General features: G+C 68.9%; 104 protein-coding genes (1 of these 104 running past the window's edge). 39 read left to right on the top strand and 65 right to left on the bottom strand.

Features of this window, described 5'->3' with window-relative positions; all coding sequences use genetic code 11:
- The 10 genes from ABTW65_RS07705 to ABTW65_RS07660 form a co-directional block, all read right to left on the bottom strand.
- Window positions 1-150 carry the 5' end (the start) of a PHP domain-containing protein gene (locus tag ABTW65_RS07705; RefSeq protein WP_350659395.1) on the bottom strand. 726 nt of this gene lie to the left of the window's left edge, so the window shows 150 of its 876 coding nt (coding positions 1-150); its start codon is at window positions 148-150; the stop codon falls past the left edge of the window.
- Between the two features lie 9 nt (window positions 151-159).
- Entirely contained in the window at window positions 160-819 is a 660-nt protein-coding gene (locus ABTW65_RS07700) for a DUF6758 family protein (RefSeq protein WP_350659394.1), read from the bottom strand.
- A gap of 61 nt (window positions 820-880) precedes the next feature.
- Window positions 881-1435, bottom strand: coding sequence for a histidine phosphatase family protein (locus ABTW65_RS07695; RefSeq protein WP_350659393.1), 555 nt, complete (start codon window positions 1433-1435; stop codon window positions 881-883).
- Between the two features lie 36 nt (window positions 1436-1471).
- Window positions 1472-2296, bottom strand: a complete 825-nt coding sequence (locus ABTW65_RS07690; protein ID WP_350659392.1) for an SDR family oxidoreductase — start codon at window positions 2294-2296, stop codon at window positions 1472-1474.
- A gap of 10 nt (window positions 2297-2306) precedes the next feature.
- A complete protein-coding gene (locus ABTW65_RS07685) occupies window positions 2307-3341 on the bottom strand; it encodes a MaoC family dehydratase (RefSeq protein ID WP_350659391.1) in 1035 nt (344 codons plus the stop codon).
- A gap of 49 nt (window positions 3342-3390) precedes the next feature.
- Complete coding sequence (locus tag ABTW65_RS07680; RefSeq protein ID WP_350659390.1) at window positions 3391-4320, bottom strand: glycosyltransferase family 2 protein; 930 nt, start codon at window positions 4318-4320, stop codon at window positions 3391-3393.
- 30 nt (window positions 4321-4350) lie between these two features.
- Complete coding sequence (locus tag ABTW65_RS07675; RefSeq protein ID WP_350659389.1) at window positions 4351-5502, bottom strand: hypothetical protein; 1152 nt, start codon at window positions 5500-5502, stop codon at window positions 4351-4353.
- A 56-nt stretch (window positions 5503-5558) separates the two neighbouring features.
- The gene (locus tag ABTW65_RS07670; RefSeq protein WP_160027349.1) at window positions 5559-5729 is read right to left on the bottom strand and encodes a DUF5302 domain-containing protein; all 171 of its coding nucleotides are present in this window, start codon (window positions 5727-5729) and stop codon (window positions 5559-5561) included.
- Between the two features lie 126 nt (window positions 5730-5855).
- Window positions 5856-7049, bottom strand: a complete 1194-nt coding sequence (locus tag ABTW65_RS07665; protein ID WP_350659388.1) for an acyl-CoA dehydrogenase family protein — start codon at window positions 7047-7049, stop codon at window positions 5856-5858.
- A 138-nt stretch (window positions 7050-7187) separates the two neighbouring features.
- The gene (locus ABTW65_RS07660; protein WP_350659387.1) at window positions 7188-8546 is read right to left on the bottom strand and encodes an endonuclease/exonuclease/phosphatase family protein; all 1359 of its coding nucleotides are present in this window, start codon (window positions 8544-8546) and stop codon (window positions 7188-7190) included.
- 310 nt (window positions 8547-8856) lie between these two features.
- Here ABTW65_RS07660 and ABTW65_RS07655 point away from each other — a divergent pair, with 310 nt between their 5' ends.
- The 5 genes from ABTW65_RS07655 (at window position 8857) to ABTW65_RS07635 (ending at window position 12884) form a co-directional block, all read left to right on the top strand.
- Window positions 8857-10185 carry a magnesium transporter MgtE N-terminal domain-containing protein gene (locus ABTW65_RS07655; protein ID WP_350659386.1) on the top strand — a complete coding sequence of 443 codons (1329 nt, stop codon included), beginning with the start codon at window positions 8857-8859 and terminating at the stop codon, window positions 10183-10185.
- Window positions 10178-10726, top strand: a complete 549-nt coding sequence (locus ABTW65_RS07650) for a DUF1003 domain-containing protein (protein WP_350659385.1) — start codon at window positions 10178-10180, stop codon at window positions 10724-10726. Before ABTW65_RS07655 ends, ABTW65_RS07650 begins: the two co-directional genes overlap by 8 nt.
- Window positions 10727-10737: 11 nt before the next feature.
- Window positions 10738-11883 (top strand): Mrp/NBP35 family ATP-binding protein, encoded by a 1146-nt coding sequence (locus ABTW65_RS07645; RefSeq protein WP_350659384.1) that lies wholly within the window; start codon window positions 10738-10740, stop codon window positions 11881-11883.
- A gap of 18 nt (window positions 11884-11901) precedes the next feature.
- Window positions 11902-12231 (top strand): sec-independent translocase, encoded by a 330-nt coding sequence (locus ABTW65_RS07640; protein WP_350659383.1) that lies wholly within the window; start codon window positions 11902-11904, stop codon window positions 12229-12231.
- 110 nt (window positions 12232-12341) lie between these two features.
- Window positions 12342-12884: an Rv3235 family protein gene (locus ABTW65_RS07635; protein ID WP_350659381.1), complete on the top strand. Its 543-nt coding sequence runs from the start codon at window positions 12342-12344 to the stop codon at window positions 12882-12884.
- Window positions 12885-12950: 66 nt separating this feature from the next.
- Here ABTW65_RS07635 and secA read toward each other — a convergent pair whose 3' ends face one another.
- The 18 genes from secA to ABTW65_RS07545 form a co-directional block, all read right to left on the bottom strand.
- Window positions 12951-15857, bottom strand: a complete 2907-nt coding sequence (secA, locus tag ABTW65_RS07630; protein ID WP_350659380.1) for a preprotein translocase subunit SecA — start codon at window positions 15855-15857, stop codon at window positions 12951-12953.
- Between the two features lie 66 nt (window positions 15858-15923).
- Window positions 15924-17135, bottom strand: coding sequence for a winged helix-turn-helix domain-containing protein (locus ABTW65_RS07625; RefSeq protein WP_350659379.1), 1212 nt, complete (start codon window positions 17133-17135; stop codon window positions 15924-15926).
- 105 nt (window positions 17136-17240) lie between these two features.
- Window positions 17241-17711: a hemerythrin domain-containing protein gene (locus tag ABTW65_RS07620; RefSeq protein WP_350659378.1), complete on the bottom strand. Its 471-nt coding sequence runs from the start codon at window positions 17709-17711 to the stop codon at window positions 17241-17243.
- A 99-nt stretch (window positions 17712-17810) separates the two neighbouring features.
- A complete protein-coding gene (locus ABTW65_RS07615) occupies window positions 17811-18491 on the bottom strand; it encodes a response regulator (protein ID WP_045547972.1) in 681 nt (226 codons plus the stop codon).
- Window positions 18492-18593: 102 nt separating this feature from the next.
- Window positions 18594-19235, bottom strand: a complete 642-nt coding sequence (gene hpf / locus ABTW65_RS07610; protein WP_350659377.1) for a ribosome hibernation-promoting factor, HPF/YfiA family — start codon at window positions 19233-19235, stop codon at window positions 18594-18596.
- Between the two features lie 391 nt (window positions 19236-19626).
- Window positions 19627-20331 (bottom strand): ComF family protein, encoded by a 705-nt coding sequence (locus tag ABTW65_RS07605; protein ID WP_350659376.1) that lies wholly within the window; start codon window positions 20329-20331, stop codon window positions 19627-19629.
- A 73-nt stretch (window positions 20332-20404) separates the two neighbouring features.
- On the bottom strand, window positions 20405-22123 hold the full coding sequence (locus ABTW65_RS07600) for an LpqB family beta-propeller domain-containing protein (protein WP_350659375.1): 1719 nt from the start codon (window positions 22121-22123) through the stop codon (window positions 20405-20407).
- Window positions 22120-23733, bottom strand: a complete 1614-nt coding sequence (gene mtrB / locus ABTW65_RS07595; RefSeq protein ID WP_350659374.1) for an MtrAB system histidine kinase MtrB — start codon at window positions 23731-23733, stop codon at window positions 22120-22122. The genes ABTW65_RS07600 and mtrB overlap by 4 nt, the downstream gene beginning before the upstream one ends.
- The gene (mtrA, locus tag ABTW65_RS07590; RefSeq protein ID WP_160027305.1) at window positions 23730-24437 is read right to left on the bottom strand and encodes an MtrAB system response regulator MtrA; all 708 of its coding nucleotides are present in this window, start codon (window positions 24435-24437) and stop codon (window positions 23730-23732) included. Before mtrA ends, mtrB begins: the two co-directional genes overlap by 4 nt.
- Window positions 24438-24655: 218 nt before the next feature.
- Window positions 24656-26095 carry an adenosylhomocysteinase gene (ahcY, locus tag ABTW65_RS07585; RefSeq protein WP_350659373.1) on the bottom strand — a complete coding sequence of 480 codons (1440 nt, stop codon included), beginning with the start codon at window positions 26093-26095 and terminating at the stop codon, window positions 24656-24658.
- A 198-nt stretch (window positions 26096-26293) separates the two neighbouring features.
- A complete protein-coding gene (locus tag ABTW65_RS07580) occupies window positions 26294-27253 on the bottom strand; it encodes a DUF808 domain-containing protein (RefSeq protein WP_350659371.1) in 960 nt (319 codons plus the stop codon).
- Window positions 27254-27280: 27 nt separating this feature from the next.
- On the bottom strand, window positions 27281-28099 hold the full coding sequence (locus ABTW65_RS07575; RefSeq protein WP_350659370.1) for a substrate-binding periplasmic protein: 819 nt from the start codon (window positions 28097-28099) through the stop codon (window positions 27281-27283).
- Window positions 28100-28219: 120 nt separating this feature from the next.
- Complete coding sequence (locus ABTW65_RS07570) at window positions 28220-29038, bottom strand: substrate-binding periplasmic protein (RefSeq protein ID WP_350659369.1); 819 nt, start codon at window positions 29036-29038, stop codon at window positions 28220-28222.
- A 264-nt stretch (window positions 29039-29302) separates the two neighbouring features.
- Window positions 29303-30115 (bottom strand): substrate-binding periplasmic protein, encoded by an 813-nt coding sequence (locus tag ABTW65_RS07565; RefSeq protein WP_350659368.1) that lies wholly within the window; start codon window positions 30113-30115, stop codon window positions 29303-29305.
- 175 nt (window positions 30116-30290) lie between these two features.
- Window positions 30291-31322, bottom strand: coding sequence for an SIS domain-containing protein (locus ABTW65_RS07560; RefSeq protein ID WP_350659367.1), 1032 nt, complete (start codon window positions 31320-31322; stop codon window positions 30291-30293).
- A 7-nt stretch (window positions 31323-31329) separates the two neighbouring features.
- A complete protein-coding gene (locus tag ABTW65_RS07555) occupies window positions 31330-31530 on the bottom strand; it encodes a Trm112 family protein (RefSeq protein WP_350659366.1) in 201 nt (66 codons plus the stop codon).
- Window positions 31527-32930 carry a phosphomannomutase/phosphoglucomutase gene (locus ABTW65_RS07550; protein ID WP_350659365.1) on the bottom strand — a complete coding sequence of 468 codons (1404 nt, stop codon included), beginning with the start codon at window positions 32928-32930 and terminating at the stop codon, window positions 31527-31529. Before ABTW65_RS07550 ends, ABTW65_RS07555 begins: the two co-directional genes overlap by 4 nt.
- Window positions 32931-32949: 19 nt before the next feature.
- Window positions 32950-33402: a DUF3499 domain-containing protein gene (locus tag ABTW65_RS07545; protein WP_350659364.1), complete on the bottom strand. Its 453-nt coding sequence runs from the start codon at window positions 33400-33402 to the stop codon at window positions 32950-32952.
- On the opposite strand from ABTW65_RS07545, the gene ABTW65_RS07540 reads away from it, so the two are divergent.
- Complete coding sequence (locus ABTW65_RS07540; protein ID WP_350659363.1) at window positions 33401-33817, top strand: metallopeptidase family protein; 417 nt, start codon at window positions 33401-33403, stop codon at window positions 33815-33817. The genes ABTW65_RS07545 and ABTW65_RS07540 overlap by 2 nt on opposite strands.
- A 654-nt stretch (window positions 33818-34471) precedes the next feature.
- Here ABTW65_RS07540 and ABTW65_RS07535 read toward each other — a convergent pair.
- The 3 genes from ABTW65_RS07535 to ABTW65_RS07525 all read right to left on the bottom strand — a co-directional run bounded on the left by ABTW65_RS07535 (window position 34472) and on the right by ABTW65_RS07525 (window position 39708).
- The gene (locus ABTW65_RS07535; RefSeq protein WP_350659362.1) at window positions 34472-36301 is read right to left on the bottom strand and encodes a DUF5719 family protein; all 1830 of its coding nucleotides are present in this window, start codon (window positions 36299-36301) and stop codon (window positions 34472-34474) included.
- Window positions 36298-39204, bottom strand: coding sequence for a glycosyltransferase (locus tag ABTW65_RS07530; RefSeq protein ID WP_350659361.1), 2907 nt, complete (start codon window positions 39202-39204; stop codon window positions 36298-36300). The genes ABTW65_RS07535 and ABTW65_RS07530 overlap by 4 nt, the downstream gene beginning before the upstream one ends.
- Window positions 39205-39453: 249 nt before the next feature.
- Window positions 39454-39708, bottom strand: coding sequence for a WhiB family transcriptional regulator (locus tag ABTW65_RS07525; protein WP_008361238.1), 255 nt, complete (start codon window positions 39706-39708; stop codon window positions 39454-39456).
- Between the two features lie 352 nt (window positions 39709-40060).
- On the opposite strand from ABTW65_RS07525, the gene cofD reads away from it, so the two are divergent.
- From cofD to ABTW65_RS07510, 3 genes are read left to right on the top strand one after another with little or no spacing between them, the layout of a single operon-like run.
- A complete protein-coding gene (gene cofD / locus ABTW65_RS07520) occupies window positions 40061-41074 on the top strand; it encodes a 2-phospho-L-lactate transferase (RefSeq protein ID WP_350659360.1) in 1014 nt (337 codons plus the stop codon).
- Window positions 41075-41094: 20 nt separating this feature from the next.
- Window positions 41095-42060 (top strand): coenzyme F420-0:L-glutamate ligase, encoded by a 966-nt coding sequence (locus ABTW65_RS07515; protein WP_350659359.1) that lies wholly within the window; start codon window positions 41095-41097, stop codon window positions 42058-42060.
- A 41-nt stretch (window positions 42061-42101) separates the two neighbouring features.
- Window positions 42102-42884: a DUF3105 domain-containing protein gene (locus tag ABTW65_RS07510; RefSeq protein ID WP_350659358.1), complete on the top strand. Its 783-nt coding sequence runs from the start codon at window positions 42102-42104 to the stop codon at window positions 42882-42884.
- A gap of 83 nt (window positions 42885-42967) precedes the next feature.
- On the opposite strand, the gene ABTW65_RS07505 is transcribed toward ABTW65_RS07510, so the two are convergent.
- Window positions 42968-44044, bottom strand: coding sequence for a mannose-1-phosphate guanylyltransferase (locus tag ABTW65_RS07505; RefSeq protein WP_350659357.1), 1077 nt, complete (start codon window positions 44042-44044; stop codon window positions 42968-42970).
- Between the two features lie 23 nt (window positions 44045-44067).
- Between ABTW65_RS07505 and ABTW65_RS07500 the strand changes: the two genes are divergently transcribed.
- Window positions 44068-44769 (top strand): TIGR03089 family protein, encoded by a 702-nt coding sequence (locus tag ABTW65_RS07500; RefSeq protein ID WP_350659356.1) that lies wholly within the window; start codon window positions 44068-44070, stop codon window positions 44767-44769.
- Here the strand turns inward: ABTW65_RS07500 and ABTW65_RS07495 are convergent.
- The 8 genes from ABTW65_RS07495 to ABTW65_RS07460 form a co-directional block, all read right to left on the bottom strand.
- Window positions 44751-46859 carry an N-acetylmuramoyl-L-alanine amidase gene (locus tag ABTW65_RS07495; RefSeq protein ID WP_350659355.1) on the bottom strand — a complete coding sequence of 703 codons (2109 nt, stop codon included), beginning with the start codon at window positions 46857-46859 and terminating at the stop codon, window positions 44751-44753. The two genes, ABTW65_RS07500 and ABTW65_RS07495, sit on opposite strands and share 19 nt — an antisense overlap.
- A gap of 124 nt (window positions 46860-46983) precedes the next feature.
- Window positions 46984-47781 (bottom strand): ABC transporter ATP-binding protein, encoded by a 798-nt coding sequence (locus ABTW65_RS07490; RefSeq protein ID WP_350659353.1) that lies wholly within the window; start codon window positions 47779-47781, stop codon window positions 46984-46986.
- Window positions 47778-48677, bottom strand: coding sequence for an ABC transporter permease (locus tag ABTW65_RS07485; RefSeq protein WP_350659352.1), 900 nt, complete (start codon window positions 48675-48677; stop codon window positions 47778-47780). The genes ABTW65_RS07490 and ABTW65_RS07485 overlap by 4 nt, the downstream gene beginning before the upstream one ends.
- Window positions 48661-50676 (bottom strand): glycosyltransferase, encoded by a 2016-nt coding sequence (locus ABTW65_RS07480; protein ID WP_350659351.1) that lies wholly within the window; start codon window positions 50674-50676, stop codon window positions 48661-48663. The genes ABTW65_RS07485 and ABTW65_RS07480 overlap by 17 nt, the downstream gene beginning before the upstream one ends.
- Window positions 50673-51866, bottom strand: coding sequence for a UDP-galactopyranose mutase (glf, locus tag ABTW65_RS07475; protein WP_350659350.1), 1194 nt, complete (start codon window positions 51864-51866; stop codon window positions 50673-50675). The genes ABTW65_RS07480 and glf overlap by 4 nt, the downstream gene beginning before the upstream one ends.
- 37 nt (window positions 51867-51903) lie before the next feature.
- On the bottom strand, window positions 51904-52806 hold the full coding sequence (locus tag ABTW65_RS07470) for a glycosyltransferase (RefSeq protein ID WP_350659349.1): 903 nt from the start codon (window positions 52804-52806) through the stop codon (window positions 51904-51906).
- Window positions 52803-53738, bottom strand: coding sequence for a glycosyltransferase (locus ABTW65_RS07465; protein WP_350659348.1), 936 nt, complete (start codon window positions 53736-53738; stop codon window positions 52803-52805). Before ABTW65_RS07465 ends, ABTW65_RS07470 begins: the two co-directional genes overlap by 4 nt.
- Window positions 53739-53812: 74 nt before the next feature.
- Window positions 53813-55327 (bottom strand): LCP family protein, encoded by a 1515-nt coding sequence (locus ABTW65_RS07460; protein ID WP_350659347.1) that lies wholly within the window; start codon window positions 55325-55327, stop codon window positions 53813-53815.
- Between the two features lie 113 nt (window positions 55328-55440).
- Between ABTW65_RS07460 and ABTW65_RS07455 the strand changes: the two genes are divergently transcribed.
- From ABTW65_RS07455 to ABTW65_RS07445, 3 genes are all read left to right on the top strand, one after another.
- On the top strand, window positions 55441-56778 hold the full coding sequence (locus ABTW65_RS07455) for an LCP family protein (RefSeq protein ID WP_350659346.1): 1338 nt from the start codon (window positions 55441-55443) through the stop codon (window positions 56776-56778).
- A 96-nt stretch (window positions 56779-56874) separates the two neighbouring features.
- A complete protein-coding gene (locus tag ABTW65_RS07450; protein ID WP_350659345.1) occupies window positions 56875-57600 on the top strand; it encodes an ABC transporter ATP-binding protein in 726 nt (241 codons plus the stop codon).
- Window positions 57600-58376, top strand: coding sequence for an ABC-2 transporter permease (locus ABTW65_RS07445; RefSeq protein WP_350659344.1), 777 nt, complete (start codon window positions 57600-57602; stop codon window positions 58374-58376). Before ABTW65_RS07450 ends, ABTW65_RS07445 begins: the two co-directional genes overlap by 1 nt.
- Before the next feature lie 10 nt (window positions 58377-58386).
- Here ABTW65_RS07445 and ABTW65_RS07440 read toward each other — a convergent pair whose 3' ends face one another.
- Both ABTW65_RS07440 and ABTW65_RS07435 read right to left on the bottom strand, forming a co-directional pair.
- The gene (locus ABTW65_RS07440; RefSeq protein WP_350659343.1) at window positions 58387-59055 is read right to left on the bottom strand and encodes a response regulator; all 669 of its coding nucleotides are present in this window, start codon (window positions 59053-59055) and stop codon (window positions 58387-58389) included.
- The gene (locus ABTW65_RS07435) at window positions 59052-60176 is read right to left on the bottom strand and encodes a sensor histidine kinase (protein WP_350659342.1); all 1125 of its coding nucleotides are present in this window, start codon (window positions 60174-60176) and stop codon (window positions 59052-59054) included. The genes ABTW65_RS07440 and ABTW65_RS07435 overlap by 4 nt, the downstream gene beginning before the upstream one ends.
- Window positions 60177-60278: 102 nt before the next feature.
- On the opposite strand from ABTW65_RS07435, the gene ABTW65_RS07430 reads away from it, so the two are divergent.
- Complete coding sequence (locus ABTW65_RS07430; RefSeq protein WP_350659341.1) at window positions 60279-61178, top strand: crotonase/enoyl-CoA hydratase family protein; 900 nt, start codon at window positions 60279-60281, stop codon at window positions 61176-61178.
- A gap of 153 nt (window positions 61179-61331) precedes the next feature.
- Here the strand turns inward: ABTW65_RS07430 and ABTW65_RS07425 are convergent, their stop codons facing one another.
- Both ABTW65_RS07425 and ABTW65_RS07420 read right to left on the bottom strand, forming a co-directional pair.
- Window positions 61332-61829: a gluconokinase gene (locus ABTW65_RS07425; RefSeq protein WP_350659340.1), complete on the bottom strand. Its 498-nt coding sequence runs from the start codon at window positions 61827-61829 to the stop codon at window positions 61332-61334.
- Entirely contained in the window at window positions 61829-62572 is a 744-nt protein-coding gene (locus ABTW65_RS07420) for a dienelactone hydrolase family protein (RefSeq protein WP_350659339.1), read from the bottom strand. The genes ABTW65_RS07425 and ABTW65_RS07420 overlap by 1 nt, the downstream gene beginning before the upstream one ends.
- 44 nt (window positions 62573-62616) lie before the next feature.
- On the opposite strand from ABTW65_RS07420, the gene ABTW65_RS07415 reads away from it, so the two are divergent.
- Entirely contained in the window at window positions 62617-63102 is a 486-nt protein-coding gene (locus ABTW65_RS07415) for an SRPBCC family protein (RefSeq protein WP_350659338.1), read from the top strand.
- 625 nt (window positions 63103-63727) lie between these two features.
- Here ABTW65_RS07415 and ABTW65_RS07410 read toward each other — a convergent pair.
- The 5 genes from ABTW65_RS07410 to ABTW65_RS07390 all read right to left on the bottom strand — a co-directional run bounded on the left by ABTW65_RS07410 (window position 63728) and on the right by ABTW65_RS07390 (window position 69841).
- Window positions 63728-64534 (bottom strand): 3'(2'),5'-bisphosphate nucleotidase CysQ, encoded by an 807-nt coding sequence (locus ABTW65_RS07410; protein ID WP_350659336.1) that lies wholly within the window; start codon window positions 64532-64534, stop codon window positions 63728-63730.
- A gap of 10 nt (window positions 64535-64544) precedes the next feature.
- Complete coding sequence (locus ABTW65_RS07405; RefSeq protein WP_350659894.1) at window positions 64545-66599, bottom strand: protein kinase domain-containing protein; 2055 nt, start codon at window positions 66597-66599, stop codon at window positions 64545-64547.
- Window positions 66600-66702: 103 nt separating this feature from the next.
- Complete coding sequence (locus ABTW65_RS07400) at window positions 66703-68049, bottom strand: exopolysaccharide biosynthesis polyprenyl glycosylphosphotransferase (protein ID WP_350659335.1); 1347 nt, start codon at window positions 68047-68049, stop codon at window positions 66703-66705.
- A 141-nt stretch (window positions 68050-68190) separates the two neighbouring features.
- Window positions 68191-68883: a response regulator transcription factor gene (locus ABTW65_RS07395; protein ID WP_091052720.1), complete on the bottom strand. Its 693-nt coding sequence runs from the start codon at window positions 68881-68883 to the stop codon at window positions 68191-68193.
- Window positions 68864-69841 (bottom strand): sensor histidine kinase, encoded by a 978-nt coding sequence (locus tag ABTW65_RS07390; protein WP_350659334.1) that lies wholly within the window; start codon window positions 69839-69841, stop codon window positions 68864-68866. The genes ABTW65_RS07395 and ABTW65_RS07390 overlap by 20 nt, the downstream gene beginning before the upstream one ends.
- Before the next feature lie 366 nt (window positions 69842-70207).
- Between ABTW65_RS07390 and ABTW65_RS07385 the strand changes: the two genes are divergently transcribed.
- A complete protein-coding gene (locus ABTW65_RS07385; protein ID WP_350659333.1) occupies window positions 70208-70870 on the top strand; it encodes a helix-turn-helix transcriptional regulator in 663 nt (220 codons plus the stop codon).
- A gap of 3 nt (window positions 70871-70873) precedes the next feature.
- On the opposite strand, the gene pth is transcribed toward ABTW65_RS07385, so the two are convergent.
- Together pth and ABTW65_RS07375 are read right to left on the bottom strand one after the other, a co-directional pair.
- Complete coding sequence (gene pth, locus ABTW65_RS07380; protein ID WP_350659332.1) at window positions 70874-71482, bottom strand: aminoacyl-tRNA hydrolase; 609 nt, start codon at window positions 71480-71482, stop codon at window positions 70874-70876.
- A complete protein-coding gene (locus ABTW65_RS07375; protein WP_350659331.1) occupies window positions 71479-72099 on the bottom strand; it encodes a 50S ribosomal protein L25/general stress protein Ctc in 621 nt (206 codons plus the stop codon). The genes pth and ABTW65_RS07375 overlap by 4 nt, the downstream gene beginning before the upstream one ends.
- A 222-nt stretch (window positions 72100-72321) precedes the next feature.
- Between ABTW65_RS07375 and pepN the strand changes: the two genes are divergently transcribed.
- Both pepN and ABTW65_RS07365 read left to right on the top strand, forming a co-directional pair.
- Complete coding sequence (pepN, locus tag ABTW65_RS07370) at window positions 72322-74739, top strand: aminopeptidase N (protein WP_350659330.1); 2418 nt, start codon at window positions 72322-72324, stop codon at window positions 74737-74739.
- A gap of 48 nt (window positions 74740-74787) precedes the next feature.
- Complete coding sequence (locus ABTW65_RS07365; RefSeq protein WP_350659329.1) at window positions 74788-75801, top strand: LCP family protein; 1014 nt, start codon at window positions 74788-74790, stop codon at window positions 75799-75801.
- 755 nt (window positions 75802-76556) lie between these two features.
- Here the strand turns inward: ABTW65_RS07365 and ABTW65_RS07360 are convergent.
- Window positions 76557-78236: a DUF885 domain-containing protein gene (locus ABTW65_RS07360; protein ID WP_350659328.1), complete on the bottom strand. Its 1680-nt coding sequence runs from the start codon at window positions 78234-78236 to the stop codon at window positions 76557-76559.
- 111 nt (window positions 78237-78347) lie between these two features.
- On the opposite strand from ABTW65_RS07360, the gene ABTW65_RS07355 reads away from it, so the two are divergent.
- Both ABTW65_RS07355 and ABTW65_RS07350 read left to right on the top strand, forming a co-directional pair.
- Window positions 78348-78887 (top strand): SigE family RNA polymerase sigma factor, encoded by a 540-nt coding sequence (locus ABTW65_RS07355; protein ID WP_350659327.1) that lies wholly within the window; start codon window positions 78348-78350, stop codon window positions 78885-78887.
- On the top strand, window positions 78880-80175 hold the full coding sequence (locus tag ABTW65_RS07350; RefSeq protein WP_350659326.1) for a hypothetical protein: 1296 nt from the start codon (window positions 78880-78882) through the stop codon (window positions 80173-80175). The genes ABTW65_RS07355 and ABTW65_RS07350 overlap by 8 nt, the downstream gene beginning before the upstream one ends.
- Here ABTW65_RS07350 and ABTW65_RS07345 read toward each other — a convergent pair.
- Genes ABTW65_RS07345 through ABTW65_RS07335 form a run of 3 tightly spaced genes read right to left on the bottom strand, consistent with a single transcriptional unit; the run spans window position 80142 to window position 83374 of the window.
- The gene (locus tag ABTW65_RS07345) at window positions 80142-81488 is read right to left on the bottom strand and encodes a glycosyltransferase 87 family protein (RefSeq protein ID WP_350659325.1); all 1347 of its coding nucleotides are present in this window, start codon (window positions 81486-81488) and stop codon (window positions 80142-80144) included. The genes ABTW65_RS07350 and ABTW65_RS07345 overlap by 34 nt on opposite strands.
- A gap of 27 nt (window positions 81489-81515) precedes the next feature.
- Window positions 81516-81755, bottom strand: coding sequence for an acyl-CoA carboxylase epsilon subunit (locus ABTW65_RS07340; protein ID WP_350659324.1), 240 nt, complete (start codon window positions 81753-81755; stop codon window positions 81516-81518).
- The gene (locus ABTW65_RS07335; RefSeq protein ID WP_350659323.1) at window positions 81752-83374 is read right to left on the bottom strand and encodes an acyl-CoA carboxylase subunit beta; all 1623 of its coding nucleotides are present in this window, start codon (window positions 83372-83374) and stop codon (window positions 81752-81754) included. Before ABTW65_RS07335 ends, ABTW65_RS07340 begins: the two co-directional genes overlap by 4 nt.
- 61 nt (window positions 83375-83435) lie before the next feature.
- On the opposite strand from ABTW65_RS07335, the gene ABTW65_RS07330 reads away from it, so the two are divergent.
- The 4 genes from ABTW65_RS07330 to ABTW65_RS07315 all read left to right on the top strand — a co-directional run bounded on the left by ABTW65_RS07330 (window position 83436) and on the right by ABTW65_RS07315 (window position 87026).
- Window positions 83436-84224, top strand: a complete 789-nt coding sequence (locus tag ABTW65_RS07330) for a biotin--[acetyl-CoA-carboxylase] ligase (protein WP_350659322.1) — start codon at window positions 83436-83438, stop codon at window positions 84222-84224.
- 50 nt (window positions 84225-84274) lie between these two features.
- Window positions 84275-85225, top strand: coding sequence for an adenylate/guanylate cyclase domain-containing protein (locus ABTW65_RS07325; RefSeq protein WP_350659321.1), 951 nt, complete (start codon window positions 84275-84277; stop codon window positions 85223-85225).
- 249 nt (window positions 85226-85474) lie between these two features.
- Complete coding sequence (locus ABTW65_RS07320) at window positions 85475-85774, top strand: winged helix-turn-helix domain-containing protein (protein ID WP_229788189.1); 300 nt, start codon at window positions 85475-85477, stop codon at window positions 85772-85774.
- Between the two features lie 94 nt (window positions 85775-85868).
- A complete protein-coding gene (locus tag ABTW65_RS07315; protein WP_350659320.1) occupies window positions 85869-87026 on the top strand; it encodes a 5-(carboxyamino)imidazole ribonucleotide synthase in 1158 nt (385 codons plus the stop codon).
- A gap of 210 nt (window positions 87027-87236) precedes the next feature.
- Here the strand turns inward: ABTW65_RS07315 and ABTW65_RS07310 are convergent, their stop codons facing one another.
- A complete protein-coding gene (locus ABTW65_RS07310; protein WP_350659319.1) occupies window positions 87237-89957 on the bottom strand; it encodes a DEAD/DEAH box helicase in 2721 nt (906 codons plus the stop codon).
- A gap of 133 nt (window positions 89958-90090) precedes the next feature.
- Between ABTW65_RS07310 and purE the strand changes: the two genes are divergently transcribed.
- Complete coding sequence (gene purE / locus ABTW65_RS07305; RefSeq protein ID WP_141805921.1) at window positions 90091-90585, top strand: 5-(carboxyamino)imidazole ribonucleotide mutase; 495 nt, start codon at window positions 90091-90093, stop codon at window positions 90583-90585.
- Window positions 90586-90588: 3 nt separating this feature from the next.
- Here purE and ABTW65_RS07300 read toward each other — a convergent pair whose 3' ends face one another.
- Window positions 90589-91071, bottom strand: a complete 483-nt coding sequence (locus tag ABTW65_RS07300; RefSeq protein WP_350659317.1) for a DUF2000 domain-containing protein — start codon at window positions 91069-91071, stop codon at window positions 90589-90591.
- Window positions 91072-91181: 110 nt separating this feature from the next.
- Here ABTW65_RS07300 and ABTW65_RS07295 point away from each other — a divergent pair, with 110 nt between their 5' ends.
- The gene (locus ABTW65_RS07295; protein WP_160025110.1) at window positions 91182-91631 is read left to right on the top strand and encodes an Lrp/AsnC family transcriptional regulator; all 450 of its coding nucleotides are present in this window, start codon (window positions 91182-91184) and stop codon (window positions 91629-91631) included.
- 11 nt (window positions 91632-91642) lie between these two features.
- Here ABTW65_RS07295 and ABTW65_RS07290 read toward each other — a convergent pair whose 3' ends face one another.
- From ABTW65_RS07290 to ABTW65_RS07275, 4 genes are read right to left on the bottom strand one after another with little or no spacing between them, the layout of a single operon-like run.
- Window positions 91643-93220: a CocE/NonD family hydrolase gene (locus ABTW65_RS07290; RefSeq protein WP_350659316.1), complete on the bottom strand. Its 1578-nt coding sequence runs from the start codon at window positions 93218-93220 to the stop codon at window positions 91643-91645.
- On the bottom strand, window positions 93220-93534 hold the full coding sequence (locus tag ABTW65_RS07285) for an AtuA-related protein (RefSeq protein WP_350659315.1): 315 nt from the start codon (window positions 93532-93534) through the stop codon (window positions 93220-93222). Before ABTW65_RS07285 ends, ABTW65_RS07290 begins: the two co-directional genes overlap by 1 nt.
- Window positions 93531-94871 carry an acyclic terpene utilization AtuA family protein gene (locus tag ABTW65_RS07280; RefSeq protein WP_350659314.1) on the bottom strand — a complete coding sequence of 447 codons (1341 nt, stop codon included), beginning with the start codon at window positions 94869-94871 and terminating at the stop codon, window positions 93531-93533. Before ABTW65_RS07280 ends, ABTW65_RS07285 begins: the two co-directional genes overlap by 4 nt.
- Window positions 94859-96202 carry a CitMHS family transporter gene (locus ABTW65_RS07275; RefSeq protein WP_350659313.1) on the bottom strand — a complete coding sequence of 448 codons (1344 nt, stop codon included), beginning with the start codon at window positions 96200-96202 and terminating at the stop codon, window positions 94859-94861. Before ABTW65_RS07275 ends, ABTW65_RS07280 begins: the two co-directional genes overlap by 13 nt.
- 65 nt (window positions 96203-96267) lie before the next feature.
- On the opposite strand from ABTW65_RS07275, the gene ABTW65_RS07270 reads away from it, so the two are divergent.
- Entirely contained in the window at window positions 96268-97212 is a 945-nt protein-coding gene (locus tag ABTW65_RS07270; protein ID WP_350659312.1) for a LysR family transcriptional regulator, read from the top strand.
- On the opposite strand, the gene ABTW65_RS07265 is transcribed toward ABTW65_RS07270, so the two are convergent.
- The gene (locus tag ABTW65_RS07265) at window positions 97203-97649 is read right to left on the bottom strand and encodes a CoA-binding protein (protein WP_350659311.1); all 447 of its coding nucleotides are present in this window, start codon (window positions 97647-97649) and stop codon (window positions 97203-97205) included. The genes ABTW65_RS07270 and ABTW65_RS07265 overlap by 10 nt on opposite strands.
- A gap of 96 nt (window positions 97650-97745) precedes the next feature.
- Between ABTW65_RS07265 and ABTW65_RS07260 the strand changes: the two genes are divergently transcribed.
- Together ABTW65_RS07260 and ABTW65_RS07255 are read left to right on the top strand one after the other, a co-directional pair.
- A complete protein-coding gene (locus tag ABTW65_RS07260; protein WP_350659310.1) occupies window positions 97746-98918 on the top strand; it encodes an acyl-CoA dehydrogenase family protein in 1173 nt (390 codons plus the stop codon).
- The gene (locus ABTW65_RS07255) at window positions 98915-99430 is read left to right on the top strand and encodes a GNAT family N-acetyltransferase (RefSeq protein ID WP_350659309.1); all 516 of its coding nucleotides are present in this window, start codon (window positions 98915-98917) and stop codon (window positions 99428-99430) included. The genes ABTW65_RS07260 and ABTW65_RS07255 overlap by 4 nt, the downstream gene beginning before the upstream one ends.
- 390 nt (window positions 99431-99820) lie before the next feature.
- On the opposite strand, the gene arfB is transcribed toward ABTW65_RS07255, so the two are convergent.
- Window positions 99821-100246: an alternative ribosome rescue aminoacyl-tRNA hydrolase ArfB gene (arfB, locus tag ABTW65_RS07250; protein WP_350659308.1), complete on the bottom strand. Its 426-nt coding sequence runs from the start codon at window positions 100244-100246 to the stop codon at window positions 99821-99823.
- Between the two features lie 23 nt (window positions 100247-100269).
- Window positions 100270-101301 (bottom strand): LacI family DNA-binding transcriptional regulator, encoded by a 1032-nt coding sequence (locus ABTW65_RS07245; protein WP_350659307.1) that lies wholly within the window; start codon window positions 101299-101301, stop codon window positions 100270-100272.
- Between the two features lie 104 nt (window positions 101302-101405).
- On the opposite strand from ABTW65_RS07245, the gene ABTW65_RS07240 reads away from it, so the two are divergent.
- From ABTW65_RS07240 to ABTW65_RS07210, 7 genes are read left to right on the top strand one after another with little or no spacing between them, the layout of a single operon-like run.
- Window positions 101406-102647 (top strand): amino acid ABC transporter substrate-binding protein, encoded by a 1242-nt coding sequence (locus tag ABTW65_RS07240; RefSeq protein ID WP_350659306.1) that lies wholly within the window; start codon window positions 101406-101408, stop codon window positions 102645-102647.
- Between the two features lie 4 nt (window positions 102648-102651).
- Complete coding sequence (locus tag ABTW65_RS07235; protein WP_350659305.1) at window positions 102652-103536, top strand: branched-chain amino acid ABC transporter permease; 885 nt, start codon at window positions 102652-102654, stop codon at window positions 103534-103536.
- On the top strand, window positions 103520-104596 hold the full coding sequence (locus ABTW65_RS07230) for a branched-chain amino acid ABC transporter permease (RefSeq protein ID WP_350659304.1): 1077 nt from the start codon (window positions 103520-103522) through the stop codon (window positions 104594-104596). Before ABTW65_RS07235 ends, ABTW65_RS07230 begins: the two co-directional genes overlap by 17 nt.
- Window positions 104593-105339, top strand: coding sequence for an ABC transporter ATP-binding protein (locus ABTW65_RS07225; protein ID WP_350659303.1), 747 nt, complete (start codon window positions 104593-104595; stop codon window positions 105337-105339). Before ABTW65_RS07230 ends, ABTW65_RS07225 begins: the two co-directional genes overlap by 4 nt.
- On the top strand, window positions 105332-106090 hold the full coding sequence (locus tag ABTW65_RS07220) for an ABC transporter ATP-binding protein (RefSeq protein WP_350659302.1): 759 nt from the start codon (window positions 105332-105334) through the stop codon (window positions 106088-106090). The genes ABTW65_RS07225 and ABTW65_RS07220 overlap by 8 nt, the downstream gene beginning before the upstream one ends.
- 16 nt (window positions 106091-106106) lie before the next feature.
- Entirely contained in the window at window positions 106107-106817 is a 711-nt protein-coding gene (locus ABTW65_RS07215; RefSeq protein WP_350659301.1) for a hypothetical protein, read from the top strand.
- A gap of 25 nt (window positions 106818-106842) precedes the next feature.
- Window positions 106843-109158, top strand: coding sequence for a PQQ-dependent sugar dehydrogenase (locus tag ABTW65_RS07210; protein WP_350659300.1), 2316 nt, complete (start codon window positions 106843-106845; stop codon window positions 109156-109158).
- A 24-nt stretch (window positions 109159-109182) separates the two neighbouring features.
- Here the strand turns inward: ABTW65_RS07210 and ABTW65_RS07205 are convergent, their stop codons facing one another.
- Complete coding sequence (locus ABTW65_RS07205; RefSeq protein WP_350659299.1) at window positions 109183-109854, bottom strand: GTP pyrophosphokinase; 672 nt, start codon at window positions 109852-109854, stop codon at window positions 109183-109185.
- A gap of 233 nt (window positions 109855-110087) precedes the next feature.
- On the opposite strand from ABTW65_RS07205, the gene ABTW65_RS07200 reads away from it, so the two are divergent.
- The 3 genes from ABTW65_RS07200 (at window position 110088) to ABTW65_RS07190 (ending at window position 114146) form a co-directional block, all read left to right on the top strand.
- Window positions 110088-111743: an enoyl-CoA hydratase-related protein gene (locus ABTW65_RS07200; protein ID WP_350659298.1), complete on the top strand. Its 1656-nt coding sequence runs from the start codon at window positions 110088-110090 to the stop codon at window positions 111741-111743.
- A 76-nt stretch (window positions 111744-111819) separates the two neighbouring features.
- On the top strand, window positions 111820-112983 hold the full coding sequence (locus ABTW65_RS07195; protein WP_350659297.1) for a phosphotransferase family protein: 1164 nt from the start codon (window positions 111820-111822) through the stop codon (window positions 112981-112983).
- Window positions 112980-114146 (top strand): Rv3169 family protein, encoded by a 1167-nt coding sequence (locus tag ABTW65_RS07190; RefSeq protein ID WP_350659295.1) that lies wholly within the window; start codon window positions 112980-112982, stop codon window positions 114144-114146. The genes ABTW65_RS07195 and ABTW65_RS07190 overlap by 4 nt, the downstream gene beginning before the upstream one ends.
- The last annotated feature ends 124 nt before the right edge of the window (window positions 114147-114270 follow it).

Raw genomic sequence — 114270 nt, 5'->3', positions numbered from 1 at the left:
AGCCGCGGCCGCCTCGTCCCAGCTGGCGGCGGTGTCGTGGTCGGTGATCGCGACGACGTCGAGCTCTGCGGCCTTCGCCGCCTGGATCAGCTCGGTGGGCGAATCGGTCCCGTCGCTCACCCGCGAGTGAGTATGGAGGTCGATGCGCACCTGCACATCCTAGGGCGAGTTCCACCAAGATCCACCGGGGCCTCCGAAGGGCAGCTCGACCATCTGTACGCCCAGGTCGCCGACCTGACGCAGGTGCCAGCCGTCCTGGAGCATCAGCATCGCCGTGGCCGGGCGGAAGATCAGCCACAGCCAGCGGCCGGCGGCCTCGCCGACGACCACCGACCGTTCCCACTCCGCGGCGCCGTTGGTCCACTGGGTGATCGGCCACAGCGGCACCAGCTGCCGCTGCCCGGCGACCCGGACCCTCGTCGTGGGCGGGCCGGCGCAGGCGTCGATGCCGGGGTCCGGTCCTGCCGTACGCGCACACCGAGCGCCCAGCCCGACGCCGGCCTCCTCGGTGACGACGGTCATCTCGACCGGTCCGTCGTCCGGGGTGACGCCCGTCAGCGTGAGCAGCGTCGCCGAGCCCTTGTTCTCGTCACCGACCACGGCGAGGTCGGCGATCGACCAGCCCGACTCGAGCGGCCAAGGCAGGTAGGTGGGCACCTCACCGGCGAGCGAGAGGGCCTGCACCAGGTCTTCGTAGGAGGCGGCATCCGAACGCCATAACGGCGTCACCACCCCATGCTCGGGACACGACTTGCTGCCGCCGGCACCGATGCTCGCCACCGGCGTCGCGCAGCGTGGACAGCCAACCGCAAGAGCCACCCCACAACGGTGACCCGTGCCATCCGTCAGGTCAAGCCATACGGTCAAGCAGCGGCCCTGACTATGTGTTCCAGTTCTTGACGACCGGCTGCCCGTGGTGGGCGTCCAGCATCGAGATGGTCGCGGTGTCGAGCCGGAAGAGCCGTCCCTCGGTGACCGGAAGTCCCAGCCACACCGCGGCCAGGGCGCACAGCGCGTGTCCGTGGGAGAAGACCAGGGTGTCGCCGTCGCACTCACGGGCGGCCGAGACGACCCTGCCCAGCCGCTCCTGGACGGCGGCAGCGGCCTCTCCACCGGGCGTCTTCCCGGTCCACAGGCTCCAGCCGGGGTCCGTACGGTGGATCTCGTCGGTCGTGATGCCCTCGTAGTCGCCGTAGTCCCACTCGACCAGGTCGTCGGTGACGACCGCGTCTGGGAAGCCCGCGAGCTCAGCCGTACGCAGCGCCCGCTGCCGCGGGGAGGTCAGCACCGCGGCGTACTCCCGTTCGTGAAGCCGCGACGAGAGCACCTTGGCGGCGTCCTCGCCCTCGGGCAGGAGAGGGAGGTCGGTGTGGGAGGTGTGCCGGCCGTTGAGGGACCACTCGGTGGTGCCGTGCCTGACGAGGTAGAGGGCCATGCCCCCATCCAACCAGCCGGCGGCCCGGCCGATTTCTCAGGCCCGAGTGATGAGCCGGTTGACCTCGCGGACGAACAGGTTCGGCGCGAGGTCGGCGGCGGTCGAGAGCGCCCTGGCCGGGAACCCGACCGTCGTGTGCACCTTCGGCACCCGCCCACGCAGCCCCTTGCGCGGCTGCGCCATCTCCCAGACCTGGTTGGCGACGTCCTCGACGGTGAGCCGGATGCCGAGCGTCTCGTGGGAGGAGGCGGCGTTGCCGTCGAGCAGCGCGGTCTTCACCCACAGCGGCCAGACCGCCTGTACCCGGATGCCCTCCTTGCGCCACTCGAGCTCCAGCGCCTCGGTGAGTCCGCGCACGGCGTACTTCGACGCGCTGTAGGAGGCGATCTCCGGCTGCCCGTAGATCGCGCTCGCGCTGCAGACGTTGATGACGCCCGAGCCGGGGGTGGCGCGGAGGTAGGGGTAGGCGGTGTGGCAGCCGTTGATCACGCCGTTGACGTTGATCTCGATGGTCTGGTGGTGCTGCGCCAGGTCGACCTCGGCCAGGCGGCCGGCACGCAGGATGCCGGCGTTGTTGACCAGCAGGTCGAGGCGACCGCCGGCGGCGGTGGCGAACTCCTCGAGCGCCGCGTTCCAGGACGCCGGGTCGGTGACGTCGAGCGTGCCGCCGATGGCTGAGTCGGAGCCGAGCAGCGCCGCGACGTCGCGGGCCCGGTCAGCGTCGATGTCGTAGATCCCGACGAACCAGCCCTGCGCAGCGAACTTCTCGACGATCGCCTTGCCGATCCCCTGGGCGGACCCGGAGACGAAGAGTGCTTTCTTACGTGTCGAAGCGAAGCCCGAGGCGGTGTTGGTGGACATGACGTGCTCCTTACGCAGGGATGAGCGCCCAGTAGTCGAGGTCGAGCAGCACCCCGGGGGCGTACTTGCCGTCCTCGCCGCGCAGGGTCATCGACTCGTCGCGTCCCTTGGTGGCGACCAGGCGCAGGCGAAGAGCGCCGACACCCGGAGCGTCGGTCTCGACTCGGTCGAGGACCTCGGACCAGGCGTAGACGGTGTCGCCGGCGAAGGCCGGGGAGGTGTGGGCGCCGGCGTTGATCGCGGCGACGAGCTGGGCGTTGGCGAGGCCGTTGAACGACAGCGCACGGGCCAGCGAGATGATGTGGCCGCCGTAGACGAGGTTGCGGCCGTCGGGCCGCGCCTCGACGTTGAAGTGCACCTTCGCGGTGTTCTGCCACAGCCGCGTGGCCTGCTGGTGCTCGGACTCGGTGAGGGTGACCCCGTCGACGTGGTCGATCTTCTCGCCGACCTCGTAGTCGGCCAGCCGGTGCGGCTCACCGGCGGCGGTGAAGTCGTACGCGGAGAAGTCCAGGCCCTTGGGCACGATCAGGTTCTTGGCGTCGACCGCCTTGGCCAGCTCCGGGATCACGGTCTCGGGTGCGGCGGCCGCCTGGTCCCGCTTGTGGACCATCACCCAGCGCGCCCAGTCGATGGCGACCTCGCCGCGCTGGTTGGTGGCGGTCGAGCGTACGTAGACGACGCCGGACTTGCCGTTGGAGTTCTGCTTGAGGCCGATGACCTCGGACTTCGTCGAGAGCGTGTCGCCCGGCACCACCGGCTGGTGGAAGCGGCACTCGGCGTAGCCGAGGTTGGCGACCGCGTTCAGCGACACGTCCGGGACGGTCTTGCCGAAGGCGATGTGGAAGCCGATCAGCTCCTCGACAGGGTGCTGCTCGAGCCCGACGGAGGCCGCGAAGGCAGCGCTCGAGGGCACCGCGAAGCGGGTCGGGTAGAGCGACCCGTACGCAGCCCGGTCGCCCTCGGTCACCGTGCGCGGCGTGGCGTGCTCGATGACCTGGCCGACCTGGAAGTCCTCGAAGAAGTTGCCGGGGTTGGTCTTGCTCATCTGCGGCCTCTCGTCGGTGAGTGCGTGGATTACCGGACGGTAACCTAGTTCAGACGATCCCGTGGAGGCGTTCCGGGATGCGTAACAGCGGCTGGTTGCGGAGGTTGTCGATGTGGCCCGGGCCGATGGCGCGGTGCACTCCATCCTCCTCCCGGACGAGCCTCGCCGGCAGGACCGAGGTCGGGTCGAACTCCTCGACATCGGCGCTCACCGAGGCGGTCGCGGTGGTCAGCAGGCCGGCCAGATCGTCGCCGGAGCGACCCCAGGAGCTGCCCTTGCCGCGGCCGACCGACTTGGCGAGCTCGTTGCGGCGGTCGGCCTGTCGCCGCAACAGATCCACGTCGGCGAACTTCATGTGGAGCATGAACAGCCCCGGGTCGGGCACGTACGGCGCCTTGATCCCGTGGGAGGCGAGCGTCCAGGCGGCCGGATCCCGTTTGACCGACGGCTTGCACATCAACGGCGCGAACTGGGCGTACGCCCGCTGGCCGACGATCGGCTTGCCGCTGACCATCGGTCCCTCGACCGCGGTGTGGTGGACGACATTGAGGGCGAACGGCGCGATCACCCGCTCGGGCCGCCTGGTCAGGTAGTCGGACAGGTTGGCGTACCTCGCCGGGTCCGGAACGAGGAACTCGTCCACGTCGGTGAAGATGACCACGTCGTAGATCCCCAGGAGACCGTGGGCGACCCCGCTGGCCAGGCCCATCCGGCCGGCCTCGAAGTTGCCCTTCCGGAAGCCAGGCAGCCGCTGGACCGTGCACGGCAGGTCGTCGGTGGAACCGTCGGTCGAGCCGTCGTCGAAGACGATCAGGTTCTCGTGACCCGCCGCTCGGCCGTAGTGGTCGACCCAGCGGGTGAGCATCTCGCCCTCGTCGCGGGCGATGGTGAGCACCGCGATCCGTGGCGGCGCGGCCGACGTGCCGCCCGCCTCCTCGGCGAGTCTGCGACGACGGCGCAGGCTCCAGCTGCTTGACAAAGAGTTCCCCCGAATATGTGTGTTGAGGCCCTACGTGCGGACCAGCTCCTCTCGCCGGACGGACCACTCCACGAGGTCGGCCAAGGCGGAGACGGCACGCGCCGGGGCCTTGCGGCCCTCCCCCGGGTCGATGGCCTCACCAGGGATGGTCGGGTCGGCGAGCTTCTTGTTGAGGTCCGTACGCAGCGCCGCATAGGAAGCCACCGCGGCGTCTCGAACCTGCTTGTCGGTGACCTTGCGCGGGTCGATCCCGCGTACGTCCACAGGGGCCAGGTCATCGAGATCCCCGTGGATGGTCGCGTCCAGACTGCGCAGCTCCGCTGCCTGGTCGCGGGTGAACGAGGGGGTCCAGCGCGGTGCCTGGAGCCCGATACGTGGGTCGTCGACCGTCAGCTCCGGCATCAGGCGCTTGCCGAGGACGTGCTTGCGCAACCCCATCGCCGCCGGGTAGGCCAGGCCACGCCGGTCCAACTCGGCGTTGAGGCCGCGCAGCACCTCGACGGTCGCGGAGCCGAGGGAGGTGTTCTTCGGCGGCGGGCTCTTCATCCCCTCGGGATCGAAGCCCATCGCCACACCGAAACGTTCCAGCAGGAGGGTCGCCGGGCTGCCCGGAGGCGGCACCGTGACCAGGTGAAGAGGGCCGGCCTGGCCCCAGCGCCGGGCGATGGCGACCATGTCCTGCTCGGACCAGAACCGCTTGCCGGGGCCGGAGTGACGGCGCTCGGGAGAGCCCGGACGGCTCTTGTTGACCGCGGTCAGGAAATCCGCCCAGGTCCAGTCCACGCCGTTCTGGACGAGCTCCTGCCACATCGACGGGATCTGCCGGTTGATGTCACGCAGCGAGAGCACGATCTCGGGGGTCACGCCCTCGAAGCTCGTCGCCACCCGCTCGACCGTCTCCGGGCCGACCGGCGCGAGCAGCTCGACGGAGATCAGCGCCGTGCCGTCCCACTCATCGACCTCGGCGACCAGGCGGTCCCAGGCCCCGGCGACCGAGTTCCCCTGCGGGTGCTTCCGGCGGCCCTTGACGTCGAGAACTGCCTCGATCTGGTTGCGCCAGCGCGCACCGGGGACCAGGAACCCACGCTCCGCGAGGAGAGCCTTGTTCTTGTACAGGGCACCCTGCAGATATGTCGTCCCCGACTTCATCGCCCCGACATGGAGCACTACGCGGCGCGCCAACTTCTCGTTACCTCTCGACCAGACCGACCCGACACCCCCGAGGGGGCATCGTAGCGTCAGGAGCCGCCGCCACCCGCCTTCCGGCGGTGCATCTTCGGTGCGCCGCCGACTACCTCGGACCCGTGCGCCTTCTCCTTGGCCCCCGCGCTCTCGGCGCGTGCGTGGTCGTGGTTGTTCTTCTTCTCCAGCGCCTCGCGCATCTTGGCTTTGAGATCGTCGTTGGTCATCGCTCTCCCTAAATCTGCGTTGCTGAGTCGTTGGTCGGGTAAAGACCAACCTACGACAACGACCCTGCCGAAACCATCGGTTTCGGCAGGGTCGTCGGTGCGACAGGACTTCGCGGGCCTACAGGCTCAGGACTTGTAGTCCTTGAGCAGCGAACGGCCGATGATCATCTTCTGGATGTCGCTGGTGCCCTCACCGATGAGCATGAACTTGACCTCGCGCATGATCCGCTCGATCTCGTACTCCTTGGAGTAGCCGTAGCCGCCGTGGATGCGGAAGGAGTCCTCCACGACCTCGTTGGCGTACTCGGAGGCGACCATCTTGGCCATCCCGGCCTCGACGTCCATCCGCTTGCCGGTGTCCTTCAGACGCGCGGCGCGGACCATCATGTTGTGGGAGACCTCGACCTTGGTGCCCATCTCCGCCAGACGGAACAGAATGGCCTGGTGCTCGGCGATCTTCTTGCCGAAGGTCTGGCGCTGCTGGGCGTAGGCGATACCGAGCTCGAAGCCACGGATCGCCAGGCCGCAGGCGCGGGCGGCAACGTTGACGCGGCCGACCTCGACGCCGTCCATCATCTGGAAGAAGCCCTTGCCCGGGGTGCCACCGAGGATCTGGGCGGCCGAGATCTTGTGACCCTCGAAGATCATCTCGGTCGTGTCGATGCCCTTGTAGCCCATCTTGTCGATCTTGCCCGGCACGGTGACGCCCTGGGCGGTCTCACCGAAGCCGGGGGTCTTCTCCACCAGGAAGGTGGTCATGTTCTTGTAGACGCTCTCGGCGCCCTCATCGGTCTTGGTCAGCACCGCGACCAGGGTCGAGGAGCCACCGTTGGTCAGCCACATCTTCTGGCCGGTGATCTCGTACGAGCCATCGGCCTGCTTGGTCGCCTTGGTGGAGACCGCGGAGACGTCGGAGCCCAGACCGGGCTCGGACATCGAGAACGCGCCACGGACCTCGCCGGTGGCCATCTTCGGCAGGTACTTCTGCTTCTGCTCCTCGGTACCGTGCTGCATCAGCATGTAGGCCACGATGAAGTGAGTGTTGATCACGCCCGACACGCTCATCCAGCCGCGGGCGATCTCCTCGACGCACAGCGCGTAGGTCAGCAGCGACTCACCCAGCCCGCCGTACTCCTCCGGGATCATCAGACCGAAGATGCCCAGCTCCTTGAGACCCTCGACGATCTCGGTCGGATACTCATCGGCGTGCTCCAGCTCCTGGGCCACCGGAATGACCTTCTCGTCCACGAACTGACGGACGGTCTTCAGGATCTCTTCCTGAATATCGGTGAGACCTTCGGTCTCGGCAAGGCGACCCATGCTTCACTCCTACTCTCGGTGGTCGGGGCCACAACGTTTCGACCCGACGAGACCACGCGTACGTGTCACTGCGGCAGGTTACCAATCAGTAACCATCAGTGACAGGGTGACTCCCACCACATCGCGATCCTACGTCCCTCAAACCCGCCGTCCGACTGCCGAGAAGAACGGCTTGAAGAGCTTGTCGTACGACGCCTTGGTGACGCTCACGTAGCCCGATCGTTTCCCGGTGCCGGCCGAGGTGGACATCTGAGTGCTGGAGCTGAAGGCGAACGCCGGGGTGGCGCCTGTCCTGCTGATCAGCAGCACGGTCGCCCGCAGGCCGGCGCGGTCGTAGCCGCTCGGGCGCCGCACCGCCCAGCTCGCCTTGTCCACGTCCTTGCCGAGGACCCGCTGCAGCGAGCGCATCTCCGCGGTCGTGGTGCGCTCCGCGGTGACGACCTGGACCCGCGCACCGCGCGACTTGGCCCGCTTCAGTGCCCGGAGCACCTTGGCGTTGGTCAGCGCACGGGTGGCCAGGTGGACGACCTGACCCCGTTTGGTGCTGTTGATCGACTTCAGGACCGTACGCAGCACGCTCTGCTCCTCGGCGGTACTCAGTCCCGGGTCGGTGACCACGACACCCGGCCCGAACCTGACCCGGGAGGAACCCTCGGTCGAGGTCACCGGCAGCGGCGAGAAGTCGACGCGGACCGCATGGTGGTCAGACTCGAGCCCGAAGGCGCGCTGATTGCCGGTGGCGAACCGCGCGATCCCGCGAGCCAGCACATAGTCGATGGTCGAGGCCCGTCCGTGCGTGACCGGCGTCTGCTGGGTGACGTCGTAGCTCGGGGTCAGGTGCTGCGCGGCGAAGATGTCGCCCGGGTAGCGAGAGCCCTCGTACTGCACGTTCAGGTCGCCGCCGACCATCACCGGCCCGCGTCCGGCCAGCGCCTTGACGAGCACGTTCAGCGCCCGGGCAGACGGGCGGACCAGGTCGCCGTAGTACTTGGACTTGGGCGCGAAGTGCACCGCGACCACCGAGATGTTCCGGCCGGTCGCCCGGTTCTCGAGGGTCACCCAGTTGGCGTACCTGATCCCCCAGTGCAGCCGCTGGTCCGCCGGCTTGCCGCGCTTGTTGCTGATCTGATGGATGCCCTTCGAGGTCGCTGCCCACTCGTCGTTGTCCCAGGCCACCGCCGTCGCCGACTTGTACGAGTCACCGCCCTTGCGCCACACGCGGTAGCGCCCGGGCTCGAGGTCCGCGGTCCGGCGGCCGTTGACCTCGTTGTAGGTGATGAAGTCGGGCGCGGTGTCGACGACCTCGCGTACGTCCTTCTTGAACCTCCCCGTGCCCATGCTGGCCTTGATGTTGGCCTGCACCATCCGGTAGCGCGGTGGCGAGTAGGCGACGGTCTCCAGGTCTGTCATGCCCGGAGCGGACGAGTCGTGCACGGCGACGAGAGCCCCGCCGAAGAGGCCGATGACAAGCCCAGCGGAGAGCAGGGCCTTGGCCACCCGACCCCCGCGAGACGGAACCTGAGGTCGTGTACGCATTCGTCCGGGCCCCTCTCGCAGCTTCGCGACCGGTCACACTGGTCACATTGAGAACTTTTGTAACACAAGCCTCAGGCAGATCCCCGACCCCGTTCCGATGTGATTCGGATAGATCATCGAATTCGCGGTCCGTGCCATCGCGTGAGCGTCGAAGCGACCCACTGGGGCCGATGTCATAACGTTGGGCTGTGAGCGAGCGTCAGCGAGTGAACCAAACGATCATCACGCCGCCACGTCCGTATTCTGGCGCCTGCGCTACGGAGGTGGCGGCGTGAGCACCTCGCCCAACCGCGTCTACGCGGCACGCCTGGTCGGCCTTCCGATCTTCGACCCGCTCGGTGAGCAGGTCGGCAAGGTGCGAGATCTCGTGGTCACGGTCAGATCCGACGCCCGGCAGCCGCGCGTGCTGGGGCTGGTCGTGGAGGTCTTCGGGCGCCGGCGCATCTTCGTGCCGATGACCCGGGTGACCAGCATCGACTCCGGTCAGATCTACACGACCGGCCTGCTCAACATGCGCCGCTTCCAGCAGCGTTCGACCGAGACCCTGGTGATCGGCCAGATGTTCGACCGTCAGGTCACCATCCGCCCCACGGGCGTCGTCGGGACCGTCTACGACGTCGGCATGGAGCAGGCCCGCAACCGCGACTGGCTGCTCTCCCGGGTCGCGGTCCAGGAACCTTCCAAGGCGCTGCGCCGCCGTGGCCAGACCCACGTGGTCGAGTGGAGCGACACCGAGGGCCTGGCCAGCCGCTCCCCCACCCAGGCCGCCACCCACCTGGTCCAGGCGATCCACGACATGCGCCCGGCCGACGCCGCCACGATGATCCACGAGCTCCCGCCCGAGCGGCAGCGACAGGTCGTCGCCGCCCTCGATGACGAGCGCCTCGCCGAGGTGCTCGAGGAGCTGCCCGAGGACGACCAGGTCGCCATCGTGCGAGCCCTCGACTCAGAGCGTGCCGCCGACGTCCTCGAGGAGATGTCCCCCGACGACGCGGCCGACCTCATCGCCGAGCTGCCCGAGGAGACCGCCACCCTGCTGCTCGACCTGATGCAGCCCGAGGACGCCAAGGACGTACTCCGGCTGATGTCCTACGAGGAGGACACCGCCGGCTCGATGATGACCCCCGAACCAGTCATCGTCGGCCCCGACGCAACCATCGCCGACGCGCTCGCGCTCGTACGCAACCCCGACCTCACCCCGGCCCAGGCGGCCCTGGTCTACGTCTGTCGTCCCCCGCTGGAGACGCCGACCGGCAAGTTCCTCGGCATCGCCCACATCCAACGACTATTGCGCGAGCCACCATCCACTCTGGTCGCAGGCGCGCTCGATGACTCCCTGGAGCCGCTGCGCCCCGAGGACAGCACCGAGCAGGTCGCGGCCCACCTGGCGACGTACAACCTGGTCGCCGCTCCCGTCGTCGACGAGAACGGCCATCTGGCCGGCGCGGTGACCGTCGACGACCTGCTCGACCACCTGCTCCCGGAGAACTGGCGCGAGAACCTCGCCCGCCAGGAGTCGGCGACCGAGCCGCGTCCCGACACCCGCCCTGACACCCGTCCCAACAAGGTGATCACGCCGGAGATGGTGCGCCGTGGCTGACACCCGCGCCGCCCGCGGCCGCCTCGATACCCCGCGCGAGCTGCGTCGACCCCTGGTCCGGCGGCCCACCTTCCGCGCCGACGCCTTCGGCTCCTTTGCCGAGGCCTTCGCCCGCTACATGGGCACCGCCCGGTTCATCGCCTGGATGACGATGGTCGTGGTCATCTGGGTCGTCTGGAACCTCTTGGTTCCGAACGAGTGGCGCTTCGACGAGTTCCCCTTCATCTTCCTGACCCTTGCGCTGAGCCTCCAGGCCTCGTACGCCGCGCCGCTGATCCTGCTCGCGCAGAACCGCCAGGAGGACCGCGACCGGGCGATCGCGGAGCAGGACCGCCGCATCGCCTCGCAGTCCAAGGCCGACATGGAGTTCCTCGCCCGCGAGACCGCCTCGCTGCGGATGGCCCTCGGCGAGGTCGCCACCCGCGACTACCTCCGCTCCGAGCTGCGGCTGCTCCTCGAGGAGCTCGACGAGCGCGATCGCCACCGCGGTCCGATCGACCAGCCCTCGGGCGATGCTGGAGACTCCCCACGCACGACGTAGGCTTGCATACCGTGAGTAGCCCGCTTCTCGACCGTGTCAACGCAGCCCTGGCGACCGTTCAGGACCCGGAGATCAAACGTCCCATCACCGAGCTGGGGATGGTCGACTCCGTGTCGATCGACGACGCAGGTCTCGTCAGCGTCAAGGTGCTGCTGACCGTCGCCGGCTGCCCGCTCAAGGACACCATCAACCGCGACACCACCGCGGCGCTCGAGAAGGTCGACGGCGTCACCGGCGTCGACCTCGAGCTGGGTGTGATGACCAACGAGCAGCGCACCGAGATGCGCAACGGGCTCACCGGCGGCCAGGCGCAGCGGGAGATCCCCTTCGCCCAGCCGGGCTCGCTGACCAAGGTCTTCGCGATCGCGTCGGGCAAGGGCGGTGTCGGCAAGTCGTCGGTCACGGTCAATCTGGCCGTCGCGCTCGCCAGCCAGGGCCTCAAGGTCGGCATCGTCGACGCCGACATCTACGGCCACTCCGTGCCCGCGATGCTGGGCGTGGCCGACTCCCGGCCGACCCAGGTCGACGACCTGATCATGCCGGTCCCGACCGCCTCCGGTGTCTCGGTGATCTCGATCGGGATGCTCAAGCCGCGCCGCGACCAGGTCGTCGCCTGGCGTGGACCGATGCTCGACCGGGCGCTGGTCCAGATGCTCTCCGACGTCTACTGGGGCGACCTCGACGCGCTGCTGCTCGACCTGCCCCCGGGCACCGGCGACGTGGCGATCTCGCTGGGCCAGCACCTGCCCAACGCCGAGATCGTCGTGGTGACCACCCCGCAGGAGGCCGCCGCCGAGGTGGCCGAGCGAGCCGGCACCATGGCCGAGATGATGCACCAGCGCGTCGTCGGCGTCGTGGAGAACATGTCCTGGCTCGTGCTGCCCGACGGCTCCAAGATGGAGGTCTTCGGTTCCGGCGGTGGCCAGCGGGTCGCAGACACCCTCTCCCAGCGCTTCGGCTCGAAGGTGCCGCTGCTCGGGCAGATCCCGCTCGAGCAGACCCTGCGCGAGGCCGGCGACGCCGGAAAGCCGATCGTCGAGTCCGACCCGACCGCCGAGTCGGCCAAGGTCCTGGCCGAGGTGGCACGTACGATCTCGGGCCGCGGCCGCGGGCTCGCGGGCATGCAACTGGGCCTCACTCCCACCTCCAAGCTCTGAGCCTGTAGGTTCACCTCCGTGTTCGGCATCGGCTTCGCGGAGCTTGCCGTCATCGTCGTGATCGCCATCCTGGTCTTCGGCCCGGACAAGATCCCCGACATGGCACGGCAGATCGCCCGCCTCCTCCACCAGGTGCGCAACCTGGCCAACAACGCGCGAGACGATTTGCGCGGAGAGCTCGGGCCCGCCTACCAGGACCTCGAGCTGCGCGACCTCGACCCGCGTCGCATCGTCAGCAGACAGATTCAGGAAGCCCTCGCGGACATCGAGCAGGAAGAGGCCCGCGCCAAGGCGCCCAGGCCTCTTCTGGCCGGCGAGAAGCCGCCGTACGACGACCAGGCCACGTAGCCCGTCCCTCCAGTCTCCTTTGTCACAGCAGAACCTTCTGTTACTCGCCGGTTTAGAACGACGAATAACGGGTAAGAGAAGGTTGCCTGCGTAGAAAGGAGTTTGCGCCCATGAGCGCTCTACCATCTCGGGACCCTGATCCTGCGGAGCCGGATCCGCAACGCCCTGCCGAGGTGCCTCTGGCCGATGTCCAGGGCACGCTCGCCTTCGACCTACAGCCACGCCTGGACCCACCACAGCCGGACCGGAGCGGGCAGGATGACGCACTGCTGGCCGAGCCGATTCCCATCGTCCCCGCCCGCGGCCATCTGAACGCGTGGATCCCACAGTTCGCCCAGAAGATCGCCGAGGTCGTCGGCGGGGACCGTCCGGCCAGCCAGCTGGTCCGCTGGACGACCAAGGAGGTCGTCGCCGACCTGCGCTACCGCGCCGCCCTGACGGCCCGTAGCGGGGCGTACGAGCCCGGCCTGGGCCGCCACCAGCCGGTCCGCCCGCGCGTCTATCGATGGCACCTTCACGTGGTCACCGACACCATCGTCGAGGCCACCGCCACGATCAAGTACGGCCACGGCTACCGCGCGATGGCCCTCCGCTTCGAGCAGAGCGGTGAGAGCTGGATCTGCATGGTCCTCAACTTCGGGCCGTACACATGACCACGTGGAGCGCTATACGTACGTCGTACGTATAGCGCTCCACGGGTTGGGACGCTGAGCGGGTCCTCAGCCGTTGACGCGGGTGGTGAGGCCGGTCGGGCCGCCGGGGCGGCCGTGGCACTGCTTGAACTTCTTGCCGGAGCCGCACGGGCACTGCTCGTTGCGGCCGACCTTGGCGTAGGGGTCGTCGGCGTTGCTGACGGTGTTGCCCTGCGCCTCGGCCTGACCCTGCTCGTCCGGTCCGGAGAAAGCCAAGTGCTTGGGCGTGGCAGGCTTCTGCAGGCCCTTGGCGTGGATCTGGGGCGCGCCGGGGCTGCTCACGGGAGCGGCGGCCGGCTGTGCCTTCAGGGCCTCGGAGATGTCCTGGAGACCGCCGGCCTGACCGACACCGACGGGCGGCTCGGCGAGCGCGCCCTCGTGCATCGGACCGGCGTGACGGGTGCCGTCGGGGTGGTAGTGGAACTCCGGCTCGGTCTGCTCGACCTGGACCTCCAGGTTGAACAGGTAGCCGACCGCGGCCTCCTTGATGCCGTCCATCATCGCGGTGAACATGTCGTAGCCCTCGCGCTGGTATTCCACCAGCGGGTCACGCTGCGAGTAGGCCCGCAGCCCGATGCCCTCGCGCAGGTAGTCCATCTCGTAGAGGTGCTCGCGCCACTTGCGGTCCAGCACCGAGAGGACGACCTGGCGCTCGACCTCGCGCATGCCCTCGGAGCCGATCTCCTCCTCGCGGCGGTCGTACGCCTCCTGGGCGTCCTTCTTGAGGATCTCGATCAGCTCGTTGCGGTCGAGGTCGTCCTTGCTGCCGCCGGCGTCCGCGATCAGCTTCTCGGGCTCGACCGAGACCGGCCACATCTGCTTGAGGTCGGTCCACAGCTGGTCGAGGTCCCACTCCTCGGCGTAGTCCTGGGTCGCTCCGGTGACGACACCGGTGACGACGTCGTCGATGAAGGTGCGGATCTGCTCCTCGAGGTCGGCGCCCTCGAGCACCTCGCGGCGCTCGGCGTAGATCACCTTGCGCTGGCGGTCCATGACGTCGTCGTACTTGAGGACGTTCTTGCGGGACTCGAAGTTCTGGCCCTCGACCTGGGTCTGCGCGTTGGCGATCGACTTGGTCACCGACTTGGCCTCGATCGGCACGTCGTCGGGGATCTTCAGCGTGGTCAGGATGCGGTCGACCCATTCGCCCTTGAACAGGCGCATCAGGTCGTCCTCCAGCGACAGGTAGAAGCGGGACTCGCCCGGGTCGCCCTGACGGCCGGAACGACCACGCAGCTGGTTGTCGATGCGGCGGGACTCGTGGCGCTCGGTGCCGAGAACGTAGAGACCACCCAGCTTGGTGACCTCGTCGTGCTCGGCCGCGACCTGCTCCTTGATCCGCTCGACGGTCGGCGCCCAACCCTGCTCGTACGCGTCGGCGGTCTCGCCCGTGGGCTCCAGGCCCTGCTTGCGGAGCTCCTGGTCGGCGAGGAAGTCGACGGATCCACCGAGCATGATGTCGGTGCCTCGGCCGGCCATGTTGGTGGCGACGGTGACCGCGCCCTTGTGGCCGGCCAGCGCGACGATCTTGGCCTCGTCGGCGTGGTACTTCGCGTTGAGGACGGTGTGCGGGACGCCGCGCTTCTTGAGGATGTTGCCGAGGTATTCGGACTTCTCCACCGAGACGGTGCCGACCAGCACCGGCTGGCCCTTCTTGTGGCGCTCGACGAGGTCGTCAGCAACGGCCTCGTACTTCGCCTCCTCGGTGCGGTAGACGAGGTCGGGCTGGTCCTTGCGGATCATCGGCTTGTTGGTCGGGATCGGGACCACACCGAGCTTGTAGATCTTGTCGAACTCCGACTCCTCGGTCATGGCCGTACCGGTCATGCCGGAGAGCTTCTCGTAGAGGCGGAAGTAGTTCTGCAGGGTGATGCTCGCGAGGGTCTGGTACTCCTCGCGGACCTTCACACCCTCCTTGGCCTCGATCGCTTGGTGCAGGCCGTCGTTGTAGCGGCGACCGGCGAGCATGCGGCCGGTGTGCTCGTCGACGATCAGGACCTCGTCGTTGGCGACGACGTACTCCTTGTCGCGGCGGAAGAGCTCCTTGGCCTTGATCGAGTTGTTCATGAACGAGATCAGCGGGGTGTTGACCGCCTCGTAGAGGTTCTCGATGCCGAGGTGGTCCTCGACCCGGGTGATGCCCCGCTCGAGAACGGCGATGGTGCGCTTCTTCTCATCGACCTCGTAGTCGACGTCCCTGGTCAGCGACTTGGCGATCGTGGCGAACTCGTCGTACCACTTCACGTCGTCCTCGGTCGGACCCGAGATGATCAGCGGGGTGCGGGCCTCGTCGATGAGGATCGAGTCGACCTCGTCGACGATCGCGAAGAAGTGGCTGCGCTGGACCAGGTCCTCCATGGAGGAGGCCATGTTGTCGCGCAGATAGTCGAAGCCGAGCTCGTTGTTGGTGCCGTAGGTGATGTCGCAGTTGTAGGCCACCCGGCGCTGCGCCGGGGTCATCTGCGGGAGGATCACGCCGACGCTGAGGCCGAGGAAGCCGTAGATGCGGCCCATCATCTCGGCCTGGAACTTGGCCAGGTAGTCGTTGACCGTGACGATGTGGACGCCCTTGCCGGCCAGCGCGTTGAGGTAGGCCGGCAGCACCGCGGTCTGGGTCTTGCCCTCACCGGTCTTCATCTCGGCGATGTTGCCGAGGTGGAGCGCCGCACCGCCCTGGATCTGCACGTCGTAGTGACGCTGGCCAAGGACGCGCTTGGTGACCTCACGGACCGTGGCGAAAGCCTCGGCCATGATGTCGTCGAGGTCCTCGCCGTTCTCCAGGCGTTGCTTGAACTCGTCGGTCATCCCGCGCAGCTCGTCATCGCTCATCGCGACGAACTCGTCCTCGATCGCGTTGACGGCCTTCGAGATGGCCTCGAGCTCGCGAAGGATCTTGCCTTCGCCGAGGCGAAGGATCTTGTCGAGAATTGCCACGGTGGCGGGCTCCTACTAGCGGCAGACAGATAGCACGCTCACTCTACCCACCTCCCGGTCGCCCACTCACACCAACGGCGCAAGCAGGGGTGCCAGGTCGCCCTTGGGATCGACCTCGATGGCACTCAGGCCCAGCCAGCCGGCGAGCCGCTCGAGCTCGGAGGCCAGCTCGATGGCCGTCTCCACGGGCGCGCCCTCCTCCGCGTACGCGCCCTTGACCTGGAGCGTTCCGCTCTTGCGGTCGGCCTTCAGGTCGACGCGGCCGACGATGTGCTCGCCGAGGAGGAACGGCAGCACGTAGTAGCCGTGGATCCGCTTGGGCGCCGGCGTGTAGATCTCGATCCGGTAGAAGAAGTCGAAGAGCGCCTCGGTGCGCTCCCGCTCCCAGACCAGCGGGTCGAACGGGCTCAGCAGCGCACGGGCCTCGACGCGCCTGGGGAGGCGGGACCCGGAGAAGAGGTACGCCTGCTTGCGGATGCCCTCGACCGCGACCGGCTCCACCTCGCCGGCGTCGATGAGCTGGTTCAGCGCGCGTGTCGTGTCGTCCACGCGCATCCGGAAGTAGTCGGCGATGTCCTTGGCGGTGCCGACGCCGTGGGACCTGGCGGCGCGGCGTACGAGCTCGAGGTGGGCCTCTTCCTTCGACGGCGTCGGCGCGTCGAGGTGGATCCGCGGGATGACGCGCTCGGGCAGGTCGTAGGCGACCTCGAACTGGTCGTTGCGGTGCGAGATCGCCAGCTCGCCGAACATGTAGAGGATGTCGAGGGTCTTGCGGGAGTCGGACCAGTTCCAGCCCCAGTGGTCCTTGGTCTGCGGGCCGGCGTCCTCGAGCACCTTGGCCGCCTCGCGTGCGGTGAGCGCCCCCTGCTCGGCCACCAGCGCCAGCACCTTCTCCTTCATCCCGTCCGGCACGCTCCCCCACCACTTCGAGCCCTTCTGCGCCCGGTAGTGGTCCATCCGCCACTGCATGTGCGGCCACAGCTCGACCGGCATGAACGCCTGCACGTGAGCCCAGTACTCGACCATCCTGCGGTCCCTGAGCCCCTTGCTGGCACGGTGCAGGAGCCCGGTGTCGTACGCCCCCATCCGGCTGTAGAGCGGCATGTAGTGCGCGCGCTGCAGGACATTGACCGAGTCGATCTGGAGGACTCCGGTGCGCTCCAGCGTGCGCTGAAACGTACGCATCGTCGGCGTCGTGTGGGGCTTGTCGGCGAACCCCTGCGCGGCCAGCGCGATCCGGCGGGCCTGGGAACGGCTGAGTGTCTGAGAGCGAGGCACGACTCCGACTCTAGAGCCGGTTCCGGACAAGTCCCGTCCGGAACCGGCTCCCACCCGCACCCGCCGCACGGTCGCAGCGCTCGGCCGGTGAAAGAAATATTTCTTTCACAGCGGGCCGAAGACCTCCCCGACGTCCGCGTCGAGCCTCAAGGAGTCGAGCACGCTCAGCAGCTTGCGCTCCTCGAAGCGGAAGTGGGACTCCATGATCGCGGCGATGCCCTCGAGGTGCTTGCCGAGGTCTTCGGGCGTGGCGGCCTGATCGACGGCGGCCTGGAGGCCGTCGAGGAGGTGGCCGATCATGGAGTGGTCCTGCTCCAGATACCGGATCGTCTCGCGCAGCTCCGGGTGTGATCGGGCGATCGCCGGGAAGAGCTCCCGGTCCTCACCCTCGTGATGGCCCGTCAGGGCAGCACAGAACCCGTGGCAGAACAGCAGCAGGTCGCGAGCCGCGGGCTCGGCGGGATCTCCCGCCGCGATGGCCTCCTGCGTCACCCGCAGGGCCTTGCGCAGGCGCTCGTGCACGTTGCGCATCTCGTTGCTCCAGGCGATCAGCCTGGTCTTCTCGCCCTCAGTCACGTGAGGGCGAAGGGGACGACAACATCAGTCGTGCTCCTTCGAATCCGGCGCCTCCATGCCTGACACGGTCTGCCACCGGCACGCGACGCTGGCGTCAGCCTAGTCGACGTTGAGGAGCTTCTGGCGCACGGCGTACATGACCGCCTCCATGCGCGAGTGGGCCTGGAGCTTCTCCAGGATGTTGCGTACGTGGTTCTTGACCGTGTTCTCCGAGATGAACAGCCGCTTGGCGATCTCGCGGTTGTTGAGACCCTTGGCTACCAGGCCGAGGACCTCGAGCTCGCGGTCGGTGAGCTTGGGGCCGGGGACCGGGGAGCGGTCCGGCCGGGACATCTGCTTGAACTCCTCCATCAGCTTGACCGCCATGGAGGGGCTGATCAGGGACTGGCCGTCGGCGACCACGCGGATCGCCTGGGCGACCTGGTCGATCGAGGAGTCCTTGAGGAGGTAGCCCATCGCGCCGGCCTTGACCGCGTCGTAGAGGTCGGCCTCCTCGTCGGAGACGGTCAGCATGATGATGTTGGCCGAGGGGACGGCCTCCTTGATCGCGACGCAGGCCTCCAGACCGGTCTGCTTCGGCATGCGTACGTCGAGCAGCACGACGTCCGGAGCCGAAGCCGCGGCACGCTCGGTGCCTTCGATGCCGTTGGTCGCCTCACCGATGACCTCGATGCCGGGTTCGCTCGCCAGCAGCGCGACCAGGCCCCTTCTGAAGAGCTCCTGGTCGTCGACAACCAAGACGCGGACCGGCTCACGATCGGCACCAGATGTAGATGACACGAATGCATCATGGCACGTAACTGATGATGACAAAGAGAATGGCCGGGACTCATCCATCTGAGGGATGGAAAAGTCCCGGCCAACGTGCTTACAGAGCAGTCTTCAGACGAGGTCTGCGCGGTTGAGCGCGATCACCCCGTAGTCGTATCCCCTCCGGCGGTAGACGACCGCCGGCCTCATCGAGTCCTTGTCGATGTAGAGGTAGAAGTCGTGTCCGACCAGCTCCATCTCGTAGAGGGCCTGGTCGAGCGTCATCGGCTCCGCGGTGTGCGTCTTCTCCCTGACCACCAAGGGCCCCTCCCCCGTCACCGTGATCGGACCGACCTGGTGCTCACGCACGGTGTCCTCCTCGAACGTCTCGGACTCGGACGTCGTGGCCAGGCCGTCGGGCTCGATGCCCGCGAGTGCCTGCCCGACGGAAACCGGCGTACGACGGCCACGGTGGACTCTGCGGCGGTCGGCGGCCCGGCGCATCTGGGAAGCCATCTTGTCGACAGCCAGGTCCAGCGCCCCCATCTTGTCCTCGGCACACGCCTCGGCCCGGATGACCGGACCCTTCGAGTATGCGGTGAGCTCGACGTGCACGGCGCCCTTGTGCTGGCGCGGGTTGGGCTCGTTGTCGACCTCCACGTTGATCCTGATGATGCGGTGGTCGTGCTTCTCGAGCTTCGCGAGCTTCTCTGCTACGTGAGCGCGATAGCGGTCTGAGACCTCGGCGTTGCGAGCCGTGACGACAACTTCCATCGGTACCTCCCGGTGTTTCGGGGTTGGCGGATTCCCGGATGGTCAGCGCATGTGACCTCCGGGGTACGGAGTCCGCCCGGCCGACCTGGTCTTCGACCCCACAATCGCCTGCAGAGGCTTAGCAGCTTGGTGCCACTCCACCTTCTCCTTGCTGGCTCCCGCATCTGACGGGAGGGCAAGGGCAGGACTTATCTCTAAGCCGCACCGTGATCCCCTGTCTCCAGGGTTACGTGGACCGTTTCGCCTGCGACTGGCATCGGCTTGCCGCTCGGATGCCCGCAATGCGGACCTCTCTGCGACGCAACCACGGACCCAGGCGGACTCCATGTAGTGACGGTAGTTCGCCGATCTGCCCCACGAAAGCCCTTCAACAGAATTACATGACGGTTTCCTACATTTGAACGCGAGACCGACGCTGGGTGGCCGCCACGGTCGCAATCGCTTTCACGCCGAGACCGACTGATTCCAGCGCTCGTTGTGCCTCCCGCGCGGTCGCGCCGGTGGTGATCACGTCGTCGCAGACGATGAGCGTCGCCCGTGGGATCTTCTTGGCAAGTGTCCGGATGCCGGACGCGGGGCAAGTGATCGAACCGTCCAGGTTGGCCTGCCGCTGCCGGGAGTCGAGACCGGCCTGGTCCGCGACGCCGGGTCTGGTGCGGAGCAGCTGGTGATGGCGTACGCCGAGACCGTGCTGCCTCAGCATCGCGGCCGCCCTGCGCGTGATCGCCGCGGTGCTGTCGAGGCCGCGCTCGCGCACGGAGGCCGGGCGTGACGGGACCGGGACGAGGATCGTCGGGCCGGCGCCTATCGTCGCCATCGCCTCGAGGACGGAGAGCGCGAGCAGCTCGGCCAGCGGCCTGCGGAGGCCGAGGAGCTGGTGCTCCTTGAGCCCGATGACCAGCTGCTTGAGGGTGCCGTCGTAGGGCCCCGCCGCGAAGACCGGGGCGATGCCCGGCGGCGCCGGGCTCGGCGGGCTCGGCCGGGCCGTGTCCGGGAGGGCGGCGCGGCAGTCGTGGCAGAGCAGCCTGCCGGGACGCCGGCAGCCGACGCAGCGGCCGCCGACGACGAGGTCGTGCCAGGCGTCGGCGAGATCCATGTGCCCGAGTCGACCAGTGTGGGCGCGACGGGGCAACCAGGGGCTGCGTACCTGTGGATAAAGCTGTGGAGACTCAACCCTGGTAGGTGACGTCGGAGAGGTCGGACGGCAGGCCCAGGTCGAACCTGTCGAGGGGGTCGAGGAGGGTCCAGCCCGAGATCGCGTAGAGGCGGGCCGAGGCGACCGGAGAGCCGACGACGCCGGTGACCCGGTCGCTGAGGGTGTAGCGCTCACCGCTGGGGGCACCGTCGAGCGAGACCGACTGGAAGAGCGCGGTCGAGCTGATCTGCTGGACCGCGACGATGGTGGTCGGCGAGGTCCAGGCGATGTCGGTGACCCGCATCGTGGCGGAGTCCGGGTGCGGCAGCAGGACAGCCGACGTCGCGGTCGTGATCTCGCCCTTCGAGCTGGCCTGCAGACGGCTGACCACGATCCGGTCCGAGGACTCGCCGTCGATCACCGCCACGAACCGGGTGCCGTCGCGGGAGACCAGGAACCGGGTCACGTTCTCTCCCGTCACGCCGGGCACGGCGACGCGGACGCGGCGGTCACCGTCGACGTACATCACCCGGGCGCCGGTCGAGTCCTTGTCGACCAGCCACAGCCGGCCGGCGAGGTCCCAGGAAGGTCTCAGCAGCCGGGTGCCCTTCACCGGAGCTCTGCTGAGCTCGCCGTCGCTGGTCAGCTGGCCGACGACGACGCCGGTGCGGTCAGCGGTGATCGCGGCGGCGGTCGAGCCGTCGGCGTCGACGGCGACGTCGGTAACGCCGTGCGACTTCGCCCAGCCACCGAGCACGGGCACCCAAGGGTCGCCGTTCTCGCCGGTGCTGGTCACCAGCGCTCCCCCGCGCAACGCGTAGAGGTCGACCCGGGCGGTGTTGCCGTTGGGGTCGTAGCCGCCGCCGCTGTCGACGTCGAACGTCTCCCCGTAGCCCGGCAGCACCACCGGCTCGCCGTCGATCGTGAGCCGGATGCGTTCGACGCTGGCGTCCTGCCGCAGGGTCCAGGCCAGCTGGGCGCCCATGAGTTGGAGCTCCTCGGCGTCGTGGTCACCCAGGTCACCGGCGAGATCGACCTCGGCGACCCCGTCGCGTACGTCCACCGAGCGGGGCTCGTCGGCCGCGGCCGGGAGCGCGCTGCGGATCACACCCTGTGCCTCCTCCCCCGGCCCGCTCAGCAGGCTGGAGACGAGGGTGGTGGCGTACGAGGTGCCCTTGGGGGCGAAGATCGGCTCCGGCACCAGGGTGTGTCCGGTCGGTTCGACGTAGTAGAGGTTGCTGCGGGCGAAGTGGGTCAGGAACCAGTCCTCCTCGACCACCAGGGCGTTCGGCGCCGAGCTGATCCGCCACTCGCCCTCGGCGCGGGTCAGCTCGAAGTCGAGGATCGCCTGCGAGGCGGCCAGCCCGCCACGCCATACGCCCCGCTCGTCGAGCCAGCCGGCATCCTCGAGCTCCACCGACACCCGCGGTGAGGAGCCGACGTGGCTGCCGAGCTCGCCGTAGACCAGGGTGCGGCCGGCCGGCGCCCAGTTCATCGCCGCGTCCTTGGTGAGGTAGCGGCGGGCGTAGGCCGTGCTCATCGGGGTGGCCTTCATGGCGTCGAGGAACCCGTCGACGATCTCGCCCGGGGTCGCTCCTGCGCGCGGAGCGCCGGGGTTGTAGGGGATGACCTCCTCCTGCGCGTCCGGCGCGGCCAGGTCGACGCTCTGGACGGGGCCGGAGTCGGGTACGCCCGAGCACGCCGAGACGAGGAGTGCGAGCGCGGTCAGGAAGACGGCGAAGAGGGGTCTCACGATGCCTCCAGGGAGTCGCGGGCGTCTGCCGGGACGAGCGGGAGCGGGCTGTGCCGCAGCGCCGCGCCGGCATAGCGCGGAAGCGTGAGCCGGAACTGCGCCCCCTGGTCCGGACGGCCCCAGGCCTGCAGCCAGCCACCGTGCAGATGAGCGTCCTCGAGAGAGATCGACAGGCCCAGGCCGGTGCCGCCGCTGGACCGGTCCCGGGCGGGGTCGGCGCGCCAGAACCGGTTGAAGACCAGAGCGGTCTCCCCCGGCGCCAGCCCGACGCCGTGGTCGCGCACGGTCAGCGCGGCCGCGTGCTCGTCGCTGTCGATCCGGATGGTGACGGTCTGGCCCACCAGGGCATGGTCGGTGGCGTTGGCCACCAGGTTGCGTACGATCCGCTCGACCCGACGATGGTCGACCTGGGCGATGCACGGATGGCTCGGAGCGACGACCTTCAGCTCGATGTCGCGCTTGTCGGCGAGCGGCGTGTAGGCCTCGACGACGGCGTGGGCCAGCGCGGTCAGATCCGTGTCGTAGAGGTCGAGCACGGCCGCACCGGCGTCGAAGCGACTGATCTCGAGCAGATCGCTCAGGAGCGTCTCGAACCGGTCCAGCTCGGTCTGCAGCAGCTCGGCCGCCCGGGCCGTCGGGGCGTCGAAGCTGTCCCTGGCCTCGTAGAGGACGTCGCTGGCCATGCGGACGGTGGTGAGCGGCGTACGCAGCTCGTGGGAGACGTCGGAGCTGAACCGTCGCTGGACACGGGAGAGGTGCTCGAGCTGCCGGATCTGGTTCTGCAGCCCGCTGGCCATCTGGTTGAACGAGATCGCCAGGCCGGTGAGGTCGTCCTCGCCGTGGACGACCATCCGCTCCTCGAGGCGGCCGGCGGCGAGCCGCTCGGCGGTCCTGCGGGCGATCCGGATGGGCGTGACGACGTGGCGGGTCACCATCCAGCTGCCGGCGCCGATCAGCAGGATCAGGATCGCGCCGGCGGCCAGCAGCCCGCGGGTGATGACGCCGAGTGTCTCCTGCTCCTGGTCCATCGGGAAGAGGAAGTAGACGTTGTACGTGTCGTCGTGCAGCTCCAGCTGAGACCCGATCACGATGCCGGGGGTCGAGGACCGCTCGCCGTCGTAGGAGATCCGGGTGTAGGTCCAGGCCGGCTCGGCACGGATCGTCTGGAACCGGTCCTCGAGGGCGCGCGGGACGCTGCGTACGTCCACACCGGGTGTCCACTCGACACCGTCGTCGCTGATGCGGCCGGAGGTCGATGTCACCGGACCGGCCATGACGACGCCGTAGCCGCGCGAGACGCTGCGCTGGATGATCGGGTCGCCCAGGTCGTTGCGCTGCAGCGGGGTGCCACCGTTGGCGCCCGAGGTCTCCGCGATGTTGGCGCGGGCTGCGGAGAGCTCCTCGGAGGCCTCCGCCTTCGCCGCGGCGACCCGGTCCTGGACCAGCTCGTCGCCGATCTGCTCGAGCAGGATCAGCCCGACCAGGCTGACGGCGGCCGCGGTGAGGAGCACGGTGTAGACCACGACGCGGGTCTGGATCGACCGGCGCCAGGTGGTCAGGAGCTTCTTGGGCGTCCGGGCTGTTCGGCGGACGACCTCCTGGAGTGTCACACGGGCCCTGCCTTGTAGCCGACACCACGGACGGTGACGACGATCTCGGGGTTCTCCGGGTCGTGCTCGACCTTGGAGCGCAGTCGCTGGACGTGCACGTTGACCAGCCGGGTGTCGGCGGCGTGACGGTAGCCCCACACCTGCTCCAGCAGCACCTCGCGGGAGAAGACCTGATGGGGCTTGCGGGCCAGGCACTCCAGCAGGTCGAACTCCAGCGGCGTGAGCTGGATCTGCTCCTCGCCTCGGGTGACCTGATGGCCGGCCACGTCGATGGTGAGGTCGCCGATCTCCAGCACCTCGGGCACGGCGTCGCCGTGCCTGCGCACCCGTGCCCGGATCCGCGCGATCAGCTCCTTGGGCTTGAACGGCTTGACCACGTAGTCGTCGGCGCCGGACTCGAGCCCGACCACCACGTCGACCGTGTCACCCTTCGCGGTGAGCATGACGATCGGCACGCCCGACTCCTTGCGGATCTGCTTGCACACCTCGATGCCGTCCATCCCGGGAAGCATCAGGTCGAGCAGCACCACGTCGGGCTTGTAGTCGTGGAACGCCGGCAGCGCCATGTCGCCACGTGCGACGAGCTGTGAGTCGAACCCCTCTTGTCTCAGCACGATCGCAAGCATCTCGCTCAGCGAGGCATCATCATCGACGACGAGGACCTTTCCCTTGGCGGGTTGGTCGGGAGCGCTGCGATCGGCCATGTGTCCGATTCTGTCACCCAGTGCGTGCGACGCGTCACATGAGCCACCCCACAACGCGCGAGTCGGCGCATCTGCCCCAACCTCGTGGGACAGATGCGCCGACTCAGGCGGTGGGTTTCGACGCGCGAACGTCGCTTCGCAAGCTCAGCGACGACGCTTGCTCAACCTCGTCTCCGTTCGGCCTCCGCTCCTTCGTCGCGGAGCCCGAGTCGCTTGAATCAGTAGCGGTAGTGGTCCGACTTGTAGGGACCCTCGACCGGGACGCCGAGGTAGTCGGCCTGCTCCTGCTTGAGCTCGGTGAGCTCGACGCCGAGGGCGCCGAGGTGAAGACGGGCGACCTCCTCGTCGAGCGCCTTGGGCAGGACGTAGACGCCGATCGGGTACTCGTCGGTCTTGGTGAAGAGCTCGATCTGGGCCAGCGTCTGGTTGGTGAACGAGTTCGACATCACGAAGCTCGGGTGACCGGTGGCGTTGCCCAGGTTGAGCAGGCGGCCCTCGGAGAGCACGATGATCTTCTTGCCGTCGGGGAAGATCCACTGGTGGACCTGCGGCTTGATCTCGTCCTTGACGATGCCCGGGATCTTCGCGAGGCCGGCCATGTCGATCTCGTTGTCGAAGTGGCCGATGTTGCCGACGATGGCCTGGTTCTTCATCTTCTCGAAGTGCTCGACCCGGATGATGTCGAAGTTGCCCGTCGTGGTGATGAAGATGTCGGCGGTCTCGACGACCGACTCCAGGCGGCGGACCTCGTAGCCGTCCATCGCCGCCTGCAGCGCGCAGATCGGATCGATCTCGGTGACGATGACGCGAGCACCCTGGCCGCGCAGCGACTCCGCGGAGCCCTTGCCGACGTCGCCATAGCCGCACACGACCGCGACCTTGCCGCCGATCATCACGTCGGTGGCGCGGTTGATGCCGTCGATCAGCGAGTGGCGGCAGCCGTACTTGTTGTCGAACTTCGACTTGGTGACCGAGTCGTTGACGTTGATCGCCGGGAAGAGGAGCGAGCCCTCCTTGAACCGGTCGTAGAGGCGCAGGACACCGGTGGTGGTCTCCTCGGTGACGCCCTTGATGCCGTTGGCGATGTTGGTCCAGTACTGCGGGTCGTTCTTCAGGCTGCGGTCGAGGACGCGCAGGACCTCCTTGAACTCCTCGTTGTCGGTGGAGTCCTGGCCCGGCACCTCCCCGGCCTTCTCGAACTCGACGCCCTTGTGCAGGAGCAGCGTGATGTCGCCACCGTCGTCGAGGAGCATGTTGGGGCCGACCGGGTTTCCGGCCTCGTCGGTGAACTGGAAGACCTTCTCGGCCTCGTCCCAGTACTCCGCCAGCGTCTCGCCCTTCCAGGCGAAGACCGGGGTGCCCTGCGGGTCCTCGGCGGTGCCGTTGCCGACGACGACGGCCGCGGCAGCGTGGTCCTGGGTGGAGAAGATGTTGCAGGTGGCCCAGCGTACGTCGGCGCCGAGCGCGGTCAGCGTCTCGATCAGGACGCCGGTCTGGATCGTCATGTGCAGCGAGCCGGCGATGCGGGCGCCCTTGAGCGGCTGGTCCTTGCCGTAGCGCTCGCGCATGGCCATCAGGCCCGGCATCTCGTGCTCGGCGAGGGAGAGCTCCTTGCGGCCGAACTCGGCCAGGCTCAGGTCGGCAACCTTGTAGTCCATGGTTATTCCTTACCGAAGTTAATGCGGGCCTGCGTCGCGCATCTGCGCATCAGCGGGATCTCCCACGCAGGTTCCTCTCAGACTACAAGCGGCCCTCGGCCCCTGCGGTAATCCTGGACGGCAAACGCCAGGCCAACATCAATGGACCAGCATCAGGTGACCTGTCCCCCGCCCGAGACCGCACCGACCGACCGAGAGTCAGTGGCTCTTCTTGAACGGCAGCAGGTGGAGTACGCCGACCACGATCGAGCCGACGATGAGCCCGACGAGCGCGGAGAAGAAGGTGTTGACCAGCCAGGCCGCGGCTGCGCCGACGGCACCGAGGGCGTGGTGGACCTCCTCCTCGAGGTGGTGGACGGTGTCGTAGGGCCAGGCCCAGCCGGGGTGGCCGGCGGCGAGGCCGTTGACGTCGTGGACACCGACCAGGATCAGGTGGCCACCGACCCAGAGCATCGCGATGGTGCCGACGATGGAGATCACCGTGAGCACCTTCGGCATGGCCGAGACCATGCCCAGGCCGAGCCGCTGGGCGAAGGCGCCGGGACGCTGGGAGAGCGACAGGCCGGCATCGTCCATCTTCACGATCAGGGCGACCACGCCGTAGACCACGATGGTGATCAGGAAGGCGACCGCCACCAGGGCGCCGAGCCGCATCCAGAAGCCCTGGTCGATGACCTCGTTGAGCGCGATCACCATGATCTCGGTGGAGAGGATCAGGTCGGTGCGTACGGCACCCGCGATCATCGTCTTCTCGGCCTCGGGCCCTTCCAGGACGACCGGCGTCTCGTGAGTCTCCTCGTGCGGCCGGACCCATTCCAGGACCTTCTCGACACCCTCGAAGGCGAGGAAGGCGCCACCGAGCATCAGGATCGGAGTGATCGCCCAGGGCGCCCACTGCGCCAGGATCAGCGCCACCGGCAGGATGATCAGCAGCTTGTTGCGCAGCGAGCCGAAGGCGATCTTCTTGATGATCGGCACCTCGCGCTCGGCGGCGATGCCGTGGACGTACTGCGGCGTCACCGCGGTGTCGTCGATGACGACACCGGCGGCCTTGGCCGAGGCCTTGCCGGCGGCAGCGCCGACGTCGTCGACGGACGCAGCCGCCAGCTTGGCGATGGCGGCTACGTCGTCGAGGAGTGCGAAGAGTCCGGCGCTCATGGTCGGAACCTTATCGGGTGGGGCCCGCTACTCGACGCCCTGCTCCTTGAACCGCTCCGAGAGCGGGTACTCCCTGAAGTAGTCGGTCTTGATCCGCAGCCAGTCACCGTTGACGATCATCTCGTCGATCGCGTCGTCGGCCTGGTCTCTGAGCCCGTCGCCCTTGCGGAAGACGAAGGCGATGGGGGCCTTGTCGGACGGAAAGACGATCCGCTCCTCCATCGTGATCGGGGCGCTCTTGATCAGTCCCTCGGTGAAGGGCGCGTCGTAGAAGAACGAGTCCGCCTTGCCCGCCGCGACCGCCTCGAGCGCGGCCGCCTCGTTCTTCCGCTTCACGATCTCGGCCTTGGGAAAGCGGGCCTTGAGGATGCTCTCCTGCGCGGTGCCGTCCACGATGGCGACCCGGGTGCCGTTGATGTCCTTGAGCTTCTTGATCGGGGAGTTCTTCGGAGTCGTGAAGGACAGGTAGGTGACGAAGTAGGGGTGCGAGAAGTCGTAGGCCTTCTCGCGCTCCTCGGTCACGCTCACCTGCGAGGCGATCATGTCGATCTCGCCTTCGTCGAGTGCCGTGAACAGGTCGGCGAAGTCCATCGGGATGAACGACGGCTTGATGCCGAGCGACTCGGTGACACCGAGGGCCATCTCGTAGTCGAAGCCCTTGGCTGTCGAACCTTCGGTGTAGTAGACCGGGGCGCTGTCCAGCACACCGACCTTGAGCTGGCCGTCATCGGCGGCGCTGCTGCGCTTGGCGGAGGAGGGCCCGGTCGTCTCAACCGTGTTGGAGACCACGATGAGGATCACCAGAAGGGTGACCGCGCCCGCAAGGATGAACTTCAGGGATTTCATACGACGTCCTGTTTGGGGGGAGGGGTGCGCCGAGACACTGTGACCTGGCTGAGCCGGGCCAGCGGGCATCGTAGGCTACTGGACTTCAGGCGCCCCAAAGCGGGGCGAGCGGCGTCAGGCTCAGGCGCCCTTGTCCTTGAAGACCTCCGAGAGCGGGTACTCCTTGAAGTACTCCTTCTTGATCTTCAGCCACTTCCCATCGAGGATCATCTCCTCGAGGACCCCGTCGATCGTCGCCTTGCGCTTGTCGCCCTTCTGCATGACGAAGCCGATCGGAGCGTCGTCCGCCGGGTAGACGATCGCCTCCTTCAGCGGGAACCTGTCCTGCCAGCGAGCGATGATCGGCGTTGTGTAGGGGGCGTCGTAGAAGAACGCGTCCGCCTTGCCGTCCTGGATCGCCTTGACCGCGGTGTCCTCGTCCTTGGCCTTGATGACGTTGACGTTCTCGTACTGCTCGTCGAGGTAGCGCTCGTGGATGGTGCCCTCGACCACCGCGATGTTCTTGCCGTTGACGTCCTCGCGGTTCTTGATGTCCGAGCCCTCCGGGGTGAGGAAGGACAGGTACGTGACGAAGTAGGGCGCAGTGAAGTCGAAGTCCTGCTTCCGCTCCGCGGTCTCAGTGACCTGGGCGCCGATCATGTCGATCTCGCCGGCCTCGAGTGCGGTGAAGAGGTCGCTGAAGTCCATCACCACGAACTCCGGCTTGGCACCCATACCCTCGGCGACGCCGAGCGCCATCTCGTAGTCGAAGCCTTTGGTCACGCCGTCGACCTTGTAGAAGGCGGGCTCGGTGCCGTCGACCCCGATCCGCAGCGTGCCTCCGGCGGCGGCACTCTCCTGATCGGTCGCTTTGGGGGCGGGGTCGGCGAAATAGCCGCCGATGACCAGGACCCCTAGGAGGGCCAGGGCGCCGGCGACGACAAACTTGATGTGATTCATGCGGAAGTCCTGTGTTTTCGGGATGGTGGGGCATGCCCGTCACGTCGGCGCCGAGAATCCGAGACGTGCTGGCCAAGAGTGGCCGGACGATGTTGCATCAAACACCTGTCTGCTCCCCCGCGTCCAGGTTTTCGTCCATCAACGTCACGATCCGTCACGTTCCGTGACCGAACCTTCACCGCACTGCGTGACACAGATCACGCGCATCGTTCACCTTCGAGAAGCCGTCTCAGGCGAACGGCCCCAAACACAGACAGACGCACATCAAGCGCCCTTCTCCCTGAAGACCTCGGAGAGCGGGGCCGCCTCGAAGTAGTCCGTCTTGATCTTCACCCACTCCCCGGTGAGGACCATGTCCTCGATGACTCCGTCGATCTGCTCCTTGCGCTCGTCGCCCTCCCGAACCACGAACCCGATCGGGGCGTCCTCGGCCTGGTAGACGATCGGCTCCGTCAGCGGGATCGGCGAGTTCTTGATGATCGACTGGGAGTAGGGGGCGCCGTAGAAGAACGCGTCGGCCTCGCGCTGCCCCATCGACCTGACCGCGGCGTCCGCGTTCGGGGCCTTGATAACGGTGACGTCCTCGTACTGCTCTTCGAGGTAGCGCTCCTGCACGGTGCCCTCGACCACGGCGATGTTCTTGCCGTCGATGTCGTCGCGGCTCTTGATGGTCGAGCCCTTCGGGGCGAGGAAGGACACGTACGTCACGAAGTACGGAGCACTGAAGTCGTACTTCCGCTCCGCCTCCTCGGTCTTGGTGACCTGGGCACCGATCATGTCGATCTTGCCCGCCTCGAGGGCCGGGAAGAGCTCGTTGAACTCCATCTCCACGAACTCCGGCTCGGCACCCATGCCTTCGGCGACGCTGCGCGCCATCTGGTAGTCGAAGCCCTTCGTCACGCCGTCGGTCTTGTAGTACGACGGCTCGGCGCTGTCGACGCCGATCCGAAGGGTGCCACCGGCGGCTGCACTCGCCTCGTCGGTCGCAGGCGGGGCAGGGTCGGAGAGCCGACCACTGAAGACGATCGCGCCCAGCAGGGCTAGGGCACCGACGACGACGAACTTGGTCTGGCTCATGGGAGGGGGATCCTGTTCCAGGGAGGGGCCAGCCTTCGATGTGGCTGAATTGTTGCCAAATCAAACAGCGGCCCACTCCTGGACGTCCAGCGTCCTCACCCCATAACGAGATGTCGCCGGCGACCCTGACCGTGCGATATGAGTCAGATCACAAAGATCTGTCCGTCATTCGGAATTAACCATCATTAACCAGACCCAAACGAAGATACTCCGCGGAGTATGTGCCCTGGAGCAGGAGGGACGCGTAGCGGGCGACCTCCGTGCTGGCGTTCGCCTCGACGACCTCCACCCGTACGCCGCGCGTGTCCGCGGCCTCGGTGAGCAGACGTCGCTGCTCGACCATGATCGGATCGGTTGCGCCGTCGTCGAGGATGACCAGAACGGGACGTGCCGACGCTGGCTCCTCGGCGAAGGGGTCGTCGAAGACGTTGCGGGGCCGGGCCGCCTCGAGGACCGGGAGCAGGTCGTCGGCGTCACCGGCGATGGCACCGCGGCCGCTGGCCCGGCGCAGGTTCTCGGCGACCCGGCGGGCGGCGCGGGCGGCCAGGACGGAGCCACCCCACACGACCGGGAGCGAGTCGGCCAGCGAGATCGCCAGGATCTTGCCGGGGTTGACCGAGATGTCGCGATGCGGTGAGCAGGCGGTGGCGACGTCGTCGAGCGCGTCGGCCACCTTGTCGGCGTCGGCCTCCGGGCCGAGACCGACCGAGTTGAGGTAGGTGAGCATCAGAATCGCCATCGCGAGCGTGTCGCCGCCCTCGACCGGGAGCAGGGTGCTGTCGCGGCCCTCGGCGTGCTGGGCGACCAGCGACTTCTCCGGAGCGGCCACGACAAGCTGGGCGCCACGGCGGACGGCCTCGGCGGCGGCCGAGGCCTCCCCCGGGTCGGAGCCGGTCGGGGCCAGCACGACCACGAGATCGAGGCTCCCTGCCCAGCCCGGCAGGCCTGGGGCCGGCCAGGCGACGAACGGCACCGGGCAGAACGGCTCGAGGACTGCGCGCAGCAGGCGCGAGTCGGGACCTGCGGCGACGACGGCCCGGGGTCGACCGGTCTCAGCGGCGCGGCGTACGGCCTCCTGCAGGGGCTCTGCGGCACCCGCAGCCTCCCGGCGGACCCGGGCCCCGGACTCGGCCAACGACCGCAGCAGCAGGTCGATACCGGCCAGCGCCCGCTCGTCGTCCAGCCTGGACTCGTCGAACCAGGTCATCGCGGCCTCACTCGCCCTTGGTGGGACGGGCCTCGTCGATGAGCAGGACGGGAATGCCGTCGCGTACGGGGTAGGCCAGCCCACACTCCCCCTGGCAGACCAGCTCACTGTCGGCCTCGACGGGCAGGAGATCGCCGTGGCACTGCGGGCAGACGATGATCTCGAGCAGCTTCTCGCTCAGGCCCAGAGGGGTCGTTGCGCCAGTCATGCGCCTCGCCTTTCGTTCGGTGGAGTCTTTCGGATGATCGCGAGCGCCTCGTCGCGCACGCGCTCCATGGTGGGTGTGTCCTTGCCCTCCGCGTTGAGCCGCAGCAGCGGCTCGGTGTTGGAGGCGCGTACGTTGAACGACCAGTCGGCGTGGGAGAGGGTCAGGCCGTCGAGCTTGTCGACGGTGACACCGTCGCGCCCTGCGTACGCCTTCTCGATCTCGGCCACGGTGGCGGCCTGGTCGGGGACGGTGGAGTTGATCTCGCCGCTCATCGGATAGCGAGCGTACGCAGCCAGCAGCTCGCTCAGCGGCTTGTCGGTCTCGGCGAGGGCGCCGAGGACGTGCAGCGCGGCGAGCATGCCGGAGTCGGCGCGCCAGAAGTCGCGGAAGTAGAAGTGGCCGCTGTGCTCGCCGCCGAAGGCCGCCTCGGACTCAGCCATCACGGCCTTGATGTAGGAGTGGCCGACCCGGGTGCGTACCGGGGTGCCGCCGAGCTCGGTGACGATCTCCGGGACGGCGCGGGAGGTGATCAGGTTGTGGATGATCGTCGCGCCCGGCTCCTGGGCCAGGGCACGCTCGGCGATCAGAGCGGTGATCGCGCTCGGGCTGACCACGTCGCCCTTCTCATCCACCAGGAAGCAGCGGTCGGCGTCGCCGTCGAAGGCCAGGCCGGCGTCGGCGCCGGTCTCGCGCACCTTGGCCTGCAGGTCGACCAGCGTGGTCGAGTCGAGCGGGTTGGCCTCGTGGTTGGGGAAGGTGCCGTCGAGCTCGAAGTACATCGGGATCAGCTCGACGGCCTCGTCGCCCAGGCGGCCGAAGACCGCGGGCGCGGTGTGGCCGGCCATGCCGTTGCCGGCGTCGGCGACGATGGTGAGCCGGCGACCCTTGACCGGGGCCAGGCCGAGCAGGTGCGCGGCGTACGCCTCCAGCACGTCGGTCTCGCTGATGCTGCCGGCGACGTCGGCGATCGGAGCCTCACCGGAGATGACCAGGTCGCGGATCTCGTCGAGCCCGGTCTCGGCGCCGACCGGGACCGCGTTGGCCCGGCACAGCTTGATGCCGTTGTACTGCGCCGGGTTGTGGCTGGCGGTGAACATCGCACCCGGCAGACCGAGGTGACCGGAGGCGAAGTAGAGCTCGTCGGTCGAGGCCAGCCCGATCATCGTCACGTCGGCACCTGCCTCGGTCGCACCGTCGGCGAAGGCTCCCGAGAGCGCCGGGGAGCTGGGGCGCATGTCGTGGCCGACGACGATCTCGCCGCCACGCGCGTCGACGACGTGCACGAAGGCTCGCCCCGCGAGTCGGGCGAGATTCTCGTCGATCTGATCAGGGACGGTGCCACGGACGTCGTACGCCTTGAACACGGCGTTGGCGATGTCGGGGTCAACTCTCTCCGGCATGTCCGGAACTCTAGTCGTCCTACTCGGACGTCAGCACGCGGAGGTGCCCGCGGCGAGTGCCGCCGGGGCGGGGCTGGCCGTCGCTCGCGCCCGGCTCGTCGGGGTCGTCCTGCCCGGGGGCCCCGACAGGGCCTCGCGGGGACGGAGCCGGCGGCCTGGCGGCCTCACGAACGGCGTCGGCCAGAGCGAGCAGATCATCGCCCTTGGGCTGCGGGTCGACGGGCTCACGGGCCAGCCTGACGACCTCCCAACCCCGGGGCGCGGAGAGCCGCTCGGCGTGCTCCTCGCACAGGTCGTAGGCGTGCGGCTCGGCATAGGTCGCCAGCGGGCCGAGAACGGCCGTCTGGTCGGCGTACACATACGTGAGCGTGCAGACAGCTTGACGCTGGCAGGCGGTACGCGAACAACGACGAGCAGTCACGAGTGAACCGTACTCCCCTGAGGCCAGCCGCGCAGTTAGGCTCGCGTACATGACCAGGCACAGGGATCGGCATGGCCGTGGCAGGCGCGGTCCGATGGCCGTCCCGACCGATCCGAAGGTGCCGGTCCTGCGCACCCGCCGGGAGCGCTTCGATGACATCGCGCTCGCCATCGTCACCGAGATCGACGGCCGCTGGCAGTCACGGCTGGGCCTGATCGAGTACGCCGTCGAGGAGTCGCCGGACATCCCCAAGGAGTGGACCGTCGACGACCACATCCCGCTCGGGTCGCTCGAGCGTGGCGCTGGCGCGAAACCGGCGCGGCTGGTGATCTATCGGCGGCCGATCGAGCACCGCTGCCACACCCGCTCCGAGGTCGAGGCGATGGTGCTCATGGTCGTGGTCGAGCAGATCGCGGACCTGCTCGGGATCGCCGCCGAGGATGTCGATCCTCGTTACCAGCCCTGAGGCTTGGGTTAGTCGTCTTTCGTCGGTGCTCTTAGGTACCGAGATTTTCTGGCTGGTCTGGGCCGCCGACCCGTTCTTCGAGGGTGTTCTCGACCTGCCCCGGAGTCAAGGACGGCCTGCGGCCGCCGGCTTCGCCGGTCGCCTTCGGCGATCCTTGACACCGGACCATGTCGAGAAAAGATTTGGCTGGCTATCGGGGCGGCGGCCCGGGTGTGGCCACGGCACACTCACCCACGGAAGGTGACCGATCCTCGACTACGCCAGACATGGGGTCTCCTCGTGAAAGAAAAGTTTCTTTCACGCGCCAACCCCACCCGTGGCCGAGGTGGCCTCTGCGGCGAACGAAAATTCGTTCGCCTCCCAACACCGCCTGCCGAACTGGTCCCCACGGAAGAAAATTCCTTCCACCGGTCGGCCCGACTGCCCAAGATCCCAAGCCCCCGCCCAACCCAAATCTCCGCACCAAACCCCTGCCGCCGACCCGATAACCAGCCAAAATTCTCAACGGAGCCCGGTGTCAAGGATCGCCGAAGGCGACCGGCGTCAGCCGGCGGCCGAAGGCCGTCCTTTACTCCGGGATCCGTTGAGAACACCCTCCCCGAAAGGGTCGGCGGCAAACCCCAACCACGAGGCAACGCCAACCCGAAGGCAGTGCTAGGGCTCCAACGGCAACGGCAGCCCAGGAGCAACCCCGGCGGTACGTACCTCAGAGCGCAGCGGCCGGAACGGAACGACCGCGTCGCCGTCCCCGCTCATCACCACGGCCGCATTGACCTCGACACCCTCAGGCACCAACTGAATCAGCGCAGCCTCAGCGGGCACCTCGACCTCGGCACCAAGCCCTGGGCCGATCTCGACGGACTTGGCCTTGAGCGCCTTGCCCTTCGCGGTCATCGGGACCACCTTGACCGTGCCGCTGGCCCCGGTCTTGGCGACCGGGCCGGCGATGAGGACCCGCTTCTTGCCGACGCTGGCACCGGCCGGGACGACCACCGCGGTCGGCTCCGAGATGGTCTCGGTGGCTGTGGTGATCGCGACGTCGCCGCGGTCGACCGAGCGCATCGCGGTGGCGACCGGGCCGGAGGCGACGATCTCGACGCCGTACGCGTCACCGGCGCTGTCCTTGCCGAGCAGCTTGGTCAGGTCGACCTGCGCCTGACCGTTGGGCGGCACGCTGATCTCCGGAGCGCCCTCCGGGGTGAGGACGTTCTTCGGGGTGAGCAGGCGCAACTCCGCGCTCACCTGGGCGTCGCCCGGGTTGGTGACGGTGAGCGTGCGGCTCGCGGACTTGTTGGGGTAGCCGACCAGCAGGTTGGTCTCGGCCGGGGTCGACTGACCCGAAAAGTAGTCCTCGGTGCCCTTCTCCGTCTCGAGCGCGATGGCACGGTCGCGGACCATCACCCCGGCCTGGCCGCGTACGACCGTGGTCTTCAGGGAGAGCTCGCCCTTGCGCGGGATCACGTGCAGCAGGTCGAAGGTGCGGGTGGTGTTGCCGGGGATCGCGACGCCGCGGAGGTCCTCGGGGACCGCCACCACGCCCTTCTCGTCGTAGAGCGAGATGTCGACCGTGGCCGCACCGCTGTTGGGGTTGGTGAGCTCGAGGATCGAGTTGTGGGTGGCGCCCGCACCGACGCCAGGGAACCAGGCCTCCGCCTGCGGAGGCAGGCATCCGGTGGCCGCGAGCGGCTTGATCGTCGAGCGTCCGGCGACCAGGCCGGGGGCGACCTCCTTGCCCGCCTTGACCACGACCGAACCGGGCTTGACCGACGCGCCGGTGACCTTGCCGGACGCCACGGTGGCCTTTGCGCCGTCGCCCGCACCCGGGCCGCTCAGCGAGACCTCGCCGGACCCGTCGGCGGCGTTGGTGACGGCGACCTGGTCAGCACCGGACTTCGGCTTGCCGGGGCACACCACGGTGGCTGCCGTCGGCGCGCTGCTGTCGGAGGCCAGCTTCGGCTGCTCCCACTGATGAGGCCGATTGAGCAGCAGCGCCACGGCCATCGCGCCGACCAGGCCCAACGCCACCAGCACGGTGTTGTCGAGGCGGCGGCCGCGCTGCCTGCGTACGCGGCGAAGCCGGGGTCGTGCAGCGGCTGCTGCCGCGGCGGCAGCCGCCATCCGCCCGCCCTTGGCACGCTCCTGCTGTGATTCCTGCTGGGCCTCCGGCTCCTCCGCCCGCATCTCGTCGGCGGTCGGCCAGGCCTCGAACTCCGGCTCGTAGCCGCCCTGGAACTCGCCGGTCTGATAGTCGCCTTCGTACGGCGGTGGGTAGCCCGTCTGGGCGAGCATCTGTCCCGTCTCGGGACCGGGCACGTAGGGCTGCTGGGCGTAGAGCTGCTCGGGGGTGTAGCCCTCCGGCGGCGTCTGGGCCGTCTGACCCGCGTAGGGGTCGGAGAACGGGTCCAGCATCCACGGCTCCTGGCCGTAGACGTCGTCGTCCTGCGGCTCGTGTGAGCGGTCGTAGGGCTCACGTGAGTGACTCATGCCGACTCCCTCCTCTGGATCAGCGTCGGCAGGCACAGGACCAGGACCACGAACAGTCCGATCCCGGCCAGGACCAACAGGATCGTACGGATGATGGACTGCGACTCGGTCACGCCCGGGTCGCTCGGCTCGGAGTCGAGCAGCCAGGCACGCGTCGAGCGCTCGACGGTGCTCGCCTGGGTCACGGACCCGGAGGCGTCGATCCCCTCGGCGACCGAGGAGTCGGCCGGCCCGGGCATCACGATGTAGGCCACGCCCTGAGCGGCCAGATCACCGATCACCGCGTCGTCGGGGTCGGCGGCCAGGCGGCGTACGACTCCGGTGAGGTCGTCCGAGCCACCGGCGACCTGCGCGATCTCGTCCTCACCGAGGGTGATCCCGTCGTTGCGCAGGACGGCGTAGCGGATGCCCTCGTCGACCGAGCCGCGCAGCACGAGGACGCCGTCCTCCGGGCCGAGGGTGGTCGAGGTCGGGTCGAGCATGTAGGAGGGCACCCCGGTGTGGCCGAGGGCCCTGGTGTTGTCGGTGAGGTCACCGGTGCCGGCGTAGACGAACCAGCCGAGGCTGCCGACGACACCCACCGCGGCGACCGCGGCCGCCGCGCCGACCATGACCTTCCGCAGCCCGTTCAGGCCGTCGAGGATGGCGCCCTGGGCACCCAGCACCGTCGCGACCACCGCGAAGCCCTGGATGGCGACCAGCGGGAAGCCCCAGCCGACCCGGGCGATGCCAGCGTCGAGCGGGATCGGGATCCAGGACAGCAGCATCGTGACGACCGCCGTCGCGACCGCGCCGATCCAGCAGACCATGACCGGGATCCGGGTGCGGCTCGGGATCAGCGCGAGCACGGCCAGCAGCGGCAGCGCCAGGCCCAGCCACCAGGGGGCGCCGAGGTCGGTGCCGTCGAGCCCGGTCAGGCGGCCCACGAGCAGGTCGAACCCGCCGGCGGCCGGGGCCGGCAGCCGGCCCGGGTCGAGCAGCAGGGCGGCCCAGCCGCCGGAGAAGATCGACGGCAGCCACCACGGAAGCAGCAGCCCGACGGGTGTCGCGATGGCCGCAGTGGGCGGACCCCACTGGTCGCGGTCGCTGAGCACTGCGGGCATGAGCCGGCGGGCGACGATGAAGATGACCGCCGCGAAGACGGCCGCGACGAGGAAGGCCATCGGCGCGAAGGCGGTGATGACGGTGAGCAGCAGACCGGTGCGCCACCCGGCGCGCCAGCGGCGGTCGGCGACGGGGTCGCTGAACCCGAGCGCGGCGTGGGCGAGCCAGGGCAGCAGCGCGCCGACCACGACCGCACCGATCCGGCCGTCACCGAAGGCACCGCTGACATAGGGAACCAGGGCGTACGCCGTCGCACCCCACAGCAGCAGCCAGCGAGGTGCGCCGAGGTGGCTGATCAGCCGGCCCGCGACCCGCAGCAGCCGCCACGCACCGCCGAGCGCGATGGGGAAGCTGAGCAGCATCACGGCGGTGACCGCCAGGCTCGGGTTGCCGCCGAGGAACGTCGCGAGCACTGCCAGCGGGAAGACGTGCGGCGGCGCGGGCACGCCGGTGCCCTGCGAGATCGCGTGCCACGACTCGAACTGCAGCTGCCACCAGTCGCCCACGTTCTGAGGCGTCGGTCCGAGGCCGCTTCCGGCGACGCCGCCGAGCGCCGCCCGTGCCCCGATGACACCGAGGATGCCGACGACGACCAGGAGCACCGCGACCGGGTTGGTGAACAGACGCACCAGCCACCCGGTCTCGGCGGGGATCTCGTCCTCCTCCAGCTGGGCCCGATCGGCCTGCCGCTTGGCGGCGAAGGAGGCCGGGTCGGCCTCGGCCTGCGCCATCTGACGCCGCTCGGCGATGTCGGAGGCCTGCAGGGTGACTGCGGTGGCGACGTCGGAGACGAAGTCGAGACCGTGGCGGTAGGGCAGCCACGGCGGAGGCAGCAGCGCCTTGACCACGTCCTTGTCGGCGTGCGCCTGCTTCCGGCGCCGCCGCTTGGCGAGCATGATCTGGCCGGTGTGGCCGTAGATCCAGCCCAGCGCGGCCAGGTCGTCGAGCGCGGTCCCAGGGTCGCGCACCAGGATGAAGCCGAGCATCCGCCACAGGGTCTGGAAGAAGAACCTGACCATCCACAGCGCCAGCGTGCCCGGCCGGCCGTTGACCAGCAGCGTGTAGAGCGCGGCCCGTCGCTCCTGATAGTGGATCCGGCGCCCGGTCAGCTGCGTCTTGCGTACGCCGCGGTGGGCCGCCTCCACGTGGAAGACGACCGCGTCCGGGACGGCGATGGTCGTGAAGCCGGCGTTGGCGGCCCGCCAGCCGAGGTCCATGTCGGTGCCGAGGACCGGGAGGTGCTTGTCGAAGCCGCCCAGGTATTCGAGGACCTCGCGGCGGATCAGCATGCCGGCGGTGTTGACCGCCAGGACGCGGCGTACCTCGTCGTGCTGGCCCTGGTCGTACTCGCCCCGCTCCAGGCCGGTCTCCCGGGCTCCGGTGACCGAGATCGAGACACCGAGCTCGAGCATCCGGCGCAGCGAGGGCCACTCCCGGATCTTGGGGCCGAGGATGTCGGCCTCCGGGTATTCCGCGGCGGCGTCGAGCAGAGTCGAGAGCGCGTGCGGGTCGGGGGTGGAGTCGTCGTGGAGGAACCAGATCCACTCCGGCGGCTGCGCCGCCTGGTGGAGGATGGCGAGCGCCTCGTTGGCCGCGTCCGCGAACGTCGTCGACGCCGGGAGCTTGACGACCTGGGCGAAGGTCTCCTCCAGGATCTCGACCGACCTGTCGGTGGATCCTGTGTCGATCGTGACGGCAAAGCTCACCGGAGCCTGCTGGTTCCTGATCCCGTCGATGACGGTCGGAAGCCAGCCGGCGCCGTTATGAGAGACGAGGACGAGGGCGACCGACGCTTGCACGATCGGCAACCCTAGTGCCCATCTGGTCATAGACCGAATGGACCTGTCGGGCGATCGGCCACGCCCCCGCAGGTATCTGGGCGGAAAAGATCAGCAGGCCCGGACCGTGATGGTCCGGGCCTTGCTGGCTCGTGCTTGGTTGCGGCCTTCGTAGATCTCGACCCGCTTCACGCCTTCGCAAGCTCAGGCGTTGCGCTCGCTCGATCTTTTCGCGTTGCGACCTCGCTCCTTCGTCGCGAGGTCACAGGCTCAAACTGCGCGCTTCTTCAACTTACGGCGCTCTCGCTCGGAGAGTCCGCCCCAGATTCCGAAACGCTCGTCGTTGCCCAGAGCAGACTCAAGGCAGTCCTGGCGCACCTCGCAGGTCTGGCAGACCTTCTTGGCCTCCCGAGTCGATCCACCCTTTTCAGGGAAGAACGCCTCCGGATCCGTCTGCGCGCACAGGGCGCGCTCCTGCCAGCCCCCTTCGTCGGTGTCCGGCTCGAGGAGAAACAGCTCTCTCATCGTCTTTCCGACCTTTCGACCCTATTCAGCTTGTTTTCGGGACCGTGACCCCATCTTGGGCCAGTCACCTCACGCCATCGGCAGGTAACCGATCCCCCCGTTTTTGCGGGCACTGCCTCTTGTTACGGCCTAGGCCATCTTTTTGATGCAGTTCCCTGCCGAAATCTTCCCGAGATTTTCAAGCGCTGTCGCCACCGCTATCGGTCCTCGTTTCAATTTCGAATCACACTGATGAAATTACATGCCTGTCGGTGCCACAAGTCAACCCTCAAATCTGCTAGGGCCGCATTAACACAGGCTTTCAGCACCGGCTGGAGCAGGGGTGCTGGCCCTCGTCTGAGAGGCTAGGGCCATGCGTGACATCACCGTTCTCTCCGGCGGCCATGGTGGTTCGAAGTTCATCTCCGGGCTCCTCCACGGCATCTCTGCCGGCCGTGTCCCAGGCATTGGGGAAGATGCCCGAGTCACCGTGATCGCCAATACCGCCGACGATCTGTGGATGCACGGCGTCAAGGTCTGCCCCGACCTCGACACGGTGATGTACACCCTCGGCAACGGATTCGACCATGAGCGCGGCTGGGGCCGCAAGGCCGAGACCTGGTCGATCAAGGAGGAGCTCGAAGCCTACGAGGTGCCCGGCACCTGGTTCGGGCTCGGCGACCGCGACATCGCCACCCATCTCGTACGCACCCAGATGATCGAGGCCGGGTTCCCGTTGTCGCAGGTCACCGCTGCGTTGTGCGAACGCTGGCTGAAGCCTGTATGGGGCGACCGGGTGCAGCTGCTGCCGATGACCGACGACCGCGTCGAGACCCATGTGGCGGTGAAAGACGAGAATTCACCCAGTGGCCTCTCAGTCGTTCACTTCCAGGAATACTGGGTACGCCTCCGGGCCGGCGTGCCCGTCGAGAAGCTGATCTTCGTGGGGCAGGACGAGTCGAAGCCGGGCCCCGGAGTGATGGACGCGCTGCTGAAGTCCGACCTGGTGATCGTGCCCCCGTCCAACCCGGTCGTCTCGATCGGGACCATCCTCGGCGTGCCCGGGATCCGGGAGGGCCTGGTCGCCACCTCGGCGCCCGTGGTGGGGATCTCGCCGATCATCAGCGGCCATCACGTACGCGGCATGGCGGAGCAGATGCTCACCGCCATCGGCGTCGACGCGACCACCGCCGGAGTCGGTCTGCATTATGGGACGCGAGGCTCCGGCGGAGTTCTCGACGGCTGGCTGGTCGACACCGCCGACGCCGACGCGGTCCCCGCGCTCACCGAGTCGGGGCTGAAGGCGGCCGCTGTTCCGCTGTGGATGTCCTCCGAGGACGCGACCGCCGACATCGCCGCCGCCGCGGTCGAGCTGGTCACCCGATGACGGGGCCCACGAAGGCGCCCATGAGCGGGCAGGGCATCACCGTCACCGCCCCCGACGGCGTACCCGAGGTGCGAAAGGGCGATGATCTCGCCGCCCTGCTCCTCGACGCCCTGGAGTCCCCGCTGGTCGACGGCGACATCGTCGTGGTCACTTCGAAGGTCGTCTCCAAGGCCGAGGGCCAGGTGCGGGAGGGCAACCGGGACGATGCGCTCCCCGGCGAGACGACGCGGGTGGTGGCCCGACGCGGGCCGACCCAGATCGTGCGCAGCCGGCTCGGGCTGACGATGGCCGCCGCCGGGATCGACGCGTCCAACGTCGAGGCCGGCCACATCGTGCTGCTCCCCCTGGACCCGGACGCCTCCGCGCATGCTCTGCGCGCCACGCTCCGCGACCGCACCGGCGCGAACGTCGGAGTGATCATCACCGACACCGCCGGACGCGCTTGGCGCGACGGGCAGACCGACATCGCCATCGGCGCCGCCGGTCTCGAGGTGCTGGAGAGCTTCGCCGGCCAGGTCGACGCCTACGGCAACGACCTCGTCGTCACCGCCCCCGCCGTCGTCGACGAGATCGCCTCGGCAGCCGAGATCTCCCAGGGCAAGCTGGGCGCGCGGCCGTTCGCGGTCCTGCGCGGTCGGGCGGATCTCGTCCGCGAGCCCGGCGACGACGGTCCGGGAGCGAACGCGCTCATCCGCCCCGAGGGGTCGGACTTCTTCGGCTTCGGGGCCAGGGAGGCCGTCGTACGCGCTCTGAAGGGCGCCGCCGAGGACCAGGCTCCGTTCGGTGCCCCGGCGAGCGTCGAGGAGCTCTCCGCGGCCGTCGCGGAGGTGACCGGGACCGCTCCCGTCCCGCACCAGGACGGGCTTCGGGTGGCCGGAGCCGACCCCGCGGTGATGGCCGCGCTGGCGTTCGCGCACGGCTGGCGATGCGAGCGCGAGGAGAATAATCACGGGGCAACTTCCCTTCTGCTACCACTGACCACCTAGAATCTGCGCGTCCCGACAAAAGACCCGAGGTACGCCGAACAGTGGCCAACAAGTCGCTCAACAAAGACCGCAAAGCGGTCATCAACGACATCCGCAAGAAGCAGGGCCGCGCAGAGCGCGTCCGTGGTGCGGCAATCGTCGGTGTCTGCATCGCCATCGCCCTCGTGATCGTGGGTGCCGCCGCGTGGGGGCCGATCACCGGCTACTTCAAGGACCGCGAGTTCAAAGACGTCGCGCTCCAGGACCTCGGCAAGAGCACCAAGGCTGCCGGCTGCCAGAAGGTGACGGAGATGGCGGCCGACGGCAACCAGAACCACATCGCCACCGGCACCGAGCAGACCTATACGACTGCTCCCCCGGCCTTCGGTCCGCACTGGAACGAGGCCAACGTCGCGCCGGCCGACATGTCGCGCAAGTTCTACACCCCGGACGACCGTCCCGACCTCGAGGCGCTGGTGCACAACCTCGAGCACGGCTACACGATCGTGTGGTACGACGAGACCGTCTCCGAGGACGAGCTGAACGTGCTCCGGGCGGTCGGTGACAAGTTCGCCGGCACCTCCAACTTCCGCTACAAGTTCATCGCGGCTCCGTGGACCGCTGCCGACGCCAAGGAGACGGCGGTCGCCGGCGACAAGAAGACCGAGTTCCCCTCGGGCACCCACATCGCCATGACGCACTGGTCCGCCGACCCGGCCAACCCGACCGAGGCGTCCACCCAGAAGGGCGTCTTCCAGTACTGCGAGGGCGTCTCCGGCGAGGCGATCAAGGACTTCATGGAGACGTACCCCTACACCTCCAGCCCCGAGGCCCAGGCCATGTGATCTGGCCCCTCCGGACGTACGAAACGGCCGTCTCCCTTCGGGGAGGCGGCCGTCTCTCATTTCCGCTGGTCGAGCTCTCAGCCTCAAGTGAGGTCGGTGCGGTCGGAGTCCTTGAGGGCGGCGACGATCTTCTTGACCTGCTGGGCGTGGGTGCGGGTGGTGACCAGGACGGCGTCGTCGGTGTCGACGACGACGATGTCCTCGAGGCCGATGAGGGCGATCATGCGGCCGGAGTGGGGCACGACCAGGCCGGTGGAGTCGAGGGCGTGGACGAGCGAGGCGTCACCGAGGATCGTGGGGCCCTCGGGTGAGGCGGTGGCGGCGGCCTGGAGCAGCGTCGCGAGCGAGTCGAAGTCGCCGATGTCGTCCCAGCCGAGGTCGGCGGGCACCGTGGCGACCTTGCCGGCGGCGGCAGCGGGCTCGGCGACCGCGTGGTCGACCGCGATCTTCGGCAGCGTCTCCCACAGCTCCTCGAGCCGCGACGGCTCGGCGGCGATGGCCCGCAGCCGGTCGGTGAAGCCGGGGTCCGACTGCGCGAGCAGGTCGAGGAGCACGGTGGGGCGGACGACGAACATCCCGGCGTTCCAGCGGTAGCGGCAAGTCGCGAGATAGCCGGCCGCGACCTCGGCGGACGGCTTCTCGACGAACTCGTCGACCAGGTACGCCCCCGGGTGACCGTCCAGCGCCTTGCCCTCGGCGATGTAGCCGAACGCGGTCGAGGCGAAGGTCGGCGAGATCCCGATCGTCACCAGCCAGCCGTCCGCGGCGATCGCCGCGGCGCTGCGTACGGTCTCGTGGAAGTTGTCGACGTTGCGGATCACGTGGTCGGCCGCGAAGGAGCCCATCACCGCCTCCGGGTCGCGCCGCTCCAGGAAGGCCGCGGCCAGGCCGATCGCCGCCATCGAGTCGCGCCCGCTCGGCTCGGCCAGGATCGCGTCGTGCGGCACCTCGGGCAGCTGCTCGCACACGGCCCGCTCGTGGACCGCGCCGGTCACCACCATGATGCCGTCGGAGACGGGCTCGAGGCGGTCGTAGGTCTCCTGCAGGAGGGTACGTCCGTGGCCGGTGAGGTCACGCAGAAACTTCGGCTCCGAGGACCGCGAGAGCGGCCACAGCCGCGTACCTGCGCCACCAGCGGGGATCACTGCCCAGAACGTCATGCCGCACACCTTAGGGTTTCATCGTGCAGACCTATCCCGAGACCCTCGCCCAAGCACTCCGGACAGACCCGGGCGGTCCGTTCGTGACCTTCTACGACGAAGCGAGCGGCGAGCGCCAGGAGCTCTCGACCACGACGTACGCCAACTGGGTGGCCAAGGCCTCCGGCCTCCTCGTCGACGAGCACGGCCTCGAGCGAGGCGACAGCATCCGGATCGACCTGCCCACCCATTGGCTGGCCACGGTGTTCCTCGGCGCCGCCTGGAACACCGGGCTGGTGGTGACCGACTCCGAGAGCCCCGACGCCGTCGTCTGCGGCCCCGAGACGCTGCCGACCTGGGCGGATGAGGCCGGGAAGCGGCCGACGCTGGCGTGCTCGCTGCTGCCGTTCGGCGTACGTTTCGCCGACCCGCTCCCCCAGGGCGTGCACGACGTCGGCATCGAGGTCTGGGGACAGCCGGACGCCTTCACCCCCTTCGACCCGCCCGCCGCGGACGACGCGGCCACCTCCTGGGCCGGCGTCGAGACCAGCCACGCGGATCTGTTCGGGGGCGACGGGAAGGCCGTACGGCTGCTCTCCACGGTCCCCTCGGCCTCACCGGCCGGCGCCGAGCTCCTCGCCTCCCTGCTCGCCGGTGGTGGCTCGCTGGTGCTGGTCACCAACGCGACCGAGGAGCGGTTGACCGCGCTGGCGGAGTCCGAGCGCGCTCAGCCGAACTGGTCGTAGCCTCGTACGACACCCATCTGGGTCTTCCGGTCCCAGCCGCCGTTCTGGTCGTGCTCGTAGGCGAACCACATCCCGTCGGACTTGCGGCGCAGCAGCAGGTCGCCGCCGGTGGAGGCACCGCGCAGGTCCTTGGTCGCGAGGATGACGTCGAAGACGCTGGTGTCGATCCCGGGGTCGGAGTAGGTGGTCAGGCCACCGGGGCCGTTGGTGCGGAAGATCAGCAGCTTGCTCGCGAGCCTGACGACCACCTCGGGCGAACCGTCGTCGGCATAGAACCGGCCGGCGCCGATGACCTGGGTCGAGCCGGTCACGGCGCTGCGCATCCTGTAGGACGCACCCAGCGCGCTGGTGCCGCGCCCGGGCCAGACCCGGATCTCGCCGGTGGAGTACTTGCCCACGAGATCGGGCCAGCCGTCGCCGGTGATGTCGCTGACCACGTCGATGACCGAGACGGACTCGAAGTTGCGCCCGATGATGACGCCGGTGGCGAACGTCTCGGTGCCGTTGCCGCGGTTGACCCGGATCGTGCCGTCGGTGTGGCGGATCAGGATGTCGCCGTCGCCGTCGCGGTCCCAGTCACCGGCGTTCATCAACGTGGCCGAGGTGCCGCCGATCAGGTTGGTCGCCCGCGGCGTACCGAAGCGGGCGTTGCCGTCGGTACGGATCACGACGATCCGCCGGTCGGTGGACCGCCGGGCGACCAGGTCCGGGTAGCCGCGGCCGCTGATCTGCGACTGCAGCTCGCGGGCGGCCCAGCTCGCCTGCTTCGAGCCCGCCTGCGAGCGGATCGTGCTCAGCTTGGCGTAGAGATGGCGGCCCGGGCACGCCGTGGAGCCGGCGTCGCGATGGCCCATGATCGCGTGCGAGAAGGTGCGGTCACCGATCCGGGTGGAGCCCTTGTTGCCGCGGACACCGTGCAGCGACAGCTTCCAGGCGTACAGCGTCCCGAAGGCGTTCACCAGCGCGGTCGGGGGTGCGACGTTGTCGAAGTTGCCGATCGCGGAGGCGGCGAAGGCGTAGCTGTTGTAGCCCGAGGTGTGAGCACCTACGACGGGGCGGTCGACGCCGCCGTAGCGGCCCTCCCAGATCCGGCCGAACTTGTCGATCAGGAAGTTGTAGCCGAGGTCGCGCCAACCCCTGCTCTGCACGTGGTAGACGTAGATGCTCCGGATGATCCCCGGCACCTGGTCTCTGGTGTAGGAGTTGGTGTTGACCGTGTGGTGCACGAACCCACCGCGGACCTCGTGGTACTCAGGCGGGCCGGCCTCGCGCACGCTCTCGTCGGCGCCCCACTGGCGACGGCTGTAGATGCTGGGCTTGGCGGTGTACGCGGCCGCCGACAGCGTCGCCGCCTCCCCCTCCTGCGCGCTCTCGGCGCTCTCGGCACTCTCGGCCGGCTCGGGCGCGTCATCGGCCCCCGTCTCGATCTCGGGCGACTCGCTGCGGCTCGCGTCAGCCTCGCCCGGCGTGATCACCGCCAGCTTGAGGTCGGCCGGCACCCGCGCACCGGTCAACCGGAGCCGGGTCTGCACCTGGTCGACCTCGCCGACGATCGCCTCCATCGTGCCGGGCCTGGCCCCGTCGGCCTCCGCGGAGCCCGGGTCAGGAGCATGGTCGTCGAGGTGGACGTCCAACGCCTGCCAGTCGCTCCACGTCCCGTCCTCCAGCGTGCGTACGTCCGCCCGGACCGCCTCCTCCGGAACGACCGCGCCGGGCGCCCAGGTGAGTCCGACCGTCCCGAAGCCGTCCACCGGCTGCGGGAGACTGGTGACGGTCACCGCGTCGCCCGCAGAGGCAGCCTTCTTGGCCTGAGCGGTGATCCGGCCGGCCACGGGCGCGGTCAGCGAGATCTCCTCGAGGTGGGCGTCGACCGGCTTCGCGGGCACCTGCGCCGCTGACGGCACCGCCACCTGGCTCCCGGAGGCGGGAACCTCGCCGGGTCGGACCACCTTCAGGTCGACGACGGTGCTCGCCGGGACCAGCGCGGCCAGGACGAACCCGAGCACGAGCAGCTGCTGGGTAGAGGCGACATAGCGCGACCGAGCGCGCTGAACCTCGCTCGACTGCTCTTCTCCGGCCTGCGAAATCAACGTGTGGATCCCCCCTGGTTCCGTAACACCAGGGAACATCTTTCACACCAGCCACAGACGTGGGAAGAGCCTGCGAAGAACTACAGATCTGTAATTCCCCGCAGGCTCTCGCCCTGAGCTCAGCTCAGACTTCCGCCCCAAGGGCACTGTCGGCAGCGTCGAGCTTCCTCTGCGCCACCGATCCCTTGGCGTCGTCCTCACCGTAGTGGAGGTACTCGATGCCCTCGTCGACGTCGCCGTCGAAGACCAGGCGGCCCTTCTCCAGACAGATGACGCGGTCGCACATCCGCTTGACCGAGCCGGCGGCGTGGCTGACGTAGACCACGGTGCGGCCGCTGTCGCGGATCTCCTCCATCTTCTCCATGCACTTCTTCTTGAAGGGCTTGTCACCGACGGCGAGGACCTCGTCGGCGAGGAAGATGTCGGAGTCGATGTGGACGGCGACCGAGAACCCCAGGCGCGAGTACTGTCCCGAGGAGTAGTTGCCGACCGGGGAGTTGAGGTGGTCGCCGAGCTCGGCGAAGTTCACCACGTCGTCGTAGATCTCGGCGGTCTCCTCGGCGGAGAGCCCGTAGATCGCGGCGTTGAGGAAGATGTTCTCCCTGCCGGACAGCTGCGGGTGGAAGCCCGCGCCCGTCGCGATCAGCCCGGCGATCTGACCACGCGTCTTCACGGCACCCTGGTCGGGGCGCATCACGCCGCTGATCAGCTTCAGCAGGGTCGACTTGCCCGAGCCGTTGAGGCCCATCAGGCCGACCGACTCGCCCTGCTTGATCGTGAAGGTGACGTCGTCCAGCGCCTTGAAGGTGTTGGAGACCGCCCGTCCCTTCATCTTGGCGACGGTGATGTCCTTGATGCTGCGGTGGTAGCGGAGCGTGAAGTTCTTGGTGACTCCGTCCACCACGATCGAGTCGGCGGTCATGTCAGACGCTCCGGAATCTTGTTCTCGTACTTGCTGAAGACCACCTGGGCGATCACCAACAGGACCAGCGAGACACCGAACGCGCCCAGACCCCACATCCACAGATTCTCGGGCAGGTGCTCGGCGGCGGTCGCCTCCGGGTTCGGCGTCACCCCGACCCAGAAGGCCTGCTGGAAGAGCAGCACGGCGTCCGAGATCGGGTTGAGCAGGTAGATCCAGGACTTGTCGCCCAGAGCTTCCACGATCATCGAGAACGGGTACATCATCGGTACGCCGAACCGGATGTAGTTGGTCAGGATGTTGACCGCGCTGCCGAAGTCCCGGAAGAAGACGTTGGCAAGGCTGAAGACCAGCGCCAAGGCGGTGCCCAGTGCCATCACGATGCCGAGCGCGAGCAGGAGCGAGGGAATCGTCTCCCAGTTCGGCGTCCATCCGCTGAACACGCAGACGACGATGAGGATCAGGGTCGCCGGCACGAGGTGGTACAGCGAGACCAGCATCGAGGCGACCGGGAACATCTCCTTCGGCATCGCCATCTTCTTCAGCAGACCCTTGTTGCCGAGCAGGGATCGCGTCCCTGCCCCGAAGGTCTCGGTGAAGAAGTGGACGATGACGAGCCCGGCGAAGAGGTGGACCGGGTAGTTGTCCATCCCCTTGTCCGCGCCCATGATCTTGCCCATGAAGATCCAGTAGACGAGGAACTGCGTCAACGGGTTGATGTAGGACCAGAAGACGCCGAGGATCGAGTTGGAGTAGCGACCGCTGATCTCCCGCTGCACGAGCAGCTTGAGGAGGTAGCGGCGCTTGAAGACCGAGAGCAGCCCGAGGTTCTCCGCAGGGGGTGCCAGCGGCGCGTCGACGATCCGTACGGGGCGTTCATCAACTCCGGTTGCCATCGGACCCCTTCTCCTCAGCGGCCAGCCACGGCTCGAAGGTCTTCTCCCAGGCCTCCGGCGAGGTGAACTCGCTCAGCTTGGAGCGGTACTCCTCGGCCAGCTTCGGCCACTGGCGCTTGAGCCGGCGGTGCACCTTGACGGTGTCCTTCAGCATCTGGTTGAAGAGCTTCTTGTCGCGGCGGTAGAAGGCAGCGCCCTGCTGGTCGTTCATCGACACGATGGCGCTGTCGTACTTGGTGATCCGGTACCACTGGTTGTCCATGGCGGCGAGCTCGGCCTCGGGGAACTCCGTGGAGAGCTTGCGCGGCTTCATGAGCTGCCGGATCGGCGCCTTGAGCGCGGCCAGCTTGACCTCGCGGCTGGTCGGGACCTCGGTGTCCTCCTTGCCCTTGCGCGGCGGCTTGTGGCGGCGCACGGGCGGGAACTCGTCACGGTCGGCCTTGAGCTGCGCGTCCGCGTAGTCCTTGACCATCTCGCGTACGGCGGGAAGCTGGGTCGCGAGGGTCTCGTGGAGCTTCTCGGGTCCGGCGAGCACGTCGAGCAGCGCCTGGTGGCGCAGCATGACCGTCGAGTACTGCATCGAGACCAGGTGCTTGATCTGGTGGGAGAACGACTCGGTGACCATGCGGCCGCCGTCGTCGTAGATCGAGTGCAGCAGCGCGGCGACGAAGCGGTTGCGCTGGTGGAAGTAGGACTGCCAGTCGAGGGCGTCGTTCTTGTCGGTCCACGGGACGTGCCACACGGCCGCACCCGGGAACGACACGGTCGGGAAGCCGGCCGCCTTGGCGCGCAGGCCGTACTCGGAGTCGTCCCACTTGATGAAGACCGGCAGCGAGAGCCCGATCTCCTCGATCACCTTGCGCGGGATCAGGCACATGAACCAGCCGTTGAAGTCCACGTCGACGCGCTTGTGCAGCCAGCGGGTCGAGCGCAGGTTGCGGGCACCGAAGTCCCAGTCGCCGTAGACGCCGGGAGCCGACTGCCACCAGAAGCGCCACGGCTGGACGATCTCGCCGTAGGAGTGCAGGCGGGACTTGGCGTAGAGCGAGAACATGTGGCCGCCGACGATGGTTGGCCGCTTGGCGAGGTCACCGAAGGTGATCGCGCGGATGATGCCCTCGGGCTCGCACACGACGTCGTCGTCCATCATCAGGGCGTACGTCGCGGTGCCCTTGCGCAGCGACTCGAGCTGGCCACGCGCGTAGCCGCCGGAACCGCCCAGGTTGCCCTGTTCGATGATGTGCAGCAGGTCGCCCAGAGCCTTCTCGGCCGCCGGGAACTCGACGTCGTCGGCGACCTTCTTGGTGCCCTGCTCCATCACGAAGACGGTGTCGAGGTAGGGACGCAGCTGCTCGTCCTCACCCATCTGCGCGAGCAGCTTGGCGCAGAAGTCGGGCTTGTTCATGGTGGTGACGCAGATGTCGACGGTGCCGTGCTCGGCACGGTCGTCGGGGACCTCCGCGGTCCACTCGGCCGAGGTGATGACGGCGTCCTCGTCGGAGGCGACGACGTCGTACCAGTACCAGCCACCGTCGACGAACGGCTTCAGCGGCAGGTCGAAGGTGAAGGTGCCCTCGGGGTTGGTGCCGGTGTCAGCGGCATCGACGCGCTGCGAGCGGCCGTTGGCCATCGACTTGTAGACGATGACGCTCGCGCCGCGGCCCTGGAGGGCTACGGTCAGCTTCACGCTCTCGACCACGGTGTGCCGGCGCCAGTAACTGGCCGGGAACGCGTTGAAGTAGGTGCCGAGCGAGAGCCGCTCGCTCTTCAGGATCCGCAGCGCCGTACGCGACTCGATCTGGTCGGGGTGGATCTGGGTCCCGTCGTTGATCGACTGGCGGATCTGGGCGTTGTTCAGCGCCTGGGCCGTCTTGTCGGAGCCGACCTCGTACTTGTCGGCGTCGAGGATGGCGGCCTGGTTGTCGACGTAGAGCGGGAGTACGTCGGAGTCACGGTCCAGGGGCAGGATCTGCCGCTGGAGCAGTCGGGTCACGCTCATTCGTCAACGCCTCCGGAGGTGAGCGGGGTGCCGTCCTCGAAGTGGGGACGGAGCTTGTTCTCGAACATGGTGAGCGCGGACGCGATCGCCATGTGCATGTCGAGGTACTTGTACGTGCCGAGGCGGCCACCGAAGAGCACCATCGGCTCCTTCTTGGCCAGGTCGCGGTAGACCAGGATCTTCTCGCGGTTGTCGGCGGTGTTGATCGGGTAGTACGGCTCGTCGCCCTCCTGGGCGAAGCGGCTGTACTCCTTCACCACGATCGTCTTGCCGGGCTTGTAGCGGTCGGCGCGCTCGGGGTGGAGGTGCTTGAACTCCAGCTCACGGGTGAACGGGACCTCGGGGTCGTTGGCGTTCACCACGCCGGTGCCCTGGTAGTCGTCCACGTCGAGGGTCTCGGACTCGAGGTCCACGGTGCGCCAGGAGAGCTTGCCCGCGGAGAAGTCGAAGTACTCGTCGACCGGACCGGTGTAGACGATCGGGACCTTGCCCTTGAAGTCGTCGACCACGGTGAAGAAGTCGGTGTCGAGCTTGACCTCGATGTTGGGGTGGTCGGCCATCCGCTCCAGCCACGCGGTGTAGCCGTCGACCGGGAGACCCTCGTACTTGTCGTTGAAGTAACGGTTGTCGAAGGTGTAGCGGACCGGGAGGCGCGTGATGATGTCGGGCGACAGCTCCGTCGGGTCCTTCTCCCACTGCTTGGCGGTGTAGCCCTTGATGAAGGCCTCGTAGAGCGGACGGCCGATCAGCGAGATCGCCTTCTCCTCGAGGTTCTTGGCGTCCTCGGTGTTGAACTCGGAGGCCTGCTCCGCGATCAGCGCGCGCGCCTCGTCGGGGGTGTGCGACTTCCCGAAGAAGGAGTTGATCAGCGCGAGGTTCATCGGCAGGGAGTAGACCTGCCCCTTGTACTTCCCGAACACCTTGTGCTTGTAGTCGGTGAACTCGGTGAACTTCCGCACGTAGTTCCACACCTTCTCGTTGGAGGTGTGGAAGAGGTGGGTGCCGTACTTGTGCACCTCGATGCCGGTCTCCTCGTCGAACTCGGAGTAGGCGTTTCCACCGATGTGCGGACGGCGCTCGATGATGAGCACCTTCTTGTCCAGCTCGGTGGCGGCGCGCTCGGCGATGGTGAGGCCGAAGAGGCCGGAGCCGACGACGACGAGGTCAGGAGTGGTTTCAGGGAAGGACACGATCGCTCAGTCTAGGTCTCTGTGGGTAAGGGGTCGGTCAGGAGGAGGTGGGCAGGGTTCGCATGCCCCGCGCGGCGCGCAGGGCCTTGATCACGTTGACGGCTTCGTGCTTGCCGCCTCGCAGCGGGCTGAGGAGAACCACAGCCGCGGTGATGAGCCAGGGCTTGAGACGTACGAGGACGTTCTCGCCGTAGCGGAAGTGGACGACGAAGAGGTTGCGGTACATGTAGAAGCCCTTCCAGCCGGCCAGGTCGTGCTGCTGGCTGAAGTCGAGCTGTCGCACGAGCACCGCGTCGCGTACGGCCCAGATGGTGCGGCCGGCGCGGCGGGCGCGGATCGCGAGATCCACGTCGTCGTAGAAGATGAAGTAGGTCGGATCGGGGAGCCCGATCTCCTCCAGGACGGTGCGGCGGATCATGAAGCCCTCGAAGGCGACGTTCTCCACGGCGACCCGCTCCGGAAGCGCGTCGCGGGTCGGGTAGGTGTCCATGACCGAGGCGGTCTTGGGCTTGATCGCGAGCGGGTTGCGCAGGTCGAACTTCAGCGCGGCCAGCTCGATCAGCTTGCCGTTCTTGTCCTCACGCACGGAGAAGAGGCAGTCCTCGTCCTGGGCGAGCAGCACCTCGAGGCAGTCGTGGGCCGGGACGACGTCGTCGTCGATCAGGTAGAGACGGTCCCATCCCTGCTCGACCGCGGCCTTGGTGCCGAGGTGGAAGCCGCCTGCGCCGCCGAGGTTCTCCGGGCTGTCGATGACCTGGAGGTTGGGCGTGATCGCCTCGGCGAGGACCTGCGCGGTGTGGTCGGTGGAGGCGTTGTTGACGACGATCACCGCGTCAGCGGGCTCGTCGAGCTTGGTGAGCCCGTCGAGCAGCCCACGCAGCATGTCGGCGCGGTTGTAGGTGACGACGACGATCGCGACCGTCTCACGGGTGGTGCTCAACGAAGGAACCTCTCGTGTCCACTGAAGTCCCCCCGGATGGCCGCCCACCACGCCTGCGCAGAGAGCCGGATCCGCTTCGGCTGCGGCTTGGTGAGCAGGTAGAACCATAGAGTCTTCGCCACGAAAGCCAAAGCGAAGGGCCACCCTCGGTAGTCGCGCAGGTTGAGCAGGTTGTTGCGCGCCATGCAGTAGTGCTTCAGGTCGCTCGGCGTGTGGTTGTACGTCGCCCTCCCCCACGCCATCGGGGTGCCGAGATCTCCGACGGAGGGATGGCGCACCTGAGCGCCGACGACGGTCGCGATCCGCGCCCCGGCCTTCTCGGCCCGCAGGCGGTATTCGTGGTCGTCGCCCCAGATGAAGTACTCCGCTCTGGGGTAGCCGATCCGCTCCACCAGGTCGCGGGTGACCAGGACCCCGTTGAACGGGATCACGATGTCCTTGATCAGGCCGTCGGTGGCGGCTGCCTCGACGTCGGCGAGCTGGTGCACGACCTTGGAGCGGCCCGGGAGCCGGATCGGGAACACCAGACGGCCGGGGTCGCCCTCGTCGACGACGAGCGGCCCCCAGAAGTCGAGGTCGGTCTGCTTGAGCAGCAGGCCGAGGCAGTCGGTGTCGGGCAGGCCGTCGTCGTCCATCAGCCAGACCAGGTCGGCGCCGCGCTCGATCGCCAGCTCGAGGCCGTCGTGGAACCCGCCGGCGCCGCCGCTGTTGCGCTGCAGGGTGCGGGCGATCACCGGCACCTGACGCTGACCTGGCTCCTCGGCACCGTCGAGCTCGGCGAGCCACTGCGACGTACCGTCGGTGGAAGCGTTGTCGATGACGATCACCTCGTCGAGGCCGTCGACCACGTCGAGCCGCTCCAGCAGTCGCTGCAGCAGCTCGAGACGGTTGAAGGTCACCACGACGGCGGCGACACGATTGCTCCCTGGCACGGATCCAGACTAGCCGCGACCGCGGGGTATCCCGGGAATCAGCGAGTCGCTGTGACCTGCGCTTAACCCGTTGTTCAACAGGCTGAGGCGAGGTCGTCGGTCTCGTTGGCCTGGTAACCCTTGTTGCGCGAGCCCAGGGAACCGCCGGTGACGGGGCCACCCTTGTCGTCGGCCTCGGAGGCGCCGGCCTTGGGCTTGCCGTCGGCCTTCTGCGTGGGCGCCTTGGTCTCGCCGTCGTCGCCGGTGCCGGGCGATGCGAAGACTTCTTCCTTCTTCGGGGTGGCCTTCTTCACCGCCTTGCGCACCTCGGCGTGGATGTCGGACATGTCCGGGTCGGCGGAGTTGACCAGCGGAGGCACCAGGGAGAGCGTCGAGATCTTCTGCGACTTCGCCTTCAGCGCCAGCGCCGAGAACCGCTCGATCTCGCTCGGCGGGACCGAGGTGGTGATGGTGGAGCCCGTCGCCTTCGCGACGTCCTGATAGTGGCGTACGACGTCTGCGGGGCTGGTCTGCTGCAGGATCGCGTTCAGGACGCACTTCTGGCGGGCCATCCGGGAGTAGTCGTCGGAGTCGTGGCGGGCCCGGGCGTACCAGAGGGTCTCCCAGCCGTCGAGCTTCTTCGTGCCGGGCTGGATGTGGGTGTAGAAGCTGTCGGAGGGGAGGCCGACCGGGATCGGCTGGCGGACGTTCAGGGTGACTCCCCCGATCGCGTCCACGATCTCCTCGAAGCCGTTGAGGTCGACGATCGCGTAGTAGCTGATCTGCAGGTCGGTGATGCCCTCGACGGCGTCCACGGTGGCGGCCATCCCGGGGTCCTTCTCGCCCTTGTAGAGCTCCTTGTGCTCACCGGCCCAGGTGCTCACGCCGTTGAGGTAGCACCCGTCGCAGTCGAAGCCGCGCGGGAACTCCTCGTCCATCGGCGAGCCGTCGTCGAAGGTGAAGTTCTGCATGTTGCGGGGCAGGCCGATGAGCACCGTACGTCCGGTCACGGCGTCGATGGAGGCGACCGTGAGCGAGTCGGGACGCAGGCCCCAGCGGGTCTTCCCGCCGTCGGAGTCGGCGCCGGCGAGCAGGACGTTGAAGCGGCCGTTGTGGGCCTCGGCGGCCTCCGCACCGGCGAAGATCGCCTCGACCATGCCCTTGTGGACGCCGACCAGGTGGGCGCCGAAGATCAGGGTCGCGGCAACGGAGAAGGCCAGCGCGCCGTTGATCGCGACCACGATCCGGCGCTGCTTGAGGTCGAGCTCGAGCGGGCGGCCCAGGCGCCAGGCATCGATGAAGAGCCCGGCCCAGGCGATGGCGCCGGCGATGAGCGCGATGCGGAACAGGCCCAGCAGCCACGGCGTCGTGCCGAGCCGGAAGATCAGGCCATGCCACAGCAGGGAGATCAGGAAGACCAGCCCGGCGGTGACCCCGAGACCGATGACGGTCCAGATCGCGATCCGGCCGACGCGGCGGTTACCGGCGACGAGCTGCGCGGACCCCGGCAGGAGCAGCGTGATGAGCAGCAGCGCCATGGCGCGACGGAACCGCACGCGGGAGGCGCGTTCGGCGGCCGTACGCTGGGGCCGGTAGTTCTGCTCAGCCATCTGGGGTCCCTCGAGTGATGAGTTTGCACCGCCAGTATCACCAGTCACACGAGTAACACGGTGGTGCGACGCGCCGACTAACTTTAGCGGCCTGGCACGGTACGTTTGAGCGCATGCCAAACCCCCGCAACCCTGGCAGCCCCAACGATCCCCGGTCGCAGCAGTACGGCTGGGCGTACGGCAGTGGCCAGCCTGCTCAGCCCTCGGGGCCCGAGCCCACCAACGTCATGCCCACCATCCGGCGCCCTCCCGGCGGCTCGCCGCCCCAGGCGCCGCCGCGTGGCGGCTATGACCGGCCGCTGCCCCAGCCGGGGCAGATCGCACCGACCCCTGGCCAACAGGGCGGCTATGGCAATCAGGGGTATGACCAGGGCTACGGCCAGCAGGGTGGCTGGAGCCAGCCGAGCGAGTACGGCGGCAACGGAGGCTACGGCGGCCCCGGCGGTCCGGGCGATGGCTACGGCGGTCGTGGGGGACGCCAGCCCAAGCCCAAGAAGCGCCACCCGTTCCGCCGGTTCGTCGCCATCGTGATGATCCCGGTGCTGATCCTGGTCGGCGCGGTCGCCTGGATCGGCATCAGCGCCTGGAACAAGGTCGACAAGGTCCCCTATGAGCCGACCGCGGGCGAGCGGCCCGCGGACCAGCCCGGTACGACGTACCTCATCGTCGCCAGCGACTCCCGCGAGGGCCTGACCGCCGAGGAGAAGAAGAAGCTCTCCACCGGTGACGCCGCGGGCAGCCGCACCGACACCATCAAGCTGCTGCACACCGGCGCCGGCAAGACGATCGTGGTGACCCTCCCCCGTGACTCCATTGTGCCGATCCCGGGTCATGGCGAGACCAAGATCAACGCGGCGTTCGCCTATGGCGGCCCCGAGCTGCTGGTGCAGACGATCGAGCAGAACACCGGCGTACGCATCGACGGCTATGTCGAGATCGGCATGGGCGGTCTGGCCCGGCTCGTCGACGGCGTGGGTGGCATCGAGATCTGCCCGAAGAAGGACATGAAGGACCCCAAGGCCGGCTTGGACGTCAAGAAGGGCTGCCAGGAGGTCGATGGAGTCACCGCGCTCGCGTACTCCCGCTCCCGCTATGCGGCCGAGGACGGCGACCTGGGTCGTGGCGCCAACCAGACCGAGGTCATCTCGGCGATCGGCAAGAAGGCCACCAGCCTGGGCACCCTGCTGAACCCGGCCAAGCTCGCCGAGATGGGCGAGGGCGCCGAAGGACTCAAGGTCGGCGAGGGCATGAGCGTCATCGGCGGCGCGAAGTTCCTGTGGGCGTTCAAGGCGCTCGCCGGTGGCTCCGCGATGACGTGTGGCGTCCCGATCCGGGACTTCGCGGTCAACTGGCGCAAGGAGGACGCGCTGACGATGTTCGGCCACATCAAGGCGGACACCGTCGACCAGATCCCGGCCGACATCTGCACCCCGACCGGTCTGCCCGAATAGTCCGTTCCACCCCAGCCGTCCCTACTGACTTTCGTCGGTAGGGACGGCTGCTTTTCGTCCACTGTGCCCGGCCGCGTACGTCCCTAGGTTCGAGGCATGATCACTCTGGACCACCTGACCAAGAGATACGGCGCGACCACCGCGGTCGACGATCTCACCATGCAGATAGAGCCCGGCCGGGTCACCGGCTTCCTCGGTCCCAACGGCGCCGGGAAGTCCACCACCATGCGGATGATCCTCGGCCTGGACCGGCCGACCTCGGGGACGGCGACGATCGACGGCCGCCCGTACGCCTCGCTGCGGCGCCCGCTGCGCGAGGTCGGTGCGCTGCTCGATGCCAAGGCGGTGCACCCGGGTCGCCGGGTGCGTACGCATCTGGTGGCGATGGCGCGGAGCAACTCGATCCCGGTGGCCCGGGTCGACGAGGTGCTCGAGCGCGTCGGTCTCACCGGCGTCGCCCGGCGCCGGGCGGGGAACCTGTCGCTCGGGATGAGCCAGCGGCTCGGGATCGCGGGCGTGCTGCTCGGCGACCCGCGGGTGATGCTCTTCGACGAGCCGGTCAACGGGCTCGATCCCGACGGGGTGATGTGGATCCGGAAGCTGCTGAGGTCGCTCGCCGCGGAGGGGCGTACGGTCCTCGTCTCCAGCCACCTGATGAGCGAGATGCAGCAGACGGCCGACCATCTGGTCGTGCTGGGCCGCGGGCGGCTGCTCACGGACTCCTCGCTGGAGTCTTTCGTCGCCGGGCACGGCTCGTTGGAGGAAGCCTATTTCCGGCTGACCGCCGACAGCGTGGAGTACACCGGGACGGAGGTGGCCTGATGCTTGCTGCGATCTCGTCCGAATGGACCAAGCTCTGGTCGGTCCGCTCGACCTGGTGGTGCCTGATCGGCGCGGCCGCGCTGATGGCGCTCTACTCGGTCCCGCTCGGCTTCGACGCCGCCGAGCCGAACCTTGAGCTGTCACACGCCGACCAGCTCCTCCATGTCGAGGAGGTCGCCACCGCGGGGCTGCTCTTCACCCAGTTCGCGCTGATCGCGCTGGCCCTGCTGACGGTGACCTCGGAGTATGCCTCCGGCAGCATGCGTACGACCCTGCAGTGCGAGCCCCGGCGCGGCCGGGTGCTGATCGCGAAGCTGGTCGTCGTCGAGATCGTCGCGCTGGTCGCCGGAGCGCTCCTCGCCGTCATGGGGGCCGGGCTCGGCTACCTGACGGCCGGTGACTACGGGGTCTTCGATGTGTCCGCGGTGGCCACGGTGGCCGGCAAGATCAGCGTCTACATGGGCGTGGTCGTCGCGCTGGCCATCGGGCTCGCGGTCGGTCTGCGCAGCACCGCCGGCGCGCTGGTCGTGGCGTTCCTGGTGCTGTTCCTGCTCCCGATGGTGCTGATGATGAGCGGGATGGACCTGATGACCGACGTGTCCTACTACCTGCCGGGGACGGCGGGCACGGAGTATCTCGGCATCGGGATCGCGACCCTCTTCGGGCTCTCCGACGGACTCCCCTACGGCCGCAACGGCGGCCTTGGGCTCTTCACCGCCTGGTCCGTGGCCACGCTGCTGGCGGGCTACCTGGTCTTCCGCCAGCGCGACGCCTGAGGCCTCCGCCTTAGCGGTCCTCGCTCACGAGCCCTGCCTCGTGGGCGAGGACCGCTGCCTGCACCCGGTTGCGTACGCCGAGACGACCGAAGGCGCTGCTCAGATAGGCCTTCACGGTCCCCTCCACGAGGTGGAGACGGCGGCCGATCTCGGCGTTGGAGAGTCCGGCGCCGACCAGCGCCATCACGTCGCGCTCGCGGTCGGTGAGCGCGGCGACCTTGGCGCGCGCGTCGGCGGCCCGCGACATCCGGTCACCTGCCCCCGCGCCGAGCTCGGCGATGACGCGCTGGGCGACCCGTGGCGAGAGGAAGGCGGCGCCGTCGGCGACCGCGTGCACGCCCGCGAGCAGCTCGCGGGGATCGCCGGACTTCAGCAGGAACCCGCTCGCCCCGTCGCCGAGGGCCCGGGCGATGTAGGCGTCCTCGGAGAAGGTGGTCAGCATGACCCGCGCGGTCTCCGGGGCGGTCCGGGCGATCTCGGCCCCCGCCGCCAGTCCGTCCATCCGCGGCATCCTGACGTCGAGCAGCGCGACGTCGGGCCGGTGGCGCTGGGCAGCCTCGACCGCCTCGCGCCCGTCGGCGGCCTCGGCGACCACCTCGATCCGCTCGTCGGTCTCCAGGATCGCGCGTACGCCGGCCCGCACCATCGCCTCGTCGTCGGCGAGCAGCACCCGGATCACAGGCGCACCCCGCGCCGCTGGTCCTCGCGCGCCGGCAGATCGGCGACCACCTCGAACCCGCCGCCGGTGGCGGGTCCGTGGCGCAGCGTCCCTCCGGCGGCGCGTGCCGCCTCCTCCAGCCCGGCCAGGCCGAGGCCGGTCGTGGCCCCGGCGCGCGGAGGGAGGGTCGCACGGCCGTTCGTCACCGAGAGGCGTACGCCGTCGACTCCGGCCTCAACCGAGACCGTCACCGACGCCCCGGGAGCGTGCCGAGCCGCGTTGGTCAACGCCTCCTGCACGATGCGATGGGCGGCAACATCCCGCACCCCTTCGCCGTCGTCGAGCGAGCCCTCCAGGCGTACGTCCATCCCCGACTCACGTGCGCGCTCGACAAAGCCACCGATCCCGGCCGCGGCGGGAGTCAGCGGCGCCTCCTCGGCAGCGGGGCGGAGGACGCCGACGATCTCGCCGAGCCGCTCGGTGGCCCCGGCTGCGGCCGCGCGGATGGCGCCGGCGGCCTTCTGGTGAGCGTCGCTGAGTCCCGGCGCCACCTCGAGCGCACCGGCGCGGAGCGCGATCAGGCTGAGCTCGTGGCCCAGCGAGTCGTGCATCTCCTGGGCGATCCGGGCACGCTCGGTGAGCTGGGCCTGCTCGATCTCGGTCGAATGGTTGCGGGCGACCTGGCGCAGATAGCGGCCGCTGAGCCACGGCAGCGCCATGAAGATGACCATGTTGCCGGCCATCGCCACCTGCACCCCGCCGCCGTTGACGACGGCGTCCAGCACGGTCAGCGCCACCACGGCCACGCCCGCCACGACCGCCGACGGCCACACCCGGTCGGCCCATCTGCCGACGAGGAAGCTCACCAGGGCCGCGAACGCGATGTAGCTGATCAGGACCCACCCGTCGTTGGCCACCACCGTGCCGCCGACCAGCGCGCACACGAGCGCGACCGCGACCGCCGGCTGTCTCTGCCGGACCCACATCGCGAGTGTGACGCCGAGGACTCCCACCAGCGCGGACCAGCCAGACCATTGCGGGTGGCCGGCGTCGCTCATGTAGAGGTGCTCGGCGGCGACCGCCACGACCAGGAGGCCCGACAGGATCGGTTCTGACAAGCGGGGCCAGCGCAGCAGACTCACGCTCACCACGGTAGTTGCCGCCTCGCAGCCGAGGTACTGACTTTCGTCAGTAGGCAGACCCGCCCTTCCGTAGTCGAACGCAATCAATACAGACTGTGACCCATGGCTTACGAGACCCTGACCTTCGACGTGGACGCCGACGGCATCGCGCTCCTGACCCTCAACCGCCCGGACGTCCTCAACTCGTTCACGGTGACGATGGCGCGCGAGCTCGAGGAGGTCTTCACCACCGACGCGATGGCCGACGAGGTGCGCGCGGTGGTGGTGACCGGCGCCGGGCGGGCGTTCTGCGCCGGGATGGACCTCTCCGCCTCCGGGAACGTGTTCGGCCTCGACGAGTCGCTGCACCCGACGCCGGAGAGGCTCGCCGAGCACCTCGCCGACCCGGCCAACCACCCCGAGTACGCCGAGGGCGTACGCGACACGGGCGGCAAGGTCACCCTCGCGATCCACGCGCTCCCCAAGCCGGTGATCGCCGCGATCAACGGCCCGGCGGTCGGGATCGGCGCCACGATGCTGTGTGCAATGGACGCTCGGCTGGCCTCCTCGAAGGCGAAGATCGGCTTCGTCTTCGGCAAGCTCGGCATCGTCCCCGAGGCCTGCTCGTCCTACTTCCTGCCGCGCGTCGTGGGTGTCCCCCGGGCGCTGGAGTGGCTCTACACCGCGGAGATCCTCGACCCCGACCAGGCTCTCGACGGCGGTCTGATCCGCAGCATCCACCTGCCTGACGAGTTGCTGCCCGCCGCCATCGACCTGGCCCGGAGGTTCACCCAGAACCGGTCGCCGGTCGGCACCGCGCTCGTCCGCCAGCTGATCACCCGCAACGCCTCCGCACGCCACCCGCTCGAGGCACACCTGTCCGACTCGCTGGCGATGTTCTACGCCTCGGTCGGCGACGGCAAGGAGGGAGTCGCCGCGTTCCTGGAGAAGCGAGCCCCCGAGTTCACCTCGAAGGCGTCCGAGGTCCCAGACGTGTTCTACGGACAGATTTTTACGGGCTGACCTGCAGGGATAGTCGATGAACCCCTGTTGTGGGGCAGCATCCTGGGCTACGGTCGAAAGTGGGCCCGCCCGCTGGTCCCTCACCCGGGTGTGGCCGCGGCCGGCACGCAGTGCCCAACCCGAGATGGGCGCGTGTCGGCCGCCTCGGTGCTTTTAGGCGCCGATCCGAGCTGCGTACTCGTCGACGATCGCGTCGACCGGCTGGTCGACGGCGACAGCCATCCCGGCCTCGTCCGACTCGAGCGGCTCGAGCGTCTTGAACTGGCTGTCCAGGAGCGCGGCCGGCATGAAGTGGCCGGGTCGGCTCGCCTGGCGCCTCGCGATCACCTCGCGGGTGCCCTCCAGGTGGAGGAAGGTCACCTCCGGGCAGTGCCGGCGGAGCTGGTCGCGGTACTTCCGCTTCAGCGCCGAGCAGCCCATCACGCCACCCCGCTCGGCGTGCCGGGCGAGCCACTCCCCGACCGCCTCGAGCCAGGGGTAGCGGTCATCGTCGTCGAGCGCGATCCCTGCGGTCATCTTCTCGATGTTCGCCTGCGGATGCAGGTCATCGGCATCCTCGAACGGCACCCGCAGCCGCCCCGCGATCGCCGCCCCGATGGTCGACTTCCCTGAGCCCGAGACTCCCATCACGACAAGTACCGGTTTCGCCATCAGGCCATCGTACGGGCGTAGAGCGCCTCGAGATCGGTGAAGTGCCGATGAGTCCCCGCCTCCTGGTAGGAGGAGGTGTCCGCCATCGTGTAGCCGTGCGGGGCGTCGGGATAGATGAGGTTCGTGTACATCACCCCGGCGTCGTCGAGCGCCCTGCTGAGGTCATCGACGTTCTCCGGCGTCATGGAGCGGTCGTGGTCGGCGTGGCCGAAGTAGTACTCCGCCCTCGTCCCGGCGATGCAGGTGTGCGGCGAGGCGGCGTCCGCGGTCACCAGACCGCCGCCGTGGAAGCCGCCGACCGCGACGAACTCGTCGGGGAACCGCCCCGCGGTCCGCACCGCCAGCCGCGCTCCCATGCAGTAGCCGTGGGTCGCCAGCGGGCCGGTGACGTACGACTGGAGGGCTTCGACGTAAGCCGGGATGTCGGTCGCCAGCCGGTCCACAGTGAGACCACGGACCCGGTTCATCGCACCGCCGGCGAAGAACGCGTCCCTCGCCGCGGGGTCGCGGAGGTCGCCGGTCGGCGCCAGCTCCGCCACGCTGCCGTCGCGGTAGAAGGTGTTGGGCGCGAGCACGACGTAGCCCCAGGAGGCGACCCGCTCGATCATCTCGGCCAGCCGCGGCCGGAGGCCGATGGCATCCATGTAGACGAGCACACCACCCTTCGGGGTGCTCTGGGGCCGGGCCAGATAGGCCTCGGCGGCGCCGTCAGGTGTCTCGATGTCGATCTGCTCCACCACCACGTCCCTCACGCTACCCGCAGGCACTTGATGCCATGCTCGTCCTCATGACCCAGCACCCAGAGGCACTGCACCTCGAATCCTCCCGAGCGATCCCGGTCGCGTACGAGACCGCCCTCGCCCGCGTCCTCCCGGCGCCGCTGCCGCAGATCTTCGGTCGCCGGTACGCCGCGATCGGCCCGATCGCCGAGGTCCGCGACCAGGCCGGCGGCTGGGATGCCGCCGGCGAGACCCGCACGATCGTCCTCGCCGACGGCGCGACGATGCGCGAGACCCTGACCGGGATCGACTCTCCCTCGACGTTCTCCTACGAGATCACGCCGCTCTCCGGCCCGCTCAAGCTCCTGGTCGGCCACGTCGCCGGCCGCTGGTCCTTCGCCCCCGCCGGCACCGGCACCCGGGTCACCTGGTCCTGGGACGTCACTCCCACGTCCAAGGCCGCCTCGTTCGCGATGCCCGTCTTCGGCTGGATGTGGAAGGGCTACGCCCGGCAGAGCCTGGAGTCACTCGAGGAGTTGTTGCTCGGCTCTTGAGTCTTTGGCACGCCGACGGGATGGAGTGTTTTGTGGTTGGGGTTTGCCGCCGACCCGTTCTTGGAGGGTGTTCTCAGCGGCGTCCGGAGTCAAGGACGGCCTTAGGCCGCCGGCTGACGCCGGCCGCTTCGCGGTCCTTGACACCGGCCGTCGCTGAGAATTTTGGCTGGCTATCGGGTCGGCGGCAGGGGTGTGGCGCAGCGGTTTGGGTTGGGTGGTGGCTTGGGAGCTGGGGTGGGCCGATCACCGGAAGGAATTTTCCTTCCGGTGAGGCGAACGAATTTTCGTTCGCCTCAGAGGGGGCCTGGTCTGGGGGTGGGGTTGGTGCGTGGAAGAAAATTTTCTTCCACCCGGAGACCCCATGTCTGATCTCGGAGTGGAGCGGTCACCTGCCGTGAATGCCTGTGCCGTGGCCACACCCGGGCCGCCGCCCCGATAGCCAGCCATGTTTTTTCTCGACATGGTCCGGTGTCAAGGATCGCCGGAGGCGACCGGCGTCAGCCGGCGGCCGAAGGCCGTCCTTTACTCCGGGCCAGGTCGAGAACACCCTCAAAGAACGGGTCGGCGGCCCACAGCCGACCAAATCACGGTCGCCGACCGCGGTGAGCCAATCGCCCGAACCGCGTCACTCCACCCCGTGACGCTTGATGAACGACAGGATCTGCTCCGACAGCTCAGGCCGACAAACGATGACATCAGGCAGATACACGTCGTCCTGGTTGTAGCGCAGCGGCGAGCCGTCGATGCGGGAGGTGAACAGCCCGGCAGCGGCGGCGACCGCCACGGGGGCGGCGGAGTCCCACTCGTACTGCCCGCCCGCGTGAACGTACGCATCGGAGATGTCGCGCACGACCGACATCATCTTCACGCCGGCCGATCCCATCGGCACCAGCTCGGCGTCGAGCTCCTCGGCCAGCGCCGCCACGAACGCCGGCGGGCGGCTGCGGGAGACGGCGATCCGGGGACGGGTCGAGGTCGACGGCGGCACGACCGGAGCGGCACCGGTGTGGAAGGTGCTCTGCATCGACGCGTCCGCCAGCGCCGGCTGGGCGACCGCGCCGGCGATCAGCTCGCCGTCGTTGGAGGAGGCCCACAGCGCCACGTGCACCGCCCAGTCGTCGCGCGGCGGCTCGGAGAACTCACGGGTCCCGTCGAGCGGATCGATGATCCACACCCGGTCCTTCGTGAGCCGCTCCTTGGAGTCCTTGCCCTCCTCCGAGAGGACGGCGTCCTGCGGGCGGTACTCGGCGACGAGCTCCATCAGCAGCTCGTGAGCCGCCAGGTCACCGGCGTCCTTGAGCTCCTTGCCCTCCAGGCCGGAGGTGGCACGCACCTCGAGCAGCCGGCGGCCGGCGGTCTCGGCGAGCCAGGCGGCCAGCAGGTGGTCGGAGGCGAGGATCTCGGGCGTAGGCACGCCAGCTTCGAAAGTCACCCGCGGCACTCTATCCAGCCGACCGCCGAGTCCGATAAAGGCCCAGCCCGAGTCCGATCGCGGCGACCAGCGCCACCCCGGTCAGCACCGCGCGCAGGATCAGCCCGGTCTTGGCACGCTCGTGCTCGTCGGTGACGTCGTTGGCCATGGTCTCGGCCGACTTCAGGATCACCTCGAGAAGGCTCTGGATGTATGCGACGGCGCCGTCGGACCAGGTGCGGACGATCGGCTCGCCCTTCGACGCCGCCCTCAGCTCCGTGGCGACGCCCTCGATGCTGCCCTTGGCGGCGACGTCGCGGACCGTACGCTGCACCATCATCGAGCCCGAGCCCTTGTCGAAGGTGCCGTCGGAGACCTGGTCGAGGTCCGCCTGCAGCTCGGGCGAGGCGCCCGAGTAGAACGCCGAGGACGCCTTCACCCAGGCGGCCTCCGCGTCGGTGAGCTCCTTGACCGACTTCGTACCGATCTCGTTCTCGGACAGCGCGACGACCATGAGCTCCCGCTCGATGCTGAACGCCTCCGCCGCCTGCGTCAGCTTGCTGAGGTTGCGGACCTGGTCGCCGGTCTGGCCGTCCTCCAGCTCCGGCACCTGCGCCGCGAGCATCAGCAGGTTGCTGGCCAGCGCGGTGTAGACCTCGCGAGCGGCGTCCTGGCTGGCCTTGTCGCCTTCCTGCATCTCGACCCGGTAGACCTCGAAGTCGTCGAGCACCTCGGTGATGTCGTGGTGGAGCGTCCGCAGCTCGGCGTCACCGTCGACGTCGACCTCGGCCGCGGCTGTCCGCCACTCCTCGACCGCGAGGTCGGTCGTGTGCAGGTAGGTGGAGCGTACGTTGACCGGCGCCTGAGCGACGGGCTGCAGCGAGTCCCGCTCGAAGATCACGTCGACGGCGAGCTCGATGGTCTCCGGGAGTGCTTCGCTGAGCGCGGCCGCCCGGCCCGTCTCCGAGGCGCTGCGGAAGGAGGCGAAGGTCGCCACGCCGCCGACCGCGACAGCGACCAGGGCCACCGCCAGCAGGATGCTCAGCGTCCGGTTGGCGCCGGAGCGCTTCGCCACCCGGGACCCGCCGGTCGGGAACGACCCGCTCGCCCCGATCCTCTCGAACGCCCCGGACGAGCCGGTCGCACCGGTGGATCCGGTCGACCCGGCAGCAGGGAACGAGCCGCTCCCACCGAACGCCTCGTAGGCACCGGAGGTGCTGATCGGACCCGACGGGTGCGTCGTACGCTGCCTGGGCACCTGCGCGTCGAAGACCGGCAGCGGGCCCGAGCCGGTGAGCACCGCGACGACGTCGTGCGCGCTCGGCCGTTGCTCGGGGTCCTTGGCCATCATCATCGCGACCAGGTCGTCGATGATCCCCGGCACCTGGACCACCGCGCTGGCCCGCGGGATGGGTGCGGTGGCGTGCTGGTAGACCATCGTCGCGGGCGCACCACCGGAGTAGGGGGTGCGGCCGGTGAGCATCTCGTAGAAGACACAGCCCAGGGAGTAGATGTCGCTCGGCGGACCGACCTCGCCACCCGACCCACGCTCGGGCGAGAGGTAGCCGAGGCTTCCGACCACGTCGTGGGTGGAGGTCAGCCGCTGGTCGCCCAGCCGGGCGAGCTGGGCGATCCCGAAGTCGACGATCCGGATCCTGCGGTCGCTGTCGTAGACCAGGTTGGACGGCTTGATGTCGCGGTGGACGATCCCCTGGGCGTGGACGGCGGCGAGCGTACGCGCGGACTGGACGATGACCTCGCCGGCCTCCCGGGCGATCAGCGGGCCGTGCGAGCGCAGGCGTTCGCCGAGGTCGGGGCCTGTCAGGAGCTCCATGACGAGGAAGGCCATCGGCCCGTTGGCGGTGCGTTCGATCCCGGCGTCGTGGACCTGCACGGTGCCGGGGTGGCTGGCCGCCGCGGTGGAGAGCGACTCGCGCCGGAACCGCTCGATCATCGTCGGGTCGGCCGACGTCCGAACGACCTTGACCGCCACCCAGCGTTGGAGGGTGAGGTCCATGGCCTGCCATACCTCGCCCATACCGCCTCGCCCGATCAGGCGGTGCAGCTCATAACGGCCGGCAATCATGGGGTGGGGGGAGGTTTGCATGGGGGACGTTCCCGTCGAGGATCCAGTTGTTCGTACGTGTCGGGTTGCTCACACAACGGCCTGGGAGTTTAGGCGACACTCACTAGTAGGCGCCAGAGCCTCGCACAACAGCTTTTACTGTACGAACGACGATCCCGAAGTCCCGCAGCAGCGTCCAGTTGTCCACATAGTCGAGGTCCAGGCGGACCGTGTCCTCCCAGGAGAGGTCCGAACGCCCCGAGACCTGCCACAGCCCGGTCAGACCGGGTGCAACCGCAAGTCGGCGATGAGAGTCCCGATCGTACATCGCCACCTCGCTCGGCAGCCCCGGACGGGGCCCGACCAGCGACATCTGACCCAGCACGATGTTGAACAGCTGCGGCAGCTCGTCGAGGGAGTACTTCCGCAGCACCCGCCCCACGCGGGTCACCCGCGGGTCGGCGCGGAGCTTGAAGAGGACGTGTCCGGGCCGGTGGTCGAGCGTGCGCAGCAGCGACTCGGCGTCGACGACCATGGTGCGGAACTTCCAGATCCGGAACTGCTTGCCGCCGCGGCCGACGCGCACCTGCCGGAAGAAGACCGGGCCCGGTGAGTCGAGCTTGATCACGACCGTCATGACGGCGAAGACCGGGAGGAGCACGACGACGGCGGCCGCCGCGGCCAGCCACTCCCACACGTACTTGGCCACCCGGGTCAGCCGCGCCCGCAAGGCCTCTTCGACGTAGAGCAGGGTCATCGAGCCCAGCCGCATCGAGGACGTACGCTGCGGGGTCACGTCCTGCATCCGGGTGCTGACCAGCAGCGGCAGGCCGAAGGACTCGCTCGTCCAGGCCAGGCGCTGGATCTCCCGGCCGGCCAGGTCGGGCCCGGGGACGACCAGCACCGCGTCGGGTGCGACCGAGGCGATCGCACCGGAGAGGCCGTCGGCTCGGCAGACTGCCGCCGCCTCCATCAGGCCGCCGCTGAGCCGGTGGGTCCACTCCGGGATCACCCCGTGGTCATGGGCAGCCTCCACCACGACGACACGGAGCGGAGTGCGCGGCCGGGAGCTGAAGATGTAGCCGACGACTCGGAAGGCGAGCGCGGTCACCAGCCCGAGGATCGTCTGCACGACCAGCTGCGCCTGCGGCAGCTCGATCACCGCACCCAGCAGCCAGGTCGCCATGCTCATCGCCATGAACGCCTTGAAGACGCCCGAGACCGTCGCCCGCAGACGCTCTGCGCCGGGCAGGATCTTCGGCGCGGTGATCCTGGTCGCCAACCCCCAGACCAGACCCCACGCCAGCGCGAGGACGATCGTCTGTCCCACGATCAGCGGCGCGAGGATCATCAAGGCGAGCCCGTCGACCATCGAGGCCTGCAACCGAAGGGAGGGTGCCTTGGCGGACACCCTCCGGCGGTTGATGTCGAGCGGGACTACTGTCTCCACCGACGCCAGCTCTATCGTCATCCATCTCCCCCATAGCTGCTGGGCGCCCGAACGCTTACTTCATGCCAGAACAATGCGGGAAGAAAGCGGTCGTTGGGGGCCGATGGGGGTCCGGTTAGACCAAATGAGGGAACCGGAACCCACTGGTCCAGACCAGTCGACTCACTCGAGCGACTGCGGGGACCGCCAGCCGAGGCGGTGGGCGAGGCCGACGGCCGCGATCTGGGAGGTGACCTGGAGCTTGGCCAGGATGGACTTCACCTGGGTGCGTACGGTCGCCTCGGAGACGACGCCGATGACGGCGATCTCGTGGACGGTGCGGCCGAGCATCAGATGGCCGAGGACCTGCGACTCGCGCTTGGTGAGCAGCTCGATGCGGCGGCTCAGCTCGGAGACCTCGTGCTGGCGCTCGAACCAGACCCGGATCAGCCGCTCACGGTCGCTCACCGCGAGCACGCAGGCGCCCTGGTAGAGCCGCCTGACGGTGCCGAGGATCTCGCCGAGCGGGCGGGACTTGGACAGCACCGTGCGGGCACCGTTGCGCAGCGCCTGGCCCCAGCGGGCCTCCTCGATCGCACCGGTCACCACGACGACGTCGACGCCGGCCTTGGCCAGCGGCTCGATGAGGCGTACGCCGTCGCCGTAGCGGCCCAGGTCGAGGTCGAGGAGCACGACCTTCGGCTTGTTGCGGAGCACGACGGAGACCATCGTGGCGGTCGAGACGGGTTCGCTGGGCATCGGGATGCGGCGTACGTCGTATCCCTCCATCGAGACGGCGAGCTCGAGCGACTCGGCGAAGAGGACGTGGTCCTCGACGATGACGACTCGATACTGACTACGCGGCGACAACGTCATCGGAGGCGCCTTCCTTGTCTACTTGGATCACGGCGCTGGGGAGGGTGACCACGAAGGTCGTACGTTCTGCGGCAGCGAGGTGGAGCGAGCCGCCCATCCGCTCGGCGACGGTGTGGGCCTCGTTGAGCCCGATGCCCTGGCCGGCCGAGTCCGGCCCACGGACGCCCCACTCGAAGATCCGGTCACGCACCTCGGGGGCGACGCCGGGGCCGTCGTCGGAGATCTCGATGACGACCATCTGACTCGACTCGCCGGGCTCGTGCTGGACCTTGACCTCGACAGCGCCGGAGCCGTGCTTGGCCGCGTTGTCGAGAAGAATGTTGACGATCTCCGCCGCCGCGTCCGAGCTGCCGGAGGCGAGTGCGTTGCTGGGCTCGTGGACGACCGTGGTGCCGCTGGCCTCATGAGCCAGGGCGAGGTTGTGGATCACCGCGTCGACATCGATCACGCCGACGTCGATCGGCATCGTGTCCGCGCCGCCACGCTGGGCGCGGACGAGCCGCTCGAGGCGCCTGAGCTCGCTGCCCATCATGGTCATCATCGCGACGCGACGCTCCGGATCGAGCGTGTCGGAGTTGCACAGCAGCTCACTCGCCGAGCGGACGCCGGCGAGGGTAGAGGTCACCTCGTGCATCCGGGCTCGGTGGAGACGTTGGGTCTCACGCGCGCTGAGCAGGTCGTGGTAGATCTCGTCGGCTGCCTTCGCCTCTGCCGCGCACACGCGCCGGTAGATGCGTACGCCACCGAACAGCAGCGCTGCGGCGGCCACGAGCGAGGTGGTGACGACGATGGCCGTGAGGATGGCCCAGAGGACTGCTCCGTGGGCGTGGAAAGAGACCCAAGGTCCCTGAAGGACGGCGATCAGAAAGCTCTGGATACCGATGAAGACGGCGGTGGTCGTTGCGTAGGCGGTGGTTAACCAACCCGAGTTGATCCGCTGGAAAATGGACGTAGACATACTGCTCCCCAGGTCGGGTCGGCCAGTGAGGTATGAGTCCCGAATAGGGCCGTGTCCAGGCCCTGCTCCCCCAGCCCGAGCTTGTCGGGCCGTCCCAATTTGAATGTTGTGACCGAAACCTTCACAAGGCAACGTAATCAGCACCGTAGCGCCACGGGACCGCATTCCGGGCCAATACCGAGAATTGAGGAGTCATAGAATTTCGAGGTCGTCCACAAACTACATTGCGGGACACGTTGTCCCAGGTCATCCCCAAACTTGGGGCACTGTAGAACAGGTTCCCGATCCCCGCCTGCGGCTCCCCAGAATAGCCATACCCCCAGGGAGATCTGGCAGGGCCCGAGACGACCGAACGGCGCGGCAGACATGGCAGGCTCGACCGTACGACTCAGGGTTGCTGTCTCAGCCGACGAGACGATGACCCTCGATGCCGTGACGGTTGCGCTCGAGGAGCGCGGCATCACGGTCGCGGCGACTGCGCCCACGATCGCGCACCCCGACGAGCTGCTCGGCGGAGATCCCTCCGCCTGGCTGGTGGTCACCGACCTCGACGGCTGGACCCATCTCGGCGAAGTGTGCGACCTGGTCCGCGGCGTACGCCTGCCCGCGGTCGTGCTGACCCCTGCCCCGCGCGGCGGCCTCTGGGGTGCCCTGCTCGAGGCCGGTGCGGTCGCCGTGCTCTCCGCAGACACCGACTCGGACACGATCGAGGACACGCTGCGGGATGCGGCCGAGGGCCGGCACGGGCACACTCCGAACGAGGCCGAGGGGCTGATCGCGCAGTGGCACCTGCTGCGTGACGGACGCGAGCGCATGCATCGCCTGGTCCGTTCGCTGACCGTGCGCGAGCACGAGGTGCTCGAGCTGCTCTACGACGGGGCCACCGTCGCCGAGATCGCGGCGCGCTTCGGTGTCGCCCAGACGACGGTGCGGACCCAGGTGAAGTCGATCCTGCGGAAGTTCGAGGTCGGTTCCCAGCTGGCCGCTGTCGCTGCGTACGACCGGTATCTGCGGCCGCCTCGGAGTTGACCCTTAGGAGTTGAACCGCTGCTGGGTCTTCTCCAGGCCCTCGTTGATCAGCGTCTCGATGGCGTCGGCGGCGGTGTCGACGACGAACGGCAGCACCTTGCGCTCGGTGGTGGAGAAGTTGGAGAGCACGTAGTCGTGCACCTCCTGGCGCCCGGGCGGGCGGCCGATGCCGACGCGCACCCGGTGGAAGTCGCCGCTGCCCAGGGAGGACCGCATCGACTTGAGGCCGTTGTGGCCGTTGTCGCCGCCGCCCAGCTTGACCCGCATCGTGTCGAAGGCGATGTCGAGCTCGTCGTGGATGGCGATGACATGGTCGGGCGGGACCTTGTAGAAGGTCGCGAGCGCCTTGACCGGCCCGCCGGACTCGTTCATGTAGGTCCGGGAACGGGCGAGCACGACGCGTGGGCCGGGCAGCCCCGGGGTCGCCCCCCGGAGCCGCCCTTCCACGACGTCAGCACGGCCGGACTTGTGGGCACGCCACTTGCCGTCCAGCCGGTTGGCCAGCTCGTCGGTGACGAGATAGCCGATGTTGTGACGGTGCCCGGCGTACGTCGGCCCGGGGTTGCCCAGGCCGACGACCAGCCAGACGCCGTCGGTCACCGAAACGGTCACTCGCCGTTGGTGGCCTCGGCCTCGGCGGACTCAGCGGTCTCGCCCTCGGCGGCCTCGTCGGCGGGCTCCTCGTTGGTCTTCGCCTCGGTGATGTTGACGACCAGGGTCTCCGGGTCGGTGACCAGCGTGGTGCCCTTCGGCAGCTCGACGGCGCCGGCGAGGATCTGGGTGCCGGCCTCGAGGCCCTCGACGCTGATCTCGATGCTCTCGGGCACGTGGGTGGCCTCGGTCTCGACGGTCAGGGTGTTGGCGTCGGTGACGACCATGGTGCCGGAGATCGCGTCGCCCACGACGTGGACGGTGATGTCGACGGTGACCTTCTCGCCGGCGCGTACGGCGACGAAGTCGACGTGCTCGATGACGCGGCGGACGTCGTCGACCTGGACCTGCTTGGTCATGGCCAGCTGGATCTTGCCGTCGATGTCGAGCTCGAGAAGAGCGTTCGCACCGTGGTTCTTGAGCGCCATCATGGTGGCGTGACCCGGCAGGCTCAGGTGCATCGGGTCGGCACCGTGGCCGTAGACGACCGCCGGGATCTTGTTCTCACGGCGGATGCGGCGAGCGGCACCCTTGCCGAACTCGGTGCGCTTCTCGGCGACGATCTTCTCGCTGGACATGCGTTGAACTCCTCGATGAGTGGTGCTGACGTCAATGGCGCCCGGCTGGTCCAACGAAGGCCGTGCGACGAAGGCACGGCGTCTCCCGAAGAGACGTCCACCTTGTCGATCACGGAGCGCGATACGCTCCCTCGCCGAGGCAACTGCCACAGACTATCCCCGGATCACGCTCACAGCGAAATGCGCGCGCGTGCTGACCTGCGAGGACGTACGTTGGAGGCCGTGTCCCTCACACTCGACGAGGCCCGCACACGGGCCGGCGTGCTCAGCTCCGTCTCCTACTCCCTCGATCTGGACCTCACCGGTCCCGAGACCTTCCGGAGTCACACCCGGGTCCGGTTCCGTTCCACGGTCGCCGAGACGTTCCTGGATCTGAAGGGCGCGCTCTCGGTGTCGCTGGTCGTCAACGGGGAGGTCGTCGAGGCCGCGTACGACGGTGCGCGGGTGGGCCTGACCGGCCTCTTCACCGGACTGTCCGATGGAGCGGTCAACGAGGTGGAGGTGACCGTGACGCTGCCCTATACGACCGACGGCGACGGGATGCACACGTTCACCGACCCGGTCGACGGGTCGCGCTACGTGTCCGCCTACCTGGGCATGGACAACGCCTCCAAGGTCTTCGCCTGCTTCGACCAGAACGATCTCAAGGCGTCGTTCGCGGTAGCGGTCACCGCCGATCCGGCCGACACCGTCCTCGCCAACGGCGCCGTCGTCTCGCGCGACGCCGGCCGCTGGGTCTTCGCCACCACTCCCCCGATCCCGCCGGCGCTGCTGGTCGTCGCCGCCGGGCCGTGGCACTCGGTGCGATGGACACATGCGGGGCTCACGTTCGGCTGGCACGCCCGGCGGTCGCTGGCGACCGAGCTGGACCGGGACGCGGACGAGCTGCGGCGTACCTCCGAGGCGTGCTTCGCCCACTACGCCGACCTCATCGACGAGCCCTATCCCTTCGACTCCTACGACCAGGTCTTCGTGCCCGGGCTCAACTGGGGCGCGCAGGAGATGCCGGGGTGCGTGACCTACCGCGACGAACTGTTGCCGCGCGGCGCGATCACCGACACCCAGCGCGCGATCCGCGCGGTGATCATCGCCCACGAGATGTCGCACATGTGGTTCGGCGACTCGATGACGATGACCTGGTGGGAGGACACCTGGCTGCAGGAGTCGTTCGCCGACTACATGGGCTACCGGGTCGCGGAGGCGGGCGCCGGATTCTCGGACCTGCGGGTCGAGGTGGAGGTCGGGAGCAAGCCGTGGGGCTACCGATCCGATGCTCGCCGCTCGACCCATCCGGTCGCTCCGCTGGCCGAGGACGTGCCCGACGTGGACACCGCCGCCACGATCTTCGACGGCATCTCCTATGCCAAGGGCGGGGCCTGCCTGGTTCAGCTCGCCTTCTGGCTCGGTGACGAGGAGTTCATGGCAGGGGTCAACCGTCACCTGACCCGCTTCCGCTTCGCCAACGCGACGCTGGCCGACTTCGTCGAGTCGCTCGCGGCGAGCTCGTCGAGGGACGTACGCGGGTGGGTGGACGCCTGGCTGCGGCGCCCGGGGTTCGACACCGTGTCCGCGCGGCGGGAGGGGGACGTTCCCGTTCTGGAGCGCGAGGGAAGCCGGCCGCACGCGTTCACCGTCGCCGGCTACGACTCCTCGCTGCGGCTCGTCGGACGTCGGCGGGTCGAACTGGGCGCCGAGCCGGTGCCGCTGCCGGAGTTCGCCGGGCTCGTCGTCGTACCCAACGCCGGCGGCGAGACCTTCGCCGCGCTCCGTCTCGACCCGGGGTCGTGGGAGGCGCTCTCCGACGGACTCTCCCGGCTCGAGGACCCGCTCGTACGTGCCGTGCTCTGGTCCTCCACCGCCCTCCGGGTGCGGTCGCGTGACCTCTCGGCCGACGACTACCTCGACCTGGTCGAGGCCCACCTTCCCGCGGAGACTCGGGCGGACATCATCGAGGGCGTCCTCGCCGAGGCCCGGTCCGTGGTGATCCCGCAGCGGGTGCCGGCCTCGCGCGCGGCGGGAGCGGTGGCGCGGATCGCCGCCGCGGCCGCTGCGGGCCTGAAGGCTTCCGCGGACGACGAGCAGCGGGCCCTGGCCTGGGCCGCAGCCCAGGCCGCGACCAGCGCGGACGCCGGGCTGCTGCGCGGCTGGCTGGACGCCGACAACGTCGCGATCGGCATCCCGTTGCTGCCGACGACACGCTGGGAGGCGATCGTACGTCTCGCCTCGCTCGGTGAGGCCGACGCGCGCTTCATCGCGACCGAGCGCGACCGGGACGGCACCGCCGAGGGAGACCTCGGGGCGCTTCGGGCCCTCGCCGCCCGTCCGTCGACCAGCGCGAAGGACGCCGCCTGGGAGGCGATGCTCGCCCCCGGTGTCGACAACCGACGCTTCGGGGCGCTGGCCTCGGGGATGTGGATCGCCGAGCAGGCGCACCTGCTGCGGCCCTACGTCACCGCCTATCTCGCCGAGGCGCCTGCCCTGGCCACCCGTGGTCAGGCCTTCGCCATCGAGGTCGGCCGCGCCTTCCCGCGGATCGCCCTCGATGAGGGTCAGCTCGATGCTCTGCGCTCGGCCCTGGCCGGCGACGTACCGACGATCCTGCGGCGCTCCTGGGAGGACCACTTCGATGACCGCGAGTAGCGACCACTAGCCTCTATCCGCCCTCGACCCCCACCTCTGAGGACGGCCATGAAGAAGACGCGCATCTGGCTCGGCGTAGGGATCGCGTTCGTCGTGCTGGTCTCCGCCGTCGCCGGCACCGGCTGGTACCTCGCCCACCGGCTCGACCGCCAGGTCCGTACCGTCGATGTCTTCGCCGGGCTCGAGGAGCGTCCCGAGGCAGCCGGCGAAGCTGCAGGGGCGCTGAACATCCTGCTCCTCGGCACCGACGGACGCACCGGCGGCGAGGCCACCACTGGCAGCGGCGCCACAGCGTCGTGGACCCCCGGCGAGCAGCGGGCCGACACGATGATGCTGCTGCACCTCAGCGCGGACCGCCGCTCGGCCTCGGTCGTCTCGATCCCCCGGGACTCCTGGGTACGGATCCCCGGACACGGCAAGGCCAAGGTCAACGCCGCCTTCTCCCAGGGTGGGCCGAAACTGAGCGTGCAGACGGTCGAGAAGCTCACCGGCGTACGCATCGACCATGTCGCCTGGGTCGACTGGGCCGGCTTCGAGGAGATCGGCGACCTCCTCGGCGGCGTCGAGGTCTACATCCCCGAGACCGTCCACGACTCGGCCCGCCACCGCACCTGGACCAAGGGCACCCACCTGCTCAGCGGCGAGGAGGCCCTCCTCTACGTACGCCAGCGCTACGGCCTCCCCGGCGGCGACCTGGACCGCGTGAAGCGCCAGCAGTATGTGCTGCGTTCCATCCTCCGCGGCCTGAGACAGAGCGTCGACCCGAAGAACCCCAAGAAGGCCTACGACCTCCTCGACATCATCACCCGCCACCTGACGGTCGACTCCGGCTTCTCGGGCGGTGACCTTCGAGGCCTGGCCCTTGATCTTGCCCGGATGCCTTCTTCGGACCTGACGTTCTTCACCGCCCCCGTCGCGGGGCTGGGCAAAGAAGGCGCGCAGAGCGTCGTTCGTCTCGACAAGCGCGAAGGCCGCCGCTTGTGGGCGGCTATGCGGGAGGACGAGATGGGTGCGTGGCTGGCTGAGAACCCTGAGGTTGTGACTGGCCGGACGGTCAACTGAGGTTCTTCGGGCTGGTGGCCGCCGACCCGTTACGGATGGTGTTCTCAACGGCTCCCGGAGTCAAGGACGGCCTTCGGCCGCCGGCTTCGCCGGCCGCTTCGCGGTCCTTGACACCGGGCGCCGTTGAGAATTTTGGCTGGCTATCGGGTCGGCGGCAGGGGTTTGGTGCGGAGATATGGGTTGGGCGGGGGCTTGGGAGCTTGGGTGGTCGGCCCGACCAGTGGAAGGAATTTTCTTTCCGCTCGGGGCCAGTTCGGCAGCCGGGGTTGGGGAGGCGAACGAATTTTCGTTCGGCGTGGGGGCGACCTCTTGGAGACGGGAGTCTTGGGGGAAGGAATTTTCCTTCCGCCTAGAGCCCGTTCTCTTCGGGAGGGTTGGTGGGCGAACGAAAATTCGTTCGCCTCAGAGAGCGCCTGGCCCGGGGGTGGGGTTGGCGGATGGAAGAAATTTTTCTTTCACGCAAAGACCCCATGTCTGGTGGAGGCGTGGAGCGCTCACCTTTCGTGGGTGAGTGTGCCGTGGCCACACCCGGGCCGCCGCCCCGATAGCCAGCCAAATCTTTTCTCGATCTGGTCCGGAGTCCAGGACCGCGAAGCGGCCGGCGAAGCCGGCGCCCGAAGGGCGTCCTTGACGCCGGTCCAGATCGAGAGACCCTCAAAGAACGGGTCGGCGGCCCAGCCCAACCCCGTGGAAACAGCAGCAGACGAAAGCAGCACCCCGCGTACGACCAAAATCTTCTGACCAACCCCGCAGAACTAAAGCCGCCCGAGCGCAGCCCGAAGAGGATCGAGGCCAAGAGAGCCGAGGTCGAGCGCCGCGCGATGGAAGGCCTTCATGTCAAAGGCGGCCCCGGCGCGAGCGCGCGCGTCCTCGCGGGCCTGGAGCCAGATCCGCTCACCGACCTTGTAGGACGGCGCCTGGCCCGGCCAGCCGAGGTAGCGGGCGACCTCGAAGTCGAGGAAGGCGTCCTCCATCAGGCAGTGCTGTCCGATGAACTCGCGGCCGAGCTCGGGCGTCCACACCTCGCCGGGGTGGAAGCCGAACGGATTGTCCTCCGGGATCGTCAGCTCCAGGTGCATGCCGATGTCGATGATCACCCGCGCGGCCCGGAAGGACTGTCCGTCGAGCATGCCGAGACGGTCACCGGGGTCGTCGAGGTAGCCGAGATCGTCCATGAGGCGCTCGGCGTAGAGCGCCCAGCCCTCGCCGTGGCCCGAGACCCAGCACATCAGTCGCTGCCAGCGGTTGAGCAGCTCGGCGCGGTAGGCGGTCTGGGCGACCTGGAGGTGGTGGCCCGGGACGCCCTCGTGGTAGACCGTGGTCAGCTCGCGCCAGGTGCCGAAGGAGGTGACCGACTCGGGCACCGACCACCACATCCGGCCGGGCCGGGAGAAGTCCTCGGAGGGGCCGGTGTAGTAGATCCCGCCGTCGGTGGTGGGCGCGATCATGCACTCGATCCGGCGGACCGGCTCGGGGATGTCGAAGTGCACGTCGGCCAGCTCCGCGATGGCGCGGTCGGCGGTGGTCTGCATCCACTTCTTGAGCGCGTCGGTCGAGGTCAGCTGCCGCGCGGGGTCCTTGTCGAGATGGGCCGCCGCTTCGACGACGCTCGATCCCTGCAGGATCCGGTCGGCGGTGGCCTCCATGTCGTCGGAGAGTCGCTTGAGCTCCTCCCAACCCCAGGCGTACGTCTCCTCCAAGTCGATCTCGGCGCCGAGGTAGCGCCGTGAGGAGAGCTGGTAGTGGTCGCGCCCGACGGCCTCCTTAGGCAGCCCGTTGGGGACCAGGTCGGCGGCCATGAAGCGCCCGAACTCGGCGAACGCCTCGTTGGCCTTCGCGGCCGAGGCCTCGAGCTCGGCGCGCAGGGAGGAGGGAACGGCCTCGGGGGCACGCGAGACGAGACCGGTGAAGAAGTCACCAGCCGTCTTCTGCCCGGTCCAGCTCAGGATCTGGTCGGCGACCTTCTCGTACTGAGCCGTCGCCGAGACCCGTCCGGCCGCGGCCTCCTCCCGAAGGGTGGCGGTGTAGCCCGCGACCGCGTCCGGCATCTTGGCCAGTCGGGCGCCGATCGCGGCCCAGTCGTCCTCGGTGCCGGTCGGCATCAGGTCGAAGACCTCGCGCAGGTTGTGGATGCCGCTGGTGATGACGGAGACGAACTTCCGGTCCAGCTGCGCCTCGGCGAACTCGATGTCGAGCCCGACCCGCTCCAGGAACGCATCCTTGGCGACCTGCTCGCGCTCGTCGACCGGCTTGATCGCGGCCACGTCGGCGTAGGCCGCACGGTTGAGCTCCTCCACCGCCTGCATCCCGTCGGGGGAGAGGTCGGGGAGCTCCGCGTCGTGGCCGGCGACACCGACGTACGTCGCGGTCAGCGGGTCGAGGGCGCAGAGCTCCTCGACATAGCGGTCGGTGCGGGCGTCTACTTCACGGGTCACCCGGCCAACCTTAGGACCGGGACGTCTTCGGGCAACTCAATTCCGCTTTACACGCAACGAACACGACAGACTTCGCGTAGGAGGGGTGTGAACGTGCCAGAGGAGGTGTCCGTGGATGCCGAAGAGCAGGAGAGGGATCCGGACTTCGGGGCCTGGGTGGCCTCGAGGGGGCCCGCGCTACAGCGGTTCGCCTATCTGGTGACCGGCAACAACTCCGACGCTCCTGACCTGGTGCAGGACGCCCTCGCCCGTGCGCTGCCGCGGTGGGAGTCGCTGGCGGCGTCCGGGACGGCGGAGGCGTACGTGAAGAGGAGCATCGTCAACGGGTCGATCAGCGGCTGGCGCAAGCGGCGCCGGCTGGTGCTGGTCGAGGATGTCGAGCCGATGGCGACCAGCCATGAGCCCGGCCCCGAGGAGCGCGACGCGGACGAGGCGTGGGAGCTGGTGCAGACGCTCCCGTCCAACCAGCGAGCGGCGGTGGTCCTCCGGTTCTACGAGGACCTGTCGTTCGCGCAGATAGCGACGGTGCTCGACTGCGCCGAGGCGACCGCCCGCTCACATGTGCACCGGGCGCTGGCCAAGCTGAGGCAGCGGTTGAACGAGCAAGGCTCTGTTGATCAGAGAGGGAACGAGGGGGTTGACAATGAGTGACTTCGAGCGCGAGGAGCGGGCCTTCCGGGCCGCCCTGGCCCGTGCGGCCGACGGTTTCGAGCCGCGGGAGCTCGCGATCCCCGGGGCCTCTGACTCGTCGGGGCCGGCCGACGTGTCCGACGAGATGGACCAGGCCGAGCAGACGGAGGAGAAGGCACCCGTACGCCGACGGACCACGTGGATCCTGGCCGCGGCCGCCGCGGTGCTGGCCGTCGTCGGCCTGGGTGGGGTGGTGGCGAACCTGCCGACCGCCGGCAGCGGCGACGAGAGCACGGCCGCGAGCGACTCTGCCGCCGCCGAGGACCGTGGTGCGCCCAAGCCGCTCTCCGAGCAGGATGCAGCGGCCCCCGAAGGAACCTACGACAACGGCGGCCGCGACGACCTACCCGCGCCTGCGGACGGCAACCGCTGGGCGGTCCGCTACGACATCGCCTTCCAGGTGCCCCAGGAGTGGGCCGACGCCACGGCGCCAGCGCTGCCGGAGTGCATCGCGAAGCCCGGCGACCAGTGGGACACCGTGCCGCGGACTCCTTACGTCGCGAACATCACCAACCAGCCGGTGCCGAGTATCGCCTGCAACGAGACCAGCGACCGTGACTTCCCGCCGCAGTTCGGCAAGGTGCCGTTCGCGCTGTGGCAGCCCTACGTCCTGATCGAGAAGCCGGGCAAGGGCGCCAGCCTCCAGACCGGCTCCTGGGAGCACGAGGGCTGGCTGCTGACCCGGGTCCAGGTCGAGGATGCGTACGCCACGATCCTCACCGGTCCCGGCGACGAACGGGTCAACCAGGAGATCAAGGGTTCTCTGACGACCGTGGCGAAGGATCCCTACGGCTGCGAGACCGCCTCGCCGCTGGCCGAGGGCGACCCGGTGCGGCCGAAGAGCGACCCGGCGACATCGCCCCTGGAGGGCGACGACCCGGACTCGATCGCGATCTGCGAGTACGAGCCTTCCTCGGCATCGCTGACCGGTTCGCGAGAGATCACCGGCGCCGCGGCCGCCGGCCTCGTGGAGGCGATCCGCAGCGCGCCGGCCCGTACCGGTCCCAACACGCCGCAGAACTGTGCTGCGGGGCAGCCGGTCACGGCGTACGTCATCCTGCGGATCGTCCGTGACGGAGGCGAGCCCGGGGAGGTCTACGTGAACTACGAGAACTGCGACGACCATGGGTTCTACGACGGCATCACCGTGCACCAGCTCACCGCGGCGGCCTGCCGGCCGGTCTTCGCCGAGGAGCCGGTCACGATCTACTCGGCTCAGGGCGACGTCGCCAAGGTCTGCCTCTCCTGACCTTCGGTTGCTGGCCGCCCCCGCTCGGGGAGGGCGGCCAGCAACCGAGTAGTGCGCCACGCGGCGTAGAGGAAGAGAAACACCAGCAGGCCGTTGCGCCACGCCAGCACCTCGGTGATCCATGGCGAGCCGATGTCGTTGAAGGTGAGCATGTAGCCGTACATCCGCGGGAAGATCTCGTGGGTCAGCAGCGTCACCACGACCAGCACGACCGACCAGATCCCGAGCTGCCGGCGAGCCCGGCCGCGGAGCAGGACCAGCCCGGCGGAGGCGGCGGGAAGCAGCCAGAGCATGTACTGCGGGCTGAGCACCTTGTTGGTCACGAGGAACGCGGCCACGGTCGCGAGCACCAGCCACACGATCGTCTCCTCAGTCCTCTCACCGCGCGGTAGGCGACGCCAGGCGAGCACCCACCAGACGATGACGAGCGCCCCGGCGACCACGGAGGCGATCGTCGCGGCGAGGAGCAGCGGCTCGACGAGCGGCCCGCTGATGTCGTACGCCTTCCACTCGGTGTAGTCGATGGCGTAGCCGCTCTCCGGACCGCCGTGGCCCCACTCGAACATCGCCGGGGTCGCGAAGACCGACTCGATCTGCAGGCCCCGCTCGCTCTGGTAGTTCAAGGGCGTCCACAGCCGGTCCCAGCCACCGAGGACGAGACTCAGCCCGGCCAGCGCGACGCCGGTGCCAGCGACGGTCAGAATGACCCCGCAGCGGGCGGCGCGGTTCGCGGCGAGGGCCGGGATGACCAGGATCGGCCAGTACTTCGCGCCGGTCGCGAAGGCCGCGAACGCCGCGGCGACCCTCGGTCTCCTGACCGCGTAGAGCACCGCCAGGCCGACCATGATCCCGGGGAAGAGGTCGAAGCGGGCGTACGCCGTCGCCCCCAGCGCCGGGACCGCGACCAGCCACATCGCCTCCGCGCCGGAGATCCCGAGTGTCGGGCGCGTCCCGCGGCGGTTGCGGACGAGCAGCACCATGAAGAGCAGATCGGTCAGCGCCGCCATCGCCAGCACCGCCACGATGTAGGCCTCGCCGCCCAGCTGGAGCAGGCCGATCGCTGCGTACGGGACCCAGAGCAGCAGCAGCGCCGGCACCGGATACTCGACCAGCGTCCCCGCGACCCCGTCCGTAGCCAGTGCGTCGAGGCTGTCGCGGTAGTAGTTCACGTCGCCCACCACGCCCCACTCCGCGCCCCACCAGGAGAACGAGCCCTCTGCCGCGGCCGGGAAGCCGTAGAGGATCACCACCCATCCCCGGGTCACCAGCCAAGCCAGGGTGACCAGGAGATAGCGCCGAGAGAACGTGATCACGGAGCGATCATGACATTGCGGTCCTCGTCAGCGAGGCAGGCCGCTTGCGCGCCAGGCGTTGGGGCCGGGGTGGAGCGGGGTACGCAGCTGCGGGGTGCTCCACAGGGAGCGCGGCTTCTTCTTGGGTGCCTCGCCCGCCGAGCCCAGGGCCGCGAAGACGGCCACGATCGCGGCCACTTCTTCGGGGGTGGCGTTGTGGTCGATGACCTTGAGCAACGGCTTCTGCTCGGCCTTCGGCTCGGTCGTCGGGTCCTCGGGCGCGGTCACAGCGGGATGTTCCCGTGCTTCTTGGCAGGCAGGGTCTCGCGCTTGGTGCGCAGCAGGCGGAGGGCGCGGGTGACTTCGGCGCGGGTCTCGTGGGGTGGGATGACGGCGTCGATGTAGCCGCGTTCGGCGGCGATGTAGGGGTTGGCCAGGGTGGTCTCGTACTCATCGATCAGCTCGGCGCGCTTGGCCTCGACGTCTCCACCGGCGGCTTCGACCTCGGCCAGGGTGCGACGGTGCACGATGTTGGCCGCGCCCTGGGCGCCCATGACCGCGATCTGGGCGGTGGGCCAGGCCAGGTTGATGTCGGCGCCGAGGTGTTTGGAGCCCATCACGTCATAGGCGCCGCCGTAGGCCTTGCGGGTGATGATGGTGACCAGGGGGACGGTGGCCTCGGCGTAGGCGTAGATCAGTTTGGCGCCGCGGCGGATGATGCCGTTGTGTTCTTGGTCGGTGCCGGGAAGGAACCCGGGGACGTCGACGAAGGTGATCACGGGGACGTTGAAGGCGTCGCAGGTGCGCACGAAGCGGGCGGCCTTCTCGGAGGCGTCGATGTCGAGGCAGCCGGCGAACTGCATCGGCTGGTTGGCCACGATCCCGACCGGGCGGCCCTCGATCCGGGCGTAGCCGATGATGATGTTGGGTGCCCACAGGGGCTGGACCTCGAGGAACTCCCCCTCGCCATCGTCATTGGTATCGACGATGTGGGAGATCACCTCGTGCATGTCGTAGGGCTGGTTCCCGCCGTCGGGGATGAAGGTGTCCAGCTCCCGATCCAGATCCGAGATCTCCAGATCCGCGGCCTCCTCAAAGGCGGGGGGCTCCTCCATGTTGTTCGACGGCAGGTAGGACAACAACGCCTTGACGTAGTCGATCGCGTCGGCCTCGTCGGCACCCATGTAGTGGGCCACCCCGGACTTGGAGTTGTGCGCCAGGGCGCCGCCGAGCTCTTCCATGGTGATGTCCTCACCGGTGACGGTCTTGATCACGTCGGGGCCGGTGATGAACATGCCGGAGGTCTTGTCGACCATGATGGTGAAGTCGGTGACCGCGGGGGAGTAGACGTGGCCGCCGGCGCAGTTGCCCATGATCAGGCTGATCTGCGGGATCACCCCGGAGGCGTGGACGTTGCGTTTGAAGATCTCGCCATACAGCCCCAGGGAGACCACGCCTTCTTGGATCCGGGCGCCGGCGCCCTCGTTGATCCCGATCAGCGGGGACCCGGTCTTGATCGCCAGGTCCATGATCTTGGTGATCTTCTCGCCATAGACCTCACCCAGGGAGCCACCGAAGACGGTGAAGTCCTGGGAGAAGACACAGACCTGGCGCCCGTCGATGGTGCCGTAGCCGGTGACCACCCCGTCGCCGAAGGGCCGGTTCTTCTCCAGCCCGAACGCGACCGAGCGGTGTCGGGCCAGCTCGTCGACCTCTTGGAAGGAGCCCTCATCGAGCAGCATCTCGATCCGCTCACGCGCGGTCTGACGTCCCTTGGCGTGCTGCTTCTCCACCGCCTTCGCAGAACCAGCATGGACGGCCTCGTCGAGACGACGCTCCAGCTCGGCCAGCTTCCCGGCGGTCGTGTGCAGATCGATGACTGGCTCGTTGGTCGGTTCGGCGCTCACGTTGCTCCTTTGGACTTCGTGCGGTGCGGGGGCCAATCTAATCCCCGTGCCACCTTTCGCGATGCGACGCCCGTCACTTGACCGCTCCCGGCTCGATGCGTTGCCGGGCGGGTGGCGCGTCGAGATTCTCGACGAGACGCCCTCGACCAATGCCGTACTGGCCGAGCGCGCGCGCTCGGGCGAGACGCCGGGCCTGGTGATCACCACCGAGCACCAGACCGCCGGCCGGGGACGCCTGGATCGGGGCTGGACCACTCCGGCGCGATCGGCGCTCACCGTCTCCGCGCTGCTGCGGCCCTCGGCCTCGATCCCGGTCGAGCGGTGGCCGTGGCTGCCGCTGATGACCGGCGTCGCGGTCGCCTCGGTGCTGCGGAAGAAGGGGTACGCAGCCGGGCTGAAGTGGCCTAACGACGTACTCATCGAGGGTCGCAAGGTCTGCGGGATCCTGATCGAGAGGATCGAAGGGTCTGAGGGCGCGGCCGCGGTGATCGGGTTCGGGCTCAACACCTCGCTGACGCGCGAGGAGCTGCCGATCGAGACCGCCACCTCGTTGGAGCTGGAGAGCGGGGCGCCCGTCGACCGCACCGAGATGCTTGCCGCGCTGCTGGAGGAGCTGGGGGCTGTGTACGAGATCTGGGGATCGGATCCCGCCGAGCTCGCCCGCCGCTACCGGGAGCTGTCGGTGACGGTCGGCGAGCAGGTGCGCGCCGAGCTGCCGGGTGGGGACGTCTGGGAGGGCGTGGCCACCGAGATCGACGACTTCGGCCGGCTGGTCATCGCTACCGACGAGGGGTCGCGGGTGGTCGGCGCGGGCGACGTCATCCACGCCCGGCTCCGTCCGCGGTCGTGACGGACGGTCGTGGCAGGCGGTCGTGACGAGCCGGATGGCATGATCTGTTCGTGGCGAAATCGAAGCAGCCCGTCAACCTGACCTCGGCAGAGGTCGCCGAGAAGGCCGGCGTGAGCCTGGACCAGGCGAAGCGTCTGTGGCGTGCTCTCGGATTCCCGGAGATCGGGGACGACGAGGCGTTCTTCGACGAGGCGGACGTGCAGGCTCTGGCCAAGGCCAACGAGATCGCCGGCAACGGGCTGGTCAGCTTCGACCTGGTCGTCAACCTGACCCGTGGCATCGGGCAGTCGATGGCGCGCCTGTCCGACTACGAGGTCTCCGCGCTGCTGCACCACGTCGAGACCCAGAACGAGGACGACCGAACGCCCTCCGAGCTGCTGAAGGCGACCGTCTCGGTCTCGGAGCAGTTCGAGAGCGCGTTCGAGGAGATGATGATCTTCGCCTGGCGCCGGCACACGCGCGCTGCGCTGGCCCGGGCCGAGGCGTCGGTCGCCGGCCCGGAGGAGCAGCTGGGCACGGTCTGGCAGACGGTCGGGTTCGCCGACATCGTCTCGTTCACTGCGCTGTCGAACACGCTGACCGAGGAGAAGATCGGCGACCTGGTCGAACTCTTCGAGTCACGGTGTGCCGACGTGGTGGCGACCTGGGGCGGCCGGATCATCAAGTCGCTCGGCGACTCGGTGCTCTTCGTCAACGACGATCCGCTTCAGGCCTACGGCACCGCCGAGGGGATCATCAACGTGATCGGCCGGGACCCGCGGATGCCGGACGTACGTGTCGGGCTCGCCTCCGGCAATGTCGTCTCGCGTCTCGGCGACGTCTTCGGACCGCCCGTGAACATGGCCGCGCGGCTGACCGCCGTCGCCCGCCGCAACCGGATCATCGTCGACGAGGCGACCGCCGGAACGATGCCCGAGGACGAGTTCGAGACCCGGCGACTGGCCGCTCGACCGGTGCGAGGCTTCGGGATCGTGGAGCCCGTCGCCGTCCGCCGTGTCTGAATCGTGACCTTCAAGGGTGTTGCTGACCTGCGACTTCGCGGATTTGTTCACATTCCGTTGTAGTTAACAGTCGATCAACGCGGGGTGCCGATTGCTTTACCTGGTCGCGCCTTCGTGGGCATGGTTGAGTGCGCCATTCGGGGGCGCACGTTTGTCATGCCCAATTCGTTGCACCTTGGCATGAAAATGTCAGTGGCAATATCGTGCAATCCTTTGCCAAGGGCTCTTTACCTCCCTAATGTCGATCTCATGATCGAGGTACAGGAGATCAAGCTCGACCCGGAGACCCGGCGAGCATGGCGGAACGATGAGGAGCTGACGCTCTCTCGCAAGGAGTTCGACCTGGTCCACGCCCTGATCAAGAGGGCTGGCAACGTCGTCTCCCGTGACGAGTTGATGAGGGACGTGTGGAACGCGACCTTCTACACCTCGTCGAAGACCATCGACGTACACCTGGGATGGGTACGTCGCAAGCTGGGCGACGACCCCCGGAAGCCCCATCTGATCACCACCCTGCGCGGCAAGGGCCTGCGCTTCGAGAAGGCCTGACCTTCGTTCACTGCCGGGGGTCGGGTTTCGCGGATAGCGTGAGGGGGATCCGCGAAATCGGCCCCGGCGGGGCAGTTTCCTTATTCTGTCCATCGTGACCCTCGCACCGACACTTGCGATCATCGGCGGCGGCCAGCTGGCCCGCATGATGGCTCAGCCCGCAATCGCGCTCGGCCTCCCGCTCCGGCTTCTCGCCGAGGGCGAGGGTGTGTCGGCCGCTCAGGTGATCCCCGACCAGATGGTCGGCGACTACCGAGACCTGGACACGTTGAAGAAGGTCACCGAGGGCTGCGAGGTGGTCACCTTCGACCACGAGCACGTCCCGACCGAGCACCTGCACGCGCTCGAGGCCGCCGGGGTAGCGGTCCGCCCCGGGCCCGACGCACTCGTGCATGCCCAGGACAAGGGCGTCATGCGCGCTCGGCTGACCGAGCTCGGCATCCCGTGCCCGCGCAATGCCATCGTGTCGTCCACGGCCGAGGTCGAGGCGTTCGGCTTCCCGTGCGTCCTCAAGACCACCCGCGGCGGATATGACGGCAAGGGCGTCTGGGTCGTACGCGACGTCGCCGATGTCGCCGAGCCGCTTCGCGTCGCCGAGGAGGCGGGGGTCCAGGTCCTGGCCGAGGAGCTCGTCGACTTCCGCCGGGAGCTCTCCGCGATCGTCGCCCGTTCGCCGAGCGGCCAGGCCGCTGCGTACCCGGTCGTGCACACCTACCAGGAGAACGGCGTCTGCAAGGAGGTCATCGCTCCGGCGCCCGACCTCTCGCCCGAGCTCGCCGTCCAGGGCGAGCAGATCGCGCTGCGCATCGCGGGTGAGCTCGGAGTCGTCGGCATCCTGGCGGTCGAGATGTTCGAGACCGTCGACGGCCGGCTGCTCGTCAACGAGCTCGCCATGCGCCCGCACAACACCGGCCACTGGACCCAGGACGGCGCCGTCACCTCGCAGTTCGAGAACCATCTGCGCGCCGTCATGGACCTCCCGCTGGGCTCTCCCGCTCCCCGTGCGAAGTGGTCGGTGATGGTCAACATCCTCGGCTCGACCCGGGAGAACGTCGGCCGCCTCTACGACGGCTACCCCCACGCCATGGCCCGCGACCCCCACCTCCGCGTCCACCTCTACGGCAAAGAGATGCGCCCGGGGCGCAAGGTCGGCCACGTCAACGTCTACGGCGACGACCTCGACGACTGCCTCGAACGCGCCCGCCACGCCGCCGACTGGTTCCAGGGCGACCTCGGCAACGACTCCGACTGACCGAGAAGTCGTCCGCACCGGCCGAAACGTCAGTTAGGTCGGCCGAAACGTCGGCTAGGTCGGCCGAAACGTCGGCTAGGTCGATCGAAACGTCAGTTAGGTCGGTCGAGATGTCGCGCCGGTGCCGACTCGGTCTGCGTAAGTGACGTTTCGACCTGCACAACTGACGTCTCGGCCGACGGGGCTGACGTCTCGGCAGGGGCGGACGGGTCAGACGCCTAGGCGCTGGCGTTCGGTGGCGACGACGTCGCGGGCGATCTCGGCGTCGGAGGCTTCGGTGGCGAGGGTGGTGGAGGGGTCCTCGGGGTGGGAGGTCTCGTACGCTTCGGGGCTGCTGGCGGCGGTGGCGCTGACCCGGGCGAAGTCGTCGAAGAGCTCGGCCTTGGCGGCGAGGATGTCGTGGACGCGCTGGTCGACGCCGACCTCGGAGAGCAGGCGGTGGACCTGGACGGACTGGAGCTGGCCCATCCGGCGGGCGCGGGCGATGGCCTGCCACTCGATGGTCGGCTTGAGCTGTGGCTCGCAGATGACGACGACGCTGGCCGACTGGATGTTGAGGCCGACGCCGCCGGCGACGATCTGGGTGACCAGTACGGCACCGTGCCCGGCTGCGGAGAACTCGTCGACCATCTGCTGGCGCTCCTCGGCTGGGACCGACCCGGTGAGCGGGCCGAAGACCTCGCCCGGCAGCAGCGTGACCAGGTCGTCGAGGACCTTCCTGAAGTGGGAGAACACGATCACGCGGCGGCCGTTCTCCTCGGCCTCGCCGACGATCTCGACCAGCCGCTCGACCTTCGCCGACGAGGTGCCCTGGAGCATGGCGGCCTGACGCATGGCCATGAAGTTGCCGTCGCGGACACACTCGGCGTACGCCCTCTCGTCGGCCACGGAGAGGGGCAGCCAGTCCTCGACCTCGACCAGGTCGGGCAGCTCGGTGAGCACGTCCTCCTGGTTGCGGCGCAGGTAGACCGGGGCGACCTGCTTGCGGAACCGGTGGGGGTTGAACTCGTCAGCGGAGAGCAGCAGATCGGGGCGGAGGTAGGAGACCAGGTTGCGGAACTCCTCGATGCGGTTCTCCATCGGCGTGCCGGTGAGCAGGATGGCGCGCTCGGTGGAGTCGAGGACGCGGCGTACGCGTTCAGTGCGCTGGGTGCGCGGCGACTTGATCATGTGTGCCTCGTCGACCACGACACAGGCGACCTTGACCTGGTCGAGGAACGGCTGGATCGCGTTGAGCGTCTCGTAGGTGGTCACCGCGACGCCGCCCTGCTCGACCCAGATCTTGGCGGCCTTCAGGCGACGGTTGCCGTGGAGACGGTGGGGGACCAGAGTCGTCTTCGAGTCGGTCTCGCGCACCCAGTTGGTGACCACGGCAGCGGGGCAGACGACCAGCGTGTGGGACGCGCCCATCGCGTGCAGATGAGCGAAGACGGCCAGCGACTGGAGCGTCTTGCCGAGGCCCATCTCGTCGCCGATGATCACCTTCATCTGCACCAGCGCGAAGCGGACGCCGAAGTGCTGGTAGCCGCGCAGCGACGCGGTCAGGTTGTTGGTGCGCAGCTCCTGGGCCCGCACCGCCTCGATGATCTCGGCCGACAGGTCACCGTGGATCTTGTCCTCGTCCTCGGTGAGGAAGCCGAGCTCGGAGAGCATCGCGTAGTAGTCGGCCGGCCGCTTCTCGAAGTCCTCCCACGGGTCGGCTGGCCTGTTGCCCGGGCGCACCCGGCGAGCCATCTCGGCCCGGTGAGCGATCGCCCGCAGCGCGCCCTGGAAGTCGTCGAGACTGGCCGCGTTGGCCAGGATCAGATGGAACCTCGCACCACTGTCGAGCGACCGGGTCAGCGGACGCAGCGACTGGACCAGGGCGAGCTCCGCCCCCGCGTCCTTCGTACGCCGCCCGGCCTCCCACTCCGCCAGCCGCGCGAGCAGCCTGGTGGCCGCCGGGGTGCGGCGCTCGTGGTCGATCGCGAGCGGCATCTCGTCGTAGGTGCGCTGCCACAAGGCCTGTGCCGCCTCCTGCATCCGCATCGCGGTGGCTGGCCCGACGCCGGGCAGTTGTCGCAGGTCAGACGCGGGATGGATGACCTCGTGGACGGTATGGATCCCGGCCTCGAGGAGGGGTTCGACGCGTACGAGGTCGGCGAGCTCGTCGACCGGCAGCGACCTGACCGCCGTGTCGGTGTCCGCGCTCCTGACCGCGTTGGCGGCGTCGGTGGCGGCCCGGCGCGCGGGCTCCTCGGAACGCCTGGCCTCGTTGAGCGTCTCGCCCTCGTTGCGCAGCACGAGGATGCCCTTGCGCGGAGCCAGCACCGCCTCCGAGCCCAGGTCGGAGAGTGCCTCGAGCAGGCCGACGCTCGGCAGCAGCGCTTCGCGGATGCGTACGCGGCGGCGGGCGGGGAGCCTGGTCAGCTCGCCGAGCCGCGTCGGCGCCTGGATCTCGCTCGCGCGCTGGTGCAGGTCGAGGACCTGCCTACCCGCCAGCTCGGCCTCCTCGCGGCGGCTCCTGCGTACCAGCAGGCGACGCGCCCCTGAAGCCTTCTTGGCCTGCGCCACATCGTCCGCGGCGGCAGCGAGCGAGTCGATGAGCTCCTGGGTCGTCTCCTCGACCGGCTCGAGCGCGTGACGCCGCGCGATCGCGGCCAGGCGCGGCCCGTCGCTCCGGTCCAGGGTGATGCTGCGCCAAGCCACCTGCGCCGCGCGCTTCAGCTCGGCCGCGCTCGCCCGGTAGTGGTCGACCGCCTCTGCCGCCTCCTGCTCGATCTCGGCCCGTGCGCGGGCCGCCGATGTCGCCTGCCGGGACCAGGACGCGACCTGCCGCACCCGGGACGGCAGCGCCTTGCGCTCCGCCTTGGTCAGCCCGGTGAACCGCTCGACCGCGGTCGGGTTCGGTCTCGTGCTGACGACGACGTCGGTGCTCGTAGCTGGATCCATCTGCCTTGGTGGGGTCGTGGGGCGTTCGGGACGGGCGTCGGATGACCCTAGCGGGCACCACCGACATGTAGGTGACGGACAGAGGTCGGCCCGGTGACACGAGCCACGGCAGCCGGCGCATAGCCTGTCCCTCATGAGTGCGCGCGTGGGGATCGTGATGGGGTCCGACTCCGACTGGCCGACGATGAAGGCCGCGGCGGAGCTTCTGGACGAGTTCGGGATCGAGTGGGAGGCCGATGTGAAGTCGGCCCACCGGATGCCGCAGGAGATGCTCGACTACGGCCGCGAGGCTGCCGGTCGCGGCCTCTCGGTGATCATCGCCGGCGCCGGCGGCGCTGCCGCGCTTCCGGGCATGCTCGCCTCGGTCACCCCGCTCCCGGTCATCGGCGTCCCGGTGCCGCTGAAGTACCTCGACGGCCTCGACTCGCTGATGTCGATCGTCCAGATGCCGGGTGGCATCCCGGTGGCCACGGTCGCCATCGGCAACGCCAAGAACGCGGGCATCCTCGCCGCCCGCATCCTAGGCGTCGCCGACCCCGAGCTGCAGCAGAAGCTGGTGGCGTACGAGAAGTCCCTCGCCGAGTTGGCGGCCGCCAAGGGCGAGGTCGTACGCAACGCCACCTCCTGAGGCTCAGGGCAGGAGCGAGAGACCTTTGACCAGCTTGTCGATGATCCGGCGCGGGCCGAAGAGACTGACCGCGCAGTAGGACATGTCGGCGCCGCGACTGTTCCCGACGGCGAACAGGTAGTCGTCGTACACCCTCGTGTGCTGCGCCTGGGTGGGCATGTCGATGACCGCGACCCCGGGCTGGGCGACCGCCTGGCGCCGCAGGTCGGTCAGCCGCTGGGCCGGCGCGCCCAGCACCGTGCAGCCGAGCCACGGCAGGCCCGGGTGCGTCGAGTCGTCGGCGTCGACGGCGTCCTCGCCGAGGAGGCCGACCGTACGCTGCGTGGTCGCCCCCGCGACGCAGACGGCCGCGTTCACCGCCCGCCCGGCGGGAAGGGCCTGGTCGACGACGACCACCCACTTGAAGGGCACGTCCCGCGTGCTCGCGGACTGGTCGATCTCGTCCGGGGCGAACCCGATCGTCGCCGTCTCGACATCTGTGCTCATCACTCTGACTCCTGTCATCCGCCAACTGATTGGACGACAAGTCTTGAGAATGTCAGGCGTGATCGCAATTGGGCCGGGCATTGTCAGGAGGATCGACTAACCTGGCGTGCATGGACGAAGTCGACCGTCAGATTCTGGCCGCCTGGACGATGGATGCACGGCGAAGCCTTCGCGACATCGCAGCCGAAGTCGGCGTCTCGGCGACCACCGTGCACGACCGCGCGCGGGCGATGCAGCGCCGCGGGCTCATCCGCGGGGCGTACCTCGACCTCGACCTGCGTCAGATCGACAGGGGAGTGCAGGCGCTCGTCGCCGTACGCATCCGACCGCCCTCGCGCGCCAACATCGAGTCCTTCCGCGACTGGGTCGGCGCGCTCCCGGAGGCCGTCGGCGTCTTCGTCACCTCCGGCCGGATGGACTTCATCGTCCACGTCGCGGTCGCGGACAACGACGCGCTCTACGCGTTCGTGATCGACCGGCTCACCTCACGAGCCGAGATCGCGGACGTGGAGACCTCGGTGATCTACGAGCACCTGCGGACGATGACGTTCGAGCCCTGAGGCGTGCGCGATCAGCCGAGCGCACCCTCGAGGACGGGTACGGCCAGGCGCGAGCCGCGGGCGCCGACATCGACGGACACACGTCCTGAGGGTGCGACGGAGTCGATCTCGGGATAGTCGTCGCTGGAGAGCCGGACAGTCAGCCGATGTCCCGCGACCAGACGGTAGTGCGTCGGCCAGACGTGCACCCCCAGGTCGTACGTCTTCCCCGGCTGCACCGCGAGCGGCTCGGCGTGCGACCGCCGGTGACTGGCCTTGAGCCAGCCTTCGGTGACGCGCGTCCGGGCACCGTCCGGTGCCTCGTCGTAGACCACCACGGCGAGATGGCCCTCGGTGGCGGTGAACGAGGCCCGGATGGTCGCCTCGATGCTGCCGGCGACGACTACGTCCTGGCCCACCGGAAGGGTCCGGAAGAGCAGCTGCTCGTGAGCCTCGGGCGGGGTGGTCTCGGTGTTGACGGTGAACTCTCGTGTCCCGGGCCGTCCGCCGCCCGCGCGCAGACCACCCTCGGCACGTAGCGCCAGGTCGACCTCGCCGGTCCCTGCGGGCGGCCACTGGGCGTACTGCTTCCAACCCTCACCGGCCCCCGGACCGGGGATCTCGTACGAGGTGACCTTCGCCGCGGGCAGCGGCGCGCTCTCGTCACTCCGCAGCCAGCGGTCCCACCAGGCCAGATAGCCGCCGCGGCCGATGTCAGCGTGCTGACCCTCGGGGTAGCCGTGCACCCACGGGCCGGAGACGAGCCAGACGTTGTCGGGCTGAGCGAGGAAGTTGCCGACCATGCCGTCGCGGTAGCGGTCGTACCAGCCGTTGATCTCCAGCGTGGGCACGGTGAGCCGGTCCCAGCGGGACTTGACGCTGCGGCCGCGCCAGAAGTCGTCGTACGTCGGGTGCTGTGGGTAGGTCACGAGCGTGCCCGGCGCCGTGCCGGCCTGCCAGCTGCGGATCTGGGCGTTGGGGATCCCGCCGCGGTAGATGGTGTTCTCGTACCAGTCGCTCAACCCGTTGATGGGGATGATCGCGCGCAGGCTCGGCGGCTGGTTGACGGCGGCGAGCAGGGTCGAGTGGCCGCCGTAGCTGAGTCCCATCTGCCCGATGTCGCCAGTCGAGCCGGGGTGGTCGGCCAGCCACTCGATGACGTCGTAGTTGTCGCGTTGCTCCTGGGGGCTGAACGGGTCGAGCTCGCCGGGTGAGGCCCCGGAGCCGCGGACCTGGCAGACCAGGGCGTTGTAGCCGCGCTCCACGAAGTAGGCGGCACCTTGACCGAACGCAGCTGCGTTCGCGGCGTACGCGGTGAACTCGTAGACGATCCCGGCGAACTCTCCCGGCGCCGGGTCGGTCGAGGACGTACCGGGCCGGTAGAGCTGGCAGGCCAGGCGGTTCCCGTCACGGACCGGGACAGTCACGTCCTCGCGGACGACGTCGTACGTCGCTGGTCGCTCGTAACCGAAGAACGGGTCGGCGGGTGCTTGGTCGGTGAGGTCGCGGGCGCCGTCCGACGAGGCGGTCGCGCCCGCCGGAGCGGCCCCGTGGAGCGTGGCGGCCACGGCGGCCGTGGCCGTGGCGACGGCGAGGGTGCGTCGGAGCATCACAGGGTCCTTTCGAGGCGGAGCATCAGCAGGTGATAGCCCAGGGTCTTGCCGTGGCCGTCCAGACCGGAGTAGCCGGTCACACCACCGGCGAGGACCGAGGGGACCCGGAAGACCAGCGCCGGAAGGTGCGGGAGATCGGTGCGCACCACGGCCTCGGTGACGGCGAAGTGGCGGGCGACCACCTCGGGCGTGAGGGCGCGTTCGAGGAAGGCGTACGCCTCCGCGTCCCGCGGTAGCACCGCGAGGATCAGGGTGTCGCCCTTGTCGCCGGCGCGGACGTCGGCGAGGTCATCGAGGGTGAGGTCGCTCATCGCTCCTCCATCAGGGTCACGGTCGGCGAGACGAGGTCGCGGGGCACCAGGCAGGAGCGGACCACCAGCGTCTGCTGCACGCCCGTGCGGGCACCCCCGCCGCCGGCCGGGCCGTTGGTGTAGAGCGACTCCACCTCCCAGCCGACGGTGCGCGCCTGAGCGGCATCGGTGGCGCGGGCGGTGACGCGGAGGCGTACCTCGAGCGGTTCGGTCGCCGGCGCCAGCCCACGGAACGCGGCACCGGCGCCGATGAGCTCGACCCCGAACGCCTCCGGGGCGATGCCGTGCACGTCCGCGAGGCGTTCGCGGACGATCTCGGCCGCCAGCTCCGCGCGGGCCAGGGCGCGCGGTCCGGCGTAGGAGATCTGCCCCTCGCCGAGCCAGCCGCCGCGGAACCCGAGGGTCACCTTGAGGTCGTCGGGTCTGGCGTTGCCGTTCGCGCCGGCCACCTCGACCCGGTCCGGGCCCGCCTGGTGGAAGGAGACGCCGGAGAAGTCGGCCACCACGTCGGGGGTGAGGTACGCCTCGGGCCGGTCGACCTCGTAGAGCAGCTGCTCCGTGGCGGTGCGCACATCGAGCCGGCCGCCGCTGCCGTCGAGCTTGCCGAGCGTCGCGGTTCCGTCGGGGCGTACGTCGGCGAAGGGGAAACCGAGCCGCGCCAGCCCTGGTACCGGCTTGGTGCCCGGGTCGGCGAAGTAGCCGCCGGTGAGCTGGCCTGCGCACTCCAGGAGGTGGCCGACCACGGTGCCGGCGGCGAGCCGTTGCCAGTCGTCGGTGGCCCAGCCGTACTCGTGCTGCAGCGGGCCGAGATAGAGCGCCGGGTCCGCGACCCGGCCGGTGACCACGACGTCGGGGTCGTCGGCGAGCGCCTGACGGATCCCCTCGGCGCCGAGATAGGCATTGGCCGAGACCAGCTCGTCCGGGCACCGGGAGAGTGGCTCGCCGGTCTCCCACACGACCGGGTCGAGGCGGCGTACGGCTTCCAGGGCGTCGTCGCCGGTGACGACCGCGACCCGGGTGGGTCGCCCCAGCGCCTGTGCCACCGCGGCGACGCGACGACCGGCCGCGACCGGGTGGGCGGCGCCGGCGTTGGTGATGATCCGGGTCCGCCCGGGTTCGATCACGGGGAGGACGGCGCGCATCCGCGCCTCCAGCAGCGGGTCGTAGCCGTCGTCGGGATCGGCGAGGCGGCGCAGCTGCCCGGCGGCCACGGTCCGCTCGCCCAGGCATTCGAAGACCAGGTAGTCCAGCTCGCCGTCCCGGGCGAGCTCGACCGCGGGATCGATCCGGTCGCCGGCGAACCCGGCGCCCGCTCCCAGCCGGATCACGAGGCCCACACCGGGATGACGCCGGTGACCAGCGCGACGGCGAGCATGACCATGGAGACCAGCCACGCCCAGCCGATGAGGTGCCGGATGTGCTTGCCGATGTCGACTCCTGCCAGGCCGACCAGCAGATAGAACGAGCCGGTGAGCGGGCTGATCGGGAAGCCGACCGTCTCCTCGCCGAGGATCGAGGCCTGGGCGATGTCGGCCGCGGCGATGCCGTGGAGCTCGCCCACGCTGATGAGTACGGGGAGGACGCCGAAGTAGTAGGGGTCCGGACCGAACACCAGGCTGAGCGGGACGGCCAGCACTGCGACCAGGACCGGGAGCGCGGGAGCCGCTCCGTCGGGCAGTGCGCCGGCGGCCGTCTTGGCCATCGCCTCGATCATCCCGCTGCCTTCGAGGATGCCGAGGAAGACGCCTGCCGCGATCAGCGTGGTCGCCATCAGCATCGCGCCCTTGGCGTGCGCCTCGATGCGGTCGGTCTGGACCTTGAGGCCCGGGTAGTTGATCAGGAGCGCCACCACGACGGCGATGAGGAAGATCAGCTCGGGGGTGGTTGCGGCGCTGACCAGGGCGGCGATGACGGCGACGGTCAGGGCCACATTGACCCAGAACAGGCGCGGACGGCGCAGCTGCTGCTCCTCGGGGGTGAGGGAGCCGACTGCGTCGGGGCGTACGTCGGTGGCTGGGAGTTCCTCGGCACCGGCCGCGTCTGCGGGGAGGGCGGCGAGCCGCCGGGTCTCGCGACGGCCGAGGAACCAGGCGATGACCAGGACGGCGACCATGCCGGCGAGCTGGGCGGGGATGAGCGGTGTCCACAGCTCGTTCGCCGGTACGTCGGAGGTGGCGGCCGCCCGGGCGGTCGGGCCGCCCCAAGGGACGATGTTCATGACGCCGGCGCCGAGCCCGACGCAGGTGGTGAGGACCAGGCGGCTCATGCCGAGCCGGTCGAAGAGCGGGAGCATCGCCGGGATGGTGATCAGGAACGTCGTCGCGCCGGCGCCGTCGAGGTGGGCGGCCATGGCGAGGGTCGTCGTGGCCAGGCAGACGGTGACGGGCGCGTTCCCGGCGAAGGCGACGATGCGGCGGATGATCGGGTCGAACATGCCGGCGTCGCGCATGAGGCCGAAGTAGACGATCGCGAAGACGAACATCGCCACGACGCCGACGACTCCGCCGAGACCGCCGGTGACGAACTCGCCGATCTCGGTGGGGGAGAAGCCGGCGACGAGCGCCGTCAGGACAGGGACACCGGCGAGCGCGACGACCGCCGCGACCCGGTTCGTGAGGAGGAGGGCGAGGATCACCGCGACGGTGATGAAGCCCATGAGGGAGAGCATGGACACGAGTGTGATGACGCTCACTTGTTCGTGTCCAACACCAATACCCGATAGATTGATGTGGCGTGAGCATCGATCTGACTCTGCGCCACCTCCGCGTGGTGCTGGCCGTCGCCGACGCAGGCGGCTACACGCCCGCAGCGCGCGAGCTGCATGTCGCTCAGTCGTCCCTGAGCCGCACGGTGCAGGAGGTTGAGCAGCGGATCGGCGTACCGCTCTTCGAGCGGACGACGCGTCGGGTGGGCCCGACCCTGGAGGGAGAGGAGTTCCTCGCGACGGCCCGGCGGCTCGTCGCGGAGTTCGACACCGCGCTCAACCACTTCGAGGGCTACCTGGCCGGCACCCGGGGCGCTGTCTCTGTGGCCGCACTCCCGTCGCTGGCCGGCTCGATGCTGCCACCCGTGCTCGCCGCCTTCCGCCGAGGCCACCCAGAGGTGGCGGTGTCGGTGAAGGACGGCTTCTCCGGGGAGGTCCTCGACCTGGTGGTCCGGGGCGAGGTCGATCTCGCCGTCTCGGTCGCCGCGCAAGTGCCGGACACCTTGGGCGTACGCCACATCGCGGTCGACGCCTTCGCGGCTGTGCTGCCGGCCGGCCATCCGCTTGCCGCCCAGGGGGAGCTGCGGTGGGCGGACCTGGAGAGTCAGCCGTTCGTCGCCTTCGAGCGCATCTCGAGCATCCGCGGCTACGTCGATCGCGTGCTCGCCGAGACCGGCACCCGCACCGGGGCGCTCACCGAGGCGCGCAACATCGGCGCTGTTGCGGGCCTCGTCGCCGCGGGGCTCGGGGTCTCGGCCGCGCCCAGCCTGGTGCTGCCGATGATGATGTTCGCCGACGTGGTCGTCCGGCCCCTGGTGGCGCCGGTGGTCGAGCGCGACATCTGCCTCATCCACGACCCGCGGCGGCCGATGTCACGGGCCGCGCGGGGGCTGATGCAGCTCCTGCTCAGTGCGGGGGAGCGTGAGATCGCCTCGCCGCCGGGTGTGCGGTGGGTCCCGGAGAGTCAGACCTGAACGCGCTGCCGCTCGAACCAGATCTTCGACGGGCAGGTGTCCATGACCATCGGTACGCCGGCCGCGGTGGTGCGCTCGAAGGCCGAGTCGTCGACCACGCCCATCTGGAACCAGACGCCGCCGGCGCCGATCGCCACGGCCTCGTCGGCGAACTGGCCGGCGGCCTCGGAGCGGCGGAAGACGTCGACGACATCGATCTTCCCGACCGCCGCGGCGGCGTCGGCCAGGGTCGCGTAGACCTTCTCGCCGAGCACCTCCTTGCCCTCTGCCGCGGCGCCCGGATGGATCGGGATGATCCGCTTGCCGTGCTGCTGGAGCTCCTGCGCGATCGAGTAGGCCGTACGCCACGGATCTCCGGAGAGGCCGACGATCGCCCACGTCTCGGAGTCGTCGAGGAGCTTGTCGATGGTGTCCTGGTCAAGCCATGCCGAGGTCATGCAGGGCACAACAACAACGTGGCGCAGAGGATTCCGTGACCCGCCGACGTACCGACGACTTACTGGCGAGTAGCAAACAGGCATAGACTCCGGGACATGAGTGCCGAGTACCCGTTGTTCGCCCTCTCCGAGGAGCACCAGGAGATCCGCAAGGCCATCCGCGAGATCTGTGACGCGAAGATCGCGCCGGCCGCTGCTGCGGTCGACGAGGAGGCTCGCTACCCGCAGGAGGCGCACGACGCGTTGGTCGAGACCGAGTTCTTCGCGCCGCATGTTCCCGAGGCGTACGGCGGTGTCGGTGCTGACGCGTTGGCGACGGTGCTGGTGATCGAGGAGATCGCTCGTGCGGACGTCTCGGCCTCGCTGATTCCTGCGGTGAACAAGCTCGGTTCGCTGCCGGTGCAGATCGGTGGCTCGGAGGAGCTGAAGAGGAAGTACCTCGGCAAGCTCGCCGCCGGTGAGGGCAACTTCTCCTACTGTCTCTCCGAGCCCGACGCCGGCTCGGACGCGGCCAACCAGAAGACCCGGGCCGTACGCGACGGGGACTTCTGGGTGCTCAACGGCGTGAAGCGCTGGATCACCAACGCGGGTGTTTCGGAGTACTACACGGTGTTGGCGGTGACCGACCCGGAGAAGCGCTCGAAGGGGATCTCCGCCTTCGTCGTCGAGAAGTCCGACGAGGGTGTGTCCTTCGGTGCGCCGGAGAAGAAGCTCGGCATCAAGGGCTCGCCCACGCGCGAGGTCTACTTCGACAACGTACGCATCCCTGCCGACCGGTTGATCGGTGAGGAGGGTCTCGGTTTCACCTATGCGATGCAGACCCTCGACCACACCCGGATCACCATCGCGGCCCAGGCCGTCGGTGTCGCTCAGGGTGCGCTGGACTACGCGCTGGGCTACATCAAGGAGCGCAAGCAGTTCGGCAAGGCGATCGCGGAGTTCCAGGGTGTGGAGTTCATGGTCGCCGACATGGGCATGAAGATCGAGGCTGCCCGCCAGCTCACCTACGCCGCCGCCGGTCGTTCCGAGCGGGGCGACAAGGACCTGACCTTCTTCGGCGCCGCTGCCAAGGCGTTCGCATCGGATGTCGCGATGCAGGTGACCACCGACGCCGTGCAGCTGTTGGGTGGCTATGGGTTCACCCGCGACTACCCGGTCGAGCGGATGATGCGCGACGCCAAGATCACCCAGATCTACGAGGGCACCAACCAGGTCCAGCGCATCGTCATGGCCCGCCAGCTCCTCGCCGGCATCCAGTCGACCCTGTGACCGGATTTCGGCTCCGCGAGTGGGAGGAGTCGGACGCGGCGGTCCTGCTCGCTGCGTACGCCGGCGCCGGGATGCAGACCGAGCGGCCGACGGACGTGACGAGCGTCGAGGATGCCGAGCGGTTGATCGCCGGGTGGGCTGAGGACGCGGTCGCGGACCGGGCCTACACCTTCGCGGTCGTCGATGGCGCCGACATCCTCGGGCAGATGCGGGTGACCACCCAGCTTCGTGTCCACAGCATCGGCTGGATCTCCTACTGGACCCTCGAGAAGCACCGCGGACGAGGTGTCGGCAGCACTGGCCTGAAGCTGTTGGCCAGGCACTGCTTCGACGAGCTCGACCTCTTCCGTCTGGAAACCGGTCACCGGGTCGACAACCCCGGATCGTGCCGCGTCGCCACCGCGGCAGGCTTCCTCGTCGAGGGCCGCGAACGCCAGAAGCTGCTCTACGACGGCGTCCGCTACGACACCGAAACCCACGCCCGGCTGGCCACCGACCCCGACCCCACCTGACGCCGAGAGGGCGCGTACGTCGGCCGAGGCGTCACCCCGGTCGGCCGAGGCGTCACCCCGGTCGGCCGAGACGTCCCTCCGGTCGGGCGAGGCGTCGCTCCGGTCGGGCGAGAGGTCACGTACGTCGCGCGAGGCGTCACGCACGTCGGTCGAAGCGTCACTTCGGCGAATCGAGATGTCCTTTGACGGCATCTCGGCCGACGTACGTGACGCTTCGACCGACCCACCTGACGCCTCGGCTGACCTAGGCGACGCCTCGTCCGACGTACGTGACCTCTCGGCCGACGGGCCTGACGTCTCGGGCGACGGGCGTGACGCTTCGCCTGACGTAAGCGACGCCTCGGCCGACCGGGCTGACGCCTCGGCCGACGGGGGTGACGGCTCGGCGGGTCAGTCTTGGACGCGGCCGCGGAGCTGTTTGGTCTGGCCGCGCTGGCGCTTGGCGTCGAGGCGGCGCTCCTTGGAGCCGCGGGTGGGCTTGGTGGGGCGGCGGGGCTGGGGTGGTGGGGCGAGGAGCTCGCGGATGCGGAGGGCCAGGCGCTCGCGCGCGGCGACGCGGTTGCGGTGCTGGGAGCGCTGCTCGTGGGAGACGACGACGAGCGGCCCCGAGGAGCGGGCTAGGAGGCGGGCGAGCTGGCGTTCGTCGAGGGCGGTTGACGCGGACGGGTCCCAGGAGAGCTCGACGCGGGAGTCGGTGGTGTTGACCGACTGCCCGCCGGGGCCCGGGGAGCGGGAGAAGCGCTCGAGCAGCTCGGTGTCAGGGATGACGAGACCGTCGGGCAGCCCAGGGCCCGGTGGTACCCGAAGATCCTTCACTCGAAGAACCCTAGTCCGCGGGGCTATCCAGCGGCGGGCCCGGTCGAGTCGCGCACCACGAGCTCGGCGGGGACCCGCTGCCGCCGGGCTCGTGAGCCGGGCTCCTTCAACGCCAGCGTCAGCGCCCTCGCGCCCATCTCGGCCATCGGCAGGCGGACGGTGGTGAGTCCGGGGGAGAGGTCCTGGGCGACCGCGACGTCGTCGAAGCCGCTGACCGAGACTTGGCCCGGCACCGAGACCCCAGAGCTGCGCAGCTGCGAGAGGCACCCGATGGCCATGTCGTCGTTGAGGGCGATGACGGCGGTCGTACGCGGGTGGTCGGCGAGCATCCGGCGGATGCACTCGCGCCCGCCCTCACGGGTGAACGGCCCCTGGAGAACAGGTACGTCGCCGGCGTCGAGCCCCGCTGCCTCGAGCGCGTCGCGCACCCCCTCGAGGCGGTCGGCGACGGTGGTCAGCTCCAGCGTGCCCGAGACGACCACGATGCGCCGGTGGCCGAGGCCGAGGATGTGCTCGGCGACGGCGCGGCCGCCGGGGCGGTTGTCGGGCAGCACGCTGTCGACCCCGAGGTGATGCCGGCCGACGACGGCGACGCGGCCGCCCGCCTCGGCGTAGCGCTGCACCTCGAACCGCATCGGTGCCTCCACCGAGGCGTCCACAAAGCCCGACCCTGCGATCAGGATCGCGCCGACGCGGTTGGCGACCAGGCTGCGTACCTGATCCACCTCGGCCTCGGGGTCTCGGCCGGTGTGGCAGATCTGGACGGTGCGCCCGTGTTCGGCGGCGAGGCTGAGCACGCCGCTGGCGATCTCGGAGAAGTAGGGGTCGCCGATCTCGTGCACGACGAGCCCGATGGTCGCGGTGGATCCGCTGGCGAGCGAGCGGGCATGAAGATTTGCCACATAGCCGAGCTCGCGTGCCGCCTGGCGGACCTTCTCGGCCACCGAGTCGCTGACACCGGGGGTTCCGGAGAGCGCGCGGGACGCGGTTGCGATGGAGACGCCGGATGCATGCGCGACGTCGATCAGGCGGGGGGAGCTGTTGGTTCGGACCATCGATGCCCCTTGTCGTCAGGAATGTGACTCTTGCCACACTAAGCGAGAGTGGGTAACGTCATCGTAAACGCTTACGTAAGCGCTTTCGTAGAGGAGACCCGCAGATGCGCTTCACGAAGATCCCCACCGCGAGCAAGCGGTCCAGAGCAACCCTGGCTGCCGCGGCGGCCGTGACTCTCGCCTCCACCCTCGCCGCCTGTGGCGCCGCCGAGGAAGGAGGCGGCGACGACGAGATCGTGATCGGCATCTCGCTTCCCCTGACCGGCGACTTCAGCGAGCCCGGCAAGGGCATCCAGCGCGGATACGAGGCCTGGGCCGAATACGTCAACGCCAACGGCGGCCTGCTAGGCCGCGACGTACGACTGGAGATGCTCGACGACCAGTCCAGCGCCGAGCGCGTCGCCGCCGACTACGAGAAGCTGATCAACCAGGAGCAGGTCGACCTGGTCGTCGGGCCGTTCTCGACCCGCCTGGTGATCCCGGCGGCCCAGGTCGCCCAGGACTACGGCTACCTCTTCGTCGAGCCTGCCGGCGCGGCGCCCGAGGTCTTCGAGGAGGGCTTCGAGAACCTCTTCTACGCCGCGCCCGCCGTCGCGAACGACCACTACAAGCTCCTCGCCGAGCACATCCTGGCGATGCCGGAGAGCGAGCGGCCCAAGACCGCGGCGTACGCCTCCATGGACGACCCGTTCGCCCAGGGCACCGCCTACGGGCTCAAGGACGCGCTGGAGGAGGGCGGCATCAAGACCGTCGTCGACGAGGTCTACCCGCCCAACACCACCGACTTCAGCAGCATCGCGGCCAAGGTCGCCGACAGCAAGGCCGACATCGTCGTGGGCGGCAGCCAGTACCAGGACGGCGTCAACCTGATCGTCGCGCTGCAGCAGCTCAACTACCAGCCCAAGCTGGCCGCGTTCTCGACCGCGCCGACCGAGACCGAGTTCGCCGAGGCCATCGGCGACAAGACGCAGGGCATCGTCGCGCCGACCGGCTACACGACGAAGGCGGACTACCCGGAGAACCAGGAGTTCGTGAAGTTCTACGAGGAGAAGCACGGCGAGGCTCCCGGTGAGGACGAGGCCAACGCCTGGACCACCGGTCAGGTCGTCGCGGCAGCGGTCGAGGCCGTCGAGTGCGCCGAGCCCGACCCCGACTGCCAGTCCAAGCTGATCGACTGGCTGCACGAGAACGAGGTCGAGACCGTCGTCGGGCCGCTGAGCTGGGACGAGAAGGGTCGCCCGCAGAGCGCCCACATGATCCAGCAGTGGGTGGACGGCGAGATCAAGATCGTCCTGCCCGAGGACCAGGCCGAGGCCGAGTTCATCTACCCGAAGCCGGCGTGGTGAGCCGATGTCAGGTCCGCTCCTTCTGCAGAGCCTGATCCTGGGGCTGCTGCTCGGAGGCCTCTATGCCCTGCTCGCCGCCGGCCTGACGCTCTACTTCGGCGTCATGCGGGTCGTGATGATCGCCCACTCCGCGTTCCTGATCCTGGCTGCGTACCTGGCCTGGTTCTTCACCACGCAGACCGGGCTCGACCCGCTGCTCTCGCTGGTCATCACCGTGCCGCTCTTCTTCGCGGCCGGCTACGGGATGCAGCGGGCGCTGCTCTCCCGGCTGCGGCCGGCGACGCTGACGATGATGTCGGTGCTGCTGACCTTCGCGATCGCGCTGGTCATCGAGGGCGGCCTCGGCTATCTCTTCTCCGGCACCCAGCGGCGGATCCAGCTCGGCTACTCCAGCGCGAGCCTGGAGCTGTGGGGAGCGCGGATCGCGGTGGTCAAGCTGGTCGCCTTCGGGCTGGCCGCGGTCTCGCTCCTGGCGCTCTACCTGCTGCTGAAGAAGACCCGCTTCGGTCAGGCGCTGCGCGCCACGATCCAGCATCGTGAGGCCGCCCAGCTGCTCGGCATCGACACCGACCGGATCGCAGGCTTCGGCTTCGGGCTCGGCCTGGCGACCGCGGCGGTCGGTGGCACCGCGCTCGCGCTCGACGCCACGATCTATCCCTCGCTGCACTGGCACTGGATCGGACCGCTGATGGCGATCATCGTGATCGGCGGCCTCGGCAGCATCCCCGGCGCCGCGATCGCGGCGATGGTCCTCGGGGTGACCCAGAGCCTGCTGCAGATCCCGATGGGCACCACCTGGGCGCAGACGGTCTTCTACCTCGCCCTCTTCGCCACCCTCATGTTCCGCCCCCAGGGATTCTTCGGAGGTCGCCTTGCTCAGCGCTTCTAAGCACAGTGAGAGCCGTACGCATCCGGGCCGCTCCGTCCTGGTGACGAAGCTCGTCGCGGCAGCCGTCGCGCTGGGCCTCGTGCTCGCCTTCCCGGCGCTCGCCCCGGACCCGTTCATCCTCTCGGTGGGCGTGGTGATCGCCAGCTATGCGGCGCTCGCGGTGGCGTGGAACTTCGTCGGCGGGCTGACCGGCTACATCTCGCTGGGACATGCCGCCTACTCCGGGCTGGGTGGCTACGGCACCGCGCTGCTCGTCACCGAGGCCGGCGTGAACCCATGGATCTCGATGGTCGTCGCGGCCGTGCTCGTGGGCGTCGCCGCGGTGCCGATCGGGATCGCCTCGCTGCGGGTCCGTGGCGCCTCGTTCGTGATCGTCTCGATCGCGCTGGTGCTCATCCTGCTGCTGGTCGCGCAGAGCTGGTCCGACGTGACCGGCGGGTCCAACGGGCTGCGGGTGCCGCGGCCGTTCGGCACCGACGTACTCCGTCCCGAGCAGCACGAGCGGTTCTTCTACCTGTTCGTGGCGCTGACCCTGGTCGCCCTCGTGCTGTGGTGGGTGATCGACCGGTCCCGGCTCGGCACCGGCCTCAAGGCGATCCGGGAGGACGAGGACAAGGCCCAGGCACTGGGCGTGCCCACGTTCGCCTACAAGCTGGTCGTCTTCGTCGTCTCGGCGTTCATGACCGCGATGGCAGGAGGGATGTACGCCCTCTGGTTCGGCTCGCTCGACCCGATCTTCCAGTTCTCGATCCTGACCGGCTCCTATCTGGTGCTGATGTCGCTGCTCGGCGGCGTACGCAGCCTGCTCGGCCCGGTCGTCGGAGCGGTGATCGTGGGCTATGCGGTCGAGTTCTTCAAGAATCAGTACGGCGACACCCAGCTGCACCTGGTAGCGCTCGGTCTGCTGCTCGCCCTGGTCGTGCTCTTCATGCCCGACGGGGTCATCCCCTGGCTGACCGCGCAGTTCGACCGGTTCCGCCCCGGCGACACCTCGATCCGCGAGGTCGACGCCGCCCAGCTGGCCGAGGAGCGCAAGGCGCTCGAGGAGGCGAAGAGATGACCGAACCGATCAAGCACTGTTTGGAGACGGAGGGACTGACCAAGGCGTTCGGCGGCGTACGCGCTGTGGACGACGCAACGGTCAGCTTCCAGGAGGGCAAGATCAACGCCCTGATCGGCCCGAACGGGTCGGGCAAGACCACGTTCTTCAACTGCGTGACCGGGATGATCCGGCCCGACTCGGGGGCCGTGACCTACCAAGGCCGCAACGTGACCGGCCACGCGCCACATCGCATCGCCAGGGCGGGACTCGGGCGCAGCTTCCAACTGTGCCGGATCTTCCCGCGGATGACGGTGCTCGACAACGTACTGGCCGGGGTGCGGTCCACGGGGCTGGTCCACCGGCTGCGCGGAGCGCACAACCCCGACGACATCGCCCGGGCGCGGGAGCTGCTGGCCCGGGTCGGCATCGAGCACCTCGAGCGCAGCGAGGCCCGCGACATCTCCTACGGGCAGCAGAAGCTGCTCGAGCTCGCCGGGGTGCTGATGGCCGAGCCCGACACGATCATGCTCGACGAGCCCGCCGGCGGCGTGAACCCGGCGCTGATCGGCCGGATCGCCACGCTCGTGCGCGAGCTCAACGCCGAGGGCCGCACCTTCGTGATCGTCGAGCACAACATGGAGCTGGTGATGAGCCTCTCCGACCATGTCGTGGTCTTCGACCGCGGCCGCCCGATCGCCTCCGGTGCGCCGGCGGACGTGCAGAACGACCCACGAGTCCTGGAGGCCTACCTTGGTGTCTGAACCTCTTCTCGAGCTGCGCGACATCGAGGCCGGCTACGGTCGTGCCGCGCTGGTGCTGCGAAGCCTCACGGTCACCGTTCCCGCAGGTCAGATCGTCTGTCTGGTCGGTCCGAACGGAGCCGGCAAGTCCACCGTGCTCAAGGTCGCCAGCGGCATGCTGACCCCACGCTCGGGGACCATCACCGTCGACGGCGTCGACGTCACCCGCAACGGGCCGCAGCAGATGCTCCGCGCGGGAATGGCCCACGTCCTCCAGGGCCACTCGGTCTTCAGGGAGATGACCGTGGCCGAGAACGTCGGCCTGGGCGCCTACACGGTGCGCGACGCGGCCGCGATCCAGGAGCGGACCGACTTCGTGAAGACGCTCTTCCCGGTCGTCGCCGAGCGGTGGAACGCCCTCGCCGGCGCGCTCTCGGGTGGCCAGCAGAAGCAGGTCGAGTTCGCCCGCTCGCTGATGGTGAGCCCGAAGGTGGTGCTGCTCGACGAGCCCAGCATGGGCCTGGACCCGAAGACCACGGCGACCGTGTTCGAGCAGGTCGTACGCATGCGGGACGCCGGTCTGGCGGTCCTGCTCGTCGAGCAGAACGCCCGGCGGGCCCTGGAGTCGGCGGACCTGGGGTGCGTACTCGATCTGGGGAAGGTGCACATCGCGGGTGCCGCTGCCGACCTGCTCGCCGATCCGCGCATGGCCGAGCTCTATCTCGGGGGAGCCGCAACAACCTCAGCAGGGACCACCGACGGTCCCGATTAGGGGAAGGGAAAGCACCATGAGATGGAAGCTGAACCGAATGGTGGGGCGAGGCGTACGCGCCGGTGTGGTCGCCCTCGCAGTGGCTCTGGCCGCGCCGCTCGCCGGAGCCCAGGCCGATACGTCCGAAGGACCCGGTCTGAGCGTGGTCAAGCCCAGGGCGAGCCTGGCTGACTGGGACCCGGTGACCGAGGAGAAGTGGGCCTTCGAGGACGGCCAGGTGATCCTGACCGAGCCGGGGACGGCGCAGCCCGGCCCGCGGCGGCCCTTCGAGTACGCCATCGTCACCAAGGGTCCCGAGCTCGGCTCGCTGACCTACCGCGCCGAGGTCCGCATCGACGAGGCCGTCACGGTCACCAACCGCGACGTGATCCTGGTCTGGAACTACCAGTCCCCGACGCGCTTCTACTACGCCCACCTCTCGACCGACAACACCATCTACCCCCACAACGGCATCTTCGTGGTCAACGACGCCGACCGGCTGCGGATCGACCACCAGTGGAACGGCACGGTCGGCGCAGCGCCGTCGATCACCGATGCCGAGTGGCACGACGTACGTCTCGACTACAACGCCCGCACGGGCGCGATCGCGGTCTATCTCGACGGTGCCGACGAGCCCCGGATGACCGCCACCGACACCACCTTCACCGGAGGCCGGTTCGGCTTCGGTTCCTTCGACAACTTCGGCCGCATCCGTGACGTCACCGTCGCCGGCCTCCGTCATCGCTGAACCTCGGTAAGGAGAGAACACACCCATGGGAACCTCACGTCTATGGGGCGGTCTCGCGGTGGGCGCCATGCTCGCCGCGCTACTCACCCCCACGCTCTCTGCCAACGCCGCCATTCCCGGCAGCGAGCCCGTCCCCGACCCCATCCCTGAACAGCCCCTACGCAGCAGCCTCGGCCTCGTGCTCGAGGAGGTCGCCCAGCTCCCCAAGACCGAGCCCTACCCCGCCCCCACCGACCAGCGCCTGGTCCGCCAGAACCGCATCAACTTCATCGGCGAGGTCCCTGACGGCTCGGGCCGGATGTACGTCCCCGACCTCAACGGGCCGATGTATCTGCTCGAGGGCGGGCAGCAGCACGAATACCTCAACCTCCGGGACCATTTCGTCGACTTCTGGTCCGGTGCCGGGCTGGGCAGCGGCGCCGGGTTCATCACGTTCCACCCCGAGTTCGAGACGAACGGGCTCTTCTACACCACCCACACCGAGCGCTTCGGCGCCTTCGCCAAGACGCCGACCTTCCCGTCGCAGAACAACCCCGGCTCCGGGCGTACGGTCAGCGTCGTCACCGAGTGGGACGCCACCGACCCGGCGGCCGACACCTTCGAGGGCACCAGCCGCGAGGTGATGCGGATCGACTTCGCCGGCCAGATCCACGCCATCCAGCAGATCGACTTCAACACCACCGCCGTACCCGGCGACGAGGACTACGGACTGCTCTACATCGCCTCGGGCGACGGCGGCAACGGCGTCCGGAGCGACGACCCGCAGAACCTCGGCAACCCGTACGGCAAGATCCTGCGGATCGACCCGCTCGCCCGCGACGGGCGCAACGGGGCGTACGGGGTCCCGGACAGCAACCCGTTCGTCGACCGGGAGGGCGCGATCGGCGAGATCTGGGCGTACGGCATGCGCGACCCGCACCGGTTCTCCTGGGACGTCGAGAAGGGCACCCTCCTGCTCGGCCACATCGGCCAGCACGCGATCGAGGGCGTCTACGACGTACGGGCCGGGGACAACCTCGGCTGGAGCGAGATCGAGGGCCGGCTGCTCTACGACAACACCGACGAGTGTGCCCTCTACACCGTCCCGGACGACTACGACATGTCCGGCTTCACCCTTCCGGTGGCGTCCTTCGACCACGACCCGCCGGCCAACTACTCCTGCACCTCCGACAGCGGCCACGCCGTCAGCGGTGGTGTCGTCTACCGCGGCCCGTTCGAGGAGCTGAAGGGCAAGTACGTCTTCGGGGACCTGGTCAACGGCGAGGTCTACTGGGCCGACTCCCGGCACATGCGCCGCGGCAGCAGCCAGGAGGCGCCCCTGCACCAGATGCAGCTCTTCGACACCTCCGGCAAGCGGCTCTCGATGCAGGACTTCGTCGACCATCCGCGTGTCGACCTGCGCTTCGGCACCGACTCTCGCCGCAACCTCTACCTGCTGGCCAAGGCCAACGGGAAGATCTGGAAGGTGGTGAACACGGTGCAGCGGCCGTGGCCGAGCGAGGTCGTGCCGTCGCTGCGCGAGGACCTGGTCAGCTACTACGACTTCGAGCACCCCTTCGCGCCGGGATCGCGTGAGGAGGACCAAGGCTCCTCGCGGACGCTGCTCAACCAGGTCAACGGCGGCAACGCCATGCAGGTGACGGACTCGGCCTACCGGACCAGCAACAACGCCCTGCAGACCCAGCAGGTCGCCCCGGAGGTCAACGGCAACGACGACTGGAAGGCAGGGGCGTGGAACCAGAACGGGGTCGCGTCGCTGGCGCCGTTCGCGGGTGCCGAGCAGATCACCGTGGCCGGCTGGTTCAAGGTCGACATGGACGGGCCCGCGCTCAACTCGGTGACCGCAGACCCGACCGACCGGTTCAACGCCATCGGGCTGGCCGGGGTGCTCTCGGGCAACTCCGACGGCCACGGCGTACGTGCCCTGCTCGAGCTCATCAACGTCAACGGCACCCTGCGCCTGGTCGCGCTGGGACGCCGGCTCGACGAGGGCGCCTCGCAGACCTTCGCCGCCTCGGCGGACTGGCAGACCCTGCTGCCACGAGGTCAGTGGGTGCACCTGACGGCCACGTTCGACTACACCACTGGCAAGATGGCGCTCTACCGCAACGGCAAGGCCGTCGAGGGGTTCTACACCACTCCCGGTGACCCGTGGCAGGTCGACGGCACCGGTACCTCCGACACGTTGCCGCGCGGCTACAAGGTCGGCGGATCCTTCCCGCAGGACACCGTCGAGCGGAACCCGTGCAACTGCCGGATGGACTCGCTGATGTTCCTCGACCGGGCGATCACGCCGGACGAGGCGCGAGCCCAGTATCAGCGGTTCGTCACCGGCCGCTGAAGCTGTCGGGGTCCACGGCTCGGTTCATCGAACCGGGCCGTGGACCTCGCTGCGGAGCCGGGCCATGGTGGCGTCGAGGTCGGCCGCGGTGCGGGCCGCGGCGCCGAGCTCGTCGCGCAGGGTCGTCGGGACGGTGCCGTCGTACTTGTAGTAGATCGAGTGCTCGACGCTGGCCCAGAAGTCCATCGCGATCGTGCGGATCTGCAGCTCGACCGGCACATCCACCGCCCGGTCGGAGAGATAGACCGGCACCTTGATGATCAGGTGGAGGCTGCGGTAGCCGTTGGCCTTCGGGTCGGCGATGTAGTCCTCGACCTCGACCACGTCGACATCGGACTGGCTGCCGAGCATCTCCATGATCCAGTAGACGTCGGAGACGAACGGACACACCACCCTGATCCCGGCGATGTCGCGGATCTGCGCCTCGAGCGCCTCGAGGGTGAGTGGGCAGCCGATCTTGCGGGCCTTGGCGAGCAGGCTGTCGGGCGACTTGAGCCGGGTGCGTACGTGCTCGATCGGGCTATGGTCGTGGGTGTGCTCGAACTCCTCGCGCAGGATCGCGATCTTGGTCGAGACCTCGTCGATCGCGAACTTGTAGCGCATCCGGAACCGGGCCAGCTCCCGCGCCATCTCGTCGCTGCTCGCCTCGACGAGATCGATCAACCCGTTGAGCGGGTTGTCGTCGACTGTTGTCATTGTCCCCTCCTGACAGAGTCATCTTTGCAGGCGGCGACAAGACGACGGCGTGGTGCCCGTCACGCGACCGGGGCGAGCGGCCCGGGGCTGACCAGGTCTTCCGTCCCTCTCGTGGACACCGAGGTGCAGCCGGCCGGGCGCGCTCGATACAGTGACACCCCTCGGGGGATAAATACCCCTCGGGGGATATGAGGTCTGTTCGGGCTCGCCTAAGAGAAGGACACTTCCCCCACATGCGCATTCTGCTGCTCGTCTCCGCGTTCAACGGTCTTACCCAACGCGTCTGGTGTGATCTGAAAGAGGACGGCCACGAGGTCGGTGTGCTGCTGGCGCCGGTCCATGACGACTCCTCTCTGGTGGCCGCGGTCGACGCGATCGACCCCGAGCTGATCCTGTGTCCGTTCCTCAAGCACCGGGTGCCGGAGGAGGTCTGGGGCCGCTATCCAACGGTGGTGATCCACCCTGGCCCGCTCGGCGACCGGGGCCCGTCCTCGCTCGATCACGCCACGCTCGACGGGCGGGACCGCTGGGGCGTGACCGCGCTGTCGGCCGTCGAGGAGATGGACGCCGGCCCGGTCTGGGCGACCGAGACCTTCGCTATGCCCGAGGTCCCGATCGCGAAGAGCGCGCTCTACAACGGCCCGGTCGCCGACGCCGCGATGGACTGCGTCGCGGAGGTCCTCCGGATGGTCGCCGCGGGGGAGACGCCCAAGCCTGCCGAGGAGTGGTCCCCGACGGTCGACGGCACCGGCGAGCTGCCGCTGCTGCGCCGCAAGGCCTTCGAGATCGACTGGTCCGCGCCGGCCACCGAGATCGCCCGGCGGATCGCGGCGGCCGACGGCGCCCCGGGTGCGCCGGCGACCGTCGACGGCAAGACGTACTGCCTCTTCGACGCCGCCACGACTCCCGAGGACCATGGCGACGTGGAGCCGGGCACCGTGGTCGGTGTCGACACCGACGCGGTCGCGTTCGCCACCGGCGAGGGCACCCTGTGGGTCGGCTATGCCGCCACGCTCGAGCAGAAGCGCGGCCCGAAGCTCCCGGCCGCCTGGGTGCTCGACACTGGGCACGCGCCCTACCGGAGGATGCCGGACGCGCTGGCCGAGACGACCTACGAGCGCGACGGCGACGTCGGCTACCTCACCCTCCGCTCCTACAGCGGCGCGATGCACACCCAGCAGTGCCGCCGGATGACCGACGCCGTCCGCAAGGCGCTCATCGAGGACACCAGGGTCCTGGTCGTACGCGGCACCGAGCACGCCTTCTCCAACGGCATCCACCTCGGTGTGATCGAGGCGGCGCAGGATCCGGCGGCCGAGGCCTGGGACAACATCCGGGCCATCGACGAGCTCTGCCTGGCGATCGCCGAGGCCGAGCAGCTGACCATCGCCGCGTTCACCGCCAACGCCGGAGCGGGCGGCGTGATGGCCGGCCTCTGCGCCGACATCACGGTCTCGCGTGCCGGTGTCGTGCTGAACCCCTACTACGACATGGGCATCTTCGGCTCCGAGCTGCACACCTGGGGTCTGCCGAGTCGGGTCGGCGCCGAGAAGGCCGACGAGCTGCTCGGCGGGAAGCTGCCGATCTCGGCGGCCGAGGCCGCCCGGATCGACATGGTCAGCGACCTCGGTCCGCGCGACGCGGCCGAGTTCGACGGCTGGCTGCGCGACCTGGCGCAGGGCTATGCCTCGCCCGAGGCGTACGTCCCGGCTCTGGCGGCTCGCGAGGCACGCCGGGCGTGCGCGATGCCGATGTCGTACTACCAGAGCATCGAGCTGGCCGAGATGGCCCGCGACATCTTCGACGACCGCTTCGGGTTCGCCGCGAAGCGGAAGGCGTTCGTCACCAAGGCGGCGCCCACCGAGACGCCGGCGAAGATCCGCTTCTGAACCGGTTGACAGACTAGAACGTGTTCCACCAACCTGGTGGTGTGTGACCTGACTCACACACCACCAGGAGGAGCACGTGACCCAGGCGCCCCCGCCGCCCGAGATGACCTTCCAGCGATCGGGCCGCGACCCTGCGGCGATCGGCGCGAGGCTGGAGCAGTGGCTGACCACGGCGCTTCCGCCCGGCGCCGACCCCGAGGTCGCCATCCTCGGAGGCATCGACGCGAACGGGCTCTCCAGTGAGACCGTCCTGCTCGATGTCACCTCGACCGTTGCTGGAGACCGGCAGACGAAGGCGTACGTCCTGCGGGTGGCGCCCCGCCCGGAGGACATCCCGGTCTTCGCGACCTATGACCTGCAGGCGCAGTACGACGCGATGCGCCTGGCCGGCTCGCTGTCTCCTGTGCCGGTGCCGGAGGTGGATCTCGCCGAGATGAGTGGCTCGGTCCTGGGGACCCCGTTCTTCCTGATGGAGCGGGTCGAGGGAGTCGTCCCGCCCGACGTGATGCCCTACAACTTCGGCGACAGCTGGCTCTTCGACGCCTCGTCCTCGGACCGGGAGGCCCTTCAGAGGCGTTCGGTCGAGGTGCTCGCCGGGCTCCACTCGATCCCTGACGCCGCCTCGCGGTTCGCCTTCCTCGACCCTGCCGTGGCTGGTCATACCGGCGAGACGCTGCTCGCCCGCAACCTGGCGAAGACCCGGGCCTGGTACGCCTTCGCCTCCACTGCCGAGGAGTGGGGCGGCCGCTCGCCGCTGGTCGAGCGGGGTCTGGCCTGGCTCGAGGCCAACCTTCCCGAAACTGGCCTCTCCGAAGATGGCGGCGAGCCGGTCCTGTGCTGGGGTGACGCGCGGATCGGCAACATCATCTACCGCGACTTCGCGCCCGTTGCCGTCCTCGACTGGGAGATGGTCAGCCTCGGGCCTCGCGAGATGGACGTGACCTGGATGATCTTCGCCCACCGCATCTTCGAGGACCTGGCCGCGATGCTGGAGCTGCCGGGGATGCCGGGCTTCCTTGCCGCCGACGAGGTCCGGGACGCCTATGCCGCGGTGGCCGGGGTCGAGCTCGGCGACCTGACCTGGCATGAGGTCCACGCGGCGGTGATGTGGGGGATCATCTATCTGCGGATCGCGGCGCGGCAGATCCACTTCGGTGAGATCGAGGCGCCCGAGGATCCGGAGTCGGTGCTCTACCACCGGGCGATGTTTGCGGCGATGCTGGACGAGGTCGGCGCGTGAGCGGGGCGCATGGGGCGCACGGGGAGTACGTCGGCGTCGGCCCGCTCGACGAGTATCCGATCCACCAGCTCCCGCGCCCGGTGGCCTGGGCGGGCAGCAGCGACCGCAACTTCTACGACCGCTGCTACCTCAACGCCCACGACCGCACCGGCGACATCTTCCTCATCTCCGGGATGGGGTTCTATCCCAACCTCGGCACCAAGGACGCGTACGTCCTGCTCCGCCGCGGCGACGAGCAGACCGCCGTGCACCTGGGCGACGGCGCCGACCCGCGGGGCGGGGACCGGATGGAGCAGCGGGTCGGGGCGTACCGGATCGAGGTCACCGAGCCCCTGCGGAAGCTACGGCTGGTGATGGAGGAGACCCACGGGATCGCCCTCGACCTGCGGTGGGAGGGGTCGTTCGAGGTGGTTCAGGAGCAGCCGCACGTGATGCGTCAGGGGGCGGGCACCGTCCTCGACGCTCAGCGGTTCGCGCAGGTCGGGACCTGGGAGGGGGTGATCGAGGCCGACGGCGAGACGATCGTCGTCGGCCCCGACCGCTGGGTCGGCACCCGGGACCGGTCCTGGGGCATCCGCCCCTCCGGCGAGGCGCTGCCACCGGGCAAGCCGGCCGACCCGGGGTTCGAGGGGATGTGGTGGCTCTATGTGCCGCTGCGGTTCGAGGAGTTCGCCGTCGTCCTGATCATCCAGGAGACCCCGGACGGTCATCGCACCCTCAACGACTGCACCCGCACCTTCGCCGACGGCCGAGTCGAGCAGCTCGGCTGGCCGCACGTACGGATCCGCTATCAGGACGGGACCCGCCTCCCGGAGGGCGCGACGATCACGTGCACGACCCCGGCGGGGGAGCCGCTGGTGCTCGAGGTCTCCTCGCTTCTGGGTGTGCCGATCCATGTCGGCGGTGGCTACGGCGGCGACTCCGACTGGTCCCACGGGATCTGGAAGGGCGCCGGGTTCACCGAGCGGCTGACCTATGACATGAAGGCGCCCGACGTCGTCGGCCGGGTGCCGTTCGGGGTGATCGACCACGTCGGCCACGCGGTTGCGCGCGGTCCTGGGGTCATGGATGCCGCTGGCGCTGTCGGCTGGGGGCTCTTCGAGCACGGTGTCCTCGGTCGCCACGACCCTTCCGGCTTCACCGACTGGTTCGACCGCGTCTGACCCCATCCCGCCGAGACGTCAGCCCCGTCGGGGGCGGGGGGGGTTGGTGGGGAACACCGCCCCCGCCAGGGGAGGCGCCCCCGGCGCGCAAACACAGAAAGCGGGGGACGGGACCAAACAAAAA

The sequence above is a fragment of the Nocardioides sp. NPDC127503 genome (assembly GCF_040302165.1).
GTDB lineage: Bacteria > Actinomycetota > Actinomycetes > Propionibacteriales > Nocardioidaceae > Nocardioides.
Note: the sequence above shows the minus strand (reverse complement) of the source record. Positions and strands in the feature narration are given on the sequence as shown.

Excerpts from the sequence above, each read along its gene's own strand:
- ABTW65_RS07540 (WP_350659363.1), top strand. The coding sequence starts at position 33,401 with ATGACCAGGCACAGGGATCGGCATGGCCGTGGCAGGCGCGGTCCGATG.
- ABTW65_RS07350 (WP_350659326.1), top strand. The coding sequence starts at position 78,880 with ATGAGTGACTTCGAGCGCGAGGAGCGGGCCTTCCGGGCCGCCCTGGCC.
- ABTW65_RS07425 (WP_350659340.1), bottom strand. The coding sequence starts at position 61,829 with ATGGCGAAACCGGTACTTGTCGTGATGGGAGTCTCGGGCTCAGGGAAG.
- ABTW65_RS07635 (WP_350659381.1), top strand. The coding sequence starts at position 12,342 with ATGAGCGCTCTACCATCTCGGGACCCTGATCCTGCGGAGCCGGATCCG.
- ABTW65_RS07240 (WP_350659306.1), top strand. The coding sequence starts at position 101,406 with ATGCGCTTCACGAAGATCCCCACCGCGAGCAAGCGGTCCAGAGCAACC.
- ABTW65_RS07670 (WP_160027349.1), bottom strand. The coding sequence starts at position 5,729 with ATGACCAACGACGATCTCAAAGCCAAGATGCGCGAGGCGCTGGAGAAG.
- ABTW65_RS07525 (WP_008361238.1), bottom strand. The coding sequence starts at position 39,708 with ATGAGAGAGCTGTTTCTCCTCGAGCCGGACACCGACGAAGGGGGCTGG.
- ABTW65_RS07555 (WP_350659366.1), bottom strand. The coding sequence starts at position 31,530 with ATGACTGGCGCAACGACCCCTCTGGGCCTGAGCGAGAAGCTGCTCGAG.
- ABTW65_RS07665 (WP_350659388.1), bottom strand. The coding sequence starts at position 7,049 with ATGGGTCGCCTTGCCGAGACCGAAGGTCTCACCGATATTCAGGAAGAG.
- ABTW65_RS07455 (WP_350659346.1), top strand. The coding sequence starts at position 55,441 with ATGCCAAACCCCCGCAACCCTGGCAGCCCCAACGATCCCCGGTCGCAG.
- mtrA (WP_160027305.1), bottom strand. The coding sequence starts at position 24,437 with ATGGCCGATCGCAGCGCTCCCGACCAACCCGCCAAGGGAAAGGTCCTC.
- ABTW65_RS07215 (WP_350659301.1), top strand. The coding sequence starts at position 106,107 with ATGAGATGGAAGCTGAACCGAATGGTGGGGCGAGGCGTACGCGCCGGT.
- cofD (WP_350659360.1), top strand. The coding sequence starts at position 40,061 with ATGCGTGACATCACCGTTCTCTCCGGCGGCCATGGTGGTTCGAAGTTC.
- ABTW65_RS07225 (WP_350659303.1), top strand. The coding sequence starts at position 104,593 with ATGACCGAACCGATCAAGCACTGTTTGGAGACGGAGGGACTGACCAAG.
- ABTW65_RS07275 (WP_350659313.1), bottom strand. The coding sequence starts at position 96,202 with ATGCTCTCCCTCATGGGCTTCATCACCGTCGCGGTGATCCTCGCCCTC.
- ABTW65_RS07560 (WP_350659367.1), bottom strand. The coding sequence starts at position 31,322 with ATGACCTGGTTCGACGAGTCCAGGCTGGACGACGAGCGGGCGCTGGCC.
- ABTW65_RS07490 (WP_350659353.1), bottom strand. The coding sequence starts at position 47,781 with ATGACCGCCGACTCGATCGTGGTGGACGGAGTCACCAAGAACTTCACG.
- ABTW65_RS07515 (WP_350659359.1), top strand. The coding sequence starts at position 41,095 with ATGAGCGGGCAGGGCATCACCGTCACCGCCCCCGACGGCGTACCCGAG.
- ABTW65_RS07390 (WP_350659334.1), bottom strand. The coding sequence starts at position 69,841 with ATGTCTACGTCCATTTTCCAGCGGATCAACTCGGGTTGGTTAACCACC.
- ahcY (WP_350659373.1), bottom strand. The coding sequence starts at position 26,095 with ATGGACTACAAGGTTGCCGACCTGAGCCTGGCCGAGTTCGGCCGCAAG.
- ABTW65_RS07365 (WP_350659329.1), top strand. The coding sequence starts at position 74,788 with ATGAAGAAGACGCGCATCTGGCTCGGCGTAGGGATCGCGTTCGTCGTG.
- ABTW65_RS07290 (WP_350659316.1), bottom strand. The coding sequence starts at position 93,220 with ATGCTCCGACGCACCCTCGCCGTCGCCACGGCCACGGCCGCCGTGGCC.
- purE (WP_141805921.1), top strand. The coding sequence starts at position 90,091 with ATGAGTGCGCGCGTGGGGATCGTGATGGGGTCCGACTCCGACTGGCCG.
- ABTW65_RS07385 (WP_350659333.1), top strand. The coding sequence starts at position 70,208 with ATGGCAGGCTCGACCGTACGACTCAGGGTTGCTGTCTCAGCCGACGAG.
- ABTW65_RS07235 (WP_350659305.1), top strand. The coding sequence starts at position 102,652 with ATGTCAGGTCCGCTCCTTCTGCAGAGCCTGATCCTGGGGCTGCTGCTC.
- ABTW65_RS07330 (WP_350659322.1), top strand. The coding sequence starts at position 83,436 with ATGCGACGCCCGTCACTTGACCGCTCCCGGCTCGATGCGTTGCCGGGC.
- ABTW65_RS07575 (WP_350659370.1), bottom strand. The coding sequence starts at position 28,099 with ATGAAATCCCTGAAGTTCATCCTTGCGGGCGCGGTCACCCTTCTGGTG.
- ABTW65_RS07545 (WP_350659364.1), bottom strand. The coding sequence starts at position 33,402 with ATGTACGCGAGCCTAACTGCGCGGCTGGCCTCAGGGGAGTACGGTTCA.
- ABTW65_RS07550 (WP_350659365.1), bottom strand. The coding sequence starts at position 32,930 with ATGCCGGAGAGAGTTGACCCCGACATCGCCAACGCCGTGTTCAAGGCG.
- ABTW65_RS07460 (WP_350659347.1), bottom strand. The coding sequence starts at position 55,327 with ATGGCTGAGCAGAACTACCGGCCCCAGCGTACGGCCGCCGAACGCGCC.
- ABTW65_RS07265 (WP_350659311.1), bottom strand. The coding sequence starts at position 97,649 with ATGACCTCGGCATGGCTTGACCAGGACACCATCGACAAGCTCCTCGAC.
- ABTW65_RS07695 (WP_350659393.1), bottom strand. The coding sequence starts at position 1,435 with ATGGCCCTCTACCTCGTCAGGCACGGCACCACCGAGTGGTCCCTCAAC.
- ABTW65_RS07295 (WP_160025110.1), top strand. The coding sequence starts at position 91,182 with ATGGACGAAGTCGACCGTCAGATTCTGGCCGCCTGGACGATGGATGCA.
- ABTW65_RS07245 (WP_350659307.1), bottom strand. The coding sequence starts at position 101,301 with ATGGTCCGAACCAACAGCTCCCCCCGCCTGATCGACGTCGCGCATGCA.
- ABTW65_RS07300 (WP_350659317.1), bottom strand. The coding sequence starts at position 91,071 with ATGAGCACAGATGTCGAGACGGCGACGATCGGGTTCGCCCCGGACGAG.
- ABTW65_RS07485 (WP_350659352.1), bottom strand. The coding sequence starts at position 48,677 with ATGGCAACCGGAGTTGATGAACGCCCCGTACGGATCGTCGACGCGCCG.
- ABTW65_RS07210 (WP_350659300.1), top strand. The coding sequence starts at position 106,843 with ATGGGAACCTCACGTCTATGGGGCGGTCTCGCGGTGGGCGCCATGCTC.
- hpf (WP_350659377.1), bottom strand. The coding sequence starts at position 19,235 with ATGGAAGTTGTCGTCACGGCTCGCAACGCCGAGGTCTCAGACCGCTAT.
- ABTW65_RS07505 (WP_350659357.1), bottom strand. The coding sequence starts at position 44,044 with ATGACGTTCTGGGCAGTGATCCCCGCTGGTGGCGCAGGTACGCGGCTG.
- ABTW65_RS07285 (WP_350659315.1), bottom strand. The coding sequence starts at position 93,534 with ATGAGCGACCTCACCCTCGATGACCTCGCCGACGTCCGCGCCGGCGAC.
- ABTW65_RS07580 (WP_350659371.1), bottom strand. The coding sequence starts at position 27,253 with ATGAGCGCCGGACTCTTCGCACTCCTCGACGACGTAGCCGCCATCGCC.
- ABTW65_RS07430 (WP_350659341.1), top strand. The coding sequence starts at position 60,279 with ATGGCTTACGAGACCCTGACCTTCGACGTGGACGCCGACGGCATCGCG.
- ABTW65_RS07205 (WP_350659299.1), bottom strand. The coding sequence starts at position 109,854 with ATGACAACAGTCGACGACAACCCGCTCAACGGGTTGATCGATCTCGTC.
- ABTW65_RS07605 (WP_350659376.1), bottom strand. The coding sequence starts at position 20,331 with ATGGATCTCGCCGACGCCTGGCACGACCTCGTCGTCGGCGGCCGCTGC.
- ABTW65_RS07200 (WP_350659298.1), top strand. The coding sequence starts at position 110,088 with ATGCGCATTCTGCTGCTCGTCTCCGCGTTCAACGGTCTTACCCAACGC.
- ABTW65_RS07310 (WP_350659319.1), bottom strand. The coding sequence starts at position 89,957 with ATGGATCCAGCTACGAGCACCGACGTCGTCGTCAGCACGAGACCGAAC.
- ABTW65_RS07570 (WP_350659369.1), bottom strand. The coding sequence starts at position 29,038 with ATGAATCACATCAAGTTTGTCGTCGCCGGCGCCCTGGCCCTCCTAGGG.
- ABTW65_RS07415 (WP_350659338.1), top strand. The coding sequence starts at position 62,617 with ATGACCCAGCACCCAGAGGCACTGCACCTCGAATCCTCCCGAGCGATC.
- ABTW65_RS07375 (WP_350659331.1), bottom strand. The coding sequence starts at position 72,099 with ATGTCCAGCGAGAAGATCGTCGCCGAGAAGCGCACCGAGTTCGGCAAG.
- ABTW65_RS07685 (WP_350659391.1), bottom strand. The coding sequence starts at position 3,341 with ATGAGCAAGACCAACCCCGGCAACTTCTTCGAGGACTTCCAGGTCGGC.
- ABTW65_RS07445 (WP_350659344.1), top strand. The coding sequence starts at position 57,600 with ATGCTTGCTGCGATCTCGTCCGAATGGACCAAGCTCTGGTCGGTCCGC.
- ABTW65_RS07320 (WP_229788189.1), top strand. The coding sequence starts at position 85,475 with ATGATCGAGGTACAGGAGATCAAGCTCGACCCGGAGACCCGGCGAGCA.
- ABTW65_RS07535 (WP_350659362.1), bottom strand. The coding sequence starts at position 36,301 with ATGAGTCACTCACGTGAGCCCTACGACCGCTCACACGAGCCGCAGGAC.
- ABTW65_RS07400 (WP_350659335.1), bottom strand. The coding sequence starts at position 68,049 with ATGACGATAGAGCTGGCGTCGGTGGAGACAGTAGTCCCGCTCGACATC.
- ABTW65_RS07405 (WP_350659894.1), bottom strand. The coding sequence starts at position 66,599 with ATGATTGCCGGCCGTTATGAGCTGCACCGCCTGATCGGGCGAGGCGGT.
- ABTW65_RS07565 (WP_350659368.1), bottom strand. The coding sequence starts at position 30,115 with ATGAGCCAGACCAAGTTCGTCGTCGTCGGTGCCCTAGCCCTGCTGGGC.
- ABTW65_RS07480 (WP_350659351.1), bottom strand. The coding sequence starts at position 50,676 with ATGAGCGTGACCCGACTGCTCCAGCGGCAGATCCTGCCCCTGGACCGT.
- ABTW65_RS07690 (WP_350659392.1), bottom strand. The coding sequence starts at position 2,296 with ATGTCCACCAACACCGCCTCGGGCTTCGCTTCGACACGTAAGAAAGCA.
- ABTW65_RS07450 (WP_350659345.1), top strand. The coding sequence starts at position 56,875 with ATGATCACTCTGGACCACCTGACCAAGAGATACGGCGCGACCACCGCG.
- ABTW65_RS07395 (WP_091052720.1), bottom strand. The coding sequence starts at position 68,883 with ATGACGTTGTCGCCGCGTAGTCAGTATCGAGTCGTCATCGTCGAGGAC.
- ABTW65_RS07260 (WP_350659310.1), top strand. The coding sequence starts at position 97,746 with ATGAGTGCCGAGTACCCGTTGTTCGCCCTCTCCGAGGAGCACCAGGAG.